At 64.4% G+C, this 112,271-nt stretch carries 106 protein-coding genes, 1 tRNA gene and 1 riboswitch (2 of these 108 cut by a window edge); of the genes, 43 read left to right on the top strand and 64 right to left on the bottom strand.

Annotated elements, in window-relative coordinates; genetic code table 11:
* From ACNJYA_RS28100 to ACNJYA_RS28090, 3 genes are all read left to right on the top strand, one after another.
* Positions 1-204, top strand: the 3' portion of a protein-coding gene (locus tag ACNJYA_RS28100) for a histidine phosphatase family protein (protein ID WP_439363938.1). The gene continues 396 nt to the left of window position 1, outside the view; 204 of the gene's 600 nt are visible here — the last part of the coding sequence; the start codon falls outside the window, past its left edge; the stop codon is at positions 202-204.
* A 163-nt stretch (positions 205-367) separates the two neighbouring features.
* Positions 368-1,456: a chorismate synthase gene (gene aroC / locus ACNJYA_RS28095; RefSeq protein WP_439363937.1), complete on the top strand. Its 1,089-nt coding sequence runs from the start codon at positions 368-370 to the stop codon at positions 1,454-1,456.
* A gap of 114 nt (positions 1,457-1,570) precedes the next feature.
* A complete protein-coding gene (locus ACNJYA_RS28090) occupies positions 1,571-2,761 on the top strand; it encodes an adenylate/guanylate cyclase domain-containing protein (RefSeq protein WP_172787356.1) in 1,191 nt (396 codons plus the stop codon).
* A gap of 17 nt (positions 2,762-2,778) precedes the next feature.
* On the opposite strand, the gene ACNJYA_RS28085 is transcribed toward ACNJYA_RS28090, so the two are convergent.
* The 6 genes from ACNJYA_RS28085 to ACNJYA_RS28060 form a co-directional block, all read right to left on the bottom strand.
* A complete protein-coding gene (locus ACNJYA_RS28085) occupies positions 2,779-3,540 on the bottom strand; it encodes a hypothetical protein (RefSeq protein WP_439363936.1) in 762 nt (253 codons plus the stop codon).
* Between the two features lie 77 nt (positions 3,541-3,617).
* On the bottom strand, positions 3,618-3,923 hold the full coding sequence (clpS, locus tag ACNJYA_RS28080; protein ID WP_025034645.1) for an ATP-dependent Clp protease adapter ClpS: 306 nt from the start codon (positions 3,921-3,923) through the stop codon (positions 3,618-3,620).
* A 44-nt stretch (positions 3,924-3,967) separates the two neighbouring features.
* Positions 3,968-4,309, bottom strand: coding sequence for a DUF190 domain-containing protein (locus ACNJYA_RS28075; protein ID WP_172787358.1), 342 nt, complete (start codon positions 4,307-4,309; stop codon positions 3,968-3,970).
* A gap of 2 nt (positions 4,310-4,311) precedes the next feature.
* A complete protein-coding gene (gene crcB / locus ACNJYA_RS28070) occupies positions 4,312-4,737 on the bottom strand; it encodes a fluoride efflux transporter CrcB (RefSeq protein ID WP_260382676.1) in 426 nt (141 codons plus the stop codon).
* A 6-nt stretch (positions 4,738-4,743) separates the two neighbouring features.
* Entirely contained in the window at positions 4,744-5,133 is a 390-nt protein-coding gene (crcB, locus tag ACNJYA_RS28065) for a fluoride efflux transporter CrcB (RefSeq protein WP_042336065.1), read from the bottom strand.
* 19 nt (positions 5,134-5,152) lie between these two features.
* Complete coding sequence (locus ACNJYA_RS28060; protein ID WP_439401057.1) at positions 5,153-6,397, bottom strand: MFS transporter; 1,245 nt, start codon at positions 6,395-6,397, stop codon at positions 5,153-5,155.
* A 73-nt stretch (positions 6,398-6,470) separates the two neighbouring features.
* Positions 6,471-6,547: riboswitch (Fluoride riboswitch) on the bottom strand.
* Between the two features lie 231 nt (positions 6,548-6,778).
* Here ACNJYA_RS28060 and ACNJYA_RS28055 point away from each other — a divergent pair.
* Entirely contained in the window at positions 6,779-7,642 is an 864-nt protein-coding gene (locus ACNJYA_RS28055) for a DUF1194 domain-containing protein (protein ID WP_172787360.1), read from the top strand.
* 187 nt (positions 7,643-7,829) lie between these two features.
* Positions 7,830-8,465, top strand: a complete 636-nt coding sequence (locus ACNJYA_RS28050) for a hypothetical protein (protein ID WP_439363934.1) — start codon at positions 7,830-7,832, stop codon at positions 8,463-8,465.
* A 3-nt stretch (positions 8,466-8,468) separates the two neighbouring features.
* Here the strand turns inward: ACNJYA_RS28050 and ACNJYA_RS28045 are convergent, their stop codons facing one another.
* On the bottom strand, positions 8,469-9,314 hold the full coding sequence (locus ACNJYA_RS28045; protein ID WP_439401056.1) for a nucleotidyltransferase domain-containing protein: 846 nt from the start codon (positions 9,312-9,314) through the stop codon (positions 8,469-8,471).
* A 110-nt stretch (positions 9,315-9,424) separates the two neighbouring features.
* On the opposite strand from ACNJYA_RS28045, the gene ACNJYA_RS28040 reads away from it, so the two are divergent.
* Positions 9,425-10,024 (top strand): hypothetical protein, encoded by a 600-nt coding sequence (locus tag ACNJYA_RS28040; protein WP_439363932.1) that lies wholly within the window; start codon positions 9,425-9,427, stop codon positions 10,022-10,024.
* Between the two features lie 207 nt (positions 10,025-10,231).
* On the opposite strand, the gene ACNJYA_RS28035 is transcribed toward ACNJYA_RS28040, so the two are convergent.
* The 9 genes from ACNJYA_RS28035 to ACNJYA_RS27995 all read right to left on the bottom strand — a co-directional run bounded on the left by ACNJYA_RS28035 (position 10,232) and on the right by ACNJYA_RS27995 (position 21,546).
* Positions 10,232-11,479, bottom strand: coding sequence for a class I SAM-dependent RNA methyltransferase (locus ACNJYA_RS28035; protein ID WP_212254685.1), 1,248 nt, complete (start codon positions 11,477-11,479; stop codon positions 10,232-10,234).
* Positions 11,472-12,206, bottom strand: a complete 735-nt coding sequence (locus ACNJYA_RS28030; RefSeq protein ID WP_212254686.1) for a TlyA family RNA methyltransferase — start codon at positions 12,204-12,206, stop codon at positions 11,472-11,474. The genes ACNJYA_RS28035 and ACNJYA_RS28030 overlap by 8 nt, the downstream gene beginning before the upstream one ends.
* A gap of 25 nt (positions 12,207-12,231) precedes the next feature.
* On the bottom strand, positions 12,232-12,786 hold the full coding sequence (locus ACNJYA_RS28025) for a nucleoside 2-deoxyribosyltransferase (protein ID WP_172787365.1): 555 nt from the start codon (positions 12,784-12,786) through the stop codon (positions 12,232-12,234).
* Between the two features lie 194 nt (positions 12,787-12,980).
* Positions 12,981-14,909, bottom strand: a complete 1,929-nt coding sequence (dxs, locus tag ACNJYA_RS28020) for a 1-deoxy-D-xylulose-5-phosphate synthase (protein WP_212254687.1) — start codon at positions 14,907-14,909, stop codon at positions 12,981-12,983.
* Positions 14,910-15,535: 626 nt separating this feature from the next.
* The gene (locus ACNJYA_RS28015) at positions 15,536-15,787 is read right to left on the bottom strand and encodes an exodeoxyribonuclease VII small subunit (RefSeq protein WP_008132970.1); all 252 of its coding nucleotides are present in this window, start codon (positions 15,785-15,787) and stop codon (positions 15,536-15,538) included.
* A gap of 73 nt (positions 15,788-15,860) precedes the next feature.
* Positions 15,861-16,790, bottom strand: a complete 930-nt coding sequence (locus ACNJYA_RS28010; protein ID WP_439401055.1) for a histone deacetylase family protein — start codon at positions 16,788-16,790, stop codon at positions 15,861-15,863.
* A 122-nt stretch (positions 16,791-16,912) separates the two neighbouring features.
* Complete coding sequence (locus ACNJYA_RS28005) at positions 16,913-18,574, bottom strand: bifunctional metallophosphatase/5'-nucleotidase (RefSeq protein ID WP_212254688.1); 1,662 nt, start codon at positions 18,572-18,574, stop codon at positions 16,913-16,915.
* A gap of 210 nt (positions 18,575-18,784) precedes the next feature.
* Complete coding sequence (locus ACNJYA_RS28000; RefSeq protein ID WP_212254689.1) at positions 18,785-19,543, bottom strand: enoyl-CoA hydratase-related protein; 759 nt, start codon at positions 19,541-19,543, stop codon at positions 18,785-18,787.
* Between the two features lie 224 nt (positions 19,544-19,767).
* Positions 19,768-21,546 carry an acyl-CoA dehydrogenase gene (locus tag ACNJYA_RS27995; protein ID WP_212254690.1) on the bottom strand — a complete coding sequence of 593 codons (1,779 nt, stop codon included), beginning with the start codon at positions 21,544-21,546 and terminating at the stop codon, positions 19,768-19,770.
* A 249-nt stretch (positions 21,547-21,795) separates the two neighbouring features.
* Between ACNJYA_RS27995 and ACNJYA_RS27990 the strand changes: the two genes are divergently transcribed.
* Positions 21,796-21,870: transfer RNA gene (locus ACNJYA_RS27990), tRNA-Gln, on the top strand.
* A gap of 74 nt (positions 21,871-21,944) precedes the next feature.
* On the opposite strand, the gene ACNJYA_RS27985 is transcribed toward ACNJYA_RS27990, so the two are convergent.
* The 3 genes from ACNJYA_RS27985 to ACNJYA_RS27975 all read right to left on the bottom strand — a co-directional run bounded on the left by ACNJYA_RS27985 (position 21,945) and on the right by ACNJYA_RS27975 (position 23,823).
* Entirely contained in the window at positions 21,945-22,181 is a 237-nt protein-coding gene (locus ACNJYA_RS27985) for a hypothetical protein (protein WP_172783831.1), read from the bottom strand.
* 109 nt (positions 22,182-22,290) lie between these two features.
* On the bottom strand, positions 22,291-22,569 hold the full coding sequence (locus ACNJYA_RS27980; RefSeq protein ID WP_172783838.1) for a hypothetical protein: 279 nt from the start codon (positions 22,567-22,569) through the stop codon (positions 22,291-22,293).
* Between the two features lie 495 nt (positions 22,570-23,064).
* Entirely contained in the window at positions 23,065-23,823 is a 759-nt protein-coding gene (locus ACNJYA_RS27975; RefSeq protein ID WP_439401054.1) for an SDR family NAD(P)-dependent oxidoreductase, read from the bottom strand.
* A gap of 164 nt (positions 23,824-23,987) precedes the next feature.
* On the opposite strand from ACNJYA_RS27975, the gene ACNJYA_RS27970 reads away from it, so the two are divergent.
* Genes ACNJYA_RS27970 through ACNJYA_RS27945 form a run of 6 tightly spaced genes read left to right on the top strand, consistent with a single transcriptional unit; the run spans position 23,988 to position 29,853 of the window.
* Positions 23,988-25,253: an extracellular solute-binding protein gene (locus ACNJYA_RS27970; RefSeq protein WP_439401053.1), complete on the top strand. Its 1,266-nt coding sequence runs from the start codon at positions 23,988-23,990 to the stop codon at positions 25,251-25,253.
* A gap of 2 nt (positions 25,254-25,255) precedes the next feature.
* The gene (locus tag ACNJYA_RS27965) at positions 25,256-26,197 is read left to right on the top strand and encodes a carbohydrate ABC transporter permease (protein ID WP_439401052.1); all 942 of its coding nucleotides are present in this window, start codon (positions 25,256-25,258) and stop codon (positions 26,195-26,197) included.
* Positions 26,190-27,035 (top strand): carbohydrate ABC transporter permease, encoded by an 846-nt coding sequence (locus ACNJYA_RS27960; protein ID WP_439401051.1) that lies wholly within the window; start codon positions 26,190-26,192, stop codon positions 27,033-27,035. The genes ACNJYA_RS27965 and ACNJYA_RS27960 overlap by 8 nt, the downstream gene beginning before the upstream one ends.
* Positions 27,036-27,054: 19 nt before the next feature.
* Positions 27,055-28,152, top strand: coding sequence for a Gfo/Idh/MocA family protein (locus ACNJYA_RS27955; RefSeq protein WP_439401050.1), 1,098 nt, complete (start codon positions 27,055-27,057; stop codon positions 28,150-28,152).
* Between the two features lie 10 nt (positions 28,153-28,162).
* A complete protein-coding gene (locus ACNJYA_RS27950) occupies positions 28,163-28,807 on the top strand; it encodes a ThuA domain-containing protein (protein ID WP_172783844.1) in 645 nt (214 codons plus the stop codon).
* Complete coding sequence (locus ACNJYA_RS27945) at positions 28,804-29,853, top strand: LacI family DNA-binding transcriptional regulator (protein WP_172783845.1); 1,050 nt, start codon at positions 28,804-28,806, stop codon at positions 29,851-29,853. Before ACNJYA_RS27950 ends, ACNJYA_RS27945 begins: the two co-directional genes overlap by 4 nt.
* An 80-nt stretch (positions 29,854-29,933) precedes the next feature.
* Here ACNJYA_RS27945 and ACNJYA_RS27940 read toward each other — a convergent pair whose 3' ends face one another.
* The 6 genes from ACNJYA_RS27940 to ACNJYA_RS27915 are packed head-to-tail and all read right to left on the bottom strand — an operon-like array spanning position 29,934 to position 35,902.
* A complete protein-coding gene (locus tag ACNJYA_RS27940) occupies positions 29,934-30,821 on the bottom strand; it encodes a VOC family protein (RefSeq protein WP_439401049.1) in 888 nt (295 codons plus the stop codon).
* Between the two features lie 48 nt (positions 30,822-30,869).
* Positions 30,870-32,390, bottom strand: coding sequence for a malonate--CoA ligase (locus ACNJYA_RS27935; RefSeq protein WP_439363923.1), 1,521 nt, complete (start codon positions 32,388-32,390; stop codon positions 30,870-30,872).
* Positions 32,387-33,796, bottom strand: coding sequence for a malonyl-CoA decarboxylase (locus ACNJYA_RS27930; RefSeq protein ID WP_439363922.1), 1,410 nt, complete (start codon positions 33,794-33,796; stop codon positions 32,387-32,389). Before ACNJYA_RS27930 ends, ACNJYA_RS27935 begins: the two co-directional genes overlap by 4 nt.
* 17 nt (positions 33,797-33,813) lie before the next feature.
* Positions 33,814-35,169, bottom strand: coding sequence for a TRAP transporter large permease (locus tag ACNJYA_RS27925; RefSeq protein WP_212254698.1), 1,356 nt, complete (start codon positions 35,167-35,169; stop codon positions 33,814-33,816).
* On the bottom strand, positions 35,166-35,723 hold the full coding sequence (locus tag ACNJYA_RS27920) for a TRAP transporter small permease (RefSeq protein ID WP_439363921.1): 558 nt from the start codon (positions 35,721-35,723) through the stop codon (positions 35,166-35,168). Before ACNJYA_RS27920 ends, ACNJYA_RS27925 begins: the two co-directional genes overlap by 4 nt.
* Complete coding sequence (locus ACNJYA_RS27915) at positions 35,720-35,902, bottom strand: hypothetical protein (protein ID WP_439401048.1); 183 nt, start codon at positions 35,900-35,902, stop codon at positions 35,720-35,722. The genes ACNJYA_RS27920 and ACNJYA_RS27915 overlap by 4 nt, the downstream gene beginning before the upstream one ends.
* A gap of 154 nt (positions 35,903-36,056) precedes the next feature.
* Here ACNJYA_RS27915 and ACNJYA_RS27910 point away from each other — a divergent pair, with 154 nt between their 5' ends.
* The 3 genes from ACNJYA_RS27910 (at position 36,057) to ACNJYA_RS27900 (ending at position 38,474) form a co-directional block, all read left to right on the top strand.
* Entirely contained in the window at positions 36,057-36,740 is a 684-nt protein-coding gene (locus tag ACNJYA_RS27910) for a GntR family transcriptional regulator (RefSeq protein WP_439363920.1), read from the top strand.
* A gap of 326 nt (positions 36,741-37,066) precedes the next feature.
* Positions 37,067-37,258, top strand: a complete 192-nt coding sequence (locus tag ACNJYA_RS27905; protein ID WP_439363919.1) for a hypothetical protein — start codon at positions 37,067-37,069, stop codon at positions 37,256-37,258.
* A gap of 28 nt (positions 37,259-37,286) precedes the next feature.
* On the top strand, positions 37,287-38,474 hold the full coding sequence (locus ACNJYA_RS27900) for a CaiB/BaiF CoA transferase family protein (RefSeq protein WP_439363918.1): 1,188 nt from the start codon (positions 37,287-37,289) through the stop codon (positions 38,472-38,474).
* Positions 38,475-38,476: 2 nt separating this feature from the next.
* On the opposite strand, the gene ACNJYA_RS27895 is transcribed toward ACNJYA_RS27900, so the two are convergent.
* Complete coding sequence (locus tag ACNJYA_RS27895) at positions 38,477-39,199, bottom strand: DUF72 domain-containing protein (protein WP_212254703.1); 723 nt, start codon at positions 39,197-39,199, stop codon at positions 38,477-38,479.
* 90 nt (positions 39,200-39,289) lie between these two features.
* On the opposite strand from ACNJYA_RS27895, the gene ACNJYA_RS27890 reads away from it, so the two are divergent.
* On the top strand, positions 39,290-39,505 hold the full coding sequence (locus tag ACNJYA_RS27890) for a hypothetical protein (protein WP_212254704.1): 216 nt from the start codon (positions 39,290-39,292) through the stop codon (positions 39,503-39,505).
* Between the two features lies 1 nt (position 39,506).
* Here the strand turns inward: ACNJYA_RS27890 and ACNJYA_RS27885 are convergent, their stop codons facing one another.
* The 4 genes from ACNJYA_RS27885 to ACNJYA_RS27870 all read right to left on the bottom strand — a co-directional run bounded on the left by ACNJYA_RS27885 (position 39,507) and on the right by ACNJYA_RS27870 (position 44,636).
* Positions 39,507-40,655, bottom strand: a complete 1,149-nt coding sequence (locus ACNJYA_RS27885) for an amidohydrolase (RefSeq protein ID WP_439363917.1) — start codon at positions 40,653-40,655, stop codon at positions 39,507-39,509.
* A 243-nt stretch (positions 40,656-40,898) separates the two neighbouring features.
* Positions 40,899-41,984 carry a mandelate racemase/muconate lactonizing enzyme family protein gene (locus ACNJYA_RS27880; protein ID WP_439363916.1) on the bottom strand — a complete coding sequence of 362 codons (1,086 nt, stop codon included), beginning with the start codon at positions 41,982-41,984 and terminating at the stop codon, positions 40,899-40,901.
* A 148-nt stretch (positions 41,985-42,132) separates the two neighbouring features.
* Positions 42,133-43,326: a M20/M25/M40 family metallo-hydrolase gene (locus ACNJYA_RS27875; RefSeq protein WP_439363915.1), complete on the bottom strand. Its 1,194-nt coding sequence runs from the start codon at positions 43,324-43,326 to the stop codon at positions 42,133-42,135.
* 68 nt (positions 43,327-43,394) lie between these two features.
* Positions 43,395-44,636: an MFS transporter gene (locus ACNJYA_RS27870; RefSeq protein WP_439363914.1), complete on the bottom strand. Its 1,242-nt coding sequence runs from the start codon at positions 44,634-44,636 to the stop codon at positions 43,395-43,397.
* Between the two features lie 236 nt (positions 44,637-44,872).
* Between ACNJYA_RS27870 and ACNJYA_RS27865 the strand changes: the two genes are divergently transcribed.
* The 3 genes from ACNJYA_RS27865 to ACNJYA_RS27855 all read left to right on the top strand — a co-directional run bounded on the left by ACNJYA_RS27865 (position 44,873) and on the right by ACNJYA_RS27855 (position 47,022).
* Entirely contained in the window at positions 44,873-46,303 is a 1,431-nt protein-coding gene (locus ACNJYA_RS27865; protein WP_439401047.1) for a TAXI family TRAP transporter solute-binding subunit, read from the top strand.
* A gap of 141 nt (positions 46,304-46,444) precedes the next feature.
* Positions 46,445-46,669, top strand: a complete 225-nt coding sequence (locus ACNJYA_RS27860) for a hypothetical protein (protein ID WP_172783855.1) — start codon at positions 46,445-46,447, stop codon at positions 46,667-46,669.
* Between the two features lie 170 nt (positions 46,670-46,839).
* Complete coding sequence (locus ACNJYA_RS27855; RefSeq protein ID WP_172783856.1) at positions 46,840-47,022, top strand: hypothetical protein; 183 nt, start codon at positions 46,840-46,842, stop codon at positions 47,020-47,022.
* A gap of 303 nt (positions 47,023-47,325) precedes the next feature.
* On the opposite strand, the gene ACNJYA_RS27850 is transcribed toward ACNJYA_RS27855, so the two are convergent.
* The 10 genes from ACNJYA_RS27850 to ACNJYA_RS27805 all read right to left on the bottom strand — a co-directional run bounded on the left by ACNJYA_RS27850 (position 47,326) and on the right by ACNJYA_RS27805 (position 59,370).
* The gene (locus tag ACNJYA_RS27850; protein WP_439363912.1) at positions 47,326-47,694 is read right to left on the bottom strand and encodes an avidin/streptavidin family protein; all 369 of its coding nucleotides are present in this window, start codon (positions 47,692-47,694) and stop codon (positions 47,326-47,328) included.
* Positions 47,695-47,710: 16 nt separating this feature from the next.
* Complete coding sequence (locus ACNJYA_RS27845) at positions 47,711-49,225, bottom strand: CYTH and CHAD domain-containing protein (RefSeq protein ID WP_439363911.1); 1,515 nt, start codon at positions 49,223-49,225, stop codon at positions 47,711-47,713.
* 177 nt (positions 49,226-49,402) lie between these two features.
* Positions 49,403-52,258, bottom strand: a complete 2,856-nt coding sequence (locus ACNJYA_RS27840; RefSeq protein ID WP_439401046.1) for a hypothetical protein — start codon at positions 52,256-52,258, stop codon at positions 49,403-49,405.
* A gap of 374 nt (positions 52,259-52,632) precedes the next feature.
* Positions 52,633-52,869: an HGGxSTG domain-containing protein gene (locus ACNJYA_RS27835; RefSeq protein ID WP_439403480.1), complete on the bottom strand. Its 237-nt coding sequence runs from the start codon at positions 52,867-52,869 to the stop codon at positions 52,633-52,635.
* 29 nt (positions 52,870-52,898) lie between these two features.
* Positions 52,899-53,504 carry a hypothetical protein gene (locus tag ACNJYA_RS27830; RefSeq protein ID WP_439401045.1) on the bottom strand — a complete coding sequence of 202 codons (606 nt, stop codon included), beginning with the start codon at positions 53,502-53,504 and terminating at the stop codon, positions 52,899-52,901.
* 195 nt (positions 53,505-53,699) lie between these two features.
* Positions 53,700-56,135 carry an AAA family ATPase gene (locus ACNJYA_RS27825; RefSeq protein ID WP_439401044.1) on the bottom strand — a complete coding sequence of 812 codons (2,436 nt, stop codon included), beginning with the start codon at positions 56,133-56,135 and terminating at the stop codon, positions 53,700-53,702.
* Positions 56,132-56,716 (bottom strand): hypothetical protein, encoded by a 585-nt coding sequence (locus tag ACNJYA_RS27820; RefSeq protein WP_439401043.1) that lies wholly within the window; start codon positions 56,714-56,716, stop codon positions 56,132-56,134. The genes ACNJYA_RS27825 and ACNJYA_RS27820 overlap by 4 nt, the downstream gene beginning before the upstream one ends.
* Complete coding sequence (locus tag ACNJYA_RS27815) at positions 56,713-58,416, bottom strand: SIR2 family protein (protein ID WP_439401042.1); 1,704 nt, start codon at positions 58,414-58,416, stop codon at positions 56,713-56,715. Before ACNJYA_RS27815 ends, ACNJYA_RS27820 begins: the two co-directional genes overlap by 4 nt.
* Before the next feature lie 76 nt (positions 58,417-58,492).
* A complete protein-coding gene (locus ACNJYA_RS27810) occupies positions 58,493-58,705 on the bottom strand; it encodes an HGGxSTG domain-containing protein (RefSeq protein ID WP_439403479.1) in 213 nt (70 codons plus the stop codon).
* A gap of 59 nt (positions 58,706-58,764) precedes the next feature.
* Positions 58,765-59,370: a hypothetical protein gene (locus ACNJYA_RS27805; protein WP_439401041.1), complete on the bottom strand. Its 606-nt coding sequence runs from the start codon at positions 59,368-59,370 to the stop codon at positions 58,765-58,767.
* 426 nt (positions 59,371-59,796) lie between these two features.
* Here ACNJYA_RS27805 and ACNJYA_RS27800 point away from each other — a divergent pair, with 426 nt between their 5' ends.
* Entirely contained in the window at positions 59,797-60,777 is a 981-nt protein-coding gene (locus tag ACNJYA_RS27800; RefSeq protein ID WP_439401040.1) for a Bug family tripartite tricarboxylate transporter substrate binding protein, read from the top strand.
* Positions 60,778-60,786: 9 nt separating this feature from the next.
* Here the strand turns inward: ACNJYA_RS27800 and ACNJYA_RS27795 are convergent, their stop codons facing one another.
* Positions 60,787-61,245 (bottom strand): NUDIX domain-containing protein, encoded by a 459-nt coding sequence (locus tag ACNJYA_RS27795; protein WP_212254714.1) that lies wholly within the window; start codon positions 61,243-61,245, stop codon positions 60,787-60,789.
* Between the two features lie 106 nt (positions 61,246-61,351).
* Between ACNJYA_RS27795 and ACNJYA_RS27790 the strand changes: the two genes are divergently transcribed.
* Positions 61,352-62,419 carry a DUF1236 domain-containing protein gene (locus ACNJYA_RS27790; protein WP_212254715.1) on the top strand — a complete coding sequence of 356 codons (1,068 nt, stop codon included), beginning with the start codon at positions 61,352-61,354 and terminating at the stop codon, positions 62,417-62,419.
* A 42-nt stretch (positions 62,420-62,461) separates the two neighbouring features.
* Here the strand turns inward: ACNJYA_RS27790 and ACNJYA_RS27785 are convergent, their stop codons facing one another.
* Positions 62,462-63,424, bottom strand: coding sequence for a lytic transglycosylase domain-containing protein (locus ACNJYA_RS27785; protein ID WP_439363909.1), 963 nt, complete (start codon positions 63,422-63,424; stop codon positions 62,462-62,464).
* Between the two features lie 177 nt (positions 63,425-63,601).
* On the opposite strand from ACNJYA_RS27785, the gene ACNJYA_RS27780 reads away from it, so the two are divergent.
* On the top strand, positions 63,602-64,639 hold the full coding sequence (locus ACNJYA_RS27780) for a L,D-transpeptidase family protein (protein ID WP_439363908.1): 1,038 nt from the start codon (positions 63,602-63,604) through the stop codon (positions 64,637-64,639).
* Here ACNJYA_RS27780 and ACNJYA_RS27775 read toward each other — a convergent pair.
* The 3 genes from ACNJYA_RS27775 to ACNJYA_RS27765 form a co-directional block, all read right to left on the bottom strand.
* On the bottom strand, positions 64,636-64,911 hold the full coding sequence (locus tag ACNJYA_RS27775) for a hypothetical protein (protein WP_439363907.1): 276 nt from the start codon (positions 64,909-64,911) through the stop codon (positions 64,636-64,638). The two genes, ACNJYA_RS27780 and ACNJYA_RS27775, sit on opposite strands and share 4 nt — an antisense overlap.
* Positions 64,912-64,988: 77 nt before the next feature.
* Positions 64,989-65,846 carry a VOC family protein gene (locus ACNJYA_RS27770; protein ID WP_439363906.1) on the bottom strand — a complete coding sequence of 286 codons (858 nt, stop codon included), beginning with the start codon at positions 65,844-65,846 and terminating at the stop codon, positions 64,989-64,991.
* A 146-nt stretch (positions 65,847-65,992) separates the two neighbouring features.
* Positions 65,993-67,183 (bottom strand): urate hydroxylase PuuD, encoded by a 1,191-nt coding sequence (locus tag ACNJYA_RS27765; RefSeq protein ID WP_439363905.1) that lies wholly within the window; start codon positions 67,181-67,183, stop codon positions 65,993-65,995.
* 259 nt (positions 67,184-67,442) lie between these two features.
* On the opposite strand from ACNJYA_RS27765, the gene ACNJYA_RS27760 reads away from it, so the two are divergent.
* Complete coding sequence (locus tag ACNJYA_RS27760; protein WP_439367522.1) at positions 67,443-68,747, top strand: PQQ-dependent sugar dehydrogenase; 1,305 nt, start codon at positions 67,443-67,445, stop codon at positions 68,745-68,747.
* Positions 68,748-68,798: 51 nt separating this feature from the next.
* Here the strand turns inward: ACNJYA_RS27760 and ACNJYA_RS27755 are convergent, their stop codons facing one another.
* On the bottom strand, positions 68,799-69,599 hold the full coding sequence (locus ACNJYA_RS27755; protein ID WP_212254720.1) for an SDR family NAD(P)-dependent oxidoreductase: 801 nt from the start codon (positions 69,597-69,599) through the stop codon (positions 68,799-68,801).
* Positions 69,600-69,842: 243 nt separating this feature from the next.
* Here ACNJYA_RS27755 and ACNJYA_RS27750 point away from each other — a divergent pair, with 243 nt between their 5' ends.
* Genes ACNJYA_RS27750 through cyoD form a run of 4 tightly spaced genes read left to right on the top strand, consistent with a single transcriptional unit; the run spans position 69,843 to position 73,690 of the window.
* Entirely contained in the window at positions 69,843-70,676 is an 834-nt protein-coding gene (locus ACNJYA_RS27750; RefSeq protein WP_212254721.1) for a cytochrome ubiquinol oxidase subunit II, read from the top strand.
* The gene (gene cyoB, locus ACNJYA_RS27745) at positions 70,666-72,666 is read left to right on the top strand and encodes a cytochrome o ubiquinol oxidase subunit I (RefSeq protein ID WP_212254722.1); all 2,001 of its coding nucleotides are present in this window, start codon (positions 70,666-70,668) and stop codon (positions 72,664-72,666) included. Before ACNJYA_RS27750 ends, cyoB begins: the two co-directional genes overlap by 11 nt.
* Positions 72,666-73,307 carry a cytochrome (ubi)quinol oxidase subunit III gene (locus ACNJYA_RS27740; protein ID WP_439363903.1) on the top strand — a complete coding sequence of 214 codons (642 nt, stop codon included), beginning with the start codon at positions 72,666-72,668 and terminating at the stop codon, positions 73,305-73,307. The genes cyoB and ACNJYA_RS27740 overlap by 1 nt, the downstream gene beginning before the upstream one ends.
* A complete protein-coding gene (gene cyoD, locus ACNJYA_RS27735) occupies positions 73,304-73,690 on the top strand; it encodes a cytochrome o ubiquinol oxidase subunit IV (protein WP_172783873.1) in 387 nt (128 codons plus the stop codon). Before ACNJYA_RS27740 ends, cyoD begins: the two co-directional genes overlap by 4 nt.
* Positions 73,691-73,919: 229 nt before the next feature.
* Here the strand turns inward: cyoD and ACNJYA_RS27730 are convergent, their stop codons facing one another.
* Positions 73,920-74,708 carry a thermonuclease family protein gene (locus ACNJYA_RS27730; protein WP_439363902.1) on the bottom strand — a complete coding sequence of 263 codons (789 nt, stop codon included), beginning with the start codon at positions 74,706-74,708 and terminating at the stop codon, positions 73,920-73,922.
* Between the two features lie 202 nt (positions 74,709-74,910).
* Between ACNJYA_RS27730 and ACNJYA_RS27725 the strand changes: the two genes are divergently transcribed.
* The 3 genes from ACNJYA_RS27725 (at position 74,911) to ACNJYA_RS27715 (ending at position 78,262) form a co-directional block, all read left to right on the top strand.
* Positions 74,911-76,509 carry a GMC family oxidoreductase gene (locus ACNJYA_RS27725; RefSeq protein ID WP_439363901.1) on the top strand — a complete coding sequence of 533 codons (1,599 nt, stop codon included), beginning with the start codon at positions 74,911-74,913 and terminating at the stop codon, positions 76,507-76,509.
* 195 nt (positions 76,510-76,704) lie between these two features.
* Complete coding sequence (locus tag ACNJYA_RS27720; protein ID WP_439363900.1) at positions 76,705-77,151, top strand: hypothetical protein; 447 nt, start codon at positions 76,705-76,707, stop codon at positions 77,149-77,151.
* Positions 77,152-77,242: 91 nt separating this feature from the next.
* Entirely contained in the window at positions 77,243-78,262 is a 1,020-nt protein-coding gene (locus ACNJYA_RS27715; protein WP_439363899.1) for a S1C family serine protease, read from the top strand.
* Positions 78,263-78,440: 178 nt separating this feature from the next.
* On the opposite strand, the gene ACNJYA_RS27710 is transcribed toward ACNJYA_RS27715, so the two are convergent.
* Positions 78,441-81,917 (bottom strand): indolepyruvate ferredoxin oxidoreductase family protein, encoded by a 3,477-nt coding sequence (locus ACNJYA_RS27710; protein WP_439363898.1) that lies wholly within the window; start codon positions 81,915-81,917, stop codon positions 78,441-78,443.
* 164 nt (positions 81,918-82,081) lie between these two features.
* Here ACNJYA_RS27710 and ACNJYA_RS27705 point away from each other — a divergent pair, with 164 nt between their 5' ends.
* The 3 genes from ACNJYA_RS27705 to ACNJYA_RS27695 all read left to right on the top strand — a co-directional run bounded on the left by ACNJYA_RS27705 (position 82,082) and on the right by ACNJYA_RS27695 (position 85,703).
* Positions 82,082-83,023, top strand: a complete 942-nt coding sequence (locus tag ACNJYA_RS27705; protein WP_260382711.1) for a hypothetical protein — start codon at positions 82,082-82,084, stop codon at positions 83,021-83,023.
* 317 nt (positions 83,024-83,340) lie between these two features.
* A complete protein-coding gene (locus ACNJYA_RS27700) occupies positions 83,341-84,039 on the top strand; it encodes a cysteine hydrolase family protein (protein WP_439363897.1) in 699 nt (232 codons plus the stop codon).
* Positions 84,040-84,050: 11 nt separating this feature from the next.
* A complete protein-coding gene (locus ACNJYA_RS27695; RefSeq protein ID WP_439363896.1) occupies positions 84,051-85,703 on the top strand; it encodes a regulator in 1,653 nt (550 codons plus the stop codon).
* A 51-nt stretch (positions 85,704-85,754) separates the two neighbouring features.
* On the opposite strand, the gene ACNJYA_RS27690 is transcribed toward ACNJYA_RS27695, so the two are convergent.
* The 10 genes from ACNJYA_RS27690 to ACNJYA_RS27645 form a co-directional block, all read right to left on the bottom strand.
* Positions 85,755-86,579, bottom strand: a complete 825-nt coding sequence (locus tag ACNJYA_RS27690) for a carbohydrate ABC transporter permease (RefSeq protein ID WP_172783882.1) — start codon at positions 86,577-86,579, stop codon at positions 85,755-85,757.
* A 14-nt stretch (positions 86,580-86,593) separates the two neighbouring features.
* A complete protein-coding gene (locus ACNJYA_RS27685; protein WP_172783883.1) occupies positions 86,594-87,532 on the bottom strand; it encodes a carbohydrate ABC transporter permease in 939 nt (312 codons plus the stop codon).
* Positions 87,529-88,854: an ABC transporter substrate-binding protein gene (locus tag ACNJYA_RS27680; protein ID WP_212254732.1), complete on the bottom strand. Its 1,326-nt coding sequence runs from the start codon at positions 88,852-88,854 to the stop codon at positions 87,529-87,531. Before ACNJYA_RS27680 ends, ACNJYA_RS27685 begins: the two co-directional genes overlap by 4 nt.
* Positions 88,855-88,933: 79 nt before the next feature.
* Complete coding sequence (soxA, locus tag ACNJYA_RS27675) at positions 88,934-89,713, bottom strand: sulfur oxidation c-type cytochrome SoxA (RefSeq protein ID WP_439363895.1); 780 nt, start codon at positions 89,711-89,713, stop codon at positions 88,934-88,936.
* On the bottom strand, positions 89,710-90,027 hold the full coding sequence (gene soxZ / locus ACNJYA_RS27670; protein WP_172783886.1) for a thiosulfate oxidation carrier complex protein SoxZ: 318 nt from the start codon (positions 90,025-90,027) through the stop codon (positions 89,710-89,712). The genes soxA and soxZ overlap by 4 nt, the downstream gene beginning before the upstream one ends.
* Positions 90,027-90,494: a SoxY-related AACIE arm protein gene (locus ACNJYA_RS27665; RefSeq protein ID WP_439363894.1), complete on the bottom strand. Its 468-nt coding sequence runs from the start codon at positions 90,492-90,494 to the stop codon at positions 90,027-90,029. The genes soxZ and ACNJYA_RS27665 overlap by 1 nt, the downstream gene beginning before the upstream one ends.
* A 4-nt stretch (positions 90,495-90,498) precedes the next feature.
* Positions 90,499-90,915 carry a sulfur oxidation c-type cytochrome SoxX gene (gene soxX, locus ACNJYA_RS27660; RefSeq protein ID WP_439363893.1) on the bottom strand — a complete coding sequence of 139 codons (417 nt, stop codon included), beginning with the start codon at positions 90,913-90,915 and terminating at the stop codon, positions 90,499-90,501.
* 124 nt (positions 90,916-91,039) lie between these two features.
* Positions 91,040-92,308, bottom strand: coding sequence for an FCSD flavin-binding domain-containing protein (locus ACNJYA_RS27655; RefSeq protein WP_439363892.1), 1,269 nt, complete (start codon positions 92,306-92,308; stop codon positions 91,040-91,042).
* A gap of 104 nt (positions 92,309-92,412) precedes the next feature.
* Positions 92,413-94,599 carry a molybdopterin cofactor-binding domain-containing protein gene (locus tag ACNJYA_RS27650; protein WP_439363891.1) on the bottom strand — a complete coding sequence of 729 codons (2,187 nt, stop codon included), beginning with the start codon at positions 94,597-94,599 and terminating at the stop codon, positions 92,413-92,415.
* 12 nt (positions 94,600-94,611) lie between these two features.
* Positions 94,612-95,061, bottom strand: a complete 450-nt coding sequence (locus ACNJYA_RS27645; protein WP_212254737.1) for a (2Fe-2S)-binding protein — start codon at positions 95,059-95,061, stop codon at positions 94,612-94,614.
* A 340-nt stretch (positions 95,062-95,401) separates the two neighbouring features.
* On the opposite strand from ACNJYA_RS27645, the gene ACNJYA_RS27640 reads away from it, so the two are divergent.
* Positions 95,402-97,006: a B12-binding domain-containing radical SAM protein gene (locus ACNJYA_RS27640; RefSeq protein WP_271502862.1), complete on the top strand. Its 1,605-nt coding sequence runs from the start codon at positions 95,402-95,404 to the stop codon at positions 97,004-97,006.
* Positions 97,007-97,010: 4 nt separating this feature from the next.
* Here the strand turns inward: ACNJYA_RS27640 and ACNJYA_RS27635 are convergent, their stop codons facing one another.
* The 3 genes from ACNJYA_RS27635 to ACNJYA_RS27625 all read right to left on the bottom strand — a co-directional run bounded on the left by ACNJYA_RS27635 (position 97,011) and on the right by ACNJYA_RS27625 (position 99,434).
* The gene (locus ACNJYA_RS27635) at positions 97,011-98,399 is read right to left on the bottom strand and encodes an MFS transporter (protein ID WP_439403478.1); all 1,389 of its coding nucleotides are present in this window, start codon (positions 98,397-98,399) and stop codon (positions 97,011-97,013) included.
* 315 nt (positions 98,400-98,714) lie between these two features.
* On the bottom strand, positions 98,715-98,990 hold the full coding sequence (locus ACNJYA_RS27630) for a hypothetical protein (protein ID WP_439363890.1): 276 nt from the start codon (positions 98,988-98,990) through the stop codon (positions 98,715-98,717).
* 12 nt (positions 98,991-99,002) lie between these two features.
* Positions 99,003-99,434 (bottom strand): pyridoxamine 5'-phosphate oxidase family protein, encoded by a 432-nt coding sequence (locus tag ACNJYA_RS27625; RefSeq protein WP_212254740.1) that lies wholly within the window; start codon positions 99,432-99,434, stop codon positions 99,003-99,005.
* Between the two features lie 429 nt (positions 99,435-99,863).
* Between ACNJYA_RS27625 and cax the strand changes: the two genes are divergently transcribed.
* Positions 99,864-100,967, top strand: a complete 1,104-nt coding sequence (gene cax / locus ACNJYA_RS27620; protein WP_172783895.1) for a calcium/proton exchanger — start codon at positions 99,864-99,866, stop codon at positions 100,965-100,967.
* 422 nt (positions 100,968-101,389) lie between these two features.
* Positions 101,390-102,391: an ABC transporter substrate-binding protein gene (locus tag ACNJYA_RS27615; protein ID WP_439363889.1), complete on the top strand. Its 1,002-nt coding sequence runs from the start codon at positions 101,390-101,392 to the stop codon at positions 102,389-102,391.
* Between the two features lie 88 nt (positions 102,392-102,479).
* On the opposite strand, the gene ACNJYA_RS27610 is transcribed toward ACNJYA_RS27615, so the two are convergent.
* Positions 102,480-103,523, bottom strand: a complete 1,044-nt coding sequence (locus ACNJYA_RS27610; RefSeq protein ID WP_172783897.1) for a medium chain dehydrogenase/reductase family protein — start codon at positions 103,521-103,523, stop codon at positions 102,480-102,482.
* A gap of 169 nt (positions 103,524-103,692) precedes the next feature.
* Here ACNJYA_RS27610 and ACNJYA_RS27605 point away from each other — a divergent pair, with 169 nt between their 5' ends.
* The 5 genes from ACNJYA_RS27605 (at position 103,693) to ACNJYA_RS27585 (ending at position 108,966) form a co-directional block, all read left to right on the top strand.
* On the top strand, positions 103,693-104,004 hold the full coding sequence (locus ACNJYA_RS27605; RefSeq protein ID WP_212254743.1) for a hypothetical protein: 312 nt from the start codon (positions 103,693-103,695) through the stop codon (positions 104,002-104,004).
* A gap of 968 nt (positions 104,005-104,972) precedes the next feature.
* On the top strand, positions 104,973-106,601 hold the full coding sequence (locus ACNJYA_RS27600) for a hypothetical protein (protein WP_439401039.1): 1,629 nt from the start codon (positions 104,973-104,975) through the stop codon (positions 106,599-106,601).
* A 62-nt stretch (positions 106,602-106,663) separates the two neighbouring features.
* Positions 106,664-107,698 carry a TAXI family TRAP transporter solute-binding subunit gene (locus ACNJYA_RS27595; RefSeq protein WP_439363887.1) on the top strand — a complete coding sequence of 345 codons (1,035 nt, stop codon included), beginning with the start codon at positions 106,664-106,666 and terminating at the stop codon, positions 107,696-107,698.
* The gene (locus ACNJYA_RS27590; protein ID WP_439363886.1) at positions 107,695-108,324 is read left to right on the top strand and encodes a hypothetical protein; all 630 of its coding nucleotides are present in this window, start codon (positions 107,695-107,697) and stop codon (positions 108,322-108,324) included. Before ACNJYA_RS27595 ends, ACNJYA_RS27590 begins: the two co-directional genes overlap by 4 nt.
* Before the next feature lie 24 nt (positions 108,325-108,348).
* Complete coding sequence (locus ACNJYA_RS27585) at positions 108,349-108,966, top strand: DsrE family protein (RefSeq protein WP_246570620.1); 618 nt, start codon at positions 108,349-108,351, stop codon at positions 108,964-108,966.
* A 183-nt stretch (positions 108,967-109,149) separates the two neighbouring features.
* Here the strand turns inward: ACNJYA_RS27585 and ACNJYA_RS27580 are convergent, their stop codons facing one another.
* Positions 109,150-110,892 (bottom strand): SulP family inorganic anion transporter, encoded by a 1,743-nt coding sequence (locus tag ACNJYA_RS27580; RefSeq protein ID WP_172783901.1) that lies wholly within the window; start codon positions 110,890-110,892, stop codon positions 109,150-109,152.
* A 146-nt stretch (positions 110,893-111,038) separates the two neighbouring features.
* On the bottom strand, positions 111,039-111,782 hold the full coding sequence (locus tag ACNJYA_RS27575) for an SDR family NAD(P)-dependent oxidoreductase (RefSeq protein WP_212254746.1): 744 nt from the start codon (positions 111,780-111,782) through the stop codon (positions 111,039-111,041).
* A 183-nt stretch (positions 111,783-111,965) separates the two neighbouring features.
* Between ACNJYA_RS27575 and ACNJYA_RS27570 the strand changes: the two genes are divergently transcribed.
* Positions 111,966-112,271, top strand: partial view of a methyltransferase domain-containing protein gene (locus ACNJYA_RS27570; protein ID WP_212254747.1) — the 5' portion only. The gene runs 465 nt beyond the window's last position; the window shows 306 of its 771 coding nt (coding positions 1-306); its start codon is at positions 111,966-111,968; its stop codon lies off the right edge, out of view.

The following is a 112,271-nucleotide window of genomic DNA, read 5'->3' as shown; positions in this document are numbered from 1 at the left end:
GAGACCTACGCCGACGTGCAGGTCCGCGTGCGCGCCTGGTACGACCAGCTCCGGACCGACACCGTCGCGGTGGCCCATGGCGGGACCTGCCGGGCTCTGATGGTGTCCCTGGGGCTCGAGACACCCGCCAGCGCCGCCGAGCTCTATATAGAGCAGGGCGCCGTCTACGTGTTCCGCGACGGGCGGCTGGAGAAGTTTAGTTAAGCCGCTCCCCCGTCATTCCGGGGCGGCGCAACGCGCCGAGCCCGGAATCCCGAGATTCCGGGTCTGGTCCTTCGGACCATCCCGGAATGACGGAGTAACTGGTTTGACCCTCGGCCCACCGGGCGCTACCACAAGTGAGAACTGACTTACGAGCCAGAGACGAATGTCCTTCAACACCTTCGGCCACATGTTCCGCGTCACCACCTTCGGCGAGAGCCATGGGGTGGCGATCGGCTGCGTGGTCGACGGCTGCCCGCCGATGATCCCGCTCACCGAGGCCGACATCCAGCGGGATCTCGACCGCCGGCGTCCCGGCCAGTCGCGCTTCACCACCCAGCGCCAGGAGCCGGACCAGGTCAAAATTCTCTCCGGCGTGATGGCGCATCCGGAGACCGGCGTGCAGGTGACGACGGGCACGCCGATCGGCCTTCTGATCGAGAACACGGACCAGCGCTCGAAGGACTATTCCGAGATCAAGGACAAGTTTCGTCCCGGTCACGCCGACTTCACCTATGAGGCGAAGTACGGCCTGCGCGATTATCGCGGCGGCGGGCGCTCCTCGGCGCGTGAGACCGCGATGCGCGTTGCCGCCGGCGCCATCGCGCGGAAAGTGCTGCCCGACGTGAAGGTGCGGGGCGCCTTGGTGCAGATCGGTCCGCACAAGATCGATCGCGACAAGTGGGATTGGGACGAGATCGCGAAAAATCCGTTCTTCTGTCCCGACAAGGACAAGGCCGCGTTCTTCGAGACCTATCTCGACGGCATCCGCAAGAGCGGCTCCTCGATCGGCGCGGTGATCGAGGTCGTCGCCGAAGGCGTGCCGGCAGGTCTTGGTGCTCCGATCTACGCCAAGCTCGATTCCGATCTGGCGGGTGCGATGATGACCATCAACGCGGTGAAGGGCGTCGAGATTGGCGCCGGTTTTGGCGCGGCAGAACTGACCGGTGAGGAGAACGCCGACGAGATGCGCTCCGGCAATGACGGCACGCGCTTCCTGTCCAACCACGCCGGCGGCGTGCTGGGCGGCATCTCCACCGGACAGCCCGTGGTGGTGCGTTTCGCGGTGAAGCCGACCTCGTCGATCCTGCAGCCGCGTCTCACCGTCGATAGGCAAGGCACCGAGACCGAGATCTTCACCAAGGGCCGCCATGACCCCTGCGTCGGCATCCGTGCCGTCCCCGTCGGCGAGGCCATGATGGCCTGCGTGCTGGCCGATCACTTCCTGCGCGATCGCGGGCAGGTAGGACGTTGACGCCCTTCCACCTCTTTCCCGCTTGGGAGAGGTGAAGACACCTCGGTGACAATGTCGCGGTACTAGCCCACCGTGCAGCTTGACGACCCCGCAACTTCGTCCGCAAATGCAGCCATGAACAGCTCCGAGCTTCAGCGCGTCTGCAACTGGCTGATCGACGGCGTCTGGTCGGCTCAGGAGCCGGCCGAGATGATCGCCGATTTCTGCGAACGTCTGGTCGCCGCCGGCTTGCCGCTGTCGCGTTTCGGCATCTTCATTCGCACGCTGCATCCCGAAGTCTTCGGCCGCAACTTCATCTGGCGGCACGGCCAGGATGTCGAAATCGGCAGCGTCGATTTCGAGGTCCTGGACACACCGCAATTCGCCCGCAGCCCGCTTCGCGTCGTGTTCGAGCAGGGCATCGAGGTCAGGGGCCGCGCAAGCGATCCCGACAGCAGGCGATTTCCGTTCCTCGAAGAGATGCATGCCGAAGGCGCGACCGACTATATCGCGGTGCCGTTGCGCTTTCTCGACGGCTCCGTCCACGCAACGAGCTGGATCACGCAGCATCCCGATGGCTTCAGCGACGACGACATCGCGGCCATTCGAGCCGTCATAGCCCCGCTCGCGCGCGTCAGCGAGATCATCAGCCTGCGCCGCACCGCCGAGATGCTGCTCGACACCTATGTCGGCAATCGCGCCGGCGCGCGCATCCTCGGCGGCCAGATCCGACGCGGTCACAACGACACCATGCAGGCGGCGATCTGGCTGTCGGACCTGCGCGGCTTCACCGCGCTGTCGGACCGGCTGCCGGCCGAGACGGTGGTCGAGATCCTCAACCAATATTTCGACTGCCAGGTCGCCGCGATCCGCGGCCATGGCGGCGAGGTGTTGAAATTCATGGGCGATGGCCTGCTCGCCGTGTTTCCGATCGACGAATATGTCGGCGATGCCGCCCATGTCTGCGCGCGCGTATTGGAGGCCGCGCGCGAGTCCCGCGCCAGCGTCGAGGCGCTCGCCGTTCCGGTCGGCGACGTCGTCGAGCGCTTCCGCTTCGGCGTCGCGCTGCATGTCGGCAACATCCTTTACGGCAATATCGGCGGCGGCAACCGCCTCGACTTCACCTGCATCGGCCCGGCGGTCAATCTCGCCGCAAGGCTGGAGAAGATCACGGGACGCCTGGGGCGGACCGTCGTGGCCTCGGAAGGTTTTGCCAATGTCTGCCGCCATGATTGGCACCAGCTCGGCGAGTTTCCGATCGCGGGATTTTCCAAGGCGCAGCGCGTGTACGGGCTGGCGGAGGAGACGCCGGTGGTGATGGCCTAGCGGCGCCGACGACGGCCTCAGCCGCCACGAACATGAGACTGTTTCAGGCCGAAGGTCAGCACCCTCAAGGTGATCCACAGCCGCAGCATGGCGAAGCTGAAGATGAAGACGAAATAGATCAGGTTCTTGGTGAACTGCGTTGCCGACGAGGTTTGCCAGAAGTTCCAGATCGCGGTCCGCACCGCTTCCTGTCCATAGGCGAGGGCGACGTTGATGAGGCCGAGGATGATGACGGCGGCGCCGAGCCACAGCCCACGCCGTGCGAATTCGCCGATCGCGGCAAACAGGGCGACCTTGCCGTCATCGCGCTCGGCACGGATGATCATGAGCAGGACGATGGCCGCGATCCATGCGCTCCAGAATCGCCCGGGATGGGTGAACTGGTCGAACGCCATGCCGTCCAGGCCCGCCAAGAGATGGTACGAAGCCTCAAAGCCGGTCGCTTTGGCACTCAGCGCCGCCGCGATCATCACGAGCATGATCCGCCACAGGATCGAGAAGGAGAGCTTGAACTGCTCGCCCAGTGTCAGCGTACCCAGCGAGGATTGACCGCCCGCCGCCTCGATCGATTGTTGTGCCGTCGCAAAGAAGGCCAGCAGCACCGAAATGTTGGAAATGATGATTGCGGGCAGCGCCACGGCGCCGCCGCCGAACGCGATCACGCGCATCGCAGCCGCCAGGATCAACCAGGGCAGGGCATGCAGGAGCTTGAAAGGACCGAACGAGGTCTCCTGGCGGGCCGGCTTGAGTTCGAGCTGTTTGCGCAGTGCGACTGTCATCGCATTGTGCTGGCACAGGAGATTAAATCTGCGGTAGCACGGATCGCTAAAATTGACCCGAAGCAGGCACGCGGCGCCTATTCCTCCGGCTCTGTGGTGAACAATAGCGGATAGCCCTTGGCGCGGCCGGCGTCGGTGGCGCGCGTTGCCTTGGTTTCGGCGACGTCCTTGGTGAAGACGGCGACTACGCAGGCGCCCAGCTTGTGCGCGGTGATCATCACCTTGTAGGCCTGATCCTCGGTCATGCGGAATTCGGCCTTCAGCACCATGGTGACGAATTCACGCGGCGTGTAGTCGTCGTTGATCAGGATGACCTTGTGCAGCTTCGGCCGCTCGACCTTGGTCTTCGTCCTGGTTTTCGGCTTGGTGACGGTGTCGTTCATTCCGCCTCCTGGACACGGCGGGCTCGGGTTCCGGCCGGAAGCGATTAGCTCGCGGCCTTCGCACCATATTGCAGGACCTGCACCTTCTCCAAGGTGATCAGACCGCTCGACATCATGCCGTCCAGGATGGGCAGGAATGCGTTGATGTTGTCCTCGCTGTCGACGATCTCGATCAGCAGCGGCAGGTCTTCCGACAGCCGCAGGATCTTCGACGTGTGCAGCCGGCTGGACTTGCCGAAGCCCATCGGACCGCGCAGCACGGTGGCGCCGGCCAGATGTCGCTCGCGCGCAGTCATCACGATCGCCTCATAGAGCGGCTTGCCGTCATAATGGTCGCTCTCCCCGATGAAGATCCGGAGCGAAACTGCCTGATCGGGGATTTGCATGGTCAGCTCCTTGCCAGGCGATTGTAGCGGCTCGCCATCATATGCCCTGCCCACACCGACACCAGCCAGCAGATCACGGACGCTGCGACATAGGCGAGCGCGGTGTACTTCATGCCGCCGTGGAGCAGGCGGAAGGTCTCCAGGCTGAAGGCCGAGAAGGTGGTGTAGCCGCCGCAAAACCCGGTCATGACGAATTGTCGGTGCTCGGGCCGCGCCAGCACGCGGCCGTCCGGGCCGGTCAGCGTCGCGTAGAAGCCGATGATCAGGGAGCCTGTCGCGTTGATGAACAACGTCGCGACAGGAAAGCCCGATCCGGTGTCGAGCACAAGCCCGACCAGGTAGCGCGTCAGCCCGCCGACGATGCTGCCGGCGGCAACCCAGGCGTAGAGCACAAAGCTGCGCCAGCGTTCGGCAAAAGGTGAGCTCATCAGCCTCTAGCCTCCCAGACGATCCGCAAGCAGGAAGCCGCAGCTGACGGCGGCGAGGCACAGCCCGACCGAGCAGGCGACATTGCCGAGCGCCGAGAGCGGCTCGCCGCCACGCGCGAGCGTCAGCGTTTGCAGGCTGAACGAGGACACCGTGGTGTAGCAGCCGAGAAACCCGGTCACCGCGAACAGCCATGGTGTGGGTGAGGCGAAGACCGAGCCCGGATGCGTCGCCAGCGCGCCGAAAATGCCGATGAGGAAGGCGCCGGTGACGTTGATGGTCATGGTGCCCCACGGAAACGTTTCGCCCAGTCGCCGCGCGATCGCACCGGAGACGAAATAGCGCGCGCAACCGCCCAGCGCGCTGCCGATCACGATCGCAATTGCCCCGCTCAGCAAGACGAACAGTCCCCCGTCATCACTTGCTCCCTACCGCAAGACCCTTGCCGACGGCGAGCAGCCCCACCAGCGAAACCAGCGCGAAGCCGAGCCCGGCAAGAAACGTTCCCGCCGGGCCATAGGCGTCCCACAGCGCACCCGCGATCACGCTCGCGGCCAGCAAGGCAAGCCCGGTGAACAGGTTGAAATAGCCGAAGGCGGTGCCGCGCAAGGCGGGCGGCGCGGCGTCGGCGACGAGGGCGGAGAGCAGCCCTTGCGTCAGTCCCATATGCAGTCCCCACAGCACGACGCCGAGCGCAAGGCCAGCCAGGTTCGGCAGCAGCGCCAGCGCGAGGTCGGCGCCGGCGAGGAAGACGAGGCCGAGTGCGAGCAGGCCGGTCCGGTTGATCCGGTCCGACAGCACGCCGGCCGGATAGGCCGAGAGCGCGTAGACGACATTCATCAGCACCAGCACGGCCGGCACCCACATCGCACTGAGCCCGATGTTCTGCGCGCGCAGGATCAGGAAGGCCTCGCTGAAGCGCGCGAGCGTGAACACGACGCCCACGGCGACGACGCGCCAATAGACCGCTCCGAGCTGGCGCATCGCGGCGAGATTGAGCGGATTTTCTGCAGGTTTGCGGCTCGGATCGGGCTCCGGCTCCTTTACCGCGAACGCGATCAACCCAAAGGACAGGAACGCCGGCAGCACCGCCACCCAGAACACGAGCGCAAAATTGTCAGCGGTCCACCACATCAGGCCGATCGCCACGAGCGGTCCGACGAAAGCGCCGATCGTGTCGAGCGATTGCCGCAGGCCAAAGCTCGCGCCGCGCAGGCCGACGGGGGCGATGTCGGCGATCAGCGCATCGCGCGGCGCGCCGCGGATGCCCTTGCCGACGCGATCGATGAAGCGCGCGGCGACCAGCCATCCGACGCTGGGCGCGAGCGGGAACAGCGGTTTTGTCAGCGCGGCCAGTCCGTAGCCCAGGGCAGCGAGCAGCTTGCGGCGGCCGAGCCAGTCCGACAGCGCACCGGAGAAGATCTTGGTGATCGAGGCGGTCGCCTCGGCAATGCCCTCGATGAAGCCGACGGTGAGCGTGGAGGCGCCGAGCACGCTGACGAGATAGACCGGCAGCAGTGCGTGGATCATCTCCGAGGAGATGTCCATCAGCATCGAAACGAAGCCGAGTACCCAGATCCCTCTGGGCAGCGTCGCGCGCACGGCCTTCGGTGTCGTCATCGTCACGTCTTCATCGTCCTCCGGCCCGCCGGCCTTCGTCATCAGGCAACAAAAAACCCGCCATCGGCGGGTATGTCCATGCTCCCGCCAAAGGCCGAGGCTCAAGATTGCCTCTCCTCAAGCAGGAGTCATCAGCCCACGAGGTCATCGACCGCCGGGCGGTTGTCGGGGGACTCCATCCCCATCTGTGCGACCAACCCTAGCATGGAAATCGTGCCGGACAAGTGGGCGGGGTCGCGCCTCCACTGGCTCTTCGAGCCGCCCCGGAATGACTGTGCGAGTGATCGCACCTGTTCCCCGCTTGTCAGCCCTATGGCCGCAACACGCAGCAGCGATGCACTTGAATGTGAAGCACAAGCGATCTTCGCGCTTTGCGGCAAGCCGATTGCATGTCACCATCGCGTCATACGACGGGAGACTGCGATGCGTTTGCTGTTCTCGATCGGGGCTGTGCTGGTGGCCGGCATGTTTGCCGGGGGGGACGTCGCGGGCATCGCGGCACCAGGACCCAAATTCGAATCGTCCAGAAGTCAACCGCAGCGGCTTGCGGCCGACAAGGACGCGCAGACCGTCGATGTCGAGCTGGTCCTCGCGGTCGACGTATCCTACTCCATGGACATGGATGAGCTCGCGATCCAGCGCGAGGGCTACGCACAGGCGATCCAGTCGAAGGAGTTCCTGCAGGCGCTGAAGCTCGGCCCGAACGGCCGCATCGCGGTGACCTATTTCGAGTGGGCCGCCTCCAGCGACCAGAAGATCATCATTCCCTGGCGGCTGGTCGATGGTCCGGAGACGGCGGATGCGGTTGCCGCCGAGATCATGAAGACGCCGATCCGGCGCGCTTCGCGCACCTCGATCTCCGGCGCGATCAACTTCGCGATGCCATTGTTCGACGAGGATCCCTATCGCGGCCTGCGCCGTGTCATCGACATTTCCGGCGACGGTCCGAACAACAATGGCGGCCCGGTCACGGTGGCGCGCGATGCCGCCCTGGAGAAGGGCATCGTCATCAACGGCCTGCCGATCATGGTCAAGGAGCCGTCCTATTCGACCATGGATATCGACAATCTCGATTTCTACTACGAGGACTGCGTCATCGGAGGGCCGGGCTCCTTCGTCATCACGATCAAGGACCGCGACAAGTTCAAGGAAGCGATCCGCACCAAGCTGCTGATGGAAGTCGCCGGCCGCACGCCGGAGCGCCCGGTGATGCGCGTCGCCGACAAGGAGCCGCGCGTCAATTGCCTGATCGGCGAGAAGATCTGGTCCGATCGCTGGGGACGGTGAGGGTGACGGGGTATCCCGGCGGGATCATGCCCGGCTGAGACCTTTTGCCCGCCCGGCCGATGCTCGCGCTTAACGGCTCGTTAACAGGTGCGTGGCCCTAATCGCATGGTTTCTGTTCGTTCCCGCCGGCATCCTGACATGCCCCAGCGAGCGAAAACGGGTTTGTCAGGCCCGTCCGAGCAATCCAATGGCCACCGTCACATCGAGCACCAGCCAGATTTCCCCCGCCAACGAGCGGCTGTATCGCCAGAGCGCTCTGATCGGCGACTGGAAGGGCAATTGGGTGGGCAACAACCAGCCGGTCGGCTTCAAGGTCGTCAACATCCGCGGTGCCCGGGCGCAGGTCGAGTATACCCATAACGGTCACACCGAGCGCGGCTTTGCCGAAGTTCAGGGCACGCTCATCACCTTTGGCGGCGTCACGGTCGGGACCAAGGACGGCAAGAACATGGTGATGCTGTTCTCCTTCGGCGGCGCCGGCAAGCAGACCGCCAATCTCGAGAAGCAGGCTCCCCCGGCCTCCGACAGCCGCCTCATGGGAAGCTGGGGTGGCTATTCCAGCGAGAACGGCAAGAGCGCGAGCTTCAAGGTGATTGCCGTCAATGGCAAGGAAGCCCAGGTCAGCGTCACCACCGACGGCGTCACCCGCCAGGGCACCGGCTACGTCTACAAGAACGTCATCATGTTCGGCCAGGCGCAGATCGCGAGCGATGACGGGCAGAACGGCAAGATCACCTACCAGGTCGGCACCAAATCCTTCGTGGTGCCGGTGACGAAATATCCGCCGGCGGATTCGTCGTCGTCCGTCGACAGGACGGCATAGCGTTCACGGCGCGCTGCCGCCGGGTCGCGTCAGCATCTTCAATTGCTGGTCCACCTGCCGCAGCATTGCGCAGGCCTGCGCGAACCCGCCATCAGCGACGAGTTGCCAGATCCGGTCGGACTGCTCCACGAGGTGCGGGATCGTCAGCGGCAAGCCGGCTGCCTCCTGCACCGCCCCCTTCTCGTTGATCAGATAGCGCTCGTTCAGTGCGAACAGCACCTGCGCGACGCAGGCGAATGATCTGTAGAGACACCCGGCGATATGGGTCCGCTCGTTGCGTGCGGCGGCGAGCTCGGCATTTTCGATGCTGAACAGGACCTCCCATTGGAAGCGCCGGATCAGGGTGCTGCGCAGAGGCTCCGGATAGGGAAGTGCGATCGACTTGAGCCGGGCGATCACGCCATTCGGATCGTGCAGCGGCTGACAATATGCGATCTCGCCCATCCAGATCGCCGAGCAGAAGCCATGCGGATGGCCGGGTTGGTAGGTCATGAGGACCGTACCGTACCGGCAGGCCGACATGACGCGCTCGACATCATCGACGTTACGGTACAGCAGATCGACCTTTCGTCCCTCGATCGAAAGCCACGCTCCGCCGACGATCCACGATCCCCATTCGTTAATTCTCGTCACGATCGCGGCGTCGGGATCGTCGGCGATGTTCTTCACCACTGTCAGCAGTCGATCCGTGTCGAACCGAGCGGCGTTGGAGCGGTACAGCCCGATGTCATAGTCGGAGGAGGAATGCGCAGTGCCGCGCGCGCGCGAGCCGCCGAGCACCACGGCCTGGACGCCGGGTACCGCGGCAAGAACGGGTGTGAGGCGGGTGAGCAACGGATCGTGCGGCATCAGACGCGGTTCCCCGAAAGACTTGCGGCCGCGAGGGCCGGCGCGGTCACTCCGCTGGCATTGATGATGGTCGGGGAGTATAGTTTGCGGCGTTTTAGACGGTAGCCAGAATGTTCGACCTTGCACGTTCATACGCTCTTGCAGCTCTCGCATTGCTCTGCCTCGGCGGAGGGACGGTTCATGCGCAAGTCGCGCCGCTGCGATATTGGATTCCCGGCGGGCCTTTCGGCCTTGGCGGTGCTGCCGGCTTGAGCTCAGACACCTATGGCAACTTTGCAAGCTTCAACGCCGGAGAGGCCGATTGGCGTGCGAGCTCTGCGAACGGCTTCTTCATCGGCCGCGAACGCGCCGATTTCGGATTGAGCGGCTTCAACCAGGCGGGCTCGTTCGGCAATTCCGGCGCGCTCTCCTATGACAGCACGCGGTTCGGCTACAACATGAAGACGGCTGGCGGCATGCCCGTCACCTTCTTTGCCGGATTCGACACGCTGAAATACGGCAACGGTATCGGCAGCTCGCTGGCGCCGCTCACCTCCAGCGCCGCGCCCGGTTATGGCGGGTTTGCTGGTGTCGAATTCAAGCCGACCTCAAATCTCAGCCTGTCGTTCGGCGTCGGCTACACCCAGCAGGATTCGGGCCGCATGGACAGCGATATCAGATCGAACATGCTGCCCGGCGAATCGCCGGCGCTGAGCGGCCTTCGGCGCTAGAGCGTGATGAAATGAGGCTTGATCGCGCAACGACGGAGGTGCGCTCCCTCTCCCGCTTGCGGGAGAGGGTTGGGAGAGGGTGCTTCCGCAATGGGACAATCCCTAGAGGAGAAAGCCCTCACCCGCGCCTTCGGCGCGACCTCTCCCGCAAGCGGGAGAGGTTGCACCGAGCCCGTGGCAATCGAATCAACCTAAAGCCATTCGGCGTTAGCGACTAAATTTCGCCACCAGCTCGACATGCGGCGTGTGGCGGAACTGGTCGACGGGCGCCACGGCCTCCAGCCGGTAGCCGCCGTCGATCAGCAGCCGTGCGTCGCGGGCAAAGGTTGCGGCGTTGCAGGACACGGCGATCACGACCGGCACCTTGCTTGCGGCAAGCTTCAGCGCCTGCGCCTGCGCGCCCTGGCGCGGCGGGTCGAACACCACGGCGTCGAAGTCGCGCAGCTCCTGCGGCACCAGCGGGCGGCGGAACAGGTCGCGCGGCTCGCATTTGATCGGCTTCAGGCCCGGCGTCCGCGCGGCTTTCGCCAGCGCCGCGATGGCACCCGCGTCGCTGTCATAGGCGGCGACGCGCGCCTTCTCCGCGAGCCTTAGCGCGAACGGGCCGACGCCGCAGAAGAGGTCGAGAACCTCCCTGGCCTTGCCGATGCGCTCGGCGACGAGTGCCGCAAGCGTCTCCTCGCCCGCCACTGTCGCCTGCAGGAACGAGCCCGGCGGCAGCGTCACCTCGGCGCGGCCCATCCGCACCGTCGGCGGCAGCCGTTGCAGCACCAGCTCACCATGCCGCGTCAGCCGCGCCAGGCGGTGCTGTTCGGCGACGCGCGACAGCGCCGTAACGAGCGCGGTCGGCAGCGGGCCGGAGCCGCGCACGTCGACATCGAGGCCGCCTGCGGTCGCGGTGACCTGGATGTCCAATGGCTTGGTCACCGGCATCTTGGACGTCAGCGGCTCCGCCAGCGCCCAGGCGGCATCGAGCGCGCCGTCGAGCGCGGGATCGAGGATCGGGCAACGATGGATCGGGATGACGTCGTGCGAGCTCGCAGCCGAGAAGCCGACCTTGAGGATGTCGTGCGTGCCGAACCGGCCGTGCAGCGTGATGCGCCGGCGCCCGGCGCCGTGGGCGTCGACCAGCGGCGCCACATCGCAATCGATGCCGGCCTGCGCCAGCGTCTCCACCACGATGCTGCGCTTCCAGGCGCGATACGGCTCCGCCGCCCAATGCTGGATGGCGCAGCCGCCACACACGCCGAAATGCGGACAGAATGGCTCGACGCGTTCCGGGCTTGCGAGCTTCACCGCCAGCAGCTTGCGGCGGTCGGGATGATGGCCCACGACGTGATCGACCTCGACGGTTTCGCCGCCAAGCGTGTAGGGCACATAGATTGCTTCGCCGGCGTCGCGGCAGACGCCGTCGCCGCGATGGCCGACATGATCGATCTTGATGCGCTCAACCACGGCGCGCGCCCAGGAAGAATTCGATATTGCCGTCGCCGCCGGTGATCGGCGAGGGGAATATTTCGATCTCGGTGCAGCCGAGCGACGCCGCGAAGGCCGCGATGTCGTCGCAGATCTCCCGGTGCACGGCGGCATCGCGGATGATGCCCTTCTTGTTGTGCTTCCTGTCAGCCTCGAATTGCGGCTTGATCAACGCCAGCAGGCTCATCGGCGCGGCCGCCAGCGACAGCGCCACCGGCAGCACCGATTTCAGCGAGATGAAGCTGACGTCGATGACGACGACATCGGGGCGCGCCGGCAGGCGTTTGCCGTCATAGCTGCGGATGTCGGTCTCCTCCATCGATACGATCTTGGGGTGATCGCGCAGCGAGGGATGCAGCTGGCTGGTGCCGACATCGACCGCGAACACCAGGCTCGCGCCGTTCGCCAGCAGCACCTCGGTGAAGCCGCCGGTGGATGCGCCGACGTCGAGGCAGACATGGTCCTCGATGTCGACCGGGTACCGTTCCAGCGCACCGGCGAGCTTGACGCCGCCGCGGGAGACGTAGGGGTGCGCGGGCTCGGCCTGGATCACCGCATCCTCGGCGATCGTCTCCGACGGTTTCAAGACCTGCTTGTCGTCGGCCGTGACGAGGCCGGCCTCGATGGCCGCGCGGGCCCGCGCCCGGCTCTCGAACAGGCCGCGCTCGACCAGCAATACATCCGCGCGCTTGCGGGCAGGGGACATCGGTTCACTCGAGAAGGACTGGCGCTTATGTAGCGATCAATCGCGCGGCCGCCATCCGGACGCAAGTCTCGAACGCGACAAGATCGTGCCAGACGTCGATCGGCATCGCGGCCGGTGTCACCAGCGGGCAGCCGTGCAGCTCCAGCGCATGGATCATCATGAGATTGTCGACGAGCCCGAAATCCTCGACCGTCAGCCCCTGGGCATCGACCAGCCGCCCGTCCTCGGAGGTGACCTCCATGAAGCGCGAGACGCGGTCGGCATAGGCGGCGCCGTCGTTGGAATAGGCGAGACAAAACTTGCCGCGTCCGGCCATGTAGCCAAGCTCGTAGACGGTGCCGGGATCGGCGCCGGCACCGCGGAACGGCGTCAGGTTGGCGATGATGGCATCGGCCGCGTCCATCATCGCCTCGTTGCCGCAAAAGATCTGCCGCGAGGCGTCGGGCGCAGTGAGGTCGACGGCGTTGTCGAGGGGATAGAGGCCGGTCAGCCCGTGCGTCGTGCAGATATCGACCTTGCGCCGGCCGATCTCGATGGCATCCGGCAGGAACACGTCGGGACCTGCCAGATAGATTTTCATGGGACTACCGACCAAGAAGGCATCGAGTTGCCGCGGCGTCGGCGGTGCAAAACCTCTCCCGGAGGGAGAGGTCGCGCCGAAGGCGCGGGTGAGGGGTTACGCTCTCACGTTGGACCTGAATCCCTCACCCGGATTGCTTGCGCAATCCGACCTCTCCCGATGGGAGAGGTGGGGTTCAGCGTCTGTCGCGAGCCTCAAGCCAGCTTGACCGTCTCGGTCTTCACATCCTTGCCGAGCGCTTCGAACACCTTGGCGACGATGCCCTTGGCGTCGAGGCCGGCGCGGGCGTACATCGCGGCCGGGGTGTCGTGATCCTGGAACACGTCGGGCAGCACCATCGAGCGGAACTTGACCATGCCGCTGTCGAGCACGCCCTGGTCGGTCAGGTACTGCGCGACATGCGAGCCGAAGCCGCCGACCGAGCCTTCCTCGATCGTGATCAGGATCTCATGGTCGCGCGCGAGCTTGAGCACCAGCTCGGTGTCGAGCGGCTTCATGAAGCGCGCATCGGCGATCGTCGTGGACAGGCCGTGGGCGGCGAGCTCGTCGGCCGCCTTCTCGCATTCGGCGAGGCGCGTGCCGAAGGAGAGCAGTGCGATCTTGCTGCCCTGGCGGATCATGCGGCCCTTGCCGATCTCGAGCGGGATGCCGACCTCGGGCATCTCGATGCCGCGGCCTTCGCCGCGCGGATAGCGCAGCGAGCTCGGGCGGTCGTTGATCGCAACCTGGGTCGCCACCATGTGCACCAGCTCGGCTTCATCGCTAGCTGCCATGATCACCATGTTGGGCAGGCAGCCGAGATAGGCGTTGTCGAACGAGCCGGCGTGGGTCGCGCCGTCGGCGCCGACGAGGCCGGCGCGGTCGATGGCGAAGCGGACGGGCAGGTTCTGGATCGCGACGTCGTGCACGATCTGGTCGTAGCCGCGTTGCAGGAAGGTCGAGTAGATCGCGCAGAACGGCTTGTAGCCTTCGGTCGCAAGACCCGCGGCAAAGGTCACCGCGTGCTGCTCGGCGATGCCGACGTCGAAGGTGCGGTCGGGGAAGGCCTTGTTGAAGATGTCGACGCCGGTGCCCGACGGCATCGCCGCGGTGATGGCGACGATCTTGTCGTCCTTCTGCGCTTCCTTGACGAGGCTCTGGCCGAACACGTTCTGATAGGCCGGCGCATTCGGCTTGGCCTTGGCCTGCGTGCCGGTCGCGACGTCGAACTTGACGACGGCGTGATACTTGTCGGCGGAAGCTTCCGCCGGGCCGTAGCCCTTGCCCTTCTGCGTCACGACGTGGACCAGGATCGGGCCGGTCTCCATGTCGCGGACGTTCTTCAGCACGGGCAGGAGATGGTCGAGGTTGTGGCCGTCGATCGGGCCGACATAGTAGAAGCCGAGCTCCTCGAACAGCGTGCCGCCGTCCATCATGAAGCCGCGGGAATATTCCTCGACGCGGTTGGCGCGGTTGGCGAGGATCTTGGGCAGGCGCTTGTTGATCTGCTTGGCCGCATCGCGCAGCGTGCGATAGGTCTTGCCGGAGTAGAGGCGCGACAGATAGGCGCTCATGGCGCCGACCGGCGGCGCGATCGACATGTCGTTGTCGTTGAGGATGACGATCAGGCGCGAGTTCATCGCACCCGCGTTGTTCATGGCCTCATAGGCCATGCCGGCCGACATCGCGCCGTCACCGATCACCGCGATAACGTTGTTCTTGCCGCCGGAGAGGTCGCGCGCCACGGCCATGCCGAGGCCGGCGGAGATCGAGGTCGAGGAATGCGCCGCGCCGAACGGATCGTAATCGCTCTCGCTGCGCTTGGTGAAGCCGGACAGGCCGCCGCCGGTGCGCAGCGTGCGGATGCGGTCGCGCCGGCCGGTGAGGATCTTGTGCGGATAGGCCTGGTGGCCGACGTCCCAGATCAGCCGGTCGCGCGGCGTATCGAAGACGTAATGGATCGCGGTGGTGAGCTCGACCACGCCGAGGCCCGCGCCGAAGTGACCGCCGGTCACCGAGACGGCATCGATGGTCTCCTGCCGCAGCTCGTCGGCAACCTGGCGTACCTGCTCGACCTTGAGCTTGCGCAGGTCTTCCGGTGTCCGGATGGTGTCGAGAAGCGGCGTCTTACTGTATGCGTTCACGGCGATTTCCAATTTGTCAGCACCGGAAGGTCATTCCGGTGCGCGATGGGTTTGCACAATATCGGCGCAGCGCGAGTCCTATAACCGTCGGAGCCACCTGCACGGGGCAAGGCCCCGCCTTCAAGCTTAGGTAAGCTTAAGTGCGCTCCGGTTCAGTCTCTGTGATCCCTGTCACTTAGATCGGCTTCGTCCGTCCAAGCCAATTTCAACAGCAGTTTGAAGCACTTGTCGTCGGTAATCAGTGCCCACGCAAGGCTCGCAAAAAGCCACACTCCGCGCAGCTTTACACCAAAGCTTGGGCCAAAGCCAACCCGCTGGGCCGATTAGGGGTATGCAAGTGCAACTCGCGGGCCAGAGTGGTTAACCTTGGCCGGGGGTAAGGGGTTCCGGCCTTGCTCGGTTCCTGGCAGGCTTTTTTGCCCGGAATCGGAGCTTTTCTCGCCGCAAGACCCGATTTTGGGGCGGGGACGTTATCGATCCACCCCCGGAACCGCTGCCGGCCGGGAACTGCGCCGTGCGATCCCAGGATGCAGCGGCCACGCTCCCCGCGAAGACATTTTGCGCGGACCTGCCGTCGCGTCTCGCGCGGCCCTGGGTCGTCAGGAGACTGAGCGGGAAAGCAATCTTTATTGGACGTCGAGCGGCGCAGTGCCGGTGGCCTGGCCGCTGGCATCGGTGGTGATCTTGTCGACGCGCGCCTCGGCCTGGCGCAGCAACTCCTCGCAGCGGCGCTTCAGCGCCTCGCCGCGCTCGTAGATCGTCACGGATTCCTCGAGCGGCACCTTGCCGTCCTCGAGCCGCTTCACGATCGTTTCGAGTTCCTCGATCGCGCGCTCGAAGGTGAGCCTGGAGACGTCGACTTGCGTATTTTCGGCCATATCCGTTTCCGATTGCCCGCTTCGCTTCACCTTGGAGAAAGCAGAGTTTTGCGGGCGTAATGTGGCGGGTGCGTCAAGCGCCCATCAGGGCGCCGACATGCGCCGTAACAGATTCTTTCAGTCCCTGCAGGTCATAGCCGCCCTCGAGCACCGAAACAATGCGGCTACCAGCGGTCTTGTCGGCGAGATCCATCAGCTTGCGCGTCACCCAGGCATAGTCCTCCGCGCGCAGGTTCAGCGAAGCCAGGGGATCGCGATAATGCGCATCGAAGCCGGCCGAGATGATCAGCAGCTCGGGGCTGAATTTCTTGAGCTGCGGCAGGATCAGATTCTCGAACGCGGAGCGGAATTCCGGGCCGCCATCCTCGGAGGCGAGCGGCGCATTGACGATGGTGTCGTGATCGCCGCGCTCGCCCTTGGCGCCGGTGCCCGGAAACAGCGGCATCTGGTGCGTCGAGCAGTACATCACGGTCGGGTCCGACCAGAAGATGTCCTGCGTGCCGTTGCCGTGATGCACGTCGAAATCGACGATGGCCGCGCGCTTGATGCCGTATTTGCGCTGGGCGTGGCGCGCGGCGATCGCGACGTTGTCGAAGAAGCAGAAGCCCATCGGCTTGCCGATCTCGGCGTGATGTCCGGGCGGGCGCACCGCGACGAAGGCGTTGCGATGCTCGCCCGCCATCACCGCTTCGGTCGCCGCCACCGCGCCGCCGACGCCGCGCATCACCGCCTCCCACGTGCCGGGGGACATCGAGGTGTCGCCGTCGATATAGACCTGCCCGCTGGTCGGAGCGATGTGGCGCAGCTCGGTGACGTAATGCTCGTTGTGGCAGAGCGTGACGAGATCGAGATCGCCCTCCGGCGCCTCATCGCGCGCCAGGAACTGGAAGCGCTCATGCGACAAAGCTTCTTCCACCGCGCGCAGGCGATCCGGCCGCTCAGGGTGTCCCGGCGGCGTGACATGGTCGAGGCAGGCCTTGTGGGAAAGGAGAAGCGTGCTCATCAGGTCGGCCTCATGGGATGCGGGCTTTTGCCGTCGTTGGCGCATCCGGCGCCAAAACGCAATGCAAAACCCAATCTAGGCGCTTGGCCGGGAATGGCAAAGGCCTGCTCGCTTGATCCGGATCAATTCACCCGCAGGATGCGGGTGGGCGGCAGCGGACCGACCGGCCCGTGCGCCCTAAAGAACGCGAACAGCGCGTCCGCATCGTAGCCGCCATATTGCGGCGCCGTGCCCTGCTTGGCGACGGTAAACCCATCTCCGCCGACGGCGAGGTAATCGTTCAGCGTGACACGGTAGCCGCTTCCAGCCTCGATCGGCGTGCCGTTGAGCGTCATCCTCTCGAGGCTGATGCGCTCGCCGAACGGCTTTGAAGCATCCCAAGTATAGCTGAAGCCGTTCGACACCTGGAGAATCCGCGGCCGCTTCGGGTCCAGCCATTGCTGCTCGAGCATGTCCTTGAGCTGGCTGCCCGTCAGCGTCATGGTGACGAGGCGGTTGCGGAACGGCTGGCTGGCGAAGACGTCGCCGAACGTGATGGCGCCGTTCTCCTTCGGAACGATGTCGGTGCGGATGCCGCCGGGATTGGTGAGCGCAATGACAGCGCTGCCATCCTTCGCATCGCGGGTTGCGAGCAATTGCGCGTCGGCGATGATATCGCCGAGCGCGCTTTCGCCGGCCTCGTTCGGCACGCGCGACAATGTCTGCGTCACCGAGCCCGCCGGCCGGTTGGCGATCGGCGCGGAGAGCTTGTCGTAGGCGTCGATCAATGCGGTCTGCTCGGGATCCCTGGCCAGCGAAGCATTGGCGACGATGACGTTCTCGGCCTTGGCGCCGACGATGTCGCGCGTTGCGGGATCGAGCTTGAGGTCGATCGCGGTGATGAGCGTGCCGTATTTGTCGCCGCTGGTGACGAGCCGCCCGTCGATATCGCAGACATAGGCGCGATGGGTGTGGCCGCTGACGACGACGTCGACGGCACGGTCGAACTTTCTGACGATGTCGACGATCGGTCCCGTGATCGCAGGGCATTCATTGTAGTCGCCGGCGGGATCGCCGCCCTGGTGGATCAGCACCACGATCGCTTCGACGCCGCGCGCCTTCAGCTGCGGCACCAGCGCATTCACCGTCTCGGCCTCGTCGCGGAATTCGAGCCCGGCGATGCCCGCTGGCGAGACGATGCCGGCGGTCTCCTTCAAGGTCAGGCCGATGAAGGCGACGGGAACGCCGTCGAATTCCCGGATCTCGTAGGGCGGCAGCACGCTCTTGCCGGTCGCAGTCTCGACGGTGGAGGCCGCGAGATAATGGAATTTGGCGCCCGCGAAGGGATGCGGTCCCTGGCAGCCGTCGACGGGATGGCAGCCGCCGTTCTGCATGCGCAGGAGCTCGGTCTTGCCCTCGTCGAATTCGTGATTGCCGACCGAGCTGATCGCAAGGCCCATCATCGAGAGCGCTTCGATCGACGGCTCGTCGTGAAACATCGCCGACAGAAACGGGCTCGCGCCGATCAGGTCGCCCGCGGCGACGAAGACGGTGTTCTTGTGCCCTTCGCGCAGCTGCTTCACCAGCGTCGCCATGTACTCGGCGCCGCCGGCCGCCACCGTCACCTTCCTGGACTTGTCCTCGGGGTCATTGATGCGGATGCCGCCCGGTGGCGGCCGCAGATTGCCGTGGAAATCGTTGATCGCGAGAACGCGCAGCTCGACGGGGGCTGTGCTCTGGGCCGAAGCGGGCAGGGTGGAGGCGAGAGTCAGCGCGGCGAGGATGGATCGTAAGACATATCGCATGGAATCAGATTAGTCGGTCCGCGCGAAGATTTCACGAAGCATTGTCGTGATTGAGCGGGCTCTGTTTGCTTTGGCTATGGCGCTGGATAAGGGATCCTGTCCTCGACCGCAGTATCGTAGGGTGGGCAAAGCGGAGCGTGCCCACGTCTTAAGGCGTGGGCACGGCGCAAGTGCGCCTTTGCCCACCCTACGACTAACGGACTCGGGGCCTCACCGCTTCTTCCTGTTCGCGAACGCATTGAACGCGGCGATCGCCTCCTCCGACTTGAGCCGGTCGCCGAACAGATGGCCTTCCTGGTCGATGCGGCGGGTCAGCTCCTCGGGTGGGGCGCGCAGCAGCTTGCGCGAGGTCGCAACCGCCTCGGCCGGCAGCCGGCAGAGCTCGCGCGCCACCTTGCGCGCCTCGATCTCGGTGTGTCCCGGCGAGACCACGGTGTTGACGAAGCCTGCGGCATGGGCCTCCGCGGCCGTGAAGCTGCGCCCCATCACCAGCATCGCGAAGGCGCGCTGGTAGCCCATCGTGTTCGGCATCAACAGGCTGGCCGCGCCGACCGGCACCAGCCCGAGATGGATGTAGGGCGCGGAGAAGGTCGCCGCGTTCGAGGCCAGCACATAATCGCAGTGGAACAGCATCACGGTGCCCATCCCGATCGAGGCGCCGTCGACGGCTGCGATGATCGGCTTGGCATTGAGGGCGAGCGAGTAGAGGAATTTGACGCCGTTCGACAGCATCTCGGGGCGCGAGGCGTCGGCGTGGAGAAAATCGTCGATGTCGTCGCCGGCGGTGAAGACGCCCGAGCCGCCGGTGATGATCATGCAGCGGATGTCCGGATTGTTCTGGGCGGTGTCGATGGCGTGGCTCATCTCCCGGTACATGTCCTGGGTGATCGCGTTCTTCTTGCCCGGGCGGCGCAGGGTGATCACGCGCGTTCCGCGCTCTTCGGTGACGACGATATTGCCATTCGCCATGAGAGCCCCTCTTGCGCTCGCCGCTTCGCGAGTCTCGCCAGGCAATAGCCTACATCATCCCGCAGGCGTGCCAATGCGCTGGCTCAATCTTTCGGCGTATTCCCACATGGCACCGTAGCGCATCGCAACAATTGCGACAAAACGCTTAGAAAAATCCGGTGGTCGCCCGCCACGAGAGACACCCGCCCTGGATTACGCTACCGCTCCATCCGGCTACAGCTTTCTTACCCCAGCAACGCCGCATCCGCCGCCGCGACCGATTCCGCGCTCTCGGTCACGGTGCGCTCGAGCGCGCCCGCCTGCACCGTGATGTTCTCGGCGAAGAAGCGCGCCAGCGCGACGTAGCGTGGCGCATCGCCGAGGCCTTCGGCCTTGGCGGCGAGCGCCTCGGAGGCGAGCAGGCAGCCGCCGAGCGTCGCGCCGAATTGCTGCAGATAGGGCGTCGCGCCCGCAAGCGCGTCGTTCGGCGCGGAGGCAACGCGCTCCAACAGCCATTTGCTGGTGCGCGCCAGCGCGTCGAGCGCCTCGCGCAGCTTGGCGGCCGTGGTGCCGAAGGCGGGATCGTTGGAGGCCTCCACCTTCTTGACGGTTGCCGAGAGCTCGTCGAGCAGCGCCCACACCGAAGCGCCGCCATTGGCAGCTAACTTGCGCGTGACGAGATCGATCGCCTGGATGCCGTTGGTGCCCTCGTAGATCGCGGTGATACGGGCATCGCGGTAGTGCTGGGCCGCGCCGGTCTCCTCGATGAAGCCCATGCCGCCATGCACCTGCACGCCGAGATAGGCGACCTCGTTGCCGATATCGGTGGAATAGGCCTTGGCCATCGGCGTCAGCAGCGCCGCGCGCGCAGCTGCTTCAGTGCGTACCTTCGGATCCTTGGCGCGGATCGAGACGTCGATCGCGACGGCGGTCGCATAGCAGATGGTGCGCGCGGCCGCGGTCTGCGCCCGCATCCGCATCAGCATGCGCTTGACGTCGGGATGCACGAAGATCGCATCCGAGCCGTCGCCTGTCTTGCCGACCGCGCGGCCTTGGCGGCGCTCCTGCGCGTACGACAGGGCCTGCTGGTAGGCGCGGTCGGCGACGCCGACGCCCTCCAGGCCGACGCCGAGGCGGGCCTGGTTCATCATCGTGAACATGCAGCGCATGCCCTGGTTCTCTTCGCCGATCAGAAAGCCGATCGCGCCGCCATGATCGCCCATGGTCATGGTGCAGGTCGGCGAGGCATGCATGCCGAGCTTGTGCTCGACGCCGCTGGCATAGATGTCGTTGCGCTGCCCCAGCGAGCCGTCGGCGTTGACCATGAACTTGGGAACAAGAAAGAGAGAAATCCCCTTGGTGCCGGCGGGCGCATCGGGCAGACGCGCCAGCACGAAATGCACGATGTTGTCGGTCATGTCGTGCTCGCCATAGGTGATGAAGATCTTCGTCCCCTTGATGCGATAGGTGCCGTCCGCCTGCTTTTCGGCGCGGGTGCGCAGCGCGCCGACGTCGGAGCCGGCCTGCGGCTCGGTCAGCTGCATCGTGCCGGTCCATTCGCCGGAGACGAGCTTTTCGAGATAGATTGTCTTCAGCTCGTCGCTGCCATGGGCATCCAGCGCCTCGATCGCCGACGCCGTCAGCAGCGGGCAGAGGCCGAAGGCGACGTTGGCCGCGCTCCAGATCTCGGAGCAGGCGGCGTTGATCGCGAGCGGCAGGCCCTGGCCGCCGAAATCTTCGGGGCCGGACACCGCGTTCCAGCCGCCCTCGATCCAGCGCTTGTAGGCGTCAGGCCAGCCCGGCGCGGTCGTGACCTTGCCGCCCTCGAGCTTGATGCCGTGCTCGTCGCCGACCTTGTTGAGCGGCGCCAGCACGTCGGCTGCGAATTTGCCGGCTTCCTCCAGCACGGCCGCGGCAATGTCGGCGTCGAAATCGCCGTAATGGCCGGCCTCCAAGGCGGCCTTGAGGCCCGCGCCATGGTTGAGCGACAGCAGCATGTCAGAAATCGGCGCGCGGTAGGTCATGGCTCACTCCCCGAGAACAATTGTTGGCGCCGTATTCCCATGAAACGGGGGCGGTCTCAACTGCCGGGACGCAGGATCGTCTGGCCGGAACGGGCAGGCCATTCGGGCCCAGAATAGAGTGTTGGCCGCCAGCCGCCTGGCCCTTTTTGCCCCTCCAGGCGGTTGAAATGCCCCGCCGCTCCCTATAGACCGGCAGCGACCGACGGGAATCTGCGGGTGCCGGTTCGACCCGTTCCGTTCGTCGTCTGTTGGGGCGTAGCCAAGCGGTAAGGCAGCGGATTTTGATTCCGCCATTCGGAGGTTCGATCCCTCCCGCCCCAGCCAGATTCCCCGTTCAGCAAGATCGCAAGGCGGTCGACTGGTTCGGGCAAAGCGCCCAAGGATGCGCCCAAGCGCGATCAGTTCAGCCTTCCAAGCAGTCTCCGGATGATCTTCCGCAGGTTTTCGGCGTACTCATCGACGACCTGACGCCTCTCGGTCGATGGCGGCAGCTGACGTTCGTCGTCCCCGTCCGGCGGCGGGCTATCCGTCTTGGATCTGCCCCGGATGATGGAGGCGATCGGCTTTGTCACTTTCACGGAACGTCCGACCTCTGGTGCACGACGCGCGTCGTTCAGGCTAAGGGTCAATTGCATCTGCGGCCTTCACACAAGTTAAGCCGCCGGGGCGGCGACGATCTGCGCTGGCACGTCGTCGGCGCGTTGCGTCGACGCAGAATCCTGCAAAGGAACCAATCGCGGCGCGCTAGGTGCACGAGGCGGTCGGATCGCACTTCGGGCAGCGCCCGTCTGCGGCTGCGCCGAGCTGACGGCCAAGCTCGGCCCTGAGGGCCTCCTTGTCCCATTCCGCGCCGTCGCATCTGACGATCCGCTTGGCACGTTCGAAGGCGTGGCTCTCGGCGGCGTCATCGCCGATGCGGACGATCACGTCGCAATGGAAGGGGCAGGCCGTCGTCGCGCGGGTCGTCTCCAGGGCATAGCGCACGACCTCGGTGAGATCGTCGGTGTCAATGTCGGCAAGCATGTCCGTTCTCCTGATCGGGCGTCGTCCGTTGCCGAGAAAGCGGCGCCGGCAATGCCTCGGAATCCGAACGTCGCTCGCTCCGGCAAGGGGCCTCGAAAAAGCGTTCCCGACGCCGACACAACGCTATAGTCCGTGTCACAAACCTGTCTTGATCCAGCTCAAGGCCGCGGATGCTCTCGATTGACAACTTGCCCACAAGCGCTGCGCGAGATCTTGGCCGCTTCCCGCGTGACTCCGTTCAGGACATTTGCCTAAGTATTGGCCCGCAATTTCAAGGCCGCCGCGCCGCGCGCATATTTACGGCATGGAGCGCAACGTCATCTTCAAGTGCCCCCGCACGGGCATGAACGTGCAGCACTGGCTTCCCGGCACAGCCTCCGACGCCGCGGACACGCACGTCCCCGTCCGCTGTCCAGCTTGCGCTTCGCTGCACTTCGTCAATGTCGCCAGCGGCAAGACGTTGAGCGAGGGCATCGGCCGGCCTCGCGCGACATCTCAGACCCAGCCGCCGTCGACGATGTAATGCTGGGCGGTGCAGGCGGAGGCCTCGTCGGAGGCGAGGAAGACGGTGAACTTCGCAACTTCGTCCGGCATGAGCCTGCGCTTCAGGCATTGTCGCTGCTGCAGCTCGATCTCGCCGGCCGGCGTCATCCATTTCTCGAGCTGCCGCTCGGTCATGATCCAGCCCGGCGCGATCGCATTGACGCGGATGTTGTAGGGGCCATAGTCGCGCGCCAGCGAGCGCGTCAGCCCGATCACGCCTGACTTGCTGGCGGTGTAGGCGGCCATGCCGCCTTGTCCTGCGATCCACGACACCGAGCCGAAATTGATGATGGCGCCGGCATTGGCCGCCTTCATGTCCGGCAACACGGCCTGCGATGCAAAGAACTGGTGCTTCAAATTCACCGCGATGCGGTCGTCCCAATAGTCCGGCGTCATCTCCTCGGTGTTGTGCCGCTCGTCATGCGCGGCGTTGTTGATCAGGATGTTGATCGGGCCATGAGCCTTGCGTGCCGCGACGACGCCGGCACGCAGCGCGCCGATGTCGGTGAGATCGACGTGCTGGAAATGCACGGCCAGTCCCTGGTCGGACAGCTCACGTGCCAGGCGCTGTCCCTCGTCGATCTTGATGTCGAAGAACACCACCTTGGATTTCTGGTCCGCAAAACGGCGCACGATCGCAGCGCCGATTCCGGCTGCGCCACCGGTGACGAGCACGACCTTGCCAGCGAGGTCGGAATAGATGGCGGCCATTGGGCACCTCGTTTTGTCGCGGCCGGCGCGGCGGGCCGCGACCGACTCTTTTTTGAACCTTAGCCATTCCGCTGGTGAGGTGCATAGATCAGATTTTGTGTTGCGTACCTCAAAAATTGAGGGCAGGATTGCGTCAAAGAATAACAGCCGGTTGGGAGGATGTGATGAGATCGCTCGGGAAACTGGGACTCGCCGTTGTCGCATGCCTGCTTTGGGCCAGTTCCGCGTCAGCCGACACCACGGTCAAATGGCTGCACATCGAGGTCAACCCGGCCCAGGTGAAGATCTGGGAGGAGGTCGCGCGCAGCTATGAGGCGTCGCACCCCGGTGTGAAGGTCGAGATGCAGTTCCTCGAGAACGAGGCCTACAAGGCCAAGCTGCCGACCATCCTGCAATCGAAGGACCGGCCGCACATCATCTATAGCTGGGCCGGCGGGGTCCTGAAGACCCAGATCGAGGCCGGCGTCCTGGAAGACATCACCGATACTGTGAAGAGCGGCGGCTACAGCGACACGATCGCACCGGCGGCGCTCGCCGCCTTCACCAGCAACGGCAAGGTCTATGGCCTGCCGACCGCGCTCTCGCAGGTCGGCTTCCTCTACAACAAGGATTTGATGGCCAAGGGCAATGTCGATGCAGGCAAGATCAAGACATGGGACGATCTGCTCGGCGCGGTGAAAACGCTGAAGGCCGCGGGTGTTACGCCGATCGTGGTCGGCGGTGCCGATAAATGGCCGCTGCATTTCTACTGGACGCATCTCGCAGTGCGAGTCGGCGGCAAGCCGGCCTTCGATGCTGCGTTGAAGGGTGAGAATGGCGGCTTCGCGGGGGAGACCTTCCAGAAATCCGGCGAGCTGTTCAAGCAGCTGGTCGATCTGCAGCCGTTCCAGAACGGCTTCCTCGGCTTCAAGAACCCGCAGGCCGTCGGCTATTTCGGTGATGGAAAGGCCGCGATGATCCTGGCCATCTCGTCCTTCTATCACACCCAGCGCGCACTCGCCGCCGACAAGGTCGGTCTCAGCGACGACAAGCTTGGCTGGTTCGATTTTCCGGTCGTACCCGGCGGCAAGGGTGAGCCGTCAGACACGCTCGGCGGCATCACCGGCTGGTTGATCACCAAGGGGGCGCCCAAGGAAGCCACCGACTTCCTGAAGTTCTTCGTCTCCAAGGACGTGCAGGCGCGGCTCGCCGCCGGCAACTTCATCGTTCCCGTCGTCAAGGGCGGCGAGGCGGGCCTCAACAGCGCCTTCTTGAAGCAGATCGCGGCCAATCTGGCGAAGTCCAACTATCACCAGAACTTCTATGACCAGAGCCTCGGCCCGTCGGTCGGCCGCGTCGTCAACGACGTCACGGCTGAGATCGCCGGCGGCAGCATGAGCCCGCAGGACGCTGCGAAAGCCATCGAAGCGGCGTACAAGCAAGGTAACTGACGGTGGCGCGACGGATCGCGATGTCCTCGCCGATCGGCGTTGCCGGCGAGGCGGCTCCTCAGGTCGCGGTTCGTGGCCCCGGCTGGGATGGCCGCTTCACGGTCCTGATCCTGTTCCTGCCGCCCGCGCTGCTGCTGTTCACGCTGTTCGTGGTGCTGCCGATCGGCGAGGCCGCCTGGTACTCGGCCTTCAACTGGAACGGCTTCGGCAGGCCGACGAACTGGATCGGCTTCGACAATTACCGCTTCGTGCTGGAGACGCGGGCCTTCTGGCTCGCGCTGCGCAACAACGGGCTGATCATCGCCGTTTCGCTCGCCGTCCAGCTGCCGCTTGCGCTCACGCTGGCCCTCATGCTGGCGGAGCGCTTTCGCGGCGCCGTGGCGCTGCGCATGCTGTTCTTCATGCCCTATATCCTCGCCGAGATCGCGACCGGGCTGATCTTCAGCTTCGTCTATGACGGCGACTACGGCCTCGTCGCTTCGATCTGGCGCGCCTTCGGCGCCGAGCCTCCGCATCTCTTGGCCTCGACCGACACCGCGATGCTGGCGGTGCTGATCGTGGTGGTCTGGAAGTATTTCGGCTTCCACATGATGCTGTTCATCGCCGCGCTGCAAAGCCTCGACAAGAGCCTGGTCGAGGCCGCCCGTATCGACGGCGCGACGCGGACGCAGACGCTGCGCCACGTCGTGATCCCCTTGCTCTATCCCACGATCCGCCTGTCGGTGTTCTTCGCCATCATCGGATCGCTGCAGCTGTTCGATCTCGTCATGCCGCTGACGCGCGGAGGACCGGCCGACTCCTCGAACACGATGGTGAGCTTTCTCTACAACAACGGCATCTCGCGCATGCGGGTCGGCTACGGCAGCGCCATCGGCGTCATCCTGTTCGCGATCTGCGTGACCTTCGCCTTCACCTACAAGCGATGGTTCATGCGCGATGAGTAGTGCCGGGGCCAGAAGCGCGTTCGATCCCGCCGTGCTGTTCAAGGCGCTGTTCCTCGGCCTGATCGCGATCTTCGTCCTGGTGCCGCTGCTCGCGACCCTGCTCGGCGGCTTCAAGTCGCTCGGCGAGCTTCGCGTCAATCCGTTCGGCCTGCCCCGGCATTGGGAGTGGCAGAACTACGCCGACATCCTGTTCTCGGCGCGCTACTGGCAGCTCCTGCGCAATTCGCTTGTTATCTCGACGCTGGCGGTGACGCTGACCCTGATCACGGCTTCGATGGCCGCGTTCACCTTCGCTCATGTCAGGTTCTTCGGCTCATCGATGCTGCTCAGCTATCTGACGCTGGGCCTGCTGTTTCCCGCTGCGACCGCCGTGCTGCCTCTGTTCATCAAGGTGCGGGATCTCGGCCTGCTCGACACTTATTTCGGCGTCGCGCTGCCGCAGGTGGCGTTCAGCCTCGCCATGAGCGTGCTGCTGCTGCGCCGCTTCTTCAAGGACATTCCATACGAGCTGCTCGAGGCCGCGCTGGTCGACGGCTGCAGCTACATCAAGTTCTTCCGCTATGTCACCCTGCCCTTGTCGCGTCCGATCCTGGCGACCGTCGGCACCATCACCTTCGTCAACAGCTGGAACGCCTATCTGCTGCCGCTGGTGATGCTGAACACCGATGCGCTGTATCCCTGGCCGCTCGGCATCATGGTCTACCAGGGCGAATACTCGTCCGAATGGCACCTGATCCTGGCCTTCATCACGCTCACCATCCTGCCCACGATCATTCTGTTCCTGCTGGCGCAGAAGCACATCGTGGCCGGCCTCACCGCAGGCGCGGTCAAGGGATGAGCCATCTGAGGAGATCATAATGAGAAAAGTCGGCGTCGGAATCATAGGCTGCGGGGTGATCAGCACCGCCTACCTCAAGGCGGCCCAGCGCTTTCCGGTCATGGAGTTCAGGGCGCTCGCCGACATGCGCAGCGAGGTTGCCGAGCGCCAGGGCGCGGCATTCGGCTTGCCGGGAATGCGGGTCGACCAATTGTTGAAGCGCGACGATATCGAAATCGTCGTCAATCTCACGGTGCCGCTCGCCCACACCGACGTCAGCCTGGCGGTGCTGAACGCCGGCAAGCACGTTCATTCGGAGAAGCCGCTCGGCATCAATGTCGCGGAAGCGCGCAAGGTCATGGAGCTCGCCGCACAGAAGAACCTGCGCGTCGGCTGCGCGCCCGATACGTTCCTTGGCGGCGGCCATCAGACCGCGCGCAAGCTGATCGACGACGGCGCGATCGGCACGCCCGTCGCGGGCAGTGCCTTCTTCGGCTGTCCCGGCCACGAGCGCTGGCATCCGGCGCCCGGCTTCTACTACCTGCGCGGCGGCGGATCGATGCTCGACATGGGGCCGTATTACATCACCGATCTCGTGCAATTGCTCGGTCCGGTCGCCAGCGTGATGGGCTCGACCGCGCGTCCGAGGAACGAGCGCCTCGTCACCAGCCAGCCGATGAACGGCGCGGTGATTCCGGTCGAGGTCGCGACCCATGTCGCCGGGACGCTGGAATTCGAGAGCGGCGCAGTGGTGTCGATCACGATGAGCTTCGACGTGCCGAAACATCGGCATGCGCCGATCGAGATCTACGGCGACAAAGGCAGCATGCTGGTGCCCGATCCAAATCGCTTCGGCGGCGAGGTGCAGGTGGCAAAGACCGGCGGCGAATGGGAGGTGATGCCGCTGACGCACGGTCACGTCGAGGGCGAGTTCCGCTCGATCGGCGTCGCCGACATGGCTGGCGCGATCCTGAACGACAGGCCGCATCGCGCCAGCGGCGCGCTGGCCTTCCACGTGCTGGAGGTGATGGAGGCGTTCCAGACCTCCGCCGACGAGGGCCGCCGCGTCAAGATCGAGAGCCGCGTCGAGCGGCCGGCGATGCTGCCGGCCGGACGTGAAACCGGACAGATCGATTGAGGGAATGACCATGCGCAAGGCAATGATTGTATGGGGTGGCTGGCCGGGACACGATCCCGATCTCTGCGCTTCGATGATCCGCGGCTGGCTGAAGGCGGAAGGTTTTGAGGTCCGGATCGAAACCACGACCGAGGCATTCGGCGATCCCAAAATCCATGATCTCTCGTTGATCATCCCGATCTACACCATGTCCAAGATCGAAAAGGCGGATGCGCTGAATCTTTGCGCTGCGGTGCGCAGCGGGGTCGGGCTCGCCGGCCATCATGGCGGCATGTGCGATGCCTTCCGCGATTCTGTGGACTACCAGTTCCTGTGTGGCGGGCAATGGGTTGCGCATCCCGGCAACATCATCGATTACAAGGTCGACGTGACCAAGCCCGACGATCCCATCATGAACGGCTTGAAGAGCTTCGAGCATCGTTCCGAGCAGTATTACATGCATGTCGATCCCGCCAACGAGGTGTTGGCAACGACGACTTTCACCGGTGAGCACGCGCCCTGGATCGAGGGCGTGGTGATGCCGGTGGTGTGGAAGAAGCGTTATGGCGCGGGGAGGGTGTTCTACTCCTCGCTGGGCCACCGCGCCTACGAGCTCGACGTGCCGGAGATCCGGACGTTGATGACCCGCGGCATGCTGTGGGCCGCGCGCGAATGACTGAAGGCGCGACCCAGCCGGTGCTTCGAGCCACGCTCGAGGACGTCGCGCGCGCGGCGGGCGTTTCGCTCGCCACCGTCGATCGCGTCGTCAACCGGCGCGAGGGTGTTCGTGCCAAGACCGTCGCGCGTGTCGAGGCCGCGGTGGCAAAGCTCGGCTATCGCGCCGATGTTGCCGCGGCGCGGCTCGCCCGCGGGCAGACCTTCCGCTTTGCTTTTGTGCTGCCGACCGGTAGCAACAGCTTCATGACCAATCTCAGCGAGCAGGTCGCGCGCACCGCGGGCTGGCTCGCCGGCCATCGCGGCTTCATCGACATCCACCATGTCGACGTGTTCGACCCCGATGTCCTTGCCGGTGCACTGGAGAACCTCTCGCCGGCCTATCAGGGTGTCGCCGTCATCGCGCTCGATCATCCCAGGGTTCGCGCCGCGATCGACGAGCTCGTCGCGCGCGGGGTCGCCGTGGTGACCTTGGTGTCGGACGCGCCGAGTTCGTCGCGGGTGCACTATGTCGGGATCGACAATCCGGCCGCGGGCCGCACCGCCGCCACGCTGATGGGGCGCTTCCTTGCCGGGCGCGAGGGCACCGTCGCCGTGATTGCGGGATCGTTGTCGCTGCGCGATCACACCGAACGGCAGTTCGGCTTCCACCAGATCCTGTCGAGTGAGTATGCGAACCTGTCCGCACTCCCCGTCATCGAGGGGCGCGACGACAGCGACCGCACGCGGGACCTCACGGCCGCGCTGCTCGCGCGCCATGCCGATCTCCGCGGCATCTATTGCTGCGGCGCCGGAAACCGCGGCATCGCCGATGCGCTCGAGGCTTCGGGCCGCGCGCGCGAGGTGGTCTGGATCACCCATGAGCTGACCGAGCACACCAGGCGGTTCCTGGTGCGCGGCACGCTCGACGCCGTCATCAACCAGGATGCCGGCCATGAGGCGCGGTCTGCGGCGCGAGTCCTGCTCGCGCATTGTTCGGGCGAGCCGATCAGCCCCGACCAGGAGCGCATCCGCATCGACATCTTCCTGCGGGACAATCTGCCGTAGGGCATGATCCGGAAAAGTGTGAAGCGGTTTTCCGAAAAGATCATGCTCAAACAATAACCTGCGCAAGCGCTTCGTGAGGATTATCCCTCGTACTGGTCCGGCCCCATCGCCCAGGACGACTCGTCGTGGCCGAAGGCGTAATTGCGGTTGTTGAGCGCCGGATTGCGATTGACCATCGGCCGCATGAACATCGGATGGGTCGCTGAGCGCACCTCGTGCTCGACCGTGAACAGCGGCTTGCCGCTGTCGAGGTCGACGATGTCGCAGAACCGGTACTGGTATTGATTGTCCTCGCGGGAGATCAGCTTGCGCGCAAGCAGCTTGCGGTAGGGACCGGAGAAGTCGGTGATGTACATCTGCACATGGTGACCGTCATAGTCGCCCGGCGGCCGGTCGGTCTCGCGGAACAGCAGATGCTGGTTGCGGCCCGTCGTCACGGCGGCAACAGCGGCCTCGCCGTTCCGCAGGCTCGCGGGCATGCCCATGATCTCGGGATAGAAGGCGCAGATGCCGGCGGCCGTTCCCTTGGGCACGTCGAACTCGACATAGGGAATGCCGAGCGCGATCCGGCCGAACCGCGCGGCGTCGGGCTCGTAGCAGCGCACGCGGTTACCCCAGGGGCAAACTGCCTCGACATGGTCGTTGTGCTCCCTGAATGCGAACGCCGTGCCCTCGAGTTTCTTCGCGACCGATGCAAGCCGCGCCAGCAGCGCCTCGCGGCCTTCGATGACGAGGCCAACGTGTCCGCGCAGCACCTGCGGCCGGCCGCTCGGCAGATGAAACTGGCTCCGCCCGGCGTTGATCCACATGTTGGTATCGGACACCATCAGGTAGGGATCGCGGGTGAGCCCGAGCCCGGCGACGTAGAACAGCGTGGCGAGGCGCTGGTCCGGGACCTGGATGTTGACGTGCTCGAAATGGATGGCGTTGCCGAGATCTTCTTTGGATCGGTCGAATTGCTGCGGCATGGGTGTGCACTTCTCGCTGGGGGACGAACGCGTGCATCCTAAAGCATGCTACGCCCGGCCGGAATAGAGATCGGCAAAGCGTTCGCGCAGGACGTTCTTCTGGACCTTTCCCATCGCGTTGCGCGGCAGGCCGTCGACGAACACGACCCGCTTCGGCTGCTTGAATTTCGCCAAGCGTCCCGACAGCGCGGCGAGAATGGCGCGCTCGTCGACCGACGAGCCCGGCGCGCGAACCACCGCCGCGGTGACCCCCTCGCCAAAATCGGCGTGCGGCACGCCGACGACCGCGCTCTCGGAGACGCCCGGAATCGCGTCGATCTCGGTCTCGATCTCCTTGGGATACACGTTGAACCCGCCGGTGATGATGAGGTCCTTGCCGCGCCCGACGATGTGCAGGTAGCCGTCCGCGTCGAGCTTGCCGAGATCTCCCGTGATGAAGAAGCCGTCGGCGCGGAATTCGGCCGCGGTCTTGTCCGGCATGTTCCAGTAGCCCGCGAACACGTTGGGCCCCTTCACCTCGATCATGCCGACGTCGCCGACCGGGAGCATTGCGCCGGTCTCCGGATCGGTGACGCGAACCTCGACGGCGGGAAGCGGCCGGCCGACCGAGCCGGCAATGCGGGGCCCCTCATAGGGATTGGAGGCGATCATCCCGGTCTCGGTCATGCCGTAGCGTTCCAGGATCGCATGCCCGGTCCGCGCCTTCCAGGCCCGATGTGTCTCGGCCAGAAGCGGCGCCGAGCCGGCGACGAACAGCCTCATGTTGGCGGTGCTTCGCTCGTTCAGGTCAGGGCTCTCGAGCAGGCGGACATAGAAGGTCGGCACGCCCATCAGAACCGTGCTGCGCGTCATCGTCGCCAGGATGCGTTCGGCGTCGAACTTCTGCATGAACAGGATGCGCGCGCGGGCGGCGAAGGAGACGTTGCAGGCCACGAAGAGCCCGTGAACGTGATAGATCGGCAGGGCATGGATCAGCACGTCCTTGCTCGAATAGCGCCACTCCTTTACGAGCGTCAGCGCGTTCGAAGACAGGTTGCCGTGCGTCAGCATGGCTCCCTTCGAGCGGCCGGTCGTGCCCGACGTGTAGAGGATGGCGGCGAGATCGTCGTTCGTCCTGGCGAGGGTGTCAAATCGCGCCGGGAAGTCCGCCGCGGCCTGGACGAGCGAACCCTTGCCGCGCTGATCGAGCGTCTCGACCCGGCCGCCTGCCTTGGCGGCGATGACGCGCAAATCGGCCTCTTCCCTGGGATCGCACACGATCAATGTCGGCTGCGCGTCGCGGATGAAGTACTCGGTCTCGGCCGGCGTATAGGCGGTGTTGAGCGGCAGATAGACCGCGCCTGCGCGCAGCGTTGCAAGATAGAGCGCGACGGCCTCGACGGATTTCTCCACCTTGGCCGCGACGCGGTGGTTCGGGCCGATGCCGATGCTGGCGAGGAAGTTCGCGAACCTGCCGCTGAGGGCGGCGAGTTCGGCATAGCTCAACGCCGTGCCGTCGTCCTTCTCGATGCAGATGGATTGGTCGGACTCCGCGCCGGCGAGCAGGCGGTCGTACAGGTTCGAGCTCATGACGAGATCTTCCGTTGCGAGTTGGTGTGAGGACTGGGAACGAGGTCGCGCGACGACAGTTTCGCGCGAAGCGCCTTCTTCACGTTGTCGGAAGCGACGACGGTCCCGGCTTCCGCAAAGGCCTCGTGGTTCGCCTCGATGTGCTCGAGCGCGTAGAGATAGTTCACCATCAGCCCGTAGGACTGCTTCATGCCCTTGGCGGAGGCGTCGCCGAGGAAATTCAGCCGTTCCAGGCGTGCGCCGTTGCCGAGGTGGAAGCGGGCGACCGGGTCCACCGGCTTGCCCGACGGCAGCTTCGCCTTCAGGAAGTAATAGGCGGCAAGCGCGGTGATGGCCTCTTTCGCCTGCGCAATATCGCCGCCGTCCTCGATCGCGGCCATCGCTCGGCGCGTGTCGTCGTCGATCGCAGCCGATGCCTCGCTCTTGAGCTCGCGCCTCGCCCAGCCGGCAAGGCCGGGCACGGGCGACAGGGTGACGAAGGTCTTCAGGTTCGGCAGCTCGCGGGCGAGATCCTGCACCACCTGCTTGATCAGGAAGTTGCCGAACGAGACGCCGGCGAGGCCCTTTTGCGTGTTCGAGATCGAGTAGAACACGGCGGTGGTCGCCTCGTGCGCGGCAATCGCCTGGCGCGACTTGTCCAACAGCGGTCCGATCGCGCCGGGAATCTCGCGTGTGAGCGCGACCTCGACGAAGATCAGCGGCTCGTCCACCAGCTGCGGATGGAAGAACGCGTAACAGCGGCGGTCCGGCGGCTCGAGCCGGTTGCGCAAATCGTCCCAGTCCTGGATGGCGTGGACGGCCTCATACCTGATGATCTTCTCCAGGATGTTGGCCGAGGTGGTCCAGTCGATCGGTCGCAGCACGAGGAACCCCCGGTTGAACCAGGACGAGAACAGATGGACGAAGTCGTCGTCGACGGCCTGCAGCTCGGGATGCTCGCGCAGCAGCGCGAGCAGCACCTCGCGCATCCGCACCAGCGAGGCCGTTCCGCCCGGCGCGAGGTTGAGGCGCCGGATCAGCTCCTGCCGGCGTGGCTCCGCGGCGGCATGGAGCGCCTCGAGCTTGCTGCCGTCGCCACCCTCCTTGCGCTGGTAGGCGGCGATCGCGAGCTCGATGGCGCGGCGGTCGGGCCCGAACCGGTCGGCGAGGGAGGATAGAAATTTGAGCCGCTGCGGCTCGGCCGCGGCTTCGAACGCGGCAAGCAGCGATTGCGCGATCGCAACGCCGGAGGCTTCGCCCCGACGCGACAGCAGCGCCTCGCCCAGAAGCGCGAGGTCGCGATCCTCGCTCGCCTCGCGATCCGGCTTGATGCCGAGAACCGCGCGGCCGCGTTGCGTCAACGTGTCGATCAGCCCTTGCAGGAATTCGGGTGCCGCGATGCGTCCGGATCGGATGTCGCTCAGCATGGTTCATGCCTCCTCGGTTAACGCGTCGGGGCGCCCATCACCAGATTGGGCAGGAAGGTGGAGATCGACGGGACCAGGCAGAGCAGGACCACCGCGAACGCCATCAGCACGACGAAAGGCAGCGTGCCCCAGATCACGTCGCGCAGCGGGATGTCGGGCGCGATATTCCTGATGACGAAGATGTTGAGCCCGACCGGCGGGTGGATCAGGCCCATCTCCATCACGATCGTCATCACCACGCCGAACCAGATCAGGTCGAAGCCGGCGTCCTTGAGCGGCGGCAGGATGATCGGCGCGGTCATCAGGATGATCGAGACCGGCGGCAGGAAGAAGCCGAGCACGACCACCAGCACCAGGATCGCGCCCAGCAGCACCCATGGTGACAGATGCATCGCCACGATCGCCTGCGCCGCGCCCTGGCTGATGTGGAGATAACTCATGACGTAGGAGTAGAGCAGCGACATGCCGATGATCAGCATCAGCATGGTCGATTCCTTCAGCGTCGATTCCAGGATCGGGCCGAGATCCCGCGGCCGCCACACGCCGTAGATCGAGGCGATCAGGACCAGCGCCAGGATGCCGCCGAGGCCGGCGGTTTCCGACGGCGTCGCATAGCCGCCATAGAGCGCGATCATGACGCCGCTGAGCAGCACGACGAAGGGCAGCACGCGCGGCAGCGCGCCGAAGCGCATCGCCATGGTGAAGCGCTCGTTCGACAGGATCGGATGCTGTGCCGGATCGGCGGCATAGGCGCGCTGCGCCGCCTTGTACTCGGCCTTGAACCTCAGCACGGCATAGGTCGCAAACAGCAGCACCAGCAGAAGGCCCGGCCCGATGCCGGCGAGGAAGAGACGTCCGAGCGACTGCTCGGCGGCGACCGCGTACAGGATCATGGTGATCGAGGGCGGCAGCAGGATGCCGAGCGTGCCGCCGGCGGCGATCACGCCCGCGGCGAAGCCGCCGGAATAGCCGCGCTTGCGCATCTCGGGAATGCCGGCGGAGCCGATCGCCGAGCAGGTGGCCGGAGACGATCCGGCCATCGCGGCGAACAGCGCGCAGGCGAACACGTTGGCAATGCCGAGACCGCCGGGGATGCGGCCCATCCAGACATGGAGCGCGCTGTAGAGGTCCTGTCCCGCCTTCGACTTGCCGATCGCGGCGCCTTTCAGGATGAAGAGCGGGATCGCCAGCAGCGTGATCGAAGCCATCTCCTCGTAGACGTTCTGCGTCACCGTATCGAGCGATGCGGCGGGCATGAAGTAGTACATGAAGATGACGGCGACCGCGCCGAGCGCCAGCGCGATCGGCATGCCCGAAGCCATGACGGCGAGGGTCGCACCACCATACATCAATCCGACGGCAAGCGTGCTCATTTGCTCCTCCATGTCTCGAGGCTCGCGGCCAGCTGAAGCGCGATCTGCAGCGTCATCAGCGTCATGCCGAGCGACATCATGCTGTAGGGAATCCACAGCGGCGGGGCCCAGGTCGATCCGGACACCTGTCCGTCGACCCAGGCTTCGTGGAACAGCGTCCAGGATTTCCAGGCGAAGAAGGCGCAGAACGATAGGCTCGCGGCGTCGACCGCGAGCATGCGGATCGCATTGCCGCGCTTCGAGAGGTAGCCGGTGAGCGCCTCGATGCCGATATGGCCGCGCCCGGCCTGTACGAACGCGGTGGACAGGAACGTGGCGCCGACCAGCAGGAACACCGCGGCCTCGTCCTGCCAATAGGTTGCCGCGTTGAAGAAGTAGCGCGCGGCCACGCTGTAGCTCAGGATCGTGCTCGCGAGGATGAGCGCGATCGAGCAGAGCACGACGATCACCCTGTTGAGCAGGGTCATCGCGCGCGCGATCCGTCCGACCGGGGAGCCGGGGCGCGCCGCGGTCACGGCGGTGGAATGACCGAGATCGATGCCGTGCGCGCTCATGAGCCCGCCTCCATGGCGAGCTTGATCAGGCGGGCGCAGTTCTCGTTCTTGCCCGCGTAATCCTTCCAGGCCGTCTCGCGCGAAAGATCCCGCCAGGCCTGAACCGTCTTGTCGTCGAGATCGTGCACCGTCGCGCCGGCGGCCTGGTAGACCTTGGCGACACGAACGTCGTCTTCCACCGCAGCATTGCGGCCGAACGCTTCGACCTCATTCCATACCTCCCGCGCTAGATTGCATTTTTTATTTCTAATCTTGCATACAATTCATATATGAACTGCATGCTGTATGTTTTGTCAAGCGTATGGTATGGAATTGCAGGATCGGGTGTATACAATGAGCCAGGCCTTCAGACTGAAGCAGTCCATCGAAGACGCTGTGATTGCAGGGGAATTTCAACCCGGCGATCGCTTGGACGAAGCCTCGCTGGCGGAGCGATTCGGCGTGTCGCGGACGCCCATCCGCGAGGCGCTGCTGCAACTCGGCGCCGAAGGCTTCATCGATGTCCGCCCGCGACGCGGCGCCATTGTCAGCGTCCCGTCACCGACCCGGCTGTTCGAGATGTTCGAGACCATGGCGGAGATCGAAAGCGCCTGCGGACGGCTGGCCGCGCGGCGGCTGACGCCGGACAATGATGCGGCGATGGAAGCTGCGCACCGGGCCTGCGAGACGGCCGCGCGAAACGGCGACAGCGAGCAGTATTACGCCGACAACCGCAACTTTCACGAAGCGATCTACCGCGCCAGCCGCAACAGCTTCCTGGCCGATCAGGCCTTCGCCTTGCACAAGCGCTTGAGCGCCTATCGCCGCATCCAGCTGCGGGCGCGCAACCGGCTGCTGCAATCGCTGCAGGAGCATGCCGGCATCCTGGAAGCGATCCGCGCCGGCGACGAGCAATTGGCCGCGACGCGCCTCCACGACCACGTCCTGGTGCAGGGCGAACGGTTCTCGGACATGGTCCTCGGCCTTTCACCCGCCGGCCAGTCTCCTGCCGAAGGCAGGAGGGAGACTGCGAAATAGACGTGGGTTGTTCGCCTCTGCTCTCCGAGAGCGAAGCGGACATGCCGCAGCGTTCACCGTTGAAACAGCACGGCCCTCATCCAGATATTTCTCAGTTGCGGAGCGTGGCTTCACAGCCTCTCGTTTGCACGTGAAAGGAGGATGATGGGAGATGCTCCACGCGGCGAGGTGCGGAGTTCGGTCGAACCTGCCCGGCAGCTCGCGACCAGTTCCGTTGGGGAATCTCGGAGCAATGATGAGAAGTCCCGCCGGACTGAGCGTAGAAGCCGGGAGCTTTCGCCCGAACGTCTCATTCCCGATCTGCAGAGGATGCTGCTCGGCCTTGGATGCTGATCTTCCTTGGCCGAGCAGCATCCTCTCTCGCGTTCGTCTCATGTGACTCCGGTGCAACCGTCTCGGGCGATGCGGTGGCGATCAGCCTGCATTTCAACAGCCGGATCGATCGCGCCCGTTCCAAGCTGACGCTGCCGCGAGGCCTGAGCGCTGGCCCATCTTGCCGCGGCAACCATTCCCTGTAATCTGGGTAAAACACTGGGGAAGAAGCCGATGGGAGGAGTTTTGGAGGGCGTGCGCGTGCTCGATTTCGGGCGCTATATCGCCGGGCCCTATTGCGCCACATTGCTGGCCGAGTTCGGGGCCGAGGTCATCCGCATCGAGAAGCGCGACGGCAGCGAGGATCGTTTCGTCGCGCCGGTGGGCGAAGGCGGCGAGGGCGCGCTGTTCCTCCAGGTCAATCGCAACAAGAAGTGCATCACGCTCGATCCGATGAAGGCGCAAGGCCAGGAGGTGATGCGCCGCCTGATCGCGACCGCGGATGTCGTGGTCGCCAACCTGCCGCCGCAGACCTTGCGCGCGATGAAGCTCGACTACGACTCGCTGAAGGCGATCAAGCCGGACATCATCCTGACCACGGCCACCGCGTTCGGCGGGCCGGGCCCGTGGTCCGACCGGGTCGGCTTCGACGGCGTCGGCCAGGTGATGTCGGGCTCGGTGTACATGACGGGCGCGGGCGATCCGCCGTATCGGGCCGCGGTGAACTGGGTCGATTTCGGCACCGCGCTGCACTGCGCCTTCGGCACGCTCGCCGCGCTGATCGAGCGCGGCAAATCCGGGCGCGGCCAGATCGTCGAGGGCGCGCTGCTCGCAACCGCGCTGTCCTTCACCAATGCCACGCTGATCGAGCAGGCCGTCATCAACGTCAACCGCGTGCCGACCGGCAATCTCGGCCAGACCGCGGCTCCTGCCGACATCTACCGCACCAGGGACGGCTGGGTGCTGTGCCAGGTCACCGGTCATCCGCTGTTCAAGCGCTGGGCGCGGCTGATGGGCGAGGAGGAGGTGTGGCTGAACGACCCGCGCTTTGCCGACGACATCAGCCGCGGCAACAACGGCCGCATCATCAGCGAGCGGATGGCGCGCTGGTGCGCCGAGCGCACCACGCAGGAGGCGGTCGATACGCTGGGCCAGGCGATGATCCCGACCGGCCCCGTGCTCTCACCGCAGCAGGCGCTGGATCATCCGCATATCCGCGCCGCCGGCTTCATGCAGCATGTCGACTATCCCGGCCTGCCGAAGCAGGCGCCGGTCGCCCGCGCCGCGGTGCGGCTGTCGGAAACGCCCGGCGAGATCGCAAGCCGCCCGCCGACGCTCGGCGAGCACACCGATGTCGTCCTTACCGAGCTCGGCTATGATGCGGACCAGATCGCAGCGCTTCGGCAAGGCGGCATCATCTAGCATCACAGCAGCAGCTTCAGCGCCTTGGCATCGGCCGGTGCTGCGCTCTTCTGGTCGTTGTCGAAATAGACGTAGACGTCGCAGCCCTGCCGCTTCCACGACGTGATGCGCTTGGCCCATTGCGCCAGCGTGGCCTTCGTATAGTGCCCGTGATAACGCCCGCTTGGCCCGTGTCCGCGCACATAGACGAAATCCGCCGTGCGCTTCCACGGCGCCGGCGCATCGTGATGGTCGGACAGGCACAGCGAGATGTTTTCCTCAGTCAGCATCCGCAGGATGCGCGGCTGATACCAGCTCGGATGACGGAATTCGAAACTGTAACGCCGCTTTCGTGACAGCAGCTTGAAGAACGACGCGAGCCGGTCCGCATTCGCCTCGAACTGCGGCGGCAGCTGGAATAGGATCGGGCCGGCCTTGCCGCCGAGCCGCGTGATGCGGTCCTCGAGCAGCTCGAGGCTGTTGACGGAGCGGTCCGACAGGCGCTTCCAGTGCGTGATGAATTTCGACGCCTTCCAGGCGAACACGAAATCGCGGCCGGTCTGCTCGCGCCATCCCGTCACTGCCTCCGGCGTCGGCGTGCGGTAAAACACCCCGTTCAGCTCCGTGGTGTCGAACTGCCCGGCATAGTAGCGAAGTTGCTGCTTCAGCGTCACGCCCTCGGGGAAGAACGGGCCGCGCCAGGAGGCGTAGTGCCAGCCCGAAGTTCCGATCAGAACGCGCGCCATGTTTCACGTGCCATCCGTTGCTATTTGCCGGAGGGAACGTCCGTACGGCCGATACGTTTCTCGTGCGCATCAACGTAAGGACCGGAACCGATGTACGCGCTGTTCGAAGGCAACAAGCAGATCGGCAATCCCTTTCCGACCGAGAAGGAGGTGTGGGAAGCCGCCTTGATCGAGGGCCTGGTCACCGATGTCCCGGTCGCCGACGAGGAGGGCGGTCACCTCTTGCCCGACGGCTATCACGTCGAGCGCGTCGACGAGACATTCGCGCCGCGCCCGGACTGGAAGCTGCCGCGCGAGATCTCCTGAGCTAGTTCGACGCCAGCGCCGCCTTGGCGACCTCGGCCATCCAGCGCGAGGCCACCGGCAGGATCGCGTCGTTGAAATCGTAGCGAGGGCCGTGCAGCTCCGCGCCGTCGCGCAAGGGCCCGTTGCCGATCCAGACGAAGGCGCCGGGCCGCTGCTGCAGATAATGGGCAAAATCCTCGCCGGCCATGCTGGGGGCGAGATCGCGCCGCACCGGCGCCTGCACCTTCTCCGCGGCGATGCGCGCGAGGTCGGCCTCATCAGGCGTGTTGATCACGACGCCGACACCCCAGACGATCTCGGGCGTGACTTTGACGCCGAAGCTGGTCGCGATCCCGGCGCAGGTGCGCTCGATGCCGTCGAGGATGGTGTCCTTGACCGCCTCGCGGTGGTAGCGCAGCGTGCCGCGGATGGTGACGCGTCCGGCGATCTGGTTCGCCGCGGTGCCGCCTTCGATGGTGCACAGCGACAGCACGGCGGTGTCGAGCGGATCGACGCCGCGCGAGGTAATCGATTGCAGCGCGACGATGAGGTGCCCGGCCGCCACCACGGGATCGCGCGTCAGATGCGGCATGCCGGCGTGCCCGGCGTGGCCCTCGATCGTGATGCTGATGCGCCCGCCGGAGGCCATGACGACGCCGTCGTGCACGGCGATGGTCCCGGCGGCAAGGCCCGGCCAGTTGTGGAAGCCGAAGATCCGCTCCATCGGAAAACGGTCGAACAGCCCGGCCGCGACCATCGCGCGCGAGCCGCCAAAGCCTTCCTCGGCCGGCTGGAAGACGAAATCGACCGTGCCGCTCCAATCGCTGTCGGCGGCGAGCAGCGCCGCGGCGCCCAGCAGCGAGGCGGTATGGCCGTCATGGCCGCACGCATGCATCACGCCCGATGTCTTTGAAGCATAGGGCAGGGCGGTGTCCTCGGTGATCGGCAGCGCATCCATGTCGGCGCGCAGGCCGACCCGCCTTTGTGCGTGGCCGCGCGTCAGGGTCGCGACGATGCCGTGGCCGCCGATGCCGGCCTCGAAGGGAATGCCGAGCTCGGTGAGCTTGTCCCGCACGAAGGCGGCGGTGGCCTCTTCCTGGAGCGACAGTTCGGGATGCGCATGCAGGTGCCGGCGCCACGCGGTCAGTTTCTGGTGGAGTTCGGGGGACAAGGCAGGTGTCTCTTGAGTGATGTCGGTTGCCGTCACCATAATGGATTATCACCGCCATGCACCCCGCGCCTTGGAATGCCTCGCGTGCAGCAATGTGCTTTTCCGTCATTCCGGGGCGCGCCTCTTGGCGCGAACCCGGAAATCCATGGTGCAGCTCGCTCCGAGGCCCAGTGGATTCTCAGGTGCGCAATTGCGCACCATAGCTCGCGACTTCGTCGCGCCCCGGAATGACGAGCATGGGTGTTACGCCAGCTTCGCCAGCCCCTTCCAATCGAACCCGATCCCATGCCCCGGCCGGTCAGGCGCCAGCGCCAGCCCGTCTTTCAGCACCAGCGGATGCTCGATGTACTTGTCGAGCCCGAATCCGTGCGCCTCCAGATAGGATCGGTTCGGGCAGGCCGCGAGCAGGTGCACGGTGACGTCGTGCGCGCCATGACTGGTGACCGGCAGGTTGAACGCCTCCGCCAGCCGCGCGATCTTCATGAACGCGCTGACGCCGCCGCAATTGGTGACGTCGGGCTCCGGATAGGACACCGCGCCGGATGCGATGTAGTTCTTGAACTCCCACAGCGAGCGCAGATTCTCGCCCGCTGCGATCGGCACGCCGCCGGCCTGCATGATGCGCACATGCCCGGCGACGTCGTCGGGAATGATCGGCTCCTCCAGCCAGGTCAGGTCATAGGGCACGAACGCGCGCGCGGCGCGGATGGCTTCCTCGACCGTCCATTTCATGTTGGCGTCCGCCATCAGCGGAAAGCCGTCGCCGAGATGCTGTCGCATCGCCGAGACGCGCGCGACGTCGGACTTGAGCTCGGGCCGGCCGACCTTCATCTTGATGGCGCGAAAGCCCTTGGCGAGATTGCCGTCGGTCTGCTTGAGCAGCGCATCGACGGAGAGATCGAGGTCGATGCCGCCGGCATAGCACGGCACGTGCGCATCGAAGGTGCCGAGCAGGCGGTACAGCGGCAGCTTGGCGCGCCGCGCCTTCAAATCCCACAGCGCGATGTCGAGCGCCGACAGCGCCAGCACCGCCGGCCCGCCGCGCCCGCCATAATGCAGCCCCCACCAGACATGATGCCAGATCGCTTCGGTGCCGTCGGCCTCGTGCCCTTCAACCAACGGCGGGATCTCGCGCTTGAGAATGTCGGCCACAGCCCCGCCATTGCGCCCGACCGTGTAGGTGTAGCCGACGCCCTCGGCGCCATCGGCATCGCGGACGCGGCAGGTGATCAGCTCGAACGCCGTCATGTCGCCATGCGTGGAGTCCGACAGCGCGACGGGGAGGGGGATCCGGTAGAACCCGGTCTCGATGTTTGCGATGCGCGGCATGTAGCCTCCCTGTTTTTTCTTTTGCTTCGTAGGGTGGGTTAGCTAGCGGTTGCGCGAAGCGCAAACGCTGGCGTAACCCACCACTTCTGTTGCCGTGGATGCACACGACTTGGGTTACGCTGACGCTAACCCACCCTACAAACCAAACTCACCGCATCGTCGCGAGTTGCACCGCCAGCGCGCAGGCGCGGTCGTATTCGTCGAGATTGATCCATTCGTCGACCGTGTGCGCCTCGTTCTGGCCGGCGCCGAAGGTCACGGTCGGAACGCCGTGGCGGACCATCCAGTTGGCGTCCAGGCCGCCATTGGCCGCGCGCACGTTCGGGGTGCCGCCGACCGCAGACACCGCCTCGATCGCGCGCTTCACCACAGGCAGGTTCTCCTTCATGCGGAACGGATAATAGTCGGTCTCGGCCTTGAACTTGACCTTGCCGGACTTGCCTTGCGCGTTCGTCACCTTCTTGGCCGCCTTCTCGAACGCGGCCTTGTAGGCCTTGGTGATCTCCTTGAAGAACTTTCCGTCATGGCTGCGGCTCTCGCCGCGCACATGGACGTAGTCGGTGACGACGTTCGTGGCATCGCCCGCGGGGCGGCCTTCGCCGCCGGTGACGGGACCGACATTGCTGGTGCCCTGCTGCTTGCCCTTCACCACCTTGCCGAACCAGCCGCCGGCCTTCACCTCGGCAAGCGCGAGGGCCATGATCATGGTCGAGGAGATGCCGCGCTCCGGCGCGACGCCCGCATGCGAGGCGCGGCCGAAGATCTCGACGGTCCAGCGGTCGGCGCCGACGGCCCCGATCACGACGTTGGAGGCCGAGCCGCCGTCATAGTTGAACGCCATCACCGGCGAGCCGAGCTCGTCGAGCTTGACGTGACGCGCGCCATAGAGCCCGCTCTCCTCGCGCACGCAGAACAGAAGCGTGATCGGCGGATGATCGAGCTTCTGCTTGGCGAGCTCGGCGGCCAGCGTCACCAGCACGCCGCAGCCGCAGCGATTGTCGCCGCCGAGCGCGGTCCTGGCCTCGTTGACGATCTTGCGCCCGGACTTCTTCGGCTTGGCGCCGGCGCACAGCGGCACCGTGTCCATGTGGGTCATGAACATGATCCGCGGCTGGTTGTGCAGCGCGCCGCGGCCGGGCAGGTCGACGATGAGGTTGCCGGTCTCGGTCGGCACAGGAATGCGCGTGTTGGCGTCGTCGAGCCGGATCGCCTTCGCCGGCACGCCGGCCTCCTTCAGCGCGGCCGTGAGCTCCCGCCCGATCGCCGCCTCCTGTCCGGTGACGCCCTCTACAGTGAGGAAGCGCATGAGACGATCGGTGGCGGCTTTGGTGTCGACAGGCATGGACTCGAATTCCCCTTGATGCGGATGGCGGCGCAGCATCCCCTGCGCTTTCGCATTTCGCAAGGGGCTCAGACGCGCTGCGTGTAGATCAAAAAGATCAGCACGCCGAGCGCCAGCGCCGCCGCCATGAACAGCAGCACCGCCGGCAGCCCCGCGAGCGCGGCCACCGCGCCGGTGACGGACTGCATCAGCGCGGTGCCGAGAAAGAAGGCGAGATTGACGGCCGCAAGTGCTTTCCCTGCGACCTGCGCGTCGACGAGCTGCCTCGACATGCCGAAAAGCAGCGGCTGCGCCGAGGTGAAGAGCCCGATCAGCACGAACAATGCCAGATCGTAGGACGGCGGCATGACGTTCACGCCGAACAGCCATGCAACGGCAAAGTGCGGGGCTCCCAGCGCCATCAGCGCGAGCAGCAGCGCCGCGATCGCATGCGTGCCGGCGATCAGCTCGCGGCGGCGGCCGAGCCTGCGGTCGATCATGCCGACCAGCAGCGGGCCTGCGATCATCGCCAGCGTGAAGGCGCCGAGCTGGTTGCCGGCCTCGACCCGCGTCAGTCCCTTGATCTCCATCAGCCAGGGCCCGCCCCACAGGCCGCGCAGCACCAGCGAGCTCGCCAGCGACACCATCGCCAGCGCGATCACGCCGCGCAGCGGCCGCGACAGGCCGAGCCTGACCACATCGATCATCTGCGACAACGGCGAGGACGAGTCCTTGTGCTCGGCCGGCTGGTGCGGCACCAGCACGAAGACCGCGAGCGCGACGAGGATGCCGCCGATCGCGGAGAGCCAGAAACCGGCGCGCCAGCCGTAACTGTCGATCACGAAAGCGAGCGGGCTCGCTGACAGCAGCATGCCGATATTGCCGATCGAGAGGATGGCGCCGGACCACAATCCGAACCGCGCCGCCGACAATTGCTTGGCGGCGAGCGTCATCGGGCACATCAGCATGCCCGAGGTGGCGACGCCGAGCAGCAGCTGCCCGACGGCGAAGCTCTCAGGCCCCGTCGCAAATCCCGAGGCCACCGCGCCGAACACGGTTCCCGCCAGCAGGCCGAGCGAGACCGGCCGCACGCCAAATCGGTCCATCGCCGCGCCGACCGGGATCTGCGAAGCCGCAAAGGCGAAGTGATAGACCGACGTGAGGCTCGCCAGCGCCTGCGGCTCGATGTGGAAATCCGCCGCCATCAGGTCGAGGCTCACCGCCGGAATGGTGCGCAGCAGGGTCGACAGCATGTGGCCGCAGGCGAGCGCGACCAGCGCGAAGATCAGCGCGCGGGTGGCTGTGCCCGCGTCGTTGGCGGCCGTGGTCATGAGCGTCCCGTCCCGAGAAGGTTTTGGGTGGGGTTACATGATCGCGGGGGCGGGCGCCAATGGCGGCAGTGCGACCCCCTCATGCCGGAATGTGGCTTCTCCAGTCGCGACCAGTCGCTTGGCAGGCTCATCCATGTCGCGGCGGTCGTGAACCTGAACGAGCGCCAAGACGTTATGCCGGCAAAACGTGGTATCCTGCAGACCAGGAAGCGCCATGACATGCGGTGGCAGCGGCAATGTCCTCGTCCGAGAGTACAAGTCAGACGACCAGTGACGCGGCCCGCCGGGAGCGGCGAAGGAGCAATTTTCTACTGTTGCTTCTCGCCGTTGGATTTCTCGTCTTCGGCGTCGCAGCGGGTGCACTCTATTACGCGTTGCGGCCGGAGATTCTCCGGATCGCCGTCGGGCCGCCTGGCAGCGACGATTACAAGGTCATTCAGGCGATGGCCGATGCGTTCGGCAGCGAAAGCCGAACTGTCAGGCTGCGTCCGATCAAGGCCGACGGAGCGATGGAAGCTCTCGCCCTGCTTGGGTCTGGCAAGGCCGATCTTGCCGTCGGCCGCGGCGACCTGGACATGCCGGCCGAGGCGCAGACCGTCGCTGTCGTACGCAAGAACTTCGTCGTGCTCTGGGCACCTTCCGGGCTTGCGGGCAAGAGTTCGAAAAGAAAGCCGTCGCCGAAGATCAAGGAGGTCGCCGATCTTTCAGGGCGCCGTGTCGGGGTGATCGGGCGGACGCCGGTGAATCCCGCGCTGCTGCGCGTCATCCTGAGCGCCGCCGGAGTGCAGCCCGACAAGGTCGCCGTGGCGCAGTTCGGCACTGACCAGATCGATGAGCTCGCGCGCGATCTCACCCTCGATGCCTTCATGGCGGTCGGGCCCCTCGACAGCAAGATCACCTCCGATGCCGTTGCCGCAACGGCGCGGGCGCGCGGCGAGCCGAAGTTTCTCGCCATCGAGGCATCGGAAGCGATCGCCATCAAGCATCCCCGGTATGAATCGGAGGAGATTCCACCCAGCATCTTCAATGCGGATCCGGCTTGGCCAGGTGACAAGGTTGAAACTCTCAGCGTCAGCCATCTGATCGTGGCGAGAAAGAGCCTGCCCGAAGCGACGGTCGCCGCGTTTTTCCGTCAGCTCTTTGCCGTTCGCCAGGCGATCGCGAGGCAGGTCCCTGGCGCTGCACACATCACCAAGCCCGACCTCGAGAAGGAGGCTGAGCTGCAGGTCCACCGGGGCGCGGCGGCCGTCATCGACGGCAACGAACGCACGTTTCTCGACCGGTATGGCGACTTTTTCTGGTTCGGGCTCCTGCTTCTCTCTGGAATCGGCTCCGCTGCCGCTTGGTTGCGGCGCTATTTGAACCGCGACGAAAGGGACGACAATACCAGCCATCGCAACCGAATCCTGGCCATGGTTTCCAGCGCGAGGACCGCGGAATCCAATCAGGAGCTTGTGGCATTGCAGCGCGAGGCCGATATTATCATCGCCGAGACGCTCGAATGCTATGATGACGGCGCGATCGAGCAAGAGGAGCTCGCGGCATTCGGACTGGTGCTCGACCTCTTGAGCAATGCCATTGCCGAGAGGCGAACCGCACTGCAACGTACCACCCTCGAAACGGTTCGGGGCGCGGTAGGGAGCCACGGCGTTACGCCGCGGGGATAAAGCGTCGTGGCGCCTCCGTACTGCGCGCGACGGTTGCAGTAATTGCCTCGGCATACTCGTCTTCGTCATCGAGCGCTTCCGTCGGCGGATATAGGAACAAAAAAGACATCGTCTCTCTTACCTCGGTAAGGAGACCTGATCATGCTGTCCTCGAGACCACCGCGGCCCATTCGCACAACGCTCGATCTTGCGAACGCCGGTCAGGTCAAGTCGGTACGCAGGCGCCTTCGCATCACCAATGCCGATCTGGTCAGGATCGTCGACAAGATCGGCAATTCTCTGACGGCCATCGAGAAGGAAGTGGAGCTCGAGAAACTGGCCGCTCAGCAGTGTAATGCCAGGGACGCGACGACGACCCTCGAATGAATCCGAGCCATCACGTCGAAAAGGAGACTTGCGATGAACGGTCTGATCTACCTCATAGGGCTCGTCGTTGTGATCGCGGCCATTCTTTCGTTCTTTGGCTTGCGATGAGCGCTGTGGTCCTGCAGCCCGACGCACCACCGATCCGGTGAAGCAATCTCGCGTGCACCAAAATGGTTGATCCGCACCAGGTCAATACCATCATAGCGACGACGGTCTGCGCGGTCTTCAAGGACCTTCCCGACGCTCAAATCGGAACTGAAGAAGCCAAGCTGCTGGCCAAGCAGATCACGGAAGCGCTGAACGCAGCTGGGCTGCAGATCGTCCCTGTGGATCCGGCGATCAAACGGCCTTAGAGCGTGATGAGATCAGGTTTGATTGCTACAACGTAAGTGCACTCCCTCTCCCGCTCTTGTCCGCCGAAGCCTTGGCGAAGGCGGATGCGGAGAGGGCTCGGGAGAGGGTGTTTTCGCAGTGGGATAGCCCCCGAGAGGAGAAAGCCCTCACCCGCGCCTTCGGCGCGACCTTTCCCGCAAGCGCAAGCGAGAGAGGTTGCACCGAGCCCGCGGCAATCGATTTGACCTAAAGCCATTCCGCTCTAGCTCCATGGCTGCGGCACCGGGCTTTCTGGCTTGAAGCTCCATCAGGCGGGGGCGGCGCTAGATCCGTTCGAAACTATCGACGTTGGTCGTCACGGCGCGCCACCAGTTCAACGGCTCGAGCCTGGCAGGCTCGCCCTCCCTGGCGGCACTCAGCGCCTGGTCGGCGACGACGAACCAGGCGGTCTCCATCTTTCCATGCCGCAACAGCCCCGTGTAGGAAACGACGCGGTCGCCTGTCGCAGACGAGCCCACGGCGACAAAGCCGATGCAATTGCCCCTGTGAAACCCGGTGACCTGCACCGTTTGTCCATAGAAGCCGCTATCTTCGAGCGCCGTCTCGAAAGTGCCTTCGATGCGCCCCTCCGTCTCGCTGATGATGCGTAGGATGGAGCCGAACTGATTTCGCCAGCTGCCGACCCACGACATTCCGGTTCTCCCACGCTCACTTGCCCGGCGCGACGCGCAGCCGGTGCAATCGATGCAGCTCCCCGGCGGCGTCCTTCATCAGGCTGCGCGCCGCCTCTCGCTCCTGGCCGACGATGAACCCAGATGCGAAAGCCTGGGCGCGCCGGTTCGCCGGCGGCGCCGACAACGCCGTCTCCGTCGCCAGCTCGCGATGCGTCATGAAGTCGTTGAGCGATCCCAACGCGGATTGAATCGCCTTCAGCCGGCCGGAGAGGCTTGCGAGCTGCCCCTGGTCGCGATCGCTGTAGAGGCTCACGAAGAAGTCGACGGCATAACGGATCTTCTTGATCCTGATCCGCAACTTGTGGCGTTGCATCGGATCGAGATCGTCCAGATGCTTGCCCTGCTTGCGCGCCTTCCTGATCCGGCGGTCCAGTACCGAGGCGGCGTAAGCAGCAATCGACCGATCGTCATCGGCGCGGGACTGTCCGGTCTCGATCCACTCGAGCACGTCGATCAGCAGGCGGCGATAGCGGGGTGATTCGACCGCCTCGCGGGCGCGCGCGAAGGCGGCCCTCCGCTCCGCGAAAAACTTCTTGGCGATCGCGCGAGCGCCGCGTTTCGGCACGCCCTGATCGGCGATCGGCCGAATGCTTTCATTGAGAAAGACGTCGATCTCGCGTGCCGGCGCCAGCTCGCCCGTGAGCCATTTGAGCTCGGTCTTGATCCGCTCCGTGCTGGCGCGCGGCAGGATGTCGGAGAACAGCGAGATCGCGGCCCGTAAGCGTCGCAGGCCGACGCGCATCTGGTGGACGCCTTCCGAATCCATGTCCCGCACCGGATCGGCATTCGCCGTGATCTGACGCAGCGTCGAATGCGCGATCACGCCGAAGGCTTTGCGCGGCGACAGCTCGTGTGTCAGCTCGATCGGCTCGGCATGCTGCGCGCCCGCGCCGTTTCCCGTCACGAGTTCAAAGCCTCGCTCGGCTTTCGAGCGCAGATCGAGCTCCGCGCCCGTTCTGCGTTCGAGATTGCGCGCCAGCCGGAACAGGTCGGCGGCCTGTCCGGACTTCAATTCCAGTTCGAGCTCAGCCACCGGCCGGGAACGCCGTCCGGCGCCGATGCGGCCGCGGTCGACGGCGAGCTCGATCTGGCTCCGTCGCACCCGCCTTGCTTCAGTCGTGCGGTGGACCTCGGTCCGAAACACCGCCCGCAGCTTGCGCGGAAGTTTCTTGGACGCGAGATCCGCAAGAGGCGTGTTCTTGATCTGCTTGAAGTCGGGCCTTGCGCCTGCGACCTCATGCTCCCATTCGCCGCGCGTCACGGTTCCGGAGCCGCCGGCCTTCACGGTCTGCACATAGCGGTCGCCGACCTTGCGGATGCGGAGCGTGAGACCATGTCGCCTGAGCTTCTGCTTGCTGGTGTCGTAATAGGTCGACACCAGATCCTGCTCCGACCGGTCGCCGCGCTGTCCGTTTAACGCGCCATCGCGCAGGACGGATGACAGCTTTCGTGGCGCAAGGCGGAATTTGAGTTCCGTTTCGGCATTCATCGGGCACGCTTCCGTTGCCCATTCAAAGTGGCGCCACCGCGAGAAGTTCCGTGTGCAACGCGCATTTCGGATGGCGATGCGCGTCGGCCAATTGCCGCGTCCGCCGGTTATGGAAATTCACGGAACTTGCCGCGAGACCGGTCGATTGAGGCGCAGGCTAGAATGAATCCGGTCAGTTCATTGCGGCGGCGGGGGCGGTGGCGAAGGCGGCGATGCTTTCAGCTTCTCGACAATCGAGAGGAATGTCGGGGGCGCCCCGGTCTTCGCGTCGACCGAAAGACCTTCGCCGCACTCGAATGCACGTTCTGCGATCTCGTAGCCGAGTGCTCGATAGCTCTCGAATTGCGATTCCGAGAAGAACTGGTTCAACGTGGTCTCGTGCGGAAAGGTCGCGTGGGCTATCGCATAGCTCAACACACCCATGGGCTCCGTGCCGTGCAGGCCCGACTTGAAATACAGGAGCAGTCCGTTCTGCGAGTCGCCGCCATCGGCCTCACGATAGAGAATGTCGCCGATCGCCCAGTAGGGCGCTTGCTCGGCGGGGGTTGGACGTTCCTTGAAGCGCTTCTTCAGGAGGTCAAGCCCGTCCAGGTCGATGCGTACTCCGAGATCGATCCAGATCTTGCGCAGCGCATTGCCGAGGTCCTCGAAGGAATAATCGGGGTCGCAGCCGGCGTCGCTGACCACGATCACGCGGCAGCGCCGGCGGACCATCTCGTAGAGGCCTAGATTTTCGAAGTGCCCGCCGTCGGTGAGGTAGACCCAGCGCTCGGTCTCGCTGGTCAGTCCGAACATCTCCATGAAGAACGGTCGGAGCGCGTTCGTTGGCTTGACTTCCGAATAGTAGGGATTGTCGCCGCGCGGATTGGCGAGCCACCAGCCGAGCCGCACATTGAACAGCGCCATCAGGAAGGCGACGCCCGGCGAGGAGTTGTAGCCCATGCTCGGACTCACGGCCGCGCCGGAGATCGCCATGGCCGTTCCGAGCGTCAGCTTTCCGCCGTAAGGCTGCGGCTGGTGGGCCGTGGCGTAGGTCGTTCGGTATGCACCGTCCGAAAAGACCGCGCTGCCGCTGCCGCAATGGAGCGGCGAGAACGTGAAGGGCGCGGCCATCCGTTCCTGCCATGCCAGGTTCTTGGATGACACCAGGTTGAGCGCCCCGCTGATGACGTGGAACGGCTTCCATTTGGCCCCTGTCGGCGCGACGCCATGCTCCCAAAGCTCGTGCAGGAGCGGGCTGTCCCGGCCGTCGAAATCCGTAAAGGCGTTCTTCGTCTTGTCACGCTCCTTCTCGTTGCGCGACGCGCCCAGAAAGGCGCGAACCAGCCGATTCCGGTAGAGGCCGTGGAGTGAGTATCGGTTGATGCTGAGGACATGTGCGGCCGCGTAGATCAGCGCGCCGAGCAAGATGCCCGCCAGGAACACCATGGTCCAGGGCATGTGACCGTCTGCGCCGGAGGCAAGCGATCTGAAAGCTGCGTCCCAGCCGATGGACAGCAGAGCGACCAGGACGGCCGCGAAGATCGCCGCGGCGACGGCCGCGATCGTGTTGAGTCCGAGATATTGGCGCAAGCCTGAAATCTGCTCGGCGGCTGTCTTGGTCTTCGAACTCGCTCCGAGGAGGATGGAGAGCAAGCCGGAAAGACCTCCTCCGGCTGCGAGCGAGGGCACGGTTGCACTGCCAATCTGGGTCTCGATCCATCTTGCAGCCGGTGGCGCGCCGAGCACGAGCCCGAACCACACGAGCCAGCCGAGATAGGCCAGCGTGAAGAGCCCGCTCGACCGCGCCTGAAATTCCAGCCCGACATCCACTTCGGACAGGAACTCGGCAAACGAAATATAGGTCACGTCGGCGACGATGCGCGCCAGCACGATCCAGGGTAGCCCGAATACGCAGGCAAAACCCGCCGCCGTGGCGGCGGAGTCGGAGGGGTTGATGCTCCAGAGCAAAATCAGTCCCACGGCGCTCAGCAGACCGAAAGCCGCGCCGGCGACAGCCCAGGCGATCAGCTCCATCCACGGATGCTTGGGGCGCGACTCGGGCGGCGGCCGGGACGATCTCCCGAAGATGATCGTCCACAGGGGCGCCAGCGCCCAGGACGCCAGGAAAAAGATCATGCCAAGGATTGTTCCGCGGATCAGCACCGCCGCGGCCGGATGCTGGTTGTTGAATTTCTCGACAAATTCGAAGCCGCTGACGCGAAGCACATCCGTGAGAGTCTTCAGACCATACGGGCTCCGCAGCACGAGCACCAGCAGTGCGGCTCCGACAAGGAAGGGAGCGAGATCGCACAGGAGAAAGCGGGGCTGCGAGACGTTGATCCAGCCGCGCGCCGGGCGGTTTGCGACGGAGAAGGACAGGGAAACCAACAAGCACAGCGTTGGTATGGCCATCACGACCAGAAACCATATCGACCTTTCCGTGATGCTGTGGGCGTCGATAAGCGCAAAGTAGAGCGCCTTGGTGACGAGCACCGCAAGGATCATCGGAGGGACGAGCAGGATCCAGTTCAGGAACAGATTGCGCAGGACGCTGGCGACATCGCTCCACAGGTCGGGAGAAAGCGACGAGAAGCTTGGAGAGAGGAAGTGCGAGTTGCGCCGAAGGTTGGAAATCGGCTCGGCTTCCTCGTGGTCTCCGAGCGGACCGCGGCTCTCGCGCATGGTGAGTGCTGGAACCACTTTATCCGGCGGGACGCTTGGACCGGCGGTTCCGCAGAGTGGGGGGACAATCAGGGCCTGGCGCCCCTTCTCGCGCTGGCGCTCCTGATACAGCCAGGCCGACAGCCAACTGCCGATATAACCGCCTCCCGATACTGTCGACAGATACTCGAACTGCTTCAGGGCCGAGCCGGCCTTCTCGTTCTTGCGTTTCGACGTGACCTCCAGCGCGGCAATCCTTTGCACGATACCGAGCGCAAACGCCGCGCTGCGGATTCCGCCACCGGACAGGCACAGCGCCCATCGGTCGTCTGCGTTGAAGGTCCGATAGATTTCTAGGAGCTGATCGGGGACCTGCTCGGTCTGTGGCAATGGCCCTGGCGGGATTTCGGAGGAGGCGAGCCGATTTGTAATCGTTAGGTCGAAGGGTAGTATTGAAGAGGGCTCAGACGCTGGCGGTGCCGGGACTGGCGGGGCGCTGGCTGCCGCATCGTTCTCGGTCTTTGGCGGGAATTCCAGAGGATCTCCGCGGAGCGCCCGTCGTTCCTCCCAGAGGACCTGCGCAAGATTCAATGCGCCCATGACACCCTCCCGCTGTTTTTCCGATATCGGTCCAAGCTAGCGATAACGGGAATAACGGGCGTGTGAAGTAATTCACAAACACGCGTAAATTGTTAAGGGGTGAGGCCGTCAGCACGCGCGTCAGGACCGGAGGATGGCAGCCGGCCCCGCTCGTGACAGCGGCATCACTTCAGCTCCTCCAGCAGTCTTTGCGCCTCTTCGAGCAGCAGTCGCTGCTGTCCCGACTCGGCTTTGGCCGCTCGCGTGAACAGGCCGTGCTTCTGTGCGTTCCGGTTTCCTCTCGGCGCCCCTGATCGCCTTGCCCCACCGTGCATGCGACATCGCTGCTTCCCCCGCCTGGCCGGTGCACGGCACGTGCCGCCGTCGCGAGTCCTCGCGCAGCAGCGAGGGCTCGACTGCATCGGTGCCGTGTTGCGGGCGTGGGCGCCGGTCATCGGCTCGGCCCCTGCCTTGCGTCGCTTTGGCCTGTCTCCGCAACGAGCACGCCCGCATGCTGCGTGACGTTGCCCACGATCGCCCGTCCGCCGTCCTGCACCGACAGGTTCTGCACCGTGATTGCGCGCTCGTCGCTGTTACGATGGCGATTCAGCGCTTCGACCTGAGCGGCGAAGGTGCGGGAGAGCCGGGTCAACGCGCGGGCGATGCCCTCCTGCTGCGCGAGATCGTCGGTGCAGGCCAGCCGGCAGGCACAGCGCATCGCCGCCATATGCACCGACACCATCTGCGACACCAGCATGGCCTCGACGGAATCCTTCGGCGCGATGCTCCTGATCGTCGAGATCATGAAGGCGAGGTTGGCTTCGTCGGGCTTCTGCCCGACCGCGCTGGCTTTGACCAATTGCCTCAATATGCCGTGCATCGCGTCGCGGTCGGGGGCGCCGAGCGCCTCGAGCAGCAGCTGCTCGCCGGCTTGCGGGTCGGGATGGCTGATCGCAATGCGCCGCTTGTAGAGTTTGACGCGCGGGTTCGCGGCGGGGGCGCTGCGATCGGATGCCGCGAGCGGCGAAGTGATGGGACGTGAGAGAGCTGTCGTCATGTGCTGTGTCCTTCTGGCGGCGCAGGCGCGAACGGCCGACGGTGCCTTCGCGTGTCCGCGCCCCGCAGCGCAGGCTCGACTGCATTGACGGATGTGATCGCCGGTCATACGCAGGCGCCCTGCGTTGCGTTCGCTAGGGCCGTGTTCGGGCGCCGGACCAACGTCGAGCGGATTGCTCGGCCACACTGCCTGGGCTTACGCGGCAACGATCTTGTCCTGCTCGAAAACGAAATACCGAGGATCTGCAACCGTCTCTCCACTCAAGTTGCGGCTAATCTCCACCGTGACGAGACTATCGCCGGCAAAGGCAGGACTCAGCTCAAGGGTGAGATAATCGAACAGTGCTCGCTCGTGAACGGCAACAACGATCTGTTTGCCTAATTTCTTGGAAAATGTTCGGAGTAGGGCTGCAAATTGCGCAATGTGAACATCGTCCATAGATTGAACCGGATCGTCTAGGATCAGCCAAGGTAATTGAGATGGGACCGATAGATTTAGCGCTAAGAACAGCGTCAATGCTGCTGTATTCAGGTTGCCTTGGCTAAGCATCGCGCCTGGAGGCCCCGAAGATTGTCCAGACCTGTGGAGGGTCTCGAGGATCGCTTCAGCTCTACCATCGTCCTCCGCTGGGAGTCTAAATTGGGGAACAAATTGCTCATTAGGAGCCAATCGGACGAATAGATCACGCCAGACCGTATTGAGAGAGCCACTGAAGACATCGCGTACAATTCCGGTGCGAACTCGGCTAGCGGCCGTAGCAAGGTGTCTGGCAGTGTCTCGAATGTTTCCGATTGAGGTGAAAGTGTCTTTCATGGACCTCTCTCGCTCGGAGAGCTGTCGCGCGCGGTCGATTCTCTCGGAGAGAAGCTGGGTTTCCCGCTCGTATTGACCTAGTTCAGATTCAGCAGTGATGCGCGTTGAAAGGTTCCTTCTAACCGCGGCCTGCTTCGCCAACAATTCGTTATCTGCTTGCTTCAGGCCCTCCTGTAGGCTGGTGAAAGAACCGAGAGGGCGCCCGGTGACTCGTTCTACTGCGGCCTGGATATCGGGCAGTATGGTCGAGGATGAGAGATCCGCCCGACGTGCTTCAATTAGGTTTCGGCGAGCTATTTCAAGCAATTGGAAAAGCTGCGCTCCCACTGTGGCCTCTTCGCGAAGAGCATCTAGCTTGCTTTTGATAGACGTGATGGATGATTGGCGTCGTAACCAATCTACTCGCGCTTCGGCGCTTAGCACCATGCGCTCGGCAGATACTTCATCACGACGTGCGGTAGCTAGTCTTTCACTCTCGGAGGCTCGCTCATTGGCAAGAGCTTGCAATCTACCAGCTTCGCTGGTGAGGTTTGCGATCGTGGCTGCGATGTGGGAGGTCAACGAGCCCTTGTCCAGCTCACTAAAATCGCGGTTACAAACGGGGCACATGTCAGCCTCGACATGTGGCGCTATACCCGCAAGCGCGTTGGCCAAGGTCTTCGCATCCCTTGTTCTTGCCGCAAGAGCGTCATTGATATCCTGAATTCGAGCTGCCGCCCGTTGCGCGGTGGCCTGTGCAGTTGCTAGTACTTTGCTCCCCAGCTCATGTTGATTAAGAAGCCTTTGACAGCGTTCGATCTCAGCTTCGCACCACGCCAATGCCTCGTTCACAAGCGCGCCTATATCCGCGTCGGGACGAGACAATTCCGAATGGAATTTGCGGAGCTCGTCGAGCGCCGCAATAATCTCTGCCCCCTGATCGTTTAGCCATGCGGTATACTCGGATGTAGCTTTTGCTTCCTCTCTTTGCCTCACGGCCAAATCGACTTCAGGACCGCTTTCCCCCAATTTTGCCAACCGCTCGCTTAATGAGTTGAGTTCTGATCTCTCCTGAGTGATTCGAGACAGCTCCATCTCGTCGAATCCCCCTTGCGAAACTTGCTCTCTTAGCGCCCCAACGTTAAAGTTTGGCGGCAGCTCCTCCATCGTTGGGTGCAATTGCATTACAAGATCATTTAGCCGCGTAAGGCGAGCATTGACCGCTTCTTGGGCAGAGAGGATGCCTGTTTGCTCACGCGCGATCTGCTGGTCGAGGCGCTGTAGGGCCGCTTCAAGCTCCCTGTAGGCTGGCGCAATCTTGCGAATTCGCGTCACATTGAACGCGTGGTTAAGCCCATCGACCAAGGCGTCTAACGGATCAAGACGCAGCAATTCGTTGACGAACAGCGTTAGCCTTGAGTTCGTCGTTTTTTTCTGATCGTAGAATTCCAGTAATCGGCCAAGGACGGCCTGTGGCAGATAACAACGCTCCGCGAAAAATCTGGTGTGGACCTCATCTAGAGCTGGCGTCGTGCTGAACGTGCCTGGCTTGAAAGTGACTCTGCCTTCTCCGGATGTGGTTTCAGTCTTTCCACTTGTGGTGAGGTGGATCGAGCCCTCGGCTGTGCCGATATTAGTCAGAAAGTCGTGGTAATTGGACTGATCCTCAAGATGAGCGATCGCTCCTGTCAATCCAAGCTCAAGAGCCGATAGCACGCTGGTCTTGCCCATGCCGTTCGTGCCATGAATCAGAACTACCTGAGCATCAAGTGGCACAACTATTGCTCCACGAATGCTTCGGAAGTTCTGGATGGAGAGTGACTTAAGACCTGGCGTCATGTTTCGGGCCGCCCCTCGTTTAAGGCGTCGTCCGCCAACTCTGCGATTGCCGTCGCAAGAGCCTGCTCAACTGCCTCTTGTCCATCCTCTGCCAGTTGAATGAAGCGATCCATCTGCAAACGCTCGGGCCCTTCCTGTAAACTCTTATTGAGGTTGGTTCGCCAGTCGGCGAGGTGCTCGACGCGGGGCGGGCTCGTGAGTGGCAGTAATACCGCCAGCCAATCTCGTATGGTGTCGATCTCGTCGTAGCTCGGAGCGCCAATAGGGAGCACTCGACAAACCTTGTTGATTGCATTGATGAGATCTTTGTCCGCCTGTCCGGATGTTAGGACTGTTGTGACAGAACGACGAGAACGCAGCACATCTAAAGCGCGAGTGAACGCCAACACAGATCTGATCACGGAGGAATTGTCCGTTATACTTGTCAACTCGATCACGATGACAAGGTCGTTTCCTTTGTCGCTTGCGACCAAAACCTGCGTGAACGTAAATTCTTGAGAGCCAATTTTGACGGGATTTGGTAGGGCGCGATACCGGCCCTCGACTGTTAGAATTTCCAGCACGCGTTCCGTGATTGTCATAGGCCGACCTCGGCTAAGAAGCGCTGACGAATGTCTTCAAGAGATTTTTCATCAGACAATAGCTCGCCAAAGCCGATGTAACGCGGTTCCGCTTTTCCGGTCCTTAGCGAAGCGGAAGGACTCCTTTGCTGCCTAGGAGCAACCTTTCGCGAGCAGATTACCACCACGTCTGGATCGCTCTCATCGAAAGCGCCGGCGTTAAGTAGGCTGCTGATGTTGTCGTCACTAGCTGCGAAGAAGACACGCGCGGTGGCATTTGGAGTGCATATCCGCAAGGCTCCGGATCGCGCATCCGTCGGGTCATCAACGCAGATATCCCATCTTGATCCCTCAACCTCTCGGCCAATTATCGCCAATGCCGCGGCTGCTTCCGCCTGCCCAGTGAAAGCGATCGAGGCATCCTGCTGCATCAAATGCTCGGGGTTTGGACTTATTGGGATGTAGGGACGCGGGCCCGGGAGGCTCTTCCCGCCTCGAAGCTGCTCAGCGAACCGCCCGATGACTTGTGCGATGCTTGTTGCAAATGCATAGCGGTCCGCGTTCCCGAACTTGGCGGCTCTATCGCGCAAGGTCACGATTCCTTCCGCGAGCCGTTGCCGTTCGGTCTTGCTCAGATTTGGTGCTTCCACGCTAGCTGCAAGAGCTGCGACCTTGCCACCCAGGACATCCAAGAGAAGTGCAAGAAGTAGCGCTTTGGAGAAGACGGGCAGCCTGGCGTTGCTGCAAATTTTATCCCGATGGGCCTCGTAGTTCGGCTGATAGGCGCCTTCTAAGATAGACTTTTGCCCATCGGTCAACTCCTGAGCCGAGAAAATGATCGGCGCCGGATCGTCATTCCAGTTCCAACCGTTGGCGCCAAACAATTGTTGAATGTTAGCGTCCTGCGCAGACAATCCCACCATGAGAGTTCGAGAGCGTGCAAGCAACGCTTTCAGCTGATCTCTCATCTGACTGAATTTTGGATTCTGAAACCAGTGTATTATCATTGGTTCGCGAGCCACAAGCAGCGGGCGATAGTTGCTTTCATCTTCGATCGCTCGTCTGGCACACCCATGAAACTTGTACAGCTTTCCGATGGCGGTCGGCCCGCGCAAGTCGCTGCCGGTAACCGCCACCTGGTACGTTTCGTTCGGCCGACCGAGCTCCATCATAGCACTCTCAAGCAAGGCATCCCAATTTGCTGTCGCCAATTCGGATACGGCTCCCTCAAGCACCAGCATTCCTATAACTAAATGCTCGGCGTCCGCTCTTTGAGCCGCGAACGTGCGTTTGAAATCCAAAACGTCCCACAGCAAATAGTCGAGCGGTTTTCCAGAGACCTCTATGCCGAGTACTTTTGAATATTTGTTCCAGAGACGATCTACTATCTCTTTCTGAAGAGGCCAATTCGCGACCGGTACGTTAAAGTCTATCTGCGCGCGCACGTCAGAAGAAAGGTCAGCTAAATCGAGAATTTGCGAGAACGCTTTGCGGTGTGGGCAACCCTCATTCGCCGTTACTAGTTGGCGCAAAGATTCTAATAGTTTGGACAGAACGCCATCCAACCCGACAACTCGCTCGCGAGAAATGGCAGACCCGAGCCATAGCGCATACATTCCGGTCCGGAAGCCCTTTGAGAACTCCTTGAATGACCCTTCGAGCAGCTCAATAGTCTCAAGTATAGATATGGTAGCAGCGGTCGGCAAAGCAATCTCCTTCACGACTACACGCTAGAGTAGTTCGAGAGGTATTTCCATTGCTTTGTATTGACCGCCGCAAGGACGATGGGTCCTCAATTCAAGCCGCGTAGCAGCTTCCGCGCTCCATCAAACAATACACGAATTCACCGCTCTTGTGAGCAATCCATGCTTCCAAGCGGTCCGGTTGCCCTTCGGGGCCCGATCCCCGCGCGCCGCCATGCATCCGGCAGCGGCGCTTGCCGTGCATTGCCGGCGCGCGGCAGGCGGTGCCATCGCGTGGCCGCGCCCCGCAGCGCGGGCTCGTCACCATCGCCCGCGTGTTTCGGACGTAACCGCCGCTCATGCGTTGGCGCCTTGCGTTGCGCCCGCTCATTCGCGTTCGCCGGCTGCGCTCGACGCGGTGTCCGGATCGGCACCGATCAGATGCGCATGCTGCGTGACGTTGCCCACGATCGCCCGTCCGCCGTCCTGCACCGACAGGTTCTGCACCGTGATTGCGCGCTCGTCGCTGTTGCGATGGCGATTCAGCGCTTCGACCTGAGCGGCGAAGGTGCGGGAGAGCCGGGTCAACGCGCGGGCGATGCCCTCCTGCTGCGCGAGATCGTCGGTGCAGGCCAGCCGGCAGGCACAGCGCATCGCCGCCATGTGCACCGACACCATCTGCGACACCAGCATGGCCTCGACGGAATCCTTCGGCGCGATGCTCCTGATCGTCGAGATCATGAAGGCGAGGTTGGCTTCGTCGGGCTTCTGCCCGACCGCGCTGGCTTTGACCAATTGCCTCAATATGCCGTGCATCGCGTCGCGGTCGGGGGCGCCGAGCGCCTCGACCAGCAGCTGCTCGCCGGCTTGCGGGTCGGGATGGCTGATCGCAATGCGCCGCTTGTAGAGTTTGACGCGCGGGTTCGCGGCGGGGGCGCTGCGATCGGATGCTGCGAGCGGCGAAGTGATGGGACGTGAGAGAGCTGTCGTCATGTGCTGTGTCCTTCTGGCGGCGCAGGCGCGAACGGCCGTTCGCTGCTGCGCGCGAATGCGAATTTTGAAATGTCGATGAAGGGTTTAGGCGCAACCGCGTCGGACGGCTTCGGCCTGGCGGGCCATGACGCTCGCGACTGTTGCGATGATGCCAGTATGCCACTGTTTTGCCCGACGCCTCAGAATTTATTTCGCGAAACCGAAAAATTCGTCCGCCGCCCGCAAGTCCTTGTTCTGACAGGGGCGGTCTACTGTGCATGGGGTTGTTTTCGCATTTTTGTTTTGGAAGCGGCGCGTATGTGCCGTGCCACGGAATGCCGGCAGCCAAACGCGATTGCGAAATCCCGCACGGCCGCTATTCATGACTCCAAGGCGTCGCACCAAGAAGCATACACAAGCGGCGCCAAGAGGTCTGGGAGAGAACGAATGCAACGAACGGCCCGCCTGCTGGCAGTCATCGCAGGACTATGCGCCTCGGCGCTGGCGACAGAGGCTCTCGCGCAGAAATATCCGTCGCGGCCGGTCAAGATCATGGTCGGCTTCAGCGCGGGCGGGCCGGTCGACGTCGTCGCGCGCATCATCGGCGACCGCCTCGGCAACAAGCTCGGCCAGCCCTTCGTGGTCGAGAACCGCGCCGGCGCCAACGGCATGATCGCCGCCGAGGGCGTCGCGCGCGCGGATGCGGACGGCTACACCATGCTCGCCTGCAACTCGTCGACGATCACGCTGAACAAGACGCTGTTCAAGGATATCCGCTACGATCCGCAACTGGACTTTGCGCCGCTCACCACGGTGGTGTCGGCGCCGCTCGTCCTCGTCGTCAACCCCGAGAATCCCAAGACGGCGAACGTCAAGTCGGTGGCCGATCTGGTCGCTGCGGCGAAGGCCGCGCCCGGCGCGCTCGCCTACGGCTCCGGCGGTAACGGCATCGCCCATCTCGCCATGGAGCTGCTCAGCCAAAAGGCCGGCATCAAGCTGATCCACGTGCCCTATCGCGGCGGCTCGGCCGCCGAGGTCGGCATTCTCGCGCAGGAGGTGCTGGCCGTGTTCGATCCGCTCTCCGCCGTGCCGCTGGTCAAGGCCGGCAAGCTGCGCGCGCTGGCGGTGTCCTCGGCCGAGCGGCTGCCGGCGCTGCCCGATGTGCCGACCGTGGCGGAAGCCGGTTATCCCGGCTTCGACATCTCGTTCTGGGTCGGCTTCTTCATGCCCAAGGCGACGCCGGCGCCAATCCTGGAAACCCTGCACCGGGAGATCGTCGCCGCCGCCAAGGATCCGGCGGCCGAGGAGAAGCTCGGCTCGCAAGGCGTCGTCAGCGTGCTCAGCCCGGCTGACTACGCTGCGAAGATCGCCAAGGAGACCAAGGAGCTCGCCGAGGTGGTCGCGGCCGCAAACATCAAGGCGGAGTGAGGCGGCGCGCTATCCGCCGATCAGCAGCGTAAGCCGGTCGAGCAGCGGACGTTGTCCTGCGTTGATCTTCTCCTGCGCCGCGCCGAGCGTGAACCATTCGGCGCGGTCGACTTCCGGAAAGGCCTGCCGCTTGCCGCTGCGCGGCGGCCATTCCATCTCGAACGTGTTGCTGCGAATGCTGCGCACGTCGAGATCGAGCGCGGCCGCGAAGGCGGTGACGCGCTTGCCCCCGCGCTGCCTGACCTCGCCAAGCGGGGTCAGCGGCACGGACAGCTCGAGTCCCAGCTCTTCCGCGAACTCCCGTCGCGCGGCGATCTCTGCGTCGTCTCCGTCCGCGTACTCGCCCTTCGGGATCGACCATGCGCCGAGATCCTTGTTGCGCCAGAACGGCCCGCCGGGATGGACGAGGAGCACCTCGATGTTCCCACGTTTGCGATAGGCGATGATCCCGGCACTCTTCGCTGGCATTGCAGGTTCCGCAGAAAAGAGCGCGGCCTTCCTTCGGGAAAAACTGGAACTGCTCGTTTTAACGCAGGTTAGTAGCCCAGTTTCATTAGTTGAAAGGGAGTGAACCATGATCCGCCTGTTGGCAACCACCGCCTTGGGGGTGGTGCTGGCGAGCGCCGCGTTTGCGCAATCGCCCAGCACGAATCCGCCGTCTCAGCAGACGCCGCAGTCCCAGTCGAATACCACCGCGCCATCCGCGACCTCGCCTTCGAGCGCGGCCGACAAGCAGCAGACCACGTCGCAACCGCAGCAATCAACGACGTCGGGAACGCCAGCCCAGACCACGCAGGCCAACCCACAATCGTCCGGCTCCGGCACCGCCAATACGGGCTCGACCGCGCAGTCACAGAGCGGGACGGCAAATTCCAATGCAGCCGGCAACCAGCCTGCAACGCAGCAGAGCGCCAACCCGCCTCCTGCGAACACCAACCAGGCGCAGGACCGGTCCAATCCGCCGCCGGCCAACAATCAGGCCCAGCAGGCACCTGCCGCATCTGGAACCAACCAGGCCCAGCAGGCACCGACCGCGCCGACGAGCAATCAGGCTGCCGCCCAGACCGACGTCAATATCAGCAAGCAGCAGGAGACCAGGATCAGCGCGTCGATCTCGCACCTGAACGTGCGGCCGCTGACCAGCGTCAATTTCTCGCTGAATGTCGGCACGGTGGTTCCGCGCGACGTGCACCTCTCGACACTGCCGCCCGACGTCGTCGAGATCGTGCCGCAATATCGCGGCTACAGCTTTGCGCTGGTGAAAGATCAGATCGTCGTGGTCGATCCGGCGACCTACAAGATCGTAACGGTGCTGCCGTATTCGGGCCAGTCCACGGCGACAACGACGACGACCACGCGCGAGCGCAGCGCCAGCAAGTTCTCGGATCGCGATCGCGAGGTGATCCGCAAGCATGCGAAGACCCGCACCGAAGGACGCAGCGAGGCGCGGACCACCGGCAGCACCGCACGCACGGAGATGCGCATCGGTGATCGGGTCCCGGAGACCGTCGAGGTCGAGGAATTCCCGACCACGGTCTACCGCGATGCGCCGGGCTTGCGCGAATATCGCTATATCCATCGCGACAGCCGGACCTACGTCATTGAGCCGCGCGAACGTCGGGTGATCGAGGAGATCGATTAGCTCAATGGAGATCGGAGCCGCGCAAGCGAGCGGCTCCGATCGCTAGCCTGACGTCCGTTCGCGCGATGCGATGCGAACGGCGCGCGCCTTCGCGCTCTTTCCGGCCGCGCGTGCCGCAATCATGCTGCGTGCCTTGCCGGGACCCGCGGCATTCTTCCGCAGCAGGGTTGCGAATTGCTTGCGCGCGCGGTTCGTCGTCAGGCGCGCCGCGAGTTGCTCGGCCTTGCGAATGATGCCCGCAACCGAAGGCGTCAGGTTCACCGGAACCCAGGCGACGTCCTTGGCCTTCGAAAGGCTGCCGATGCCCTCGCACGGCGCTTCGCGCGGCAGGTCGATCCTGATCGCGAGCGCCTCCGAGCGTTCGATCCAGTCTTCGGCTTTGGTGCCGGTGATGATCCGGACATAGTCGCGCGTTTCGCGCGGCAGCTCGCTCTCCCTGGCAAGCCATTTCTGGATGCGGCCGGGACCGGCATTGTAGGCGGCGGCAGCAAGGCCGAGATTGCCGAAATCGTCGCGCAGCTTGCGCAGGAATTTCGCCGACGCCGGCAGCGCCTTCATCGGATCGAAGGGATCGTCGAGCCCGACCTCGGCCGCCGTCCCCGGCATGAACTGAGCGACGCCCTGCGCGCCGGCGTGGCTGACCTCGTTGGACTTGAAGCGGCTCTCCTGCCAGATCAGGCGTGCGAAGAACGGCACCGGAATGCCGCTGGATTCGGCGGCCGCGCGCAGCGCGTGACAAAATCGTTCGGTTGGCGAGGGCTCGGCCTGCACCGCCGGCTCGACCGCGCGTGGTGGCTCGATCACCTGCTCATAGGCCGCGTGCGCGTTGGCAAGCTCGATCGCCTGCACGCTGGCGACGAAGAGTTCGACCACCGGAACAAGTGACGAGGCATGATTGTTCTGGAGAACAGTAGTGTCGAAACGTGATGCTTGCCGGGACGCCGACGGATCGAGGTCGCACATCAGAAGCAGAAACGCGGCGCAAGCCGCGACGACAAATCGCATTTGCGGGGACAACCTCGAACTGTGGGATGAACGGCCAGCGCTGCGCCGGCGATAGGAAGTTCTTAACCGTCCGATTGCGGCAAAGCTGCGGTCTCCTCGGTTCCTTCGGTGTTAGTACGGTGTTCCCGAAGAGAAACCTTCCGCGGGTTTGCGGGCCGCTTGCGAGTGGGATGTGCGATGACGATGCGATGGATGCTTGGCGCGGTGATTTCGCTGTGGCTCGTCGGCCCGGCGCTCGCAGGCAATCTCGATCCGGCTACGGTGAACGAAGCTGCGCGTCCTGCGAAGCCGCCGGCCACCGACAAGCTGAATGCAGCCGTGGTGAAACTTCAGGTGCTGCTCGATCGCGCGCAATTCTCGCCCGGCGAGATTGACGGCAAGTTCGGCGAGAACGCGCAGAAGGCGCTCAAGGCGTTCGCGGAGCAGAACGGCATCGCATCCGACAAGGGAGTCGCGCCGGAGCTCTGGGACAAGCTGACCGCAGCGAGCGAGGGCCCCATTCTCGTCGACTACAAGATCACGGACGCCGATGTGAAAGGGCCATTCCTGGAGAAATTGCCTAGTAAGCTCGACGACATGAAATCGCTGAAGGCGCTGAGTTACACCAGCCCTCTCGAAGGACTTGCCGAGAAATTTCACATGAGTGCGGATCTGCTCAGGGCGCTCAATCCGGGCAAGGCGTTCGACAAGGCAGGAGCGACGATCGTCGTTGCCAACGTTCCGGCACGGCGCGAGCTGCCGCGCATCGCCCGGCTCGAAGTCGACAAGACGCACGGGACCTTGAAAGCGTTCGATGCCAGCGGCGCTCTGCTGGCGTTCTATCCGGCGTCAGTCGGCAGTCCGGATCGCCCGACGCCGACCGGAACGCTGAAGGTCACCGGCACCAACGCGCAGCCGACCTACCATTACAATCCCGAGTACAAGTTCAAGAGCGTCAAGTCCAACAGGCCGTTCGACATCCAGCCGGGGCCCAACAATCCCGTGGGAGCATACTGGATCGGCCTGTCGGCGCAGGGCTACGGCATCCACGGAACGGCGGAGCCGGACAAGGTCAGCAAGTCGGCGTCGCACGGCTGCGTCCGCCTGACCAATTGGGACGCGCGTGTGCTCGGCGAGAACGTGAAGCGCGGTACACAAGTCGTCTTCCTCGATGCGCCGACGGAATCCTCATCGAGGCGGCAGGGCACGCCAGCTGCGAAGCGTGCCGCGAATTAGTCCTTGGGAAAATCCTTGCGCATCGCGATCTCCGCCGCGTCGCCGGGCGACAACACGGTCTGGTCGAAGGCGGCCTGCGGCGTCGTCATGATGTCGTAGAGCGAGATGCCCTTGATCGGCTTGCCCATGAGCTCGCGGACGCATTCGGCGAGCGTGCCGTTGTAGACGAGATAGGGCGGACCGCGATCCTTCTGCCTCTCGCCTTTCAGCGACGGCCATTTCTTCAGTTCGGCCGGCGCGTCATAGGCGATCGGCGACCCGTCTTTGAACATGCGTTTGGCCCCGGTGGCTTGGATGGCCGCGAAGCCTACAGCCGCCGGGTAAACACCCGTTAAAGAATTGGTTCAAATCAGCCGGCAACGAAGGCGAGCAGGGTGCCGTTGGCCTTGGCCGGCGGCACGCAGATCGCAGCTCCGCTCCGCACGGCGGCCGACCCCAGCGCCATCTCGGTCGCCGCGAGATCGCCGCTCACCAGCACCAGCGCGGCGCCGCCGCGCTCGGAGAGGCCGGTCAGCGGCACGCCGGGATAGCGCTTGGCGAGCTGGTCCAGCGTCAGATAGACGAAGTCGGCGCGATCGCCGCCGGAGGGCACGCTGACCGCGCCGTCCGCGTCGGTCTTGGCTTCGCGGTCGATCAGGCGGGCGAGATGCGCGGCCTCCTTGGCGGGCTCTGGCGTTGCGATCAGCGTCTGCTTGATCCGCTTGGCCGCATTGGCGTGGGTCATCAGCTCGGGAATCCACACGGTCTCGCGGGTCTTGTGCTGGCAGGCGAAGATGCGCACACCGCCCGGCGCTTCCGCCGTCGGCCACATGAAGGTGCGGAATTTCGCTGCCGAGATCGTACCATCAGGCAGCGTGACAGGGCGTTCGAAATCGGTCGGGCCGATCGGCTCCAGTCCCCGTGCGCGGATCTCCTCGGCGCCGGCCGCGCTATCGACCGCGGTGAAAGCGATGCGCTCGATCCCTTCGCCGCGCTTGTCCAGGAAGGCGCGCGCGGGAACATTGAGCTCGGTCGGGGCGAGCACTCCGAGCAGCTCCATATAGTCGGGGTCGAACATGATGGTGTAGTTGCCGGTGCCCATATGAACGCTGTGGGTGCCGCGCGGGGACACGGTGAAGCCCAGTTGCCGATAATTCTCGGCGGCCTTGTCGAGGTCCTTCACCATGACGACGGCGTGGTCGATACCGATGACGTTCTTGAGGGCCACTGTTCTCATCCCCGATTGCAAGCTGACTTTGCGCCGCGCCGGCGGCTGCCGGCCATGTCTACGCCGGATGAACGGCCAAGTCATTTTCAATTCGGCGGGGAGAAGCGGAATTTCATTCCGCGCAAGGCATCCTCGTTGGACGCGCCTCAGCGCGCCTGCTCGATATAGGCCGCGAGGACGGCGCGCTCCTCGCCGGTCATTTCCGTGATGTTGCCAGGCGGCATCGCATTCGACCAGGCCGCGACCCGCCCGATCAGGCGGATGTTGCGATGGATGTGCTCGGGCGTGTCGAGCAAAATGCCCTTCGGCGCGGTGACGATGCCGGCCCAGACCGGTTCGGCTGCATGGCACATGCTGCAGCGGGACATCACGATCTCCTCGACATTGGCGACCGTGACCGGCGCCGACAATGCGCCCGTCTTCACCTCGCGCGGGCCGGCGGCGGAGAGGAGGAGGATCGCAATCACGCCGGCAGCGGCTACGCCCCACACCCACCACGGCGATTGGCGGCCGGCATGGCGCTCGTTGAAGAAGTGGCGGATCACCGGCCCGAGCGCCAGGATGATCGCGACGATGATCCAGTTGAAGCGCGTGGCGTAGAGCAGGGGATAGTGGTTGCTGATCATCAGCACGACAACGGGGAGCGTCAGGTAATTGTTGTGGACCGAGCGCTCCTTGCTGGCCTTGCCGAGCGTCGGGTCGGGCGCCTGTCCGGCGATCAGGCTGGCCACGATCTTCTTCTGGTTCGGGATGATCAGCGTGAAGACATTGGCCACCATGATGGTGCCGATGATCGCGCCGATCTGGTTGAAGGCGCCGCGGCCGCTCAGCACATGGGTGAAGGCGTAGGTGAGCGCGACCAGGAACAGATAGCCGCCGATGGCGAAGGGCAGCTCGCGCTGCGCGAGCCCGGTGCGGCAGGCGGCCTCATAGAGCAGCCACGCCAGCGCGAGGCTGCAGAAGCTGAACAGCCCGGCCTGGAATGGCGTGAGATCGAGGATCGACTTGTCGACCAGGAACAGGTCGGCCTCCAGATAATAGACCACCACCATCAGCGCGAAGCCGGATAGCCAGGTTGTGTAGGCTTCCCATTTGAACCAGGTCAGCTCGTTCGGCATCTGGCTGGGCGCGACCAGGTATTTCATGATCCGGTAGAACCCGCCGCCATGGACCTGCCAGGCCTCGCCCTGCACGCCGTCAGGCAGGTCCGTCTTCGGCTTCAGGCTGAGGTCGAGGGCGATGAAATAGAAGGAACTGCCGATCCAGGCGATCGCGGCCACCACGTGCAGCCAGCGCAGCAGCAGGCTCGCCCATTCCGATATGATGGATCCCCACATGATCTCCCCATCCGACGCGACCTGGATGCCGCAGCCTCCATGACCGTAACCGGCGCTCGCCGCCCCCACAATGTGTCGCACCGTTCAACCGCGTTTTCCAGTATGATGGGCTGCGGCTGATGCACATCGTGCGGGCATGAACTGACGTGGGATTCGGCAGGCGCCAAACTCGCCGCAGACCTTTTTCGGTTGATCGGCGTTGACGCACGACACGGGCAAGGCGGAGGACGACGTGAGCGACAGAATAACGTTCGTGGCGATGCTCGCAGCGCTGCTGGTTGCGGCCGGCGCGCAGGCCGAGCCGGTGTTGCAAGGCAAGGACGCCTATGGCGATTGGCGCGCCGACAAGCCCGGCACGGTCAGGCTGATCCGGCCGCAGGATCTGGTCAGGCCTGGCGCCACGCGATCGGTTGCGAGCTCGTCGCGCGTGGTGCCGCGTCCGCCGGAAGCCGAGCTCCAGGTTCCGGCCGGCTTCAAGATCGAGCTGTTCGCCGAAGGCCTGCGCGCGCCGCGTATCATCCGCGTGGCACCGAATGGCGATGTGTTCGTCGCCGAAACACGAGCCGGGACCATCCGCGTGCTGCGCGCGGGCGAGGGCGGCAAGGTCGCGACCAACGAGGTGTTCGCCAGCGGCCTGCGGCAGCCATTCGGCATCGCGTTCTTTCCCAATGGCGACAATCCGCAATGGGTCTACATCGCCAACACCGACAGCGTCGTCCGCTTTCCCTACCAGGCCGGCGATCTCAAGGCGCGCGGCAAGGCGGAGACGATTGTCGCGAGCCTGCCGCATGACGGCGGGCATTCCACGCGCGATATCGTCTTCACGCCCGACAACAAGCGTATGCTGGTGTCGGTGGGCTCTCTCAGCAATGTCGCCGAGGGCATGGGCACACCGCCGGGCGGGATGGACGCGTGGTCGAAGACGCAGCCGCTCGGCGCAACATGGGCCAGCGAGCTCGAACGTGCCGCGGTGCTGGGCTTCAATCCCGACGGCAAGGAGCGAAAGATCTATGCCACCGGTATCCGCAACTGCGTGGGCCTCGCGATCCAGCCGCAGACCGGGCTGCCCTGGTGCTCGACCAACGAGCGCGACGGCCTCGGCGACGATCTCGTGCCCGATTACGTCACCAGCGTGAAGGAGGGCGCGTTCTACGGTTGGCCGTGGTTCTATATCGGCAACAATGAAGACCCGCGCCACGCCGGCGCGCGGCCTGATCTCAAAGACAAGGTGACGGTGCCTGATGTGCTGATCCAGCCGCACTCGGCCTCGCTCGGCATGACGTTCTACCACAGCACGCAGTTTCCGCCCGAATACCAGGGCGACGGCTTCGCCGCCGAGCACGGCTCCTGGAACAGGTCGAAACGCACCGGCTACAAGGTGATCCGCATCCGCATGAAGGACGGCAAGCCGACCGGCGAGTACGAGGATTTCGTCACGGGGTTCGTCGTGAACGACAGCGAGGTGTGGGGTAGGCCGGTGGGAGTGGCGGTGGCGAAGGATGGATCGCTGCTGGTTTCGGAAGATGGCAACGGCACGATCTGGCGGGTGACATATTCGCGATGAGCGCCTTACTCTTTGCCTCTCCCCGCAAGCGAGGAGAGGGAGAAGAACGACCTACCCCCGCCTCACGCTGGCACCCCCATCCACCGGCAGCGTCACACCCGTAATGAAATTCGCCTCATCGCTCGCCAGGAACAGCGCGGCGTTGGCGACGTCCCAGCCCGTGCCCATCTTCCTGCGCAGCGGCACCTTGCTGTCGCGTTCGGCTTCGACTTCGGCGCGGGTCTTGTGCCATTCGCGGGCGCGGGTATCGACGGCCATCGGCGTGTTCATCAGGCCGGGCAGGATGACGTTGGCGCGGATGCCGTATTCGGCGTTCTGGTAGGCGAGCTGTTCGGTGAAGGCGATCATCGCCGACTTCGTCGCCTTGTAGGCGACGTAAGGATAGGTCGTGATTGCTGCCATCGACGAGATGTTGATGATGGCGCCGCTCCTCTGCGCGCGCATGATCGGGATCACTTCCTTCGCCGCCAGGATGCAGCTCTTCAGATTGATGGCAACGACGCGATCGAACGCCTCCTCGGTCAGTTGCAGCAGCTCGGCATCGCCGCCGGCGAGGCTGACGCCGACATTGTTGTGCAGCACGTCGATACGCCCCCAGCGCGATTGCGCATCCGCTACCATCGCCCTGATGTCCTCAGCTTTGGTCACGTCCGCCTTGAAGGCCGCCGCCGTGCCGCCTTTCGCGGCGATCATCGCCACTGTTTCCTGCGCCGATTCCAGATTGTGGTCGACGCACAAAACCTTGGCGTCCTCGCGCGCGAAGGTGAGCGCAGTCGCCCGGCCGTTGCCCATGCCTTCGCCGGGGCTTTGGCCGGCCCCGACGACGATCGCGACCTTGTCCTTTAAGCGCATCTCGGTTCACTCCCGTCCTCGTCATTATTTTCGTGCAGACTAGCAATCGCCCTGATGGGAGAGAAGAGCGCGCTTTCCGCCTTCATGTCATTGACATCACACGGAATTGCCTGTGGCGGCCGGCCCATCGCGCATGGCTGGCCGTTGCAGTCCCGGAACCGTTCCGACCTCGCAGCGTTTGTTGCGGAGCCTTTCCCGCGCTAGGCTCAGCCCCGGGGCTTCCCAACCACCAGTGGCTTGCCGATGAATCTGCTCGACCCACAAGGGCCCGTGGCTGCCGCCAACAGCACCATCCTGGTCGATTCCGTCTTCATCATGCTCGTGATCGTGGTGCCGACCATTTTCGCGATTCTGGCCTTTGCGTTCTGGTTTCGCGCCTCGAATCCAAGGGCGCGCTATCAGCCGGAGTTCGTCTATTCCGGCCGCGTCGAGATGGTGGTGTGGGCGATCCCGGCGCTCACCGTGATCCTGCTCGGCGGCGTCGCCTGGATCGGCTCGCACCAGCTCGATCCCGCAGCGCCCGTGCCCGGTACCGGCAGCCCGGTGCGGATCCAGGCCGTCTCGCTCGATTGGAAATGGCTCTTCATCTATCCGGACCAGCGCATCGCCACCGTCAACACGCTGACGGTGCCGACCGGCGCCGAGCTGAATTTCCAGCTGACATCGTCGAGCGTGATGAACACGTTCTTCATCCCGCAGCTCGGCAGCATGATCTACACCATGAACGGCATGGTGACGAAGCTGAACCTGCGCGCCGACAACGAAGGCAAGCTTCAGGGCCTGTCGGCACATTTCTCCGGCGACGGCTTCCCGGACATGATGTTCGACGTCCACGTGATCTCGCCGCTCGCCTTTCCGGACTGGGTGGCGAATACGGCGAAGACGGATGCGGTGCTGAACGAGGACAGCTACAAGAAGCTGATGCAGCAGGGTGTCGAGCGGGGCCGGCCGACCTACCGCCTCGAAGACCCGCGCCTGTTCGATCTGATCGCGACCCAGCACATTCCGCCCGGGCCCGGGCCGGAGCTCGCGTCCGAAGCAGGCCGGTCGCACAGTGGAGGCCATGATGCTCGGTAAGCTCGATTGGTCGGCCATCCCGTTCGACCAGCCGATTCCGCTCGTCGCCGGCGCGGTGGTGCTGGTCGCCATCCTCGGCGTGCTGGCCTGGGTCGCCGTCAAGGGACATCTGCCCTATCTCTGGCACGAATGGATCACCAGCGTCGATCACAAGCGCATCGGCGTCATGTACATCCTGCTGGCATCGGTGATGCTGCTGCGCGGCGGCAGCGACGCCATCATGATGCGGATCCAGCAAGCGGTGGCCTATCAGTCGCAGGGCTATCTGCCGCCGGAGCACTACAACCAGATCTTCTCGGCGCACGGCACCATCATGATCTTCTTCGTGGCGATGCCGTTCGTGATCGGGCTGATGAACCTCGTCGTGCCGCTCCAGCTCGGCGTGCGCGACGTCGCCTTCCCGACGCTCAATTCGGTCGGGTTCTGGCTGACGGCGACCGGCGCGCTATTGGTCAATGTCTCGCTCGTGGTGGGCGAGTTCGCGCGCACCGGCTGGCTCGCCTTTCCGCCGCTATCGGAATTGTCCTACTCGCCCGGCGTCGGCGTCGATTATTACGCCTGGTCGCTGCAGATCTCCGGCGTCGGCACGCTGGTGGCCGGCATCAATCTCGTCACCACCGTGCTGAAGCTGCGTACCAGGGGCATGAACTACCTGCGCATGCCGATGTTCTGCTGGACCACGCTGGCCTCGAACCTCCTCATCGTCGCGGCGTTCCCGATCCTCACCGCGACGCTCGCGATGCTGCTGCTCGACCGCTATCTCGGCTTCCACTTCTTCACCAACGAGGCCGGCGGCAACGTCATGATGTTCATGAACCTGATCTGGGCCTGGGGCCATCCCGAGGTCTATATTTTGGTGCTGCCGGCCTTCGGCATCTTCTCCGAGGTGGTCTCGACCTTCTCCGGCAAGGCGCTGTTCGGCTACCGCTCCATGGTGCTTGCGACCATGGCGATCTGCGTCATCTCCTTCATGGTCTGGCTGCACCATTTCTTCACGATGGGGGCAGGGCCGAACGTCAACGCCATCTTCGGCATCGCCAGCATGATCATCGCGGTGCCGACCGGCGTGAAGATCTATAACTGGCTGTTCACGATGTATGGCGGCCGCATCCGCTTTGCGACACCGATGTTGTGGTCGGTCGGCTTCATGGTCACCTTCATCATCGGCGGATTGACGGGCGTCCTGGTCGCGGTGCCGCCGGCGGACTTCATGCTCCACAACAGCATGTTCCTGGTCGCGCATTTCCACAACGTCATCATCGGCGGCGTGCTGTTCGGCGCCTTCGCCGGCTTCGAATACTGGTTTCCGAAGGCGTTCGGTTTCCGCCTCGACGAGCGCTGGGGCAAGGCGGCGTTCTGGTTCACCTTCACGGGCTTCTACGTCACCTTCATGCCGCTCTACATCGTCGGCATGCTCGGCATGACCCGGCGCATGCAGCACTATGACGTCGCGGCCTGGCGGCCCTGGATGATCATCGCTGCACTCGGCATGGCCGTGCTGACGATGGGTGTGATCTGCCAGATCGTGCAGCTCGTGGTCAGCATCCGCAATCGCGAGGCGCTGCGCGACCGCACCGGCGATCCCTGGGACGGTCGCTCGCTGGAATGGGCGACCTCGTCGCCGCCGCCGGTGTTCAACTTCGCCTTCCATCCCGATGTTCGCGGTGAAGACGCCTATTGGGACATGAAGGTGCACGCCCGGCAGCAATCGTTCGAGCATGACGTGCCCGAATATCAGGACATCGAGATGCCGCGCAATTCTCCTACCGGCTTCGTCTGCGCGTTCTTCGCCACCATCATGGGCTTCGCCCTGATCTGGCACATCTGGTGGATGGTGATCCTGGGGGGGATCGGCGCGTTCGCGACCTTCGTCGTGTTCGCCTGGCGCGACCATGACGAGTACGTCATTCCGGCCGCGGAGGTCGCCGCGATCGACCGCGTCAATATCGAGGAACGGCGCAGCCTCGTCAGCATGGCGGGAGCGGTGTGATGGCGATGACAGCAACCGTCGGCCATGCGCACGCCGATCCCCATCACATCGGCGTCGTCATCGAGCATCCCGGGCCCGCGCCGAAGCGGATCGTGACCGCCTACGGCTTCTGGGTCTTCCTGCTCTCCGACATCGTGATGTTCTCCTGCTTCTTTGCGGCCTATGCGGTGCTGTCAGGCCAGACCGCCGGCGGCCCCAAGGGCGCGGAGATCTTCGAGCAGAGGAACGTCGCGATCGAGACGGTCTGCCTGCTGCTGTCGAGCTTCACCTGCGGCATGGCCAGCATCGCCGCCGACGTGCGCAACCGGTTCTGGTTCTATTTCGGCATGAGCGTGACCTGCGTGCTCGGCCTCATCTTCCTGGTGATCGAGTTCCGCGAATTCGCCGACCTTGTCGGCCGTGGCTACGGCCCGTCACGCAGTGCGTTCCTGACCGCGTTCTTCTCGCTGGTTGGATGCCACGGCCTGCACGTCTCCGCCGGCGTGCTCTGGCTGCTCACCATGATGGCCCAGGTGTTTGCGAAAGGCTTTCGCGCCGACGTGCTGCGGCGGATGATGTGCTTTGCGCTGTTCTGGCACGCACTCGACATCATCTGGGTCGGGGTGTTCTCCGTCGTCTACCTGCTTGGGGGTGCTCCATGAGCGATCAGACGCATATTCCGGCCGGGCGCGACCTCGCACCGGGCGAGGAAGAGCAGCATAGCGTCGGTGAGCGGATCCTGGGTTATGTCGTCGGTCTTGTTCTGGCGCTGTTGCTCACGGCGACGTCGTTCTTCATCGCCGGCACCGACCTGGTCTGGCAGCCTTCGATTCCCGTCGCGCTGATCGTGCTTGCGATCGCGCAGATGGGCGTGCACCTCGTATTCTTCCTGCACATCACCACCGGCCCCGACAACACCAACAACGTGCTGGCGCTCGCCTTCGGGCTGCTGGTGGTGTTCCTGGTGGTGGGCGGGACGGTCTGGATCATGGCGCATCTCAACGCCAATATGCCGCCGATGGACCAGATCATGCGGACGCAGTGACAGACCCCGCACGAATGCCGCACAAAAAAGAAGAGCCGCTTGTGGTGACAAGCGGCCCAAGTCTAGGGAGGAAACGCCCGAGCAAAGACAATCCGATGAGGATCGTCTGCCAAGGAAACGCTCGCGCAAAGCGCGTGCGCACTTTGATAAGTGCCGCAACTCCCGATGAAGTTCAATTCCGGATCAATACGGTCTCGGACTACCACTCACGCGTGCGTGAAGGAAATGTTCACTTCGGCCGACGGCAATTGTAGGCCTTCCGAAAGCCGGCGGCCTGGGCGTCGTCCTCGGAGCAGAACCAGCGGTCCGGCTTGGTGGTCGCCGGGTAGCTCGGGCAGCCGCGCAGATGATAGATGCCGATATTGCCGGTGACGCGGGCGCGCACCGCGAGCTTGCCCTTGATGCTGCAGCTGGGCGGCATGGTCAGCTCCTCCGGAAACAGCACGGCGCGGATCTCCTTGTCGCGGTCGGGCCGGCAGGCGGCGCCCAGCAGTGCGCCGTCCTTCTTGCCGCTGCGGAAATCTTGCGGCGCAACAAAGCAGCCCTTCCAGATCCCGGCCGCCGCCGTCTTGGCCTCGTTGGCCGCCGGCTTCACGTTGGCCTTGATCGGCTCGCGGGCGAGGGCAAAGCCGAGCTTGATCAGCTGCTCGTTCAAGCTGGCCTTGTCGCCCTCGGCCGTGCAGATGGCGCGGTGGCGCTTGCCAAAACTCTTCTCGGGTCCGACATCGTCGCAGCGCACCGTCCGCTTGTTGACCAGCTTGGCCAGCTGATCGCGGGCCTCGATGCCGCAGGTCCAGGTATCGGCGTGATCGTCGATGCAGACCTGGTCCAGCTCCGGCGCGTCGACGCCGTCGAGCCGGTAGGTGACGTCTCCGACCTGGATGGAGTTGCCGTCCCGGACCGTCGCGGCGCCGGTCAGCGCGGAAACCGGTCCGGACGAGGCCAGAAATCCGGACAAGGCGAGAAACGAAACGAGCGCAAAAGCGCGGGGGGCGGCAAAGAATTTCTGGAAGGACATACGGTCTCGCTATCGATGGCTCGTGCGCCCTGTTCCTAGCATCCGGATGTGGCGAGACCAATGGTCTGCGCCGCGCGAAGTGCGACATTCCCGCCCCGCAGCTTTACTCCGCCGTCGCTCTGCCCCTATCGTTTACCGGCCCTCGCGACGCGCGAAAGGCCGAATCGCCCGGTAAGCGGCGAGGGGGGAGGACAAGGTTGCGATGAAAGACCCCGTGGACGTCCTGATCATCGGCGCCGGCGCTTCGGGCGCGGCGGTGGCGTGGTCGCTGGCCGAGACCAAGATGCACATCCTCTGCCTGGAGCAGGGCGGCTGGATGAACCCGGCGGAATATCCCAGCACGGGCCGCGACTGGGAGGCCAAGTTCTACGGCGAATGGTCGTCGAGCCCGAATGTCCGTGGCCGGCCCGAGGACTACCCGATCAACGACGACAACTCTCCGATCAAGGTGGTGAACTACAACGCGGTCGGCGGCTCGACCGTGATGTACACCGCGCACTGGCCGCGGCTGCATCCCTCCGATTTCAAGGTGAAGACGCTGGACGGCGTCGCCGACGACTGGCCGATCGACTACGACGCGCTGACCCCGTTCTTCGAGGAGAACGACCGCATGATGGGCACGTCGGGGCTATCAGGCGATCCGCTTTCGCCGCTGACGCATCCGCCCATGCCGCAGCAGCCGATGGGCTTGTCCGGGGCCATCATCGCCAAGGCCATGAACAAGCTCGGCTGGCATTGGTGGCCGTCGGACACCACGGTCGCGACGATGGACTATGAGGGGCGGGCGCGCTGCATCAATCTCGGCCATTGCACGCCGGCCTGCGCCCAAGGCGCAAAATCCTCGACCGACATCACCTATTGGCCGCACGCCATTCGCGCCGGTGTCGAGCTGCGCACCCATTGCCGGGTGCGCGAGATCACCACCGACGAGAACGGCATGGCCTCGGGCGTGGTCTATTATGACAAGGACGGCGTCGAGCAGTTTCAGCCTGCGCATGTCGTCATCATCGCCTGCAACGGCGTCGGCACGCCGCGGCTGCTGCTGAACTCGGCTTCCAGCCGCTTTCCGAACGGGCTTGCCAATTCTTCCGGCCTCGTCGGCAAGAACCTGATGTTCCATCCCTATGCGCAGATCTATGGCTATGTGAAGGAGACGACCGACTCTAACCGCGCGCCGCCGACCTGCCTGTGGAGCAAGCAATGGTATGACACCGACCTGTCGCGCGGCTTCGTGCGCGGCTACGGCGTCCAGTTCGTGCGCGGAGCCGGGCCGGTGTTCGAGGCCGTCGTCAGCGAGCAGAAGGGCATTTTGCCCTGGGGCGAGGATCATCACCGCGTGTTCCGCAAGCTCAACGGCCACCGGCTTGGTTTCTCCGCAATCTGCGAGGACCTGCCCGAGGAGCACAATCGCGTCACGCTCGATCCGGTGCTGAAGGACAGTCACGGCATACCCGCGCCGAAGATCGACTACACGATCAGCGAGAACAGCCGGAAGATGATGGAGCATGCGCTGGAGCGCGGCTGCGAGTTTCTCGAAACGGCCGGCGCGACCGACATCTGCGTCAACTCGCCGATCCCCTGGGGCGGCTGGCATCTGCTCGGCACGGCGCGGATGGGCACCGACCCCGAGCGCTCCGTCGTCAACGAATGGGGCCGCTCGCACGACGTGAAGAACCTCTTCATCGTCGACGGCAGCATCTTCGTCACCTCCGGCGGCGTGAACCCGACCTCCACCATCCAGGCCCTCGCGCTCTACATCGCCGACCAGATGAAGCAGCGCCTCGCCAATTTGTTTGATTGACCATGATGCGGATCCAAGCAAGCGGCGACCTCGGTGCACCTCTCCCGCTTGCGGGAGAGGTCGGCGCGGAGCGCCGGGTGAGGGCTGCCTCCTCTCGGGGAATCCCTCCGCGGAGACACCCTCTCCCCAACCCTCCCCCGCAAGCGGGGGAGGGAGCGCACTGTCATCGCCGCACGAGCTTTGAAAGAGCACGCCATGTCTGATCAACCCACCCTCACGCCGCGGCAGCGCGACGATCTCCGCGCCATCGCCGCGATGATCATTCCTGCCAGCGAGGAGTACAAGGTGCCGGGCGCCGACGATCCAGCGATCCAGGCCGACATGCTGGCAACGCTCGGCCGCGACACCAAGTTGGTGGCGGCGGCACTGGATCATCTGGCGCGGCTCGCCGGAGCGCCGCTCGCCGAGCTTGATGCCGCCAGGCGCGGTGCGGTGGCGCAGGAGTTTCGCAATAACGGCGTTGCCGCCGCAACCCTCGTCCGTGTCGTGCTGCAATGCTACTACCGCGACGACCGCGTGCTGGGCTCGCTTGGGATCGAGCTGCGCGCGCCATTCCCCAAGGGCCATGTGCTTCCGGACGGCGACTGGTCGCTGCTCGATCCGGTCAAGGCGAGGGGCGGCGCGCTGAGGCGGGCGCCCTAGCCATCTGGGCAGTCCGGCCCTGCGCTCCAGGCGGGCCACTTGCGCCGGCGGGAACAGGCCACCATTTGTGTGAGCCTCAAGGACTCTTGCCATGTTGGATTTCACCTCAGATATCGCCGATGACGTACCGTCATCGCGAAAGACGGCGGCCGCCCCGGTCGATGACCGGGCGCTGCTGGACGCCTATTCCAATGCCGTGATCGACGTCACCGACCGGGTCGGCCCTGCGGTCGTGCGGGTCGAGACCGGGCCGAAAGTGCCTGATAGACGCGAGCGCGGCGGGCTCGGCTCGGGCATCGTGATCTCGCCGGACGGACTCGTGCTCACCAACAGCCATGTCGTCGGCACGTCGAAGGAGATCCGGCTGCGCGACGTCGAGGGCCGTGTCGGCGACGCCCAGGTGCTCGGCGTTGATCCCGACACTGATCTTGCGCTGCTGCGCGCCAACGGCGTGCGCGATCTGCCCTATGCCGCGCTCGGCAATTCCAAGACGTTGCGGCGTGGCCAGCTCGTGATCGCGATCGGCAATCCGCTCGGCTTCGAATCCACCGTGACGGCCGGCGTGGTCTCGGCGCTCGGGCGCTCGATCCGCTCGGTGAGCGGGCGCACCATCGAGGACGTGATCCAGACCGATGCCGCGCTCAATCCCGGCAATTCCGGCGGGCCGCTGGTGTCGTCGCATGCCGAGGTGATCGGCATCAACACGGCGATCATCAACGGCGCGCAGGGCATCTGCTTCGCGGTCGCCAGCAACACCGCGCAATTCGTGCTGTCGGAGATCATCCGCCACGGCTATGTCCGTCGCGCCTATATCGGTGTCGCCGGGCAGACCGCACCGGTGCCGCGGCGGCACGCGGTGCTGGCCGGCGTCGAGAACAAGATGGGCGCGCTGTTGATGCAGATCGAGCCGGACGGCCCGGCAGCCAAGGCAGGCCTGTTGCCCGGCGACGTCGTGATCAGGCTCGACGGCGTCGAGATCAACGGGGTCGACGACCTGATCCGCGTGCTCGACCGCGATCGGATCGGTCGCCGGCTCGCCATGGACGTGCTGCGGCTCGGCCGCCTGCGGACGATCGATATCGATCCCGTAGAGCGCAAGCCGGCGCGCTGAACTGTACTGAATCGCCCGGTCCAGCGATGATGCAGAAGGTGTGGCGAGCACGTGTCCACGATCTCGTCACTGCGAGCGAAGCGAAGCAATCCAGACTGTCTCCGCGGAAAGACTCTGGATTGCTTCGTCGCGAGGGCTCCTCGCAATGACGGTGGCGAGAGCTGTGCGCCTTTAACCGCTACTCCGCCGCCGCCGCAAAGCGGCTGTTCTCGAACTCCGCCTCGAGCCGCGCCGTCTCGGCGGCCGCCAGCCTGATACTGGCTTCCTTGACATGCCCGAAGCCGCGGATGGTCTCCGGCACGCGCGCGAGCCGCGCCAGCAGCGGGATCTGCTCCGCCCTCAGCCCGGCGATCCAACGATCTATCATGGCAAAATAGTCCTCGATCAGCTTCTGCTCCGTCCGTCTCTCCTCGGTGCGGCCGAACGGGTCGAACGCGCCGCCGCGCAGGAATTTGAGTTTTGCCAGCACGCGGAAGGCGTGGATCATCCAGCTGCCGAACTCCTGCTTCTGCAGATGTCCGGTCACCTTGTCGCGCTTGGCGAAGATCGGCGGTGCCAAATGATACTTCAGCGTGAAATCGCCGTCGAATTTCTCCGACACTTTCTTGGCGAAGCTGCCGTCGGTGTAGAGCCGGGCGACCTCGTATTCGTCCTTGTAGGACATCAGCTTGAACAGGTTCTTGGCAACCGCTTCGGTGAGCTCGGTTGACGCGGGCGAAACCGCGCTCTCCGCCTTGCGCACCTTGGCGAGGGCTGCAAGGTAGCGGTCGGCATAGGCCTTGTCCTGATAGGAGGTCAGGAATTCCGCGCGCGTCGCGATGATGTCGTCGAGCGATTTGGTCGGCGCGGACGCGCGAGCCTTGAACTGGAGCACGCTGCGCACGCGCGACATGTCATGGGCGGCGAGGCGGCCCCAGGTGAAGGCGAGCTTGTTCATCTCGATCGCGGCGCCGTTGATCTCGATGGCGCGGAGCAGGGCCTCCAGCGACAGCGGGATCGCGCCCTTCTGGAACGCGAAGCCGAGCATGAAGGGATTGGTCGCGATGGAATCGCCCATCAGCGCCGCGGCAATGCCTGTGGCGTCGATAATGTCGAGGTTGTTGTCGCCGATGGCGTCGCGCAGCACGGTCTGCATCGCGCCCATCTCGAAGTCGAGATCGGGGTTTTGCACGAAGCTCGCGGTCGGCTGCAGATCGGCGTTGATGTAGGCCTTGGTCACGCCGCGCTCGGCCCGGCTCAGCGCCGTCCGGCCGGCCGAGACGATCATGTCGCAGCCGAGGATGACGTCGGCGCCGCCCGTGGTGATGCGGACCGCGGAAATATCTTCCGGCCTCCGTGCGATGCGCACATGGCTCATCACCGCGCCGTTCTTCTGCGACAGGCCGGTGAAGTCGAGCGCCGAGCAGCCGCGGCCGTCGACATGGGCGGCCATGCCGAGGAGGGCACCGATGGTGATGACGCCGGTGCCGCCGATGCCGGTGACCAGGATGTTGTAGGGGCCGTCCAGCTCACGCGCCGGCGGCAGCGGCAGATCGGCGAACAGCTGGCCTGAATCCACAGCCGACGTCTTCATCCGCTTCAACGAACCGCCATGGACGGTGACGAAGCTCGGGCAAAAGCCCTCGACGCAGGAAAAGTCCTTGTTGCAGTTCGACTGGTCGATCTGGCGCTTGCGGCCGAATTCGGTTTCCAGCGGCTGCACCGAGACGCAGTTGGAGGCCTGCGAGCAATCGCCGCAGCCTTCGCAGACCAGCTCGTTGATGAAGGCACGCTTGGCGGGATCGGGATAGAGCCCGCGCTTGCGGCGGCGGCGCTTCTCGGCGGCGCAGGTCTGGTCGTAGATGATGACCGTGAGGCCCTTGATATCGCGCAGCTCGCGCTGCACGGCGTCGAGCTCGCGGCGGTGGTGGATGGTCGCGCCTTGCGGGAAGTAATTGCCTTGCGGATACTTGCTCGGATCGTCCGAGACGATCGCGAGCCGCTTGACGCCTTCGGCCCAGACCTGATGGGCGATCTGCGCGACGTTGAAGGCGCCTTCGGCCGGCTGGCCGCCGGTCATGGCGACGGCGTCGTTGTAGAGGATCTTATACGTAATGTTGATGCCGGCCGCGGAGGCGGCGCGCAGCGCCAGCAAGCCGGAATGCGTATAGGTGCCGTCGCCGAGATTCTGGAAGATGTGATTCTCGGTTGTGAAGGGCGACTGGCCGATCCAGTTCACGCCCTCGGCGCCCATATGCGAGATCAAATCCGTGCGGCGGGTCGGCATGCTCAGGGCCATGCCGTGGCAGCCGATGCCGGCCATGGCGCGGCTGCCCTCGGGCACGCGCGTCGAGGTGTTGTGCGGGCAGCCCGAGCAGAAGAACGGCGTGCGCGCGAGCTTGATCGGCGTGCTCGTCGTGACCGGATTGTCGAAGGCCTCGAGCCGGGCCAGGCGCTGCTCCAGCACCGGGCTGTGATGGCCGAGCTTGCGCAAGCGCGCCACCAGCGCGCCAGCGACGATGGTCGGCGTCAGCTCGCCCTCGCTCGGCAACAGCGGTGCGCCGCGCTCTTCGCGCTTGCCCGTCACGGTCGGGCGCTTCGACGCATCGACGTTGTAGAGGATGCGCATCAGCTGGTCTTCGATGAAGCCGCGCTTCTCCTCGACCACCAGCACGTCCTGCAGGCCCTCGGCGAAGCGCTTCGCGCCGCTTTCCTCCAGCGGCCAGGTCAGTGCGACCTTGTAGATGCGCAAGCCCAGGTCCTGCGCGTCCTTGTCGGTGATGCCCAGATCGGCGAGCGCCTGGCGCAGATCGAGATAGGCCTTGCCGGTCGCGACGATGCCGAGCCGTGCGGGCTTGGAATCGAGCACGATGCGGTCGAGCTGGTTGGCGCGGGCGAAGGCCTGCACCGCCGCCATCTTCGGCCCGAACAGTCGCTTCTCCGCCTCCAGCGGCGGATCGGGCCAGCGGATGTTGAGGCCGCCGGGCGGCATCTCGAAATCGTCGGGAAGCGCGATCCTGATGCGTTCCGGGTCGCTGTCGATCGAGGCCGAGCTCTCGACGGTCTCGCTGATCGCCTTGAAGCCGACCCAGCAGCCGGAGAAGCGTGACAGCGCAAAGCCGTAGAGGCCGAGGTCGAGATAGTCCTGGAGCGTTGCCGGGTTGATGACGGGGATCAGCGCCGCCGCGAACACCTGCTCGCTCTGATGCGCCAGCGTCGAGGACTGGCAGCCATGGTCGTCGCCGGCGAGCGCGAGCACGCCGCCATTGCGCGAGGTGCCGGCGGCATTGGCATGCTTGAGCGCATCCACCGAGCGGTCCACGCCCGGGCCCTTGCCGTACCAGATGCCGAACACGCCATCGACCTTGGCGCCGGGAAACAGGCCGACCTGCTGGCTGCCCCAGACGGCGGTGGCGGCGAGATCCTCGTTGAGGCCGGGCACGAAGGCGATGTCGTGCTGCTGGAGATGCGATTTCGCGCGCCACAGGGCGTGGTCGTACATGCCGAGCGGGGAACCGCGATAGCCCGAGATGAAGCCGCCGGTGTTGAGGCCCTGAAGCCGGTCGCGTTCGCGCTGCAACATGGGCAGGCGGACCAGGGCCTGCGTGCCGGACAGGAAGATCCGCTTCGATGCGAGCCGGTATTTGTCGTCCAGCTCGACCTGCAACAGCGTCATTTCGGAAGTCCTCGTCTCTTGGCTCGGCGTGGGGTTTGCGCTGCGGGAGGGAGTGCGGCTGCGCGATGCGAATTGTGACAGTCAAAAGGATGGGCCCGCGAAGTCAATATCGCTGGCCGCATCCGTGGCGCTCCTGCTAGTCATGGCTTGCACGCGGAGAAAACATGATGGCGTTCGACACCGAGATCACTCAGACCGGCGGCGCCTTGGTCGGGCCGTGGCGCCGGCCGCGACAGATGCTGCAGGCGCAAACCTACGATGCGCATGCCTCGATCCATGACGACGCCACCGCGCAGAAGCTCGGCTTCAAGGGCGGGACGATCGAGGGCCCGACGCATTTCAGCCAGTTTGCCCCGCTTTGCGAGCGGCAATGGGGGCAGGTCTGGTTCGAAAGAGGTTGCCTTTCTGCCCACTATCGCAGCGTCTGCTATGAGGGTGAAGAGGTGCAGGCGATCCTGATGGCTTCTTCGGCTGAGCAACCGGAGTGTCAAATTCAAATGGTCAAGCGGGACGGCACCGAGGTGCTGCGCGGCACGGCTTCCATCGTCGACAGTCCAACGGCTCTTGGTCTGCGTCTGCGCGAGCTTAAGCCGCTCGGCGACCCGGTGATCCTTCGCGACGTGCAAGTCGGTGTGACCGGCAAGCGGCAAACGGTGCGCATGGCGTTCGACCAGAACATGGGCGACCTCTATCCGTTCTCGCTTCGGCAGAAGCTCGCCGTCATCACCGAGCGCTCGCCGTATTATTCGGGCGCGGACAATCCGTGGGGCAAGCCGATCATCCCGATGGAGATGCTGAGCGTGCTGTTCCAGTACCGCTCCAAGGACGATCCGCTGCCGGCCAAGGGCCCGGCCGTCGGTCTGTTCGCCGACCAGGAGATCCGCCTGCTGAAGGGCCCACTCTTCGTCGACGAAGAATACGAAGTCGAGCGCGAGGTGGTCGCGCTCTCGGCCAGCCGCCGCACCGAAAGCGCCTGGGTCAAGACGCGCGTGTTCGACAAAGCGGGCACGATGGTCGCAACCATGCTGCTCAACGCGGCCACGCTGAAGGACTCTTATGCGCCGTATGAGGAGGAGTATCGGCGGCTGTATGGGGCAGGGCGGTAGCCTCTGCTCGTCATTCCGGGGCGCGCGTAGCGCGAACCCGGAATCCATTTCACCTCGCGTACCGCGGCCCGATGGATTCCGGGCTCGACGCTGACGCGTCGCCCCGGAATGACGGCGGAACGAGAGTCGTGGCCCGCTTATCCTTTAAGCAAATGCACGTCGCAAAGCCGTCGCACAGCGAATGAGCAGGCGCGGGCTCTTCCGATAACATTCTGATAGCGCAGAAAATTTCCTCGCGCGGTGCTCCGGACCGCAATTGTACACAATGGCACGGCACTTGCAGAACTCCCGGCCAGGAGAGTTCTCGCGGGGCCGTCATGTTGAACTCAGCCAAGCCGACAAAGGGCGTCGTCAGCGCCGAGCCCGAGCCGATCACGCTCGACTGGCCCGCCACCGCGCTTCTCATCATCGACATGCAGCGGGATTTCATGGAGCCCGGCGGCTTCGGCGAGACGCTGGGCAACGACGTCAGCCAGCTCGCGCGCGCGGTGAAGCCGATCGGCGCAGTGCTGACGGCGGCGCGCGACAGCGGCATGTTGGTCATCCACACGCGCGAGGGCCATCTGCCCGATCTCTCCGACGCGCCGCCGGCGAAGGTCGAGCGCGGCGCGCCGAGCCTTCGCATCGGCGATCCCGGTCCGATGGGGCGCATCCTCATTCGCGGCGAGGCCGGCCACGACATCATTCCCGAGCTCTATCCGCTCGACAGCGAAATCGTGATCGACAAGCCCGGCAAGGGCGCCTTCTACGCGACCGAGCTCGGCGAGGTCCTGGAGAAATACGGCATCGAGAATTTGCTCGTGTGCGGCGTCACCACGGAAGTGTGCGTCAATACCACGGTGCGCGAGGCCAATGACCGCGGCTATCGCTGCGTCGTCATCGCCGATGGCTGTGCGTCCTACTTCCCCGAGTTTCACGAGATGGGCCTGAAGATGATCAAGGCCCAGGGCGGCATCTTCGGCTGGGTCGCGGATTCAGCCGCAGTTTTGGAGGCGATGAAGATTTCGACCACATAGGGGGTACTATCATGAGCACATTGACGGGGACGGCCGGCAAGTCTGGATTCAAGCCGGCGCTATGGACATCGGGCGACTGGAACGCGTTTTTCGGCTTCGGCACCAACATCCTCGTCAACATGCTGGTGCTCACGGGCCTGTTGCGCTTCGTGCTGAAGATGCCCGATAGCCTCGTGTTCGGCCGCATCCTGCCCGCGCTGGGGCTGATGATGTGCCTGTCCACCTTCTATTACGCCTATCTCGCCTATCGCCTCGCCCAGAAGACCGGCCGCAACGACGTCTGCGCGCTGCCGTCGGGCGTCAGCGTGCCGCACATGTTCATTGTCACCTTCGTGATCATGCTGCCGATCACGCTCAAGACCGGCGATCCGCTCAAGGGCTGGTCGGCGGGTCTCGTCTGGGTGTTCTTCCAGAGCTTTATCCTGATGATCGGCGGCTTTATCGCGCCGTTCATCCGCAAGATCACGCCGCGCGCGGCGCTGCTCGGCACGCTCGCCGGCGTTTCCGTCACCTTCATCTCGATGCGGCCGGCGCTCGAGATGTACATGACGCCGCAGATCGGCCTCGTCTGCTTCGCCATCATCCTGCTGAGCTGGTTCGGCGGCGTGAAATACTGGCGCGGCATTCCCGCGGGCCTCGTCGCCATCGCGGCCGGCATGATCATCGCCTGGGGCTCGAACCTGTTCGGGCTCGGTCTCGGCGGCCTGAGCATCGCGGGTGTCGGCGCGGCCTTTGCCAATTTCGGCTTCTCGGTGCCGATCCCGGCCGTGGCCTACGTCTTCTCCGGCTTCGAGTTCCTCGGCATCATCCTGGTCACCGCCATTCCGTTCGGCATCTACGACCTCGTCGAGGCCATGGACAATGTCGAGAGCGCGGAAGCGGCCGGCGACGACTATCCGACCACGCGCGTGCTCACCGCCGACGGCGTCGTCAGCCTGATCGGCTGCCTGATGGGCAATCCCTTCATCAACGCCGTCTATATCGGCCATCCCGGATGGAAGGCGATGGGCGGCCGCATCGGCTATTCGGCGGCGACCGGCATCATGGTGGTGGTGCTGTCCTGGTTCGGCATCATCTCGGTGCTGCTGGCGCTGGTGCCCGTCGTCGCGATCTCGCCGATCCTGCTCTACATCGGCATGCTGATCGGCGCGCAGGCGTTCCAGACCACGCCGGTCAAGCATGCGCCCGCGATCGTGCTGGCGCTGACGCCGCATTTGGCCGCTTGGGCCAAGCTCCAGATCGACACCATGCTCGGCTCCACCATGAATGCGGCAGCCAGCGTCGGCGGCTTGGCGGCCGACAAGGCCGATGCGGTCAAGGCGGCCGCGATTGCCGCGCTGCCGCAGCAGGGCGTGTTCTATCACGGCCTAGAGGTGATGGGCGGCGGCTCCATTCTCGGCGGCCTCATCCTGGGTGCGATCGGCGTCTTCATCATCGAGCGCGATTTCGAGAAGGCCTCGGCGTTCGCGCTCGTCGGTGCGGTGCTGACTTACTTCGGCTTCATGCACGGCGAGGCCGTCGGTATTGGCGGCGGCTTTGGCGTGACGCCGGCGGTCGCGCTGGCCTACGCCGTGGTGGCCGCCGGCCTGTTCGCCGCCAGCAAGCTCGGCGCCAGCGAGCACTACGCCGCGCATCCTGAGATGTCGGCAGCGCCGGCGGAATAAGGCGAAATCGCAACGGCCGGGCGACGAGGAGGCGTCCGGCCGCTTCATTTTTCATCCGCCCTTCACGGCTCCCGCAGTCAGCCCGGCCACGATCTGCCGCTGCGCCAGCACGGTGAGCAGCAGCACCGGGAAGGTCACGATCAGCGCGGCGGCGGCCAGCGGTCCCCAGCTCAGCTGGTCGAACGAGATCATGTTATAGACCGCAACTGGCAGGGTGCGGGTCTCGCGCCCGGCCAGCACGATGCCGAACACAAAGTTGTTCCAGGAGAAGATCACGGCGAGAATGAAAGCGACCGCGATGCCGGGCTTGGCAATCGGCAGCGCAACGTGGCGGAAGACCTGCCAGCGGCCGGCGCCATCGATCAGGGCGGCTTCCTCCAGCTCCATCGGCGTCGTCTCGAAATAGCCGATCATGATCCAGATCACGATCGGCACGGTGACGACGAGATGGATGATGATCTGCGGCACCAGCGTGCCGAGCAGGCCGAGCCACTGGAACAGCAGGAACAGCGGGATCAAATAGGATAGGCCGGGCGTGATGCGGGCGATCAGGATCACGATCGCGGATTTATGCGCGGCCATGCGCGCGATGCCGTAGCCGGCGGGGACGCCGACCAGCAGCGCCAGCGCGGTCGAGCTGCCGGTGACGATCAGACTGTTGATGAAATAGGTCAGGAAGCGGTTGGAGGCGAGCACGTCGGCATAGTTCTTCCAGGCGATGCGATCCGGAAAGAACACCGGCGGGTAGGCCGCATTATCGACCTCGAACTTGAGCGACAGCGAGAGCATCCAGAGAAAGAACAGGATCGCCGGCGAGACGATGACGAGCACGGACAGCCACAGACCGATTTTGCCGATGATCTGACGGGGTGTCATGATCTGACGGGGTGTCATGCGCCGCTCGCGATCTCGGTCCACAGCATGCGCTGGCGGGCGTAGAGCATCACCGCCGCGAGCAGGACGATCAGCAGGAAGAACACGACCGCGATGGCCGAGCCGTAGCCGAGGTCGTAATAGGTGAAGGCGACGCTGTAGAGATAGATGTTGATCGTCTCCGATGCCGAGCCCGGGCCACCTTGCGTGATCGCGAAGATGATGTCGAAGCTCTTCACCGCGTCGATCATGCGGATCATGCCGGCGATGAACAGGAACGGCATGATCAGCGGCAGGGTGATGAAGCGGAACACCTGCCAGAAGCTGGCGCCGTCGATCTGCGCGCTCTCGTAAGGCTCGGTCGGGATCGCGGCGAGGCCGCCGAGCACGATCAGCATCACCAGCGGCGTCCACTGCCAGGTCTCGACCAGCACCAGCGAGGGAATGACGGTCGCGGGATGAAACACCCAGAGCTGCGCGGGAATCCCGACCAGCGACAGCAGGTAATTGAGCACACCGAGCTGCGGGTGGAACATCATGGTCCAGACCAGTGCGATCGCCACGGGCGTCGCCATCATCGGCATGATGAAGATGCCGCGCAGAAATCCGCGGCCGGCGAAGTTCTGGTGAAACACCACGGCAGAGAGTGTGCCGAGGATCAGCGGCAGCACCACCGACAGCACGGTGTAGACCAGCGTGTGGCCGACCGCCTCTAGAAAGCGCGGATCGCTCGTGAGCCGCAGATAGTTGGAGAATCCGACGAAGGTGGTGGGCGAGCCGACCTTCCATTCGTTCAGGCTCATCCAGATCGTGAAGACCCACGGGAAGATGATGATGGCGAGCACGACGACCAGCGCCGGCACCACGAACGGCCAGTAGGATGGCGGCCGCAATTCCTTCTCCGGCGCGGCCTCGGTCGAAGCCGCGGCCGGAGTCGATTGTGTCAACGCACTCACGCCTTTTCGCTACGCTCCAGGATCGGCCGATATTGTTCGTGCGCCTTCTTCAGCTCGGTTGCGGGATCGGCGCCTGACAATGTCGAGGTGAGCGCCGCGCCGACGAGATCGCGGAACTCGGCGACCGGAATCACGACGGGCAGGCCGAGCTTGCTGATCTTGGCAGAATCGATCACCGATTGCAGCCACTCCTTGGGCATCTTCACGCCGCTCTGGATCTCGGGATCGTTCAGGATCGAGTTGCGGAACGGCACGCCGCCGCCGGCCTGCAGCAGCCGCGCACCCTGCTTCTTCGAGACCACCCATTGGCAGAGCAAATAGGCGGCTTCCTTGTTCTTGCTGGCCGCGGCAATGCCGATGCCGTCGCCGTAAGTGGCCGAATACTGCCCCTTCGGTCCGGCCGGCACGACGGTGTAGCCGACCTTGCCGACGACGCGCGAGGCGGCGGGATCCTCCAGCGGCGGCGCCCAGCCGACGCCGTCGATCCACATCGCCGAACGTCCTTGCGTGAAGGAAGCCATCGACTCCATCCAGTTGAAGCCGGCGACGCCGGGCGGGGCGACCTTGGTCAGCAGCGTCTGATAGAGCTTTGTGGCCGCGACCGCTTCCGGGCCGTCGGTCTGGATATTGCCCTTGGCGTCCAAGAATTCGCCGCCATAGTTGAGGAAGAAATTGGTCCACAACGTCATGTTGGCATTGCGCAGGCCGCGCCCGACGAAGCCATAGGTGCCATCCTTGGCGTCGGTGAGCTTTTCGGCGGCCGCGACCATCTCGTCGAAGGTCTTGGGGACCGCGACGCCCTTCTTCTCGAACAGCTCCTTGTTGTAGTAGAGGATGAAATAGTCGACCGACCAGGGCAGCGACAGCATCTGGCCCTTGTCGTTCTTGGCGTATTGCAGGCCCGCGGCCGAGAAATCGCTTTCGACCAGATCCGGTGCGGTCAGCGTCGGGTCCTTCATGAACGGCGTCATGTCGGCGAGCCAGCCGGCTTTCTCGAACTGCCGCTTCTGCACGTGATAGCTGAGATGCACCACGTCGAAGCTCGGCCGTCCCGAGGTGAGCTCGATCACGACCTTCTGGCGCTGCTGTTGCTCGGGGATCTGCTCGGACTCGACCTGGATGCCGGTGAGCTCGGTGAACTCCTTGATGTTCTTTTGCAGGTTGTCGCCGCGCGGACCCTTGGCGAGGATCACCTCCAGCTTGGTCCCGGCGTATTTCTTCCAGTTGACCTCGGCGCGGGCGGGCAGGCCGGTCAGGCTGAGCGCGCCGGCCGCGGCGGTGCCCTTGAGCAGGCTACGGCGCGAGATGTCGTAATTGGCCAATGTAGATCCTCCCTTTGATTCATATTCTTTGGGACGGATACTAGCGGCCGTACCACGCCTGCCTAGTCCTAATCTGCCATCAGGGACGTACGGCCGGCGTTTCCATCGGCAGGCCGCGCGCCCGCGACATCAGGTAGAGTTCGAGCGCGACCAGCTCGGGCGAGCCGTAATCATAGGCCTGGGCGCGGACCCCGCTCATGCAGCTGCGCAACCGACGCTCTACTGAGCCCAACGTCTGCCACTCCAGGCGGTAGAGCGGGTATCCGGTCGGCTGCGCTTGCGTGATGGGTGCGCCGGCGAGACGCTTGTCGAAATTGTCGTCATGGCAGTTGCTGCAGGCAAGGTTGAGCTGGCCTTCGCGCTGCATGAAGAGGTCGCGTCCCTGCTCGGCGAATGGCTTTGCTTGCGGATCATCGCCCGCCGTGATCGGAATGCCGCGTGACTGGTGGCCGACGAAGGCGGACAATGCGAGCAGGTCGCGGCTCTCGTAGGGCAGCGGCGTCGCCTGCTGGTGATTGGCGCGGCAGAGATTGATCCGCTGATCGAGCGTGATTGGGCGCCCCAGCGCCTTGTCGAAGGCGGGGTAGCGCGCCGCGACGCCCTTCATGCTGCTGCGCGCATCGCCATGACAGTCCGCGCAGGCCTTGTCGGCGGTGCCGATCGTCTTCTTCCACAGCTGCTCGCCGTCGAGCACGAACAGCATGCCGGGATTGGCGGTGTCGTCATCCTGCATCGCGCGCGTGTCCGGACCCATGAACGAATAGCCGGAGCGGCGCGCATCCGACGGGATCTCTCCGGCGAGCAGGGTGGGGCCCGTGACGAGCAATATCGCCACCGCTATCGCGCGCCAGGAGCTCATTCGACCGTGATCGATGCCGATGCGGTGGACGAATAGCCGTTGTCGCCGATCCACTCGAACTCGAACTTGCCGCTCTCCTTGGCGACCGTAAAGAACGACAAATATGGGTTCGCCGCGATCGCCGGAAATAGGTCGGCGCGAAAGATCTCGGCGCCGTTGTAGCGGCAGACGAAGCTCGTGATGATGTCGCGCGGCACGAGCTTGCCGTCCGCGGTATGGCGGAAGCCTGTTTCCATGATGTGCGAGGTCAGCGTGCGAATCTCGATGATCTCGCCGCGTTTGGCTTTCGAGGGAACGTTGATGAGAGCGGACATCAGTTCAGCTCCTCGGTGCATGCCGCCAGCGTCACGACAATTTCGGCGGCAACCTGCCAGAACGTGTCATCTGACAGGCGCGCGATCGCGACGACCTTCTGGGTGTCGGCGAGCCGGATCCGGGTCGAGACCTGGGCTCGGCCGGAAGATGGGCCAAAATAGAAATTGCCAATGTTCGGCTGCGGGTTCTTTTCGTTGAAGACGTGGATGCTCTTGACGTAGTCGTCCGCCGTCATCGGGCTCGTCACGCTGACCGTCATCGGCACCGTGTTGCCGTTCTCGACCAGCGGCGGAATGTCGAGCTTGACCCGGCCGCTGCGAAGCTGTGCTTCGCCGACGACGTTGCGGATCGCGGTGTTGAGCATCGCCGGCGTCGCTTGAATCGGGCGCAGCGTTACGATTGGAATCGTCCCGGCGATTGTCACGCCTCCGGCGAGGTTCAAGAATTGTCGTCGCGTGGTTGGCATGAAGCTAGTCCCGAAGCATTGCAAGAAATGAGACGATGTCTTCGATCTCCGCAGCCGACAAGATTGGCTTCCCGGCAAAATTGCGTCCGACCCGAACGAGGCCGTCGTTACGATAATAGGACGGCATGATGGTCTCCGGATTGAAGCGCGAGGCATCGACCAGTCGAAGCCGCAACTGGCTCACGGACCACCGGTTCCCGGCACCGCCGAGATCAGGCGCGAGGTCGCCCTGGAACCGCGTTTCCGGGAATGGGCCGGAATGGCAGAGGATGCAGGTCGTCGTGCGTGCGAGCACCAGCGCGCGCCCGCGCGCAGCATCGCCGGGTGAGCCTGTGAGCGAGTCGGGAATGCCGTCGCCGACGATTGTGTAGGGCACGAGCTCTTCGGCTTGGGTCGGCAAGGCGAGGGCGAGGCTTGCCACGATGAGCGCCGCGATCGCAGCTACCGGATAGGATGGCTGAGGTCGCCGCGAGCTCCACTTACCTCTCCCGCTTGCGGGAGAGGTCGGCGCGCAGCGCCGGGTGAGGGCTCCTTCCATCATGGCCCTAGCCAAAGGTGTCCGCCGTGATGGTCTCAAACCAGCGCTCCGCTTCCGTGGCCTCGCGGGCGCGCAATTCGCGCGGTGCATCGACCGGGCTGGTGCCGCCCTCGACCTCGGCAAAGATGTCGCCGCGCGGCTGGTAGTGGCCGGCGAGCGAGAAGCCGTAGCCGGGCGCGACGACGTTGTAACAGACGCCGGTCAGGCGTGGCGTGTCCGGCGCGCGGCCGGCGAGGAGATTCACGATCGCGCTAGCGCAAGCCTTGCCTTGCGCGCTCGCAGCGGACGCCGATTTGGGAATGCCGCCGCCGAGGCAGGCATCGCCAACGACGTGGACGTTCGGAACGAGTTTTGACTCGAACGTGACGGGATCGATCGGGCACCAGCCGGTCGCGTCCGCAACGCCTGCGACGCCGGCGATGCGCCCCGCGCGCTGCGGCGGGATGACGTTGGCGACATCAGGGGTGTAGTTGCCGAATTCGGTGACGATGGTTCGCGTCGTCGGATCGACCGAGGTGACGCGGCCGCCTTGCGACAGTGCGACCCGCTCGATCATGTCGCCATAGAGCTCCTTCCACGCCTTCTCGAACAGCCGCTGCTGCGAGAACGTGTCCTTGGCGTCGAGGATCAGAACTTTCGAGCGCGGCTTTCTCGACGTCAGGTAATGCGCGATCAGGCTCGCGCGCTCGTAAGGCGCTGGCGGGCACCGGGAAGGATTGGCCGGGATTGCAATGGCGACCGTGCCGCCGTCCCCCATCGCTTCCAATTGCCGGCGCAGCAAAAGAGTCTGAGCGCCCGCTTTCCAGGCGTGCGGCATCGTCTCTGACGCGGCGTCGTCGTAGCCGGGCAGGGCTTCGAGATGGAAGTCGATGCCGGGCGAGAGCACGAGGCGGTCATAGCCAAACGTGGTGCCATCGCCCGTCGTCACACCACGCGTTTGCGTGTCGATGCCCGCCACAGCCTGGGTGACGATGCTGATGCCCCCGGCGGCAAGCTTGTCATAACCGAACTGCTGCGCCTCGATCTCGCGCAGGCCCGCGATCACCTCGTTGCTGAAGGGGCAGGAGATGTAAGTCTTGTTCGGCTCGATCAGGGTGACCTGCAATTTGGCATCGGCGCGCTTGAGCGCGCGGGCGCAAGCCGCGCCGCCAAAGCCGCCGCCGACCACGACGACGCGCCCCGCCGATTGCGCGCGCAGGATCGAAGGTGCGGCGAGCGATGTGGCCGCGACGGCGATGCCGAGAATGGCATTCCGCCGCGTCACCGGCGCATTCATGAGACCTGTCCGGAAAATGCTGCGGCGGCCGGTATGGCCGCCGCGATTTGTCGTTTGAGCATGACCTTTTCGGAAAACCGCTCCACACTTTTCCTGATCATGCTTTACGCGAAGGTGATGTTCTGGTCGCGCAGCGGCACCTGGCGGATGCGCTTGCCGGTCGCGGCAAAGTACGCATTCAGCACCGCCGGGGCCGCGACGCCGATGGTCGGCTCGCCGACGCCGCCCCAGAATCCGCCGCTCGGCACCATCACCGTCTCCACCTTCGGCATCTCGTTGATGCGCATCGAATTGTAGGTGTCGAAGTTGGTCTGCTCGATCTTGCCGTCCTTCACCGTGCAGCCGCCGTAGAACAGCGCGGAGAGGCCATAGACGAAGGAGCCGGCGACCTGTCGCTCCACCTGCGCCGGATTGACGACGTAGCCGGGGTCGGTGGAGGCGACGATGCGATGCACCTTGATCTTGCTGCCATCGGTCACCGAGATCTCTGCGGCGCCGGCGACATAGCTGCCGTAGCCCATCACCTGCGCGATGCCGCGATAGACGCCTTGCGGCGCCGGCGTGGTCCAGCCGATCTTCTCGGCAACCGCGTTGAGCACCGCAAGGTGCTTGGGGTGGTTGCCCATCAGCTTGCGGCGGAATTCGAGCGGGTCCTGGCCTGCGGCCTGGGCGAGCTCGTCCATGAAGCATTCCATGTAGATCGCGTTGTGATTGACGTTGACGCCGCGCCAGAAGCCGGGCGGGACGTGCGGGTTGCGCATCGCATGCTCGACCAGAAGGTTCGGCACCGAATAGCCGAACGCGGCTTCGCCGGATTGGGCGACGCCCTGGAATGCCGCGGGGTCCATCCCGTTCTGCAACGCTTCGGGGCGGAGCGAGAACAGGATCGATTGCCCAGACAGGCGGTAGTGCAGGGCGATCAAATTGTTGTTGGCATCGAACGCGCCGGTCATCTTGCACTGGGTGATGGGGTGATACCTGCCGTGCGCCATGTCCTCTTCGCGCGACCACAACAGCTTGATCGGCGTGCCCGGCATTTGCTTGGCGATCATGACGGCTTGGCGGACATAGTCGGTCTGGCCGCGCCGGCCGAAGCCGCCGCCTGGCATCACCTTGTGCACGTCACACTTTTCGGCCGGCAGGCCGGACGCTTCCAGCACCGCTGCAAACGCCGCCTCGCCGTTCTGCGTGCCGCACCAGACCTCGCATTTGTCCGCGGTGTAGAGCGCGGTGGCGTTCATCGGCTCCATGGTGGCGTGGTTCTGGTAGGGATAGGCGTAGACAGCCTCGACCTTCTTGGCGGCACCGGCAATCGCAGCCTTGGCGTCGCCGTTCTTGTTGCCGACATAGGCCGGCTGCGAATTGTCGAGCCCCTCCGCCAGCCATTTCGCGATCGACTCGCTGGAAACCTTTGCGTTGTCGCCTTCGTCCCAGACGATCGGCAGCGCCTCGAGCGCGGTCTTGGCGTGCCACCAGGTGTCGGCGACGACGGCGACCGCGGTGTCGCCGACCTTGACGACCTTCTTGACGCCTTTCATGCCGGCGATCTTGGCTTCGTCGAAGCTCTTCAGCTTGCCGCCGAACACGGGGCAATCCTTGATCGCGGCGTTCAGCATGCCCGGCAGCTTGACATCGATGCCGTAGACCATCGCGCCGGTGGTCTTGTCGGCGGTGTCGAGCCGATTGACGCCCTTGCCGATCAGCTTCCAGTCTTTCGGATCCTTCAGCTTGACGTCCGCCGGCGGCGTCAGTTTCGCCGCAGCCTCGGCGACCTTGCCGTAGGTCGTGGTACGGCCCGACGGCGTATGGGTGATGACACTGTTCTCGGCCTTGCATTCGGAGGCCGGCACTTTCCAGGCGTCGGCTGCGGCCTGGATCAGCATCACGCGCGCGGTGGCGCCGCCCTTGCGGACATAGTCTTGCGAGGAGCGGATGCCGCGGCTGCCGCCGGTGGAGAAATCACCCCACACGCGCTTGCGGGCGACGCTCTGGCCCGGCGTCGGATATTCGGTGGTGACCTTGGTCCAGTCGCATTCGAGCTCCTCGGCCACCAGCTGGGCGAGGCCGGTCAGCGAGCCCTGGCCCATCTCCGAGCGGGCGATGCGAATCACCACGGTGTCGTCCGGCCTGACCACGACCCAGGCGCCGATCTCGGGCGAGCCGTCGGCCGCGCGGACCACGGCGGGGCCGCCGAAGGGGAGGTCGAGGCCGATGGCGAGGCCCGCACCGACCGCGGCCGTGCCAATGACGAAGGCGCGGCGATTGAGCCGCGGCGAGATATGCTTGTTCATGTGAGGATTTCCTTACGCGCTCGCGATCGTGTGGATCGCCTCGCGGACCTGCTGGAAGGTGCCGCAGCGGCAGATATTGGTGATGGCCTCGTCGATGTCGGCGTCGGTCGGCTTCGGCTTCTCGTTCAAGAGCGCGGCCACCGCCATGATCATGCCGCTCTGGCAATAGCCGCATTGCGGCACGTCCTGGGCGATCCAGGCCTCCTGCACCTTGTGCAGCGCATTGCCAGAGGCGAGCCCCTCGATAGTGGTGATCTTCTTGCCCTCGGCCTCGCTGACCGAGATCCCGCAGGAGCGCATCGCGACGCCGTCGAGGTGAACCGTGCAGGCGCCGCATTGTGCAATGCCGCAACCATACTTGGTGCCGGTCAGGCCGGCATTCTCGCGGATCGCCCAGAGCAGCGGCGTATCCGGCTCGACGTCGAGCGTGAAGGTTTTTCCGTTGATTGTTAGGTTTGCCATCGCAAGTCCCCTGATTGGCCCAATCCACCGATTGAACTCAGGGGCGCAATCTGTCCGGCAAACTGGAACGGTTCAAATCAACAGTCCGAGGGGTGGCGGGGACGCATGGCCGTGTCGCTCTGGAGTATGGACCGGGACGCCGTTTTGGCTCATCCCTTCGCAATCGATTCGGGTTGACGCCTTATTCCGAGGGCGTCAATCCGTGGCTTGAGGCGACGTCCGGCTGCGAAGGCCGGTTCCAGGGCCCTGCGCGGCTTGCGCAGCGGCGACAGTTTGTCTCTTTTGCCGGGGTGCAAGTCGCGGGCGCTTTGGTACACTGCGCCGACGCAAAAGGAGTTCCATGAACGTGCCGAGTCCCTGCAACGTACTGATGCTCTACCCGCTGTTCTCGGCAGAGTCCTTCTGGACCTTCGGCGAATCCTGCAAAGTGCTGGGTGTCAAGCGCCCGGCCGCCCCCCTCGGCCTGATCACCGTTGCCGCGATGCTGCCCGAGAGCTGGACGGTCCGGCTGATCGATTGCAACACGGCGCCCTTCGGCGAGGAGGATCTCGCCTGGGCCGACGTTGTGTTCACCGGCGGAATGTTGCCCCAGCAGGCCGACACATTGCGCCTGATCGAGCTCTGCCGCGCCGCGGGCAAGCCGGTCGTGGTCGGCGGACCAGATCCGACCTCGAGCCCCCACATCTACGAGCGGGCCGATTTCCGGGTGCTCGGCGAGGCCGAGAGCGTCATCGACGATTTCATCGCGGCCTGGGAGAGTGGCGCGCGGTCCGGCGTCTTCACTGCACCGAAGTTCCAGGCCGACGTCACCAAGACGCCGGTGCCGCGTTTCGACCTGCTCAAGTTCGAGGACTATCTCTATCTCGGGGTGCAATATTCGCGCGGCTGTCCCTTCACCTGCGAGTTCTGCGACATCATCGAGCTCTACGGGCGCGTGCCGCGGACCAAGACGATCGAGCAGATGTTCGTCGAGCTCGAGACGATCTACAAGATGGGCTATCGCGGCCATCTGGATTTCGTCGACGACAATTTCATCGGCAACAAGAAGTCGCTGCGGCAATTCCTGCCGAAGCTCGCCGAATGGCAGCGCACGCACGGCTATCCGTTCGAATTCTCCACGGAAGCCTCCGTCAACCTCGCCGACGATCCGGAGCTCCTGGAGCTGATGGGTGCGGCCAATTTCTTCGGCATCTTCGTCGGCATCGAAAGTCCGGACCCCGAGACGCTGGTCGCGATGCGCAAGAAGCAGAACACGCGGCGCAACATCGCCGAGAGCATCCACAAGATCTACGCCGCTGGCATGCTCGTCACCGCGGGCTTCATCGTCGGCTTCGACAACGAGAAGGTCTCGATGGCGGAGTCGATGATCGAGTTCATCGAGGAGGCGGCTATCCCCGTGGCCATGGTCGGCCTGCTCTATGCCTTGCCGAACACGCAGCTCACGCGCCGGCTGGAGCGCGAAGGCCGGCTGCATTCGGGCCACGACGTGGCGCCGACCATCGGTGCCGATCAGTGCACGGCCGGCATCAACTTCGATCCGGTCCGCCCGTTGCGCGACATCCTGACGGACTACAAGCGGGTGCTGGAGCACGTCTACAGCCCGGCCGCCTACGCAGCACGCGTCGATCGCCTGATGACGCTGCTCGACCGGTCCAGGCAGCGTTCCGAGCTTGCCGAAGGCGATATCCGCTCCAAGCTCGGCGCCATGGAGACCGTGCACAAGGTGGTGTCCGCCCTTCCCGAGGCGCGGGCGCCGCTCTGGCAGACCTTCATGAACTGCGCCAAGCGCGACACGTCGTCGGCGCGCATCGCCGTGCAGATGATCGCGGCCTATGCACATCTCGGACCGTACTCGCGCAAGGTCATCGCGGCCATCGACGAGCGCCTGGCCGCGCTGGACAACGAGACCGTCGCTCCGGTGGCCGTCGGCGTGACGGCGGCCTGACGGCTTACTTCACCGCGAGCCGCAGCAAGCTCATCACGCTGCCGAGCGCGGCAAAGCCCGCGCCGAGCGCCAGCGCCAGTGTCGCGCCGTCATGACCTGCGAGCGCGAAGCAGGCGGCGGCGAGCGCCGCGCCGGTCGTCTGCCCCGTCAGGCGCGCGGTCGCGACGATGCCGGAGGCGCTGCCGCTGCGGTGAGCCGGCGCGCTTGCCATCACCGCCTTCATGTTCGGCGCCTGGAAGAAGCCGAACCCCATGCCGCAGATCACCATTCGCCAGATGATGTCAGGGATCGCGGGATTGGCCGGCAGTGCCGCCAGCAGCGCCATGCCGAGACCGAGCAGCACGAGACCGATGCCGCCGAGCAGGCCGACGGCATGGCGGTCGGAGAGACGGCCTGCGATCGGCGCCATGATGCCGACCACCAGCGGCCACGGCGTCATGAAGAAGCCGGTCTCGACCTGCGAGCGGCCGAGCACGTCCTCGAAATAGAACGGCAGCGAGACGAAGGCGAGCCCCTGGACTGCGAAGGAGCACACGGCCGTTGCCGCCGACAGGGCGAACATCGGCCTGGCGAACAGGTCGATCGGCAGCATCGGCGCGGGATGATCGGCATGGCGGCGGGTCAGGATCACGCCAAGCACGAGGGCGATGACCAACTCGATGCCGACAACGATTGGCGACAGATTGTGCGCGGCGCTGCCGATGCCGGTGATGAACAGGCCGAGGCAGGCGGTGGCCAGGATCGCGCCGAGCAAGTCGAAGCCGTGATCGGCGCGCGGGGTCTTCGGCAGCATCGCAAAGCCGATGCCAATGGCGATGAGGCCGAACGGGATGTTGACGGCGAACAGCCACGGCCACGGTCCGAGCGCCAGGATGGCGGAGGCGATCGAGGGCCCGAAGGTGAAGGCGGTCGCGACCACGAGCGCGTTGTGACCGAAACCCCGGCCGAGCATGCGGCCGGGATAGACGAAGCGCACCAGCGCCGTGTTGACGCTCATGATGCCGCTCGCCCCCAGGCCTTGCAGGGTGCGCGCCACCAGGAGGCTGTCGAGCGACCATGCCACCGCGCAGAACAGCGAGGCGATGGTGAACAGGATCAGGCCGCCGAGATAGATGCGCTGGTGCCCGACGATCTCGCCGAGCGCCCCCAGCGGCAGCAGCGTCGCCACCAGCGCGATCTGGTAGACGTTGACCACCCACACCGACTGCTCCGGCGTGACGTGCAGGTCGGCGGCGATGGAGGGCAGGGCGATGTTTGCGATCGCGGTGTCGAGCGAGGCCATTGCGAGCGCAGTGAAGATCGCCGCGACCGCCCAGCGCCGCTGCGTCGCCGGAAGGCCGTCGGCGGTGGGATGGTCGGGCTCGCGCGCGGCGGCAGGTAACGTGATCGTCATTTTCGTGGCGCGCTGCTCCGGCGGCGTAGCCATGGTCGGATGTTCGGCATGTACTACGGAGGCGCCGGCTTCCACAGGCGCAAGCTTGCATGCTGAGTATGCGCGAAGGTCAGGCGATGCGGCTCGCGCTGCGTGCGCAGGGCGAGGCCACAACAAAAAAGTCGAAAAACAACCCCATGCACAGTAGGAGGCCCTTTGATCGACAAGGCATTTTCCCGCCGTGTCGCAAACGGCGGTAGCAGCCGCGATCAAGTTGACCCGTCGGGCAAAACACTGGCAGGATGCTATCGTGACGGAGCGCCTGGACAGCAGCCTTCACCGCAAAAGCGTCACGAGCACATAGAGCACCACGGCAGCGCCGAGGCAGCGTCGCCAAGGGTTCACGCCGCGGAGGATCTCATCGGCGCCCCACATGATGAGTCCGCCTTTCACGACGACCGTCAAGCCGATGCTGGCCTTGCCGGCAGACGGCCAGAGCCAAAGCAGAACGGCCGCAACGATCACGATCCATAGAACGAGATTGGGCCACTGAGCGATGGTGATGGCGCCTGTTTCGCGGCTCCGGAAGAACCACTCAAGAATCCGCCTCACGATCCTTTCCGATCAGAGCTCGACCTCACCCTCTTCACGACCCTTCCAATAGGTCACGCGGTTGGCCTTGACCTTGATCAGGACGATGCCCGGCGTATCGACCCCGTCGTCGAACCATCTGTCGAGATCGCTCGTCCAGTGCTGCTGGAAGGCCGCCTTGTCCCGGATCAGTTCGGCAGTCCCTTCGACGGCCACGTAGGTCCCCTTCGAGAAAAGGCCCGCTTCCGACGAAAATCCGAGCGCCACTTTCGGATTGCGTTGGATATCCGACACCGTCCGCGCCTGTTCGTAGGTGAAGTAGTACGAGGTGCCGTCATAGGCGACGTCGCCATTGTTGCTCATGGGACGGTTGGCGATCTCGCCGTTCTCGGTGTGGGTCGACAAAATGGCAATGTCGATGCCGGCCATGTCCTTGGCGATCTCGGCGAGCGATGTCTTGGGCATGAATTTTTCTCCAGTGAGCTGGAGCAACTGCGGAATCAGGCCCGTGTTCCCAGAAGGATGGAATGGGGTACGTGCCTACATATCAGCTGGTGAATCGCGAGCCGGTCTCACGAACATGCGTCGGCGATACCGCTATTGGCCATCTTCGGTCTCATCGTGGGCATTCTGCAATTCGCGCGAGCGGTGCCCGACCGCGCCAGGGCACGGCAAATCCTGGAAGACGGTGTCCAATCCGCGCTGCAGTTGGCGCGAGCCCTGCCATCCTGATGCCCGATGACCTGGGGACGGATCCTCGTCGTGCCTCGGGCCTGAGCATCGCCTCTGGCCATGCGGTGGCGCCTCTAATCCCTTCTCGTTGAGCCAGATCAAGACTCGTGCGGCGAACGCGCCGGACTCTCCTATCAGCGCATCGATGGAAGGGCGGCCCACATGCAGACCCTGCTCAGGGAAATCCGGAATACCCCTTTGCTCTGGATGCTGGCCTTCGTGCCCATCGTGCTGGTGGCCGAGGCGGTGGCGCCGCATTCTCACACGCTGCTGTTCGTGCTGTCGGTGCTGGCCATCGTGCCGCTGGCGGCGCTGCTCAGCCACGCCACCGAGGCGGTCGCCGCGAAGACAGGCGATGCCGTGGGCGGATTGCTCAATGCAACCCTCGGCAATTTGACCGAGCTGATCATCGCCATCGCGGCGCTGCGCGCAGGCCAGTACATGCTGGTGAAGGCCTCGATCGCGGGTGCGATCGTCACCAACGCGGTGTTCATGCTGGGCGCCTGCCTGCTGCTCGGCGGCCTGCGCTATCACGTGCAGGAGTATAACCGCGCCGGCGCGCGGCTTTCGTCCGGCCTGTTGCTGATGGCGACCGTTGCCCTGCTTGCGCCGTCGGCGGTTGCCGAACTCGACCACCTGCCGCAGGGCGGGGGCATCCTCAACAAGCTCAGCCTCGGCATTTCGATCCTGCTCATCCTCGCTTACGGGCTCGGCCTGTTGTTCTCGCTTCGAACCCACAAGGAATTGTTCGCCAGCGCCGATCACGGCGAGGACGACAAGGAGGCGCACTGGCCGATCGGAACAGCCGTCGGCACGCTGCTGGTTGTCACCGTGCTGGTGGCGCTGGTCAGCGAGATCTTCGTGGAATCGGTGCAGAAGGCGGCGGAAACCTTCGGAATGAGCCCAGCCTTCGTCGGCTTCATCGTCGTCTCGCTGGTCGGCGCCGCCGCCGAATTTGCGGTGGCCTTCGCCGCGGCGCGCAAGAACCGGCTGGACATGGCCGTCAGCATCGCGCTCGGCAGCGCTTCCCAGATCGCGCTGTTCGTCGCACCCGCTTTGGTGCTGCTCAGCTATGTGGTGGGGCCGAAGCCGATGGACCTGCAGTTCTGGCCGGGGGCCGTCACCATGGTGATGATCGCGACGGTGACGTCGGCCTTCATCACGGCCAGCGGGCGCTCGGCCTGGTTCGTCGGCGCCCTGATGATCTTCATCTATGCGGTGTTCGCGCTGACGCTGTACGTGGTCCCGCCGGCGGGCCAGGGATGAAGGTGGCTTTCGCGTCACCGGTTGAATTGGTTGGCTGGAGAATGGCGGCTCTCGGCGAGCCATTCTCCGAAGAAGCGAAAGCGCTTCTCAATCCTCGCGCGATCGCGCCGCCGCCGACGGCGCCGGCCAAGCCATAACCGAGGCCGCGATAGCCATAGCCGCGATAGCCCCACTGCGCGGCCATCCGGCCTATTCCGGTGTGGCGCTGCCGTGACGGGCTTGATCTGGATCAAGCATTTGAGGCGTGGCGAGGCACGCGTCCGCCTGACAGGGGCAAGTGGGATTCAGAGGCGAAGCGCCGCTTCTTCGGCACGGCAATCGTGTTGGGCACCGGGCCCGAAGCGGGCTTTCCCCGGCCCGATTGCACTTCCATGGCGTCGCCCTTTGTCTGTACGATGTTTCGTGCTTTGGCCGAGGGCCCCATGAAACGGCGCCAGTTCATCACTGTCATCGGGGGTGTGGCTGCCACGTGGCCGTTCGCAGCTCATGCTCAGCAATTGACCAGGCTTCGCCAGATTGGCGTCCTTTCGCTCGGCCGTGGCGACAAATCCGACGCAAGTCTGAAGACGCTCGATGCGTTTGTCCCGGCCTTGCGTGAGCTCGGCTATGCCGAAGGAAAGGATGTCGCATTTCACCGCAGATTCGCCGACGGCGATGCCGACAAGCTCAGCGAGCTCGCACAGGAATTCGTGGCGCAACGGGTCGACGCAATCGTTGCGTTGGCCACCCCGGCTGTCCGCGCCGCCAGGAAAGCGACTTCCACCGTTCCCATTGTCGGCATCGGCATGGCCGATCCCGTCGAGGACGAGCTCGCTTCCAGCCTGGCGCGGCCGGGCGGCAATGTTACCGGGACGACATTTCTTGGCCCGGAGCTGGTGTCCAAACGGCTTCAATTGCTCAAGGTGATCGTTCCAGGTCTTTCGCGCGTCGTCGTGCTGTGGCACCCCCGGGCATACGGTGAGCGCACGATGAAGGGGATGCTGAACGAAATCGAGAGTGCCGCTCAATCTCTCGGAGCCAAGCTTCAGCTTGTGTCGGCGGACGGTCCTGCCGATCTCGAAGGCGCGTTCGCGGACTTGGCCAAGGCGCGCGCCGATGGCCTCGTCCTGTTTCCCAGCCCGATGCTGTACAGCCAGTACGCGCGGATTGTGCCATTTGCCGAGAAGAACCGCCTGCCGGCGATCTACGCCGCCAGAGAGGCAGTGGATCTGGGGGGCCTGGTTTCCTACGGCGTCAACCTGCCTGACTTGTCGCGTGCCACCGCCAGCTACCTGGCCAGAATTCTCGAAGGCGCAAAGCCGGCCGAATTGCCGATACAGCAGCCGACCAAGTTCGAGCTGGTCATAAATCTTGCAACGGCCAGGACGCTTGGCTTGTCGATTGGTCGAGACTTTCTCCTGGTCGCCGACGAGGTGATCGAATGAGCAGCCCACCAGCCTTCCTGCACCGAAGCGGGTTCGCGTGCGAGCGCGGCTTCGATGTCGCGCCGGTGGGGTGCACCGTGCCGTCGTGTCAGACGGCGCGCTGGCTTCGTCGCGAGGAGAGATCCGGGCAAAGCACGAGCTTGCCTTCGAGACCGCCAGCCTCGAGGCGACGGTGAGCATCGGCGACCTCCTCGAAGGAGATCCGCTCGGCGATGCGCGGCCGAATGGCACCACTTGCCAGCAGCCCGAACAGTTGCTCCAGGTCCTCCTTGAACCAGCTGGGATGTCGCGCCCGCATGGCATTGACCGAGTAGAAGCGGGCTCGCTTGCCACCGGGCAACAATCTCCACAGGTACAGTCGCGCGATCTCCATCATGACAGGGAGCATCCGACGCTGTGCCTGCACGCTCGCCGAAAAGCCGATGGCACAGAGCAGGCCGCCGGGCTTGAGCGCCGCGTATGAGCGGCGATAGCCGTCTTCGCCGACGCCGTCGACGATGACATCGAATCCACCCGGCAGAATCCGCGTGAAGTCCTCATGCTGGTAGTCGATCGGCGCTGCCCCCAGGTTTCGGACGAGCGCCATGTGCTCGCCGCGTACGGTGCCCCACAGCTCGAGGCCGGCCAGTCTCCCAAGCACGAGCAGAGCCTGGCCGACCGCGCCGGCGGCCCCATGGACGAGCACACGTTGGCCTCGCCGCACCTTGGCCGCGCGGTGCAGAAGCTGGTAGGCGGTGGTCCAGCTCAAGATCAGAGCGGCCGCTTCAGCGGCGTCCACGCCCAAGGGCACGCGGGTCAGGTCGTTGGCCCGAAGCGTGCGATACTCGGCGTTTGATCCTACCACCGTCATGTCGGCCACGCGGTCGCCGATCTGAAAGTCGCGCACGCTTTCGCCGAGCTGATCGATTGCTCCCACGACGTCGTAGCCCATCACGAACGGCGGCCGGAGGCGCATCGTTTGCGGGTATAAGTGGCGCCTGATCAGCACCTCGGTGTAGTTGAGGCTCGATGCGAGCACGCGAACGCGCACCTCGCCCCGGCCAGCGTTCGGCAGGGGACCGTCGACAACCTCCAGCGTCTCGGGATCACCGAAGCTGCCGACCTGAACAACTCGATTGCGCTGCTCCATCATGGCAATCTCCATGCAATGCCGCAATTCAGCGCAAGGGAGGCAGACTGCAGTCGAGCTTGAACAGTGGATTGATCCAGATCAAGCTTGAGCGTGCACCGCTTGGAATTCTCCTCGGGCCAAATGACCAAACCAGGTTGTCTGGCGCCATCATTCATCATTGGAGGGGAATATGCCTGCAGTCATTATGCAGTTCGTTTCGCATCCAAGGCCCGGTAGCGATCTTGCGACGGTCCTACAGCTGGCAAAAGAGGGCGCGACACTCTGGAGGAAACACGGGGCCGATGTCAGCTATTGGTCGGTGATCGGTGGCGAGATCGGGAACTACGCCTTCGTGGCCCGCTTTGATAGCGTCGAAGCCTATGGTCGCACCTTGGCGTCACTGGGCGCCGATCCGGCTTTCGTTGAATTTCAAGCCAAGCGGCTGAAGGCAGGGCAATCGGACTGGGTGCGCTCCAATGTTGCCGTCCAGGTTGATCTTTGAAGGAGCGCCTTCGCTCGCGCCTACGAGACCGCCTTCGGGCGGTCTCTTGCTGCACGACCGATGTCACCTGCTGGCCCGGCACCGAAGTCGGACCCCTTGTTGAAGTTCGGTCAGCGCGTTGGATAGGTAGAGTCCTTGCGAAGCCGATCAGGCTTGGCGGCGAACGTTGTCGATGGGTGCGCTTCGCTCTCGCCGGCCTGATCGCCGCCGCCCGCGGGCTTGGGCTGTCGAGGCGCCCCTACTGCCAAGATCGGCGTCGCCTCGCCGAGGTAGCTGTGACCTTTGAACGTCTGCGGATTCGTCTTTCCTGAGCTTTTTCCAGGCGGATACGAAGGTTCTGAAGCTCTGCCAGTTGAGAGCTGAGAGACGAAACACGTTGACGCAGAATCGCAATACGGTCGCACTGACCATGAGTACTCATGACGCGCCCCAAACTGTGACCTTTAAGAAAATGACCGACTTGGGCGACAAAACAGACAAAACAGAATGGCTCAAACCTATAGTCTTAATGACTATAACACAGGTTCATTCACAAGGTGTGAATTGGGTCGACAACGCGCGGGAGGAGACGTGGCCGACGCGGTCGGACAAGCCAAAGGTCAAACCGCCGTTGGAGCGGTGATTTCGGGGGACCGTCCCAAGTCGATTCCGAACTCGTTTGCGGTAAACCGCTGCTAGAGCACAAGCCCAAGCGCCAACCAGGTAGCAACAGACAAACAGACGCCAATTCCCAAATACGGCAATGCAATGCGCATGGTCACTCCTCGATGCCGAGACGCGACGAGAACATGGTCAGATACGCAGATTCGGGGCGCCAGCCCTATATTCCATGCGATGTATTGAGCCGTATAACGGCATCGACGAGCATATTTAATTTGACTCTTGAATACCGTCGAAATTATATGTATTTCAGTTAATTATTATATTTAATTTGGACGTCTCGCCGCGCCGCAAGAGAGGCGTAATGCATGCGCCGATCAATCGATACTGCACCCAGGGATCGAGAAAACACCCGGATAGAAGACGCGGCGGGGGAGCTCGGTCACGGGTCGCTCGAGACGGGCAGATGGGTAGCCAAGGACGGCTCGCCGATCGGCTTTTCACCGACCCCATTGGATCCTGAGACCCAGGATGTCGATCCGGAGGAGGCAACATCGGGCAGTTCGCTCGTTGCGGCTGTCGTTCTGGTCCCCCTCATCTTCATTGGGGTGACCCTGCTCGGTGCTTTCGACCCGTTCAAGGCACAAACGACTCTCGAAATGACACGCATTGACGGCGGGAGCGCCGCCGGCCTCGACCAGCGGCCGGACATCGGGACCGGATCGCTAGCATTCCTTCAGAGCGAAACGTCCGAGGTCCTGGTGCAGGCGGTCTCGGCAAGCACGGCGGGACCTCGACAACGGCTCGACGCCGACGCTCCGCGCAGTGACGCGCTCTCCGGTGAGCTGGCCGGCGCGCGCAGCGAGCTTGACGAGGCGGTCCAGCGCACGCACGCGGCGGAAATTGCCGCGGAGGAGCTGCGGCAGTCTCTTCAACAGGAGCAGGCCCGCGGCGCCGCCTTCGCGGACGAACTTGCCGGAACCCGCCGCGAAATCGAGGCCCGTATCGCGCAGGCGCGCGACGCGGACGAGGTGGCCACGCAGCAGAGAGATGCGGCGGCGTGGGAGATCGCTGAACTTCGGCAGTCCCTGCAGCAGGAGCGGGAGAAGAGCGCCGTCCAGGCGAAGCGAGTGAGCGCCGCGCAGGCGCTAGCGGCAAGCGCCGAGCAAGAACGCTACGATGCGCAGTCACGCGCCGCGGCGCTCGCGAGCGAGCTGGCCGGCATGGCTCGCGGATCGGCTACGGCCGACAATGCGGCGGCGGAGCAAAGCGAGGCGGCGGGACGGGAGATCGCGGAATTGCGGCAGTCCCTGCAGCGGGAGCGCGACAAGAACGCAGCCCTCGCACAACAGGAGGACGCTGCGCGGTCGGCAACGGCAAACGCCGAGCACCAACGCCGTGCGCTCGAAGAGGCCCAGGCTCACGCTGCCGCGCTGGAGGGCAAACTTGCGCAAATGCGCGGAGACATCGAAACCCTGAACGAGCATCTGCGCGAGGCGAACGATGCAGCCTCGCAGCAGAGACAGGCGGCGAACCGGGAGATCGCCGAATTGCGGCAGTCGCTGCACCAGGAGCGGAGCAGGACTGAAGCCAGGGAGAGAAGCCTCGCCTCGGTATCGCGCCTCACCGATGAGCGCGCCCCGGTTGCGCAAAGAAACGACGGTCCGATTCCATCGACGGCGCAGAACGTGACCGCAGCGGAGCCGCCGACGAGTCCAGGCCAGGACGAAGTGGAGGCCCGATTGATCCCGCGTGCCAGAGCGTTGCTCGATCAGGGCAATATCGGTGCAGCGCGGATTGTCCTCGAGCTCGCTGCCGAGAAGAACATCGCGCAGGCGACCTTCATGCTCGCGGAGACATATGATCCCGCGGTTCTGTCCGCTTGGGGGGCCTATGGAACGCGCGGCGAGGCGGCCAAGGCGCGAGAGCTCTACGCGAAGGCACAGAGGAGCGGCATCCGCGGAGCCAAGGAACGACTGGATGCATTGCATCACTGAGCGTGGGCTTTGCATTCATGCTGGGACGAGTGGTTGCAGTGGGTCATCCGGAAAGGAACGACATGAACAAGGTGCCAAGGTCGCTCTCGTCGCTCCTGCTCGTCGCGCTGGTGCCGATTGCCGTGCTGCTTCAACCGGCTTGCCTGGAAGCACAGACCGCAAGACCCGCCAAGGCGGATGCACGAGGGCCGCTCCCTCAGGAGAGAGAAAAGGACCGGATGAACGCCTGGACCGTCGGGCTCGCCGGCGGTCTGCTCGAGGGCGCGCCGATTCGTCTCGCCGCAGAAATGGCCCGTGTCGTCGACGACGGAGCAGAGCTGCATCTGCTGCCGATCGTCACCCGGGGCGCCACCGACAATCTGAACGCGCTGCTCTATCTGCGTGGTGTCGATACCGCGATCATCAATTCCGATGCGCTCGACGAGTACAAGCTTCAGGTTCCGCAGATCCAAAGCCGCATTACCTACCTGCTCAATCTGTTCCCGTCCGAGCTGCACATCTTCGTACGGCCGGAGATCACGAGCCTGCAGGACCTTGCCGGCAAGAAAGTGAACTTCAATACCCAGGGCACCGCAGCCGCCTATTCCGGACCGCTGATCTTCAGCCGCCTCGGCATCGACGTCGACAAGACGTTCATTCCGCATCAGCTTGCCCTGGAACAGATGCGCAAGGGTGAGATGTCGGCCGTCGTGTTCATCACGTCGAAGCCCGTCGATGCCTTCGTACGCGGTCGTTGGGAGGCCGGATTCAAGTTTCTCCCGGTCCACTACGACAGGAGATTCGAGGATTATTATCTGCCCGCGACCTTGGACGCGATCGAGTATCCCAATCTGATCAAGCAGGGCGACCGGGTCTCGACCATCGCGGTGCCGACAGCGCTCGTTGCGTTCAACTGGCGGCCGGGCTCGAATCGCTATCAACGCGTGGCGCGCCTCGTCGACTACCTGTTCTCGCGGATCGACCGCCTGCAGGCACCAGGCTTTGATCCGAAATGGCGGTCGATCAATCTTGCCGCAACCATCCCGGGGCTGACCCGCTTCCAGGCAGCGCAGGAATGGCTGGATCGCCAGGCGCGCAGCGCCCAGGCGAAGCCATGAACACTGCCGTTGCCCCGCTCGCCGTCGTCTTCAACGTTGCCTGCGGAATTGCCTACGCGCAAAGCGCGAGCGATTCCATGGAAGCACTTCGGGCTTGTTCGGGAATGGACGGATCGGCCCGGCTGGAATGTCTTCAAGAGTCATCACGCAAGCTGTCACCGCTTGCCCGGCGGGTGTCGGACGATAACTGGCTGGTCAGCGAGACCACCTCGCCGGTCGACTATTCGCCGATCGTCACCGCCACCACATCCTCTGTCGGCGGCTCCGATGGAGCCGCCATGCAGCTCGCAATCCACTGCCGCAAAGGCCGCACCGAAGTCACGGTCGCCGGACCGGCGCTGTCACGGAGCGCCAACGAATACGTCATCTCCTTTCGGCTGAATGCGGACACGCCAACGCAACTCGCGGCAGCGTCGCCGTCATTCGGCTCCGGCGTCGCTTTCGGGGGCGACGTCGTAAAGTTGCTGAACGCGCTACCCGACGACGGTCACGTCGTTGTGCGCCTGTTCGCCCGCACTGGTCAGGTGCAAGACGGACAATTCCTGCTCAGCGGATTTGGGAGCGTGCGCAAGAGAATGGCGGCTGCATGCAAATGGCCACATAGCGTCGCCAGACCAGGAAGGTGATGGTCAGGGAACGGGAGACACGAGATGATCAATCCGAAGTTGGCGATGGCAGCGATCGGCGGCCTGGCGATGGTGCTTCTGGTCGTACCAAGCGTGCAGGCGCAGCAGGACAACCAGTTGAATCCGCACTCGAGCGCGACGAATCAAGTAAGCGATCCGAAACAACCGAGTAGACAGGCGCAGGCGAGCAAGCCGGGACAGACTCGCACGGGCAAGCAAACCGCTGCGACCAGGGCGGCGATGGCTCAGGCGACAAAGGCCGAGATCGCCAAAAAGCCGCATCAGCTGATATTGCAGGTCAATTCCAACGACCCCGCGATGATGAACCTCACGCTCAACAATGCGAGCAATGTCGCTCAATATTACCGCGATCTCGGTGAACCAGTGTCGATCGAGATCGTAACCTTTGGTCCGGGTCTTCATATGCTGCGCGATGATACCTCGCCGGTAAAGCCACGCATCGAGGTGCTCGCGATGAGCAATCCCGAAATCTCCTTCAAAGCCTGCGGCAATACCCAGGACAATATGCGGAAGGCGGAGAGCAAGGACATCAATCTGATTCCTCAGGCGACGGTGGTCAAATCGGGTGTCGTCCGCGTCATGGAGCTGCAGGAACAGGGCTGGAGCTACGTCAAGCCCTGAGGTCCGGCGGTATGGGGCCATCGGATGCGCGGCTGGAGCATGATGGCGTGAGGCTTGATCGCTGCGCCGACGGAGGTGCACTCCCTCTCCCGCAAGCGGGGGAGGCCGCGGCAGCCGTTTCGACGCAAAGCCATTCCGCTTTGGCAGGACATCTCGGCTCCGACGATCGGTTTCGCTTTCGCTCTACAATCCGACGGGCTGCGAACCGACCTTGACCTGATCTTCCCAGTCCTCCCATTCGACGTTGTTGATGTCCAGATAGCTCGAGACCGCCGAGCCGATGGTCGGAAAGAACTGGGCTTCGCCGACCTGCGCATACAACCCGAATCGCTTCAGCTTGTCCTTCACGGGATCCTTGAGCTCGGCAAAGCATAGTTCGATGCCCCTGGCGTGCAGCGCCTTGTCCAGTTCGGCAACGGTATCGCAGGCGGTGACGTCGACGCTCGTGACCGGTTCGGCGGCGACGACCAGCCAGCGCACGGGCGTCGGCGATTTTTCGACCGCGGCCAAAATACGCTCCTTGAAGAACTCGGCATTGGCGAAGAACAGCGGCGCGTCCCAGCGGAACAGGACCAGTCCGGGTATCAGGCGGGCATCGGGATATCTCGTGATGTCGTGATAGCCCTTGACGCCGTGCGCCCGCCCCAGAATCGCGGAGTGTGGACGCCAGCCGTCCCACAGAAACTCGGCGATGGCCACCGCGATGGCGAGGCCGATTCCCGGAATCGCGCCCAGCACGGCCACGCCGACGAAGCAGAGCACGGTCAACCAGAATTCCCAGCGCTGGATCCGGTAGATCCGTTTGAGGTCGCCGATCTCGATCAGACCGATCGCGGCTGCGATCACCACCGCCGCCAAGGCGGCATTCGGCAGGTGCTGCAACAGGTTTGGCGCAGCCAACAGAAGGAACGCGATCGCAAGCGCGCCGACGACGCATGTGAGTTGGGTGCGGGCGCCGGCCGCTTCGGCAACGGGCGTGCGCGAGGAGCTGCTGCTGATCGGAAAGCCCTGAAAAAACCCGGTTGCCAGGTTGGCGGCGCCGAGACCCACCATCTCCTGGTTCGGATCGACCTTGTCGCCCAAGCGAGCAGCATAGGTTCGCGACAACACGCTGGTATCGGCGAACGAGACCAGAGCGATGGCGCAGCCGCCGGCCAGCACGGGGATCAGATCGCTATAGCCGATCCTGGGGATGGAGAAGGCCGGCAGCCCCTGGGGGAGTGGCCCCAGGACTTTCACACCGTAACCGGTTCCCAGGTCGAGGAGTGAGACGACAAGCGTCGCTCCGACGACGGCGATCAGGATTCCCGGCAGTCGTTTGTTGTCCTTGAGCAGCAGGATGACCATCAACGTGCCAAGTCCGACTGCGAATGCGGCCCAATTGATCTTGCCATCGCCGATCCCAACGGCGATCGCCCACAGGTCTCTCAGCGGTCCTTCGCTTTCGATCGAGAAGCCGAGCAGCTTTGGCAGCTGGCTGATCAAAACGGTCAGCGCGATCCCGTTCATGTAGCCGTACCGTATCGGCTTGGACAGCAGCTCGGTCACGAACCCCAACCGTGCGATGCCCGCGACAACGAGCACCGCTCCGGAAACGAGCGCCATCATCGCGGCAAGCATGGCCGCGCGGACCGGATCGCCGCCGGACAAGGGGACAATGACACCGAGGATGACGGCGGCCAGCGCCGAGTCCGGTCCGAGCACGATGATGCGGCTCGGACCGAACATCGCGTAGGCCAGAAGCGGGACGATGGTCGCGTAGAGGCCATGGATGCCCGGCAGTCCAGACGCGACGGCATAGGCGATCCCGACCGGGACCAGCATGGTCGCCAGCACGAGACCTGCGAATACATCATGCCGAAGCCAATCAGCTTCGTAGTGGCGAAGCGTGTTGATCCCGGGCACCCAACGCGTCCAACCGTTCACCGCGCGCACTCTCGTGTCGGTTCGCCGATAGCGCGCGAGGATCTCGCAACCGCTCGACCGCTCGCTTGACGCAAATCAACGTTGTCGATGCCTCGACCCTTCCGCGGCGCAGCAATGCTTGGGACGTGCATGAAGAGCGTGCGGTCCTAGAACTGATACCGCCGCAGTCCTCCATCCACCGGGATCACCGTGCCCGTGATGTACCGCGCCACCGGCGAGGCCAGGAACACCGCGAGTGCGGCCAGATCTTCCGGCTCGCCCCAATAGCCGACCGGGATCTCCTCCTCGGCAAAGCGCTCGCGGTAATCCGGCGGGTAGTTGCGGCGGATCTGCTCGCTCATGATGCGGCCGGGCGGGATGCAGTTGATGGTGATGCCGTGCTTGCCGATCTCGCGCGAGAGCCCCTTGGCCCAGGCGTGCACGGCGGCTTTGGCGGCGAAAGCGGCATTGAGGCCCTCCGGCTCCGACTTGCCGGTGATGTTGACGATGCGGCCCCATTTGCGCTCGATCATCTGCGGCAGCAGTGCATGCGCGATGCGGCGGTAGCTGGTGAAGTTGAGCGCGATCGCCTCGTCCCATTTGCTGTCGGGCGCATCGACGGGCAGGGGACGGCTGCCGCCGGCATTGTTGACGAGGATGTCGACATGGCCGAGCTCCTTCACGGCAAAGGCCGCGATGGTCTCGGCGGCGTCCTTGGCCATCACGTCCTGCGCCAACGGGATGATCAACCCGCCGCCGACCTCTTTCACCAGCTCGGCGAGGAGATCGGTGCGGCGCGCCACGCCGATGACACGCACGCCTTCGGCGGCGAGGCCCTTGGCGATGGCGCGGCCGATGCCGATGCTCGCGCCGGTGACGACAGCGGTTTTCGATGTGAGCCCGAGATCCATGGTCGCACGCTCTCTTGGTCGTTGCCTGCTTTTTGCTGTTTGTTTCCTGCCCTGTCCGGCGGGCTTGCGAATTGCCCGACCGGGATGAGCAGTGGTAACCAAGAGGCTTGCCGAAGGACAAGAGTCTTTTTTTAAGGAAAAAAGCCTTGGCGAAGGAAATACGAAAAACAAGGGCGTCGAAGGATGGTCTGGGATCCGCAGCAATATCTGAAGTTCTCCGGCCATCGGCTCCGGCCCGCCGTCGACCTGTTGCTGCGGATACCGGATTTTGCCCCGCGCGCGATCGCCGATCTCGGCGCCGGCGCCGGCAACGTCACCAAATTGATCGGGGAGCGCTGGCCTGAGGCGCGCGTGACCGGTGTCGAGGGCTCGGCCGAGATGGTTGCGGCGGGACGCAAGGCCGCCCCTGACGTGGAATGGTCACATGAAGATCTCGGCCATTGGAGTCCCGCCGGACAGTACGACTTGATCTATTCCAATGCCGCACTG

Source organism: Bradyrhizobium sp. BLXBL-01 (assembly GCF_051853025.1).
Classification (GTDB): Bacteria; Pseudomonadota; Alphaproteobacteria; order Rhizobiales; family Xanthobacteraceae; genus Bradyrhizobium.
The sequence above is the reverse complement of the archived record's forward strand: the minus strand, read 5'-3'. Positions and strand labels throughout refer to the sequence as shown.

Coding starts and splice junctions, on each gene's coding strand:
- ACNJYA_RS28025 (WP_172787365.1), bottom strand. CDS start 12,786: ATGAAAATCTATCTGGCAGGTCCCGACGTGTTCCTGCCGGATGCCATC.
- soxZ (WP_172783886.1), bottom strand. CDS start 90,027: ATGTCCGCTCTCATCAACGTTCCCTCGAAAGCCAAACGCGGCGAGATC.
- ACNJYA_RS28075 (WP_172787358.1), bottom strand. CDS start 4,309: ATGCAAATCCCCGATCAGGCAGTTTCGCTCCGGATCTTCATCGGGGAG.
- ACNJYA_RS28000 (WP_212254689.1), bottom strand. CDS start 19,543: ATGGCGAATGGCAATATCGTCGTCACCGAAGAGCGCGGAACGCGCGTG.
- ACNJYA_RS27710 (WP_439363898.1), bottom strand. CDS start 81,917: ATGACGCTGTTGCAGGTCGAGCTGGACGACAAATACCGGCTCGCATCG.
- ACNJYA_RS27650 (WP_439363891.1), bottom strand. CDS start 94,599: ATGAACAAGCATATCTCGCCGCGGCTCAATCGCCGCGCCTTCGTCATT.
- clpS (WP_025034645.1), bottom strand. CDS start 3,923: ATGAACGACACCGTCACCAAGCCGAAAACCAGGACGAAGACCAAGGTC.
- ACNJYA_RS27635 (WP_439403478.1), bottom strand. CDS start 98,399: ATGACGATCACGTTACCTGCCGCCGCGCGCGAGCCCGACCATCCCACC.
- ACNJYA_RS27960 (WP_439401051.1), top strand. CDS start 26,190: ATGAGTAGTGCCGGGGCCAGAAGCGCGTTCGATCCCGCCGTGCTGTTC.
- ACNJYA_RS27975 (WP_439401054.1), bottom strand. CDS start 23,823: ATGGCCGCCATCTATTCCGACCTCGCTGGCAAGGTCGTGCTCGTCACC.
- ACNJYA_RS27950 (WP_172783844.1), top strand. CDS start 28,163: ATGCGCAAGGCAATGATTGTATGGGGTGGCTGGCCGGGACACGATCCC.
- ACNJYA_RS27925 (WP_212254698.1), bottom strand. CDS start 35,169: ATGAGCACGCTTGCCGTCGGATTGATGTATGGTGGTGCGACCCTCGCC.
- ACNJYA_RS27700 (WP_439363897.1), top strand. CDS start 83,341: ATGTTGAACTCAGCCAAGCCGACAAAGGGCGTCGTCAGCGCCGAGCCC.
- ACNJYA_RS27980 (WP_172783838.1), bottom strand. CDS start 22,569: ATGCTTGCCGACATTGACACCGACGATCTCACCGAGGTCGTGCGCTAT.
- ACNJYA_RS27780 (WP_439363908.1), top strand. CDS start 63,602: ATGACGATGCGATGGATGCTTGGCGCGGTGATTTCGCTGTGGCTCGTC.
- ACNJYA_RS27615 (WP_439363889.1), top strand. CDS start 101,390: ATGAAACGGCGCCAGTTCATCACTGTCATCGGGGGTGTGGCTGCCACG.
- ACNJYA_RS27930 (WP_439363922.1), bottom strand. CDS start 33,796: ATGCTGAGCGACATCCGATCCGGACGCATCGCGGCACCCGAATTCCTG.
- ACNJYA_RS27985 (WP_172783831.1), bottom strand. CDS start 22,181: ATGCAATTGACCCTTAGCCTGAACGACGCGCGTCGTGCACCAGAGGTC.
- ACNJYA_RS28010 (WP_439401055.1), bottom strand. CDS start 16,790: ATGAGCACGCTTCTCCTTTCCCACAAGGCCTGCCTCGACCATGTCACG.
- ACNJYA_RS27920 (WP_439363921.1), bottom strand. CDS start 35,723: ATGAGCGCGCACGGCATCGATCTCGGTCATTCCACCGCCGTGACCGCG.
- aroC (WP_439363937.1), top strand. CDS start 368: ATGTCCTTCAACACCTTCGGCCACATGTTCCGCGTCACCACCTTCGGC.
- ACNJYA_RS27585 (WP_246570620.1), top strand. CDS start 108,349: ATGATCAATCCGAAGTTGGCGATGGCAGCGATCGGCGGCCTGGCGATG.
- ACNJYA_RS27765 (WP_439363905.1), bottom strand. CDS start 67,183: ATGTGGGGATCCATCATATCGGAATGGGCGAGCCTGCTGCTGCGCTGG.
- ACNJYA_RS27795 (WP_212254714.1), bottom strand. CDS start 61,245: ATGCCAGCGAAGAGTGCCGGGATCATCGCCTATCGCAAACGTGGGAAC.
- ACNJYA_RS27810 (WP_439403479.1), bottom strand. CDS start 58,705: ATGGTGACGAGCCCGCGCTGCGGGGCGCGGCCACGCGATGGCACCGCC.
- ACNJYA_RS28050 (WP_439363934.1), top strand. CDS start 7,830: ATGGCCACCGTCACATCGAGCACCAGCCAGATTTCCCCCGCCAACGAG.
- ACNJYA_RS27865 (WP_439401047.1), top strand. CDS start 44,873: ATGTCCTCGTCCGAGAGTACAAGTCAGACGACCAGTGACGCGGCCCGC.
- ACNJYA_RS27935 (WP_439363923.1), bottom strand. CDS start 32,390: ATGAGCTCGAACCTGTACGACCGCCTGCTCGCCGGCGCGGAGTCCGAC.
- ACNJYA_RS27805 (WP_439401041.1), bottom strand. CDS start 59,370: ATGACGACAGCTCTCTCACGTCCCATCACTTCGCCGCTCGCAGCATCC.
- cax (WP_172783895.1), top strand. CDS start 99,864: ATGCAGACCCTGCTCAGGGAAATCCGGAATACCCCTTTGCTCTGGATG.
- cyoD (WP_172783873.1), top strand. CDS start 73,304: ATGAGCGATCAGACGCATATTCCGGCCGGGCGCGACCTCGCACCGGGC.
- ACNJYA_RS27870 (WP_439363914.1), bottom strand. CDS start 44,636: ATGACCACGGCCGCCAACGACGCGGGCACAGCCACCCGCGCGCTGATC.
- ACNJYA_RS28045 (WP_439401056.1), bottom strand. CDS start 9,314: ATGCCGCACGATCCGTTGCTCACCCGCCTCACACCCGTTCTTGCCGCG.
- ACNJYA_RS27890 (WP_212254704.1), top strand. CDS start 39,290: ATGTACGCGCTGTTCGAAGGCAACAAGCAGATCGGCAATCCCTTTCCG.
- ACNJYA_RS27845 (WP_439363911.1), bottom strand. CDS start 49,225: ATGAATGCCGAAACGGAACTCAAATTCCGCCTTGCGCCACGAAAGCTG.
- ACNJYA_RS27590 (WP_439363886.1), top strand. CDS start 107,695: ATGAACACTGCCGTTGCCCCGCTCGCCGTCGTCTTCAACGTTGCCTGC.
- ACNJYA_RS27755 (WP_212254720.1), bottom strand. CDS start 69,599: ATGCGCTTAAAGGACAAGGTCGCGATCGTCGTCGGGGCCGGCCAAAGC.
- ACNJYA_RS27955 (WP_439401050.1), top strand. CDS start 27,055: ATGAGAAAAGTCGGCGTCGGAATCATAGGCTGCGGGGTGATCAGCACC.
- ACNJYA_RS28015 (WP_008132970.1), bottom strand. CDS start 15,787: ATGGCCGAAAATACGCAAGTCGACGTCTCCAGGCTCACCTTCGAGCGC.
- ACNJYA_RS27875 (WP_439363915.1), bottom strand. CDS start 43,326: ATGCCTGTCGACACCAAAGCCGCCACCGATCGTCTCATGCGCTTCCTC.
- ACNJYA_RS27610 (WP_172783897.1), bottom strand. CDS start 103,523: ATGATGGAGCAGCGCAATCGAGTTGTTCAGGTCGGCAGCTTCGGTGAT.
- ACNJYA_RS27740 (WP_439363903.1), top strand. CDS start 72,666: ATGGCGATGACAGCAACCGTCGGCCATGCGCACGCCGATCCCCATCAC.
- ACNJYA_RS28040 (WP_439363932.1), top strand. CDS start 9,425: ATGTTCGACCTTGCACGTTCATACGCTCTTGCAGCTCTCGCATTGCTC.
- ACNJYA_RS28060 (WP_439401057.1), bottom strand. CDS start 6,397: ATGACGAAGGCCGGCGGGCCGGAGGACGATGAAGACGTGACGATGACG.
- ACNJYA_RS27715 (WP_439363899.1), top strand. CDS start 77,243: ATGTTGGATTTCACCTCAGATATCGCCGATGACGTACCGTCATCGCGA.
- ACNJYA_RS27800 (WP_439401040.1), top strand. CDS start 59,797: ATGCAACGAACGGCCCGCCTGCTGGCAGTCATCGCAGGACTATGCGCC.
- ACNJYA_RS27595 (WP_439363887.1), top strand. CDS start 106,664: ATGAACAAGGTGCCAAGGTCGCTCTCGTCGCTCCTGCTCGTCGCGCTG.
- ACNJYA_RS27945 (WP_172783845.1), top strand. CDS start 28,804: ATGACTGAAGGCGCGACCCAGCCGGTGCTTCGAGCCACGCTCGAGGAC.
- ACNJYA_RS27785 (WP_439363909.1), bottom strand. CDS start 63,424: ATGCGATTTGTCGTCGCGGCTTGCGCCGCGTTTCTGCTTCTGATGTGC.
- ACNJYA_RS27775 (WP_439363907.1), bottom strand. CDS start 64,911: ATGTTCAAAGACGGGTCGCCGATCGCCTATGACGCGCCGGCCGAACTG.
- ACNJYA_RS27900 (WP_439363918.1), top strand. CDS start 37,287: ATGGGAGGAGTTTTGGAGGGCGTGCGCGTGCTCGATTTCGGGCGCTAT.
- ACNJYA_RS28005 (WP_212254688.1), bottom strand. CDS start 18,574: ATGCGATATGTCTTACGATCCATCCTCGCCGCGCTGACTCTCGCCTCC.
- ACNJYA_RS27790 (WP_212254715.1), top strand. CDS start 61,352: ATGATCCGCCTGTTGGCAACCACCGCCTTGGGGGTGGTGCTGGCGAGC.
- ACNJYA_RS27940 (WP_439401049.1), bottom strand. CDS start 30,821: ATGCCGCAGCAATTCGACCGATCCAAAGAAGATCTCGGCAACGCCATC.
- ACNJYA_RS27730 (WP_439363902.1), bottom strand. CDS start 74,708: ATGTCCTTCCAGAAATTCTTTGCCGCCCCCCGCGCTTTTGCGCTCGTT.
- ACNJYA_RS27645 (WP_212254737.1), bottom strand. CDS start 95,061: ATGGCAAACCTAACAATCAACGGAAAAACCTTCACGCTCGACGTCGAG.
- ACNJYA_RS27825 (WP_439401044.1), bottom strand. CDS start 56,135: ATGACGCCAGGTCTTAAGTCACTCTCCATCCAGAACTTCCGAAGCATT.
- ACNJYA_RS28090 (WP_172787356.1), top strand. CDS start 1,571: ATGAACAGCTCCGAGCTTCAGCGCGTCTGCAACTGGCTGATCGACGGC.
- ACNJYA_RS28055 (WP_172787360.1), top strand. CDS start 6,779: ATGCGTTTGCTGTTCTCGATCGGGGCTGTGCTGGTGGCCGGCATGTTT.
- ACNJYA_RS27695 (WP_439363896.1), top strand. CDS start 84,051: ATGAGCACATTGACGGGGACGGCCGGCAAGTCTGGATTCAAGCCGGCG.
- ACNJYA_RS27725 (WP_439363901.1), top strand. CDS start 74,911: ATGAAAGACCCCGTGGACGTCCTGATCATCGGCGCCGGCGCTTCGGGC.
- ACNJYA_RS27640 (WP_271502862.1), top strand. CDS start 95,402: ATGAACGTGCCGAGTCCCTGCAACGTACTGATGCTCTACCCGCTGTTC.
- ACNJYA_RS27625 (WP_212254740.1), bottom strand. CDS start 99,434: ATGCCCAAGACATCGCTCGCCGAGATCGCCAAGGACATGGCCGGCATC.
- ACNJYA_RS27970 (WP_439401053.1), top strand. CDS start 23,988: ATGAGATCGCTCGGGAAACTGGGACTCGCCGTTGTCGCATGCCTGCTT.
- cyoB (WP_212254722.1), top strand. CDS start 70,666: ATGCTCGGTAAGCTCGATTGGTCGGCCATCCCGTTCGACCAGCCGATT.
- soxA (WP_439363895.1), bottom strand. CDS start 89,713: ATGAGCTCCTGGCGCGCGATAGCGGTGGCGATATTGCTCGTCACGGGC.
- ACNJYA_RS27830 (WP_439401045.1), bottom strand. CDS start 53,504: ATGACGACAGCTCTCTCACGTCCCATCACTTCGCCGCTCGCGGCATCC.
- ACNJYA_RS27760 (WP_439367522.1), top strand. CDS start 67,443: ATGCTCGCAGCGCTGCTGGTTGCGGCCGGCGCGCAGGCCGAGCCGGTG.
- ACNJYA_RS27820 (WP_439401043.1), bottom strand. CDS start 56,716: ATGACAATCACGGAACGCGTGCTGGAAATTCTAACAGTCGAGGGCCGG.
- ACNJYA_RS27995 (WP_212254690.1), bottom strand. CDS start 21,546: ATGACCTACCGCGCGCCGATTTCTGACATGCTGCTGTCGCTCAACCAT.
- ACNJYA_RS27905 (WP_439363919.1), top strand. CDS start 37,067: ATGCTGATCTTCCTTGGCCGAGCAGCATCCTCTCTCGCGTTCGTCTCA.
- ACNJYA_RS28030 (WP_212254686.1), bottom strand. CDS start 12,206: ATGTCCCCTGCCCGCAAGCGCGCGGATGTATTGCTGGTCGAGCGCGGC.
- ACNJYA_RS27850 (WP_439363912.1), bottom strand. CDS start 47,694: ATGTCGTGGGTCGGCAGCTGGCGAAATCAGTTCGGCTCCATCCTACGC.
- ACNJYA_RS27750 (WP_212254721.1), top strand. CDS start 69,843: ATGAATCTGCTCGACCCACAAGGGCCCGTGGCTGCCGCCAACAGCACC.
- ACNJYA_RS27895 (WP_212254703.1), bottom strand. CDS start 39,199: ATGGCGCGCGTTCTGATCGGAACTTCGGGCTGGCACTACGCCTCCTGG.
- crcB (WP_260382676.1), bottom strand. CDS start 4,737: ATGAGCTCACCTTTTGCCGAACGCTGGCGCAGCTTTGTGCTCTACGCC.
- ACNJYA_RS27855 (WP_172783856.1), top strand. CDS start 46,840: ATGGTTGATCCGCACCAGGTCAATACCATCATAGCGACGACGGTCTGC.
- ACNJYA_RS27655 (WP_439363892.1), bottom strand. CDS start 92,308: ATGAATGCGCCGGTGACGCGGCGGAATGCCATTCTCGGCATCGCCGTC.
- ACNJYA_RS27575 (WP_212254746.1), bottom strand. CDS start 111,782: ATGGATCTCGGGCTCACATCGAAAACCGCTGTCGTCACCGGCGCGAGC.
- ACNJYA_RS27910 (WP_439363920.1), top strand. CDS start 36,057: ATGAGCCAGGCCTTCAGACTGAAGCAGTCCATCGAAGACGCTGTGATT.
- ACNJYA_RS27720 (WP_439363900.1), top strand. CDS start 76,705: ATGTCTGATCAACCCACCCTCACGCCGCGGCAGCGCGACGATCTCCGC.
- ACNJYA_RS27690 (WP_172783882.1), bottom strand. CDS start 86,579: ATGACACCCCGTCAGATCATCGGCAAAATCGGTCTGTGGCTGTCCGTG.
- ACNJYA_RS27860 (WP_172783855.1), top strand. CDS start 46,445: ATGCTGTCCTCGAGACCACCGCGGCCCATTCGCACAACGCTCGATCTT.
- ACNJYA_RS27600 (WP_439401039.1), top strand. CDS start 104,973: ATGCGCCGATCAATCGATACTGCACCCAGGGATCGAGAAAACACCCGG.
- ACNJYA_RS28085 (WP_439363936.1), bottom strand. CDS start 3,540: ATGACAGTCGCACTGCGCAAACAGCTCGAACTCAAGCCGGCCCGCCAG.
- ACNJYA_RS27880 (WP_439363916.1), bottom strand. CDS start 41,984: ATGCCGCGCATCGCAAACATCGAGACCGGGTTCTACCGGATCCCCCTC.
- ACNJYA_RS27605 (WP_212254743.1), top strand. CDS start 103,693: ATGCCTGCAGTCATTATGCAGTTCGTTTCGCATCCAAGGCCCGGTAGC.
- ACNJYA_RS27665 (WP_439363894.1), bottom strand. CDS start 90,494: ATGCCAACCACGCGACGACAATTCTTGAACCTCGCCGGAGGCGTGACA.
- ACNJYA_RS27705 (WP_260382711.1), top strand. CDS start 82,082: ATGATGGCGTTCGACACCGAGATCACTCAGACCGGCGGCGCCTTGGTC.
- ACNJYA_RS27835 (WP_439403480.1), bottom strand. CDS start 52,869: ATGCAGTCGAGCCCTCGCTGCTGCGCGAGGACTCGCGACGGCGGCACG.